This is a genomic window from Pseudomonas sp. S49, from assembly GCF_009866785.1.
Taxonomy (GTDB): Bacteria; Pseudomonadota; Gammaproteobacteria; order Pseudomonadales; family Pseudomonadaceae; genus Aquipseudomonas.
Genome location: NZ_CP019432.1, coordinates 2,318,364 through 2,426,756 on the forward strand (window position 1 = coordinate 2,318,364; position 108,393 = coordinate 2,426,756).

Here is a 108,393-nt window from a genome sequence, read left to right on the forward strand (position 1 = left end):
GTTTTTCTCGAAATGTCAGCCGTTCGCAGCAAGATCTGCGGGATTACCCGCATAGAAGATGCGCTGGCCGCCGTTGAGGCCGGGGCGGATGCGGTCGGGTTTGTGTTCTACGCAAAGAGTCCACGTGCTGTCACCGTGCAGCAGGCGCGGGCGATTATTCAGGCATTGCCGCCGTTCGTAACCACCGTGGGCCTGTTCGTCAACGCCAGTCGCTGCGAGTTGGGGGAAATCCTCGATGCCGTGCCGCTGGATCTGTTGCAGTTCCATGGCGATGAAGTCGCTGAAGATTGTGAAGGCTGGCATCGTCCGTACATCAAGGCGTTGCGGGTCAAGGCCGGCGATGACATTGCGGCAGCGGTTGATGCCTACCCGAGTGCCAGCGGCGTGCTGCTCGACACTTATGTCGAAGGTGTGCCCGGCGGAACCGGTGAGGCGTTCGACTGGTCATTGATTCCGCAGGTTTTGAGCAAACCGTTGATTCTCGCGGGTGGTTTGACGCCGGAGAACGTCGCAGATGCCGTGGCTCGGGTAAAACCCTATGCGGTAGACGTCAGTGGTGGAGTAGAGGCAAGCAAGGGTATCAAGGATCACGCAAAGGTTCGGGCGTTCATCGACGCTGTACGCAAAGCGCCATATTGATGTGACGGCTGGCAGTCTGCCGCCGTCCATCAATGCACTTGCACAAAGCAGGCGCGGCTGAGGGTTTCTGGATCGCACGCAGGTCATGTTTCGCGCTGACCGTGGCTGTCCATCAACCATCGCCACACACATGAATTTAGCTGAAGGGCATACGCGGGGCTGCGAACCAGAGCGTTCGGGCCGCCGGTACTGGAGAAAGAAAGCATGAGCAACTGGTTAGTAGACAAACTGATCCCTTCGATCATGCGTTCCGAGGTCAAGAAGAGCTCGGTCCCTGAAGGTCTGTGGCACAAATGCCCGTCTTGCGAGGCGGTGCTGTATCGTCCGGAGCTGGAAAAGACCCTGGACGTTTGCCCTAAATGCAACCACCACATGCGCATCGGCGCACGTGCACGCATCGACATCTTCCTCGATGCTGAAGGTCGCAACGAACTGGGCGCCGATCTGGAGCCGGTTGACCGTCTGAAATTCCGCGACGGCAAGAAGTACAAGGATCGCCTGACCGCTGCACAGAAGCAGACCGGCGAAAAAGACGCGTTGATCTCCGTCAGCGGCACCTTGCTGGGCATGCCGGTGGTGGTTTCGGCGTTCGAATTCAGCTTCATGGGCGGTTCCATGGGCGCCATCGTCGGTGAGCGCTTCGTACGCGCGGCCAACTACGCCCTGGAAAACCGCTGCCCGATGATCTGCTTCGCCGCTTCCGGCGGTGCGCGCATGCAGGAAGCGCTGATCTCGTTGATGCAGATGGCCAAGACCTCGGCAGTGCTGGCACGCCTGCGTGAAGAAGGCATTCCATTCATCTCCGTACTGACCGATCCGGTCTACGGCGGTGTTTCCGCGAGTCTGGCGATGCTCGGCGACGTCATCGTCGGTGAGCCGAAAGCCCTGATCGGCTTCGCCGGTCCGCGTGTTATCGAGCAAACCGTGCGTGAAAAGCTGCCGGAAGGCTTCCAGCGCAGCGAATTCCTGCTGGAGCACGGTGCAATCGACATGATCATCCACCGTCAGGAACTGCGCCCGCGTCTGGGTAACCTGCTGGCACAAATGACTGGCAAGCCGACGCCGAAATTCGTCGCCGCGCCAATCGAGCCGATTGTGGTTCCACCGGTACCTGCTGGCCTATGACCGAGCGCACCCTTGGCGAATGGCTCGCCTACCTTGAGCAGTTGCATCCGTCGGCCATCGACATGGGCCTGGAACGTTCGCAACAGGTAGCGTCCCGCATGGGGCTGGGCCAGCCGGCGCCTCGGGTGATCACGGTCACCGGCACCAACGGCAAGGGTTCGACCTGCGCTTTCGTGGCTTCATTGCTGCGGGCGCAGGGCCTGAGCGTTGGTGTCTACAATTCTCCGCACCTGCTGCGTTACAACGAGCGGGTGCAGCTCAATGGCCTCGAAGCCACTGACGCGCAGCTGTGCGAAGCCTTTGCAGCAGTCGAGGCCGGGCGCGGCGACACTTCCCTGACTTACTTCGAAATGGGCACCCTTGCGGCGTTCTGGCTGTTTCAGCAGGCCGGGCTCGATGCGGTGGTGCTGGAAGTCGGGCTGGGCGGGCGTTTGGACACGGTCAATGTGGTCGATGCCGATATTGCGCTGGTCACCAGCATCGGCGTCGATCACGCCGATTATCTGGGCGACACCCGCGAATCCGTGGCTTTCGAGAAAGCCGGAATTTTCCGTCAGGGCAAACCTGCCTTGTGCGGCGATCTGAATCCTCCGCAACCGTTGCTCGACAAGGCGCGTGAACTGGCCTGTCCGTTCTTCCTGCGTGGGCGTTACTTCGATCTCGGCATCAATGATCAGCACTGGCAGTGGCGCGGTACCGATGCGCAAGGGCAGGCTGTCGAATTGCGTGATTTGCCGCTGCTCGATCTGCCGATGGAAAACGCCGCGTTGGCGTTGCAGGCGTACTTGCTGCTCGGTTTGCCGTGGAATGCGCAGCAGATTGTGGCGGCGTTGCAGGCGACTCGTGTGGTCGGTCGACTGGATCGCCGCTCGTTCGAGTGGAACGGCAAGCGTCTGAACCTGTTGCTGGATGTCGGGCATAACCCGCATGCCGCCGAGTATCTGGCCCGTCGTCTGGCCTCGCGCCCACCGGTCGGCAAGCGTCTGGCGGTATTTGGTTTGCTGTCGGACAAGGATCTGGATGGTGTTGTCAGCGAATTGAATGCTAGTGTCCAGCACTGGGCTGTGGCGCCGCTGGATTCACCGCGCGCGCGCCCTGTGGCTGAGTTGCACGCGGCATTGCAGAACCTTGGTGCCGCTGTCACGTCTTACGACAGTGTCGCGGCCGCACTGGAAGGGCAGTGCGCAGTCGCTACCAGCGACGACGAGATTCTGTTGTTCGGATCATTTTATTGTGTCGCCGAGGCCCTCGAATGGCTGTCCCGGCGCTCCACGGAGGAAGCGGCAAATGGCTTTGCTGGATAAAGCGTACAAGCAGCGCATGGTTGGCGCTTTGGTGCTGGTTGCGCTGGCGGTGATTTTCCTGCCGATGCTGTTTTCCCGTCAGGATGAGCAGCGTCAGGTGACGGTCGAGGCGCCTGCCGCTCCGCAAGCGCCTGTCGTGCCGCAAGTGCAAATGGAAACCGTGGCTGTTCCCGAGCCGCAAGCCTTGCCGCAAGAGCCAGTGCCAACGGATGAAGAGGTCGCCGAAGACACGGCGCCTGCTGCGCCCGTCGCACCGGCACCAACGGCTCCCATCATGATCACCAAGCCTGTTGCGCCGCCCGCGGTGGCCAAGCCGATTCCTGCGCCAGCCCAGCCGATTACCTCTGCATCGAGTAAGCCCGACACCACGCAAAGCCGCGTCGATGCCAACGGTCTGTCGGTGAGCTGGTCGGTGCAACTGGCCAGTCTGTCGAGTCGCGCCAGTGCCGAGAGTCTGCAGAAAACCCTGCGCAGCCAAGGCTATAACGCCTATATCCGTTCGGCCGATGGCAAAAATCGGGTTTTTGTCGGTCCGCTGATCGAGCGTGCCGAAGCCGATCGTCTGCGTGATCTGTTGGGTCGTCAGCAGAACCTCAAGGGTTTTGTTGTGCGCTTCCAGCCTGAGCGCGGTTAAAAACTATCGCCTCGATTGAAATGCACTGACAATCGCAGCTTACCGAGAGGCATGCGCTCTGCTAAAATGCGCCGCCTTATCCGTCTGTAGGCTGCACTGTGCCATTTACCTGGGTTGACTGGGCGATCGTTGCAATCATCGCCATCTCCGCTTTGATCAGTTTGAGCCGCGGCTTCGTCAAGGAAGCATTATCGCTGGTGACCTGGATCATCGCAGGAGTCGTCGCCTGGATGTTCGGTGGCTCATTGTCCGAGTACCTCGCCGGATACATCGAAACCCCATCGGCTCGCGTGATCGCGGGCTGTGCCATCATGTTTGTCGCCACACTGATCGTGGGCGCAATGATCAATTATCTTATCGGCGAGTTGGTTCGCGTCACCGGGTTGTCCGGGACCGATCGATTCCTCGGCATGGCCTTCGGCGCAGCGCGTGGCGTGTTGCTGGTGGTCGTGGCGGTCGGGCTGTTGAGCCTGGGGCCGGTACAGCAGGACGGGTGGTGGAAAGAATCACAGCTCGTACCAAAATTTCTATTGGTCGCTGATTGGTCCAAAAACCTGATTCTCGGGTGGAGCAGTCAGTGGCTTGCCAGCGGAATCAGCGTACCCGCTGATATTCCGTTCAAGGAGCAACTCTTGCCGTCGGCGAAAACGCCTCAGTGAGTGTTGTTCAGTTCAGATCCATTAAGTAGGGGTTGCGTCGCATGTGTGGCATCGTCGGTATCGTCGGTAAGTCGAACGTCAATCAGGCGCTGTATGACGCGCTAACCGTGCTCCAGCACCGCGGCCAGGACGCTGCCGGTATCGTGACCAGCCATGATGGCCGGTTGTTCCTGCGCAAGGACAATGGCCTGGTGCGTGACGTGTTTCAACAGCGTCACATGCAGCGTCTGGTCGGCCACATGGGTATCGGCCACGTCCGTTACCCGACCGCGGGCAGCTCGACTTCGGCCGAAGCCCAGCCGTTTTACGTCAACTCGCCTTACGGCATTACTCTGGCGCACAACGGTAACCTGACCAACGTTGAGCAGTTGGCCAAAGAGATCTACGAATCCGACCTGCGTCACGTTAACACCAGTTCCGACTCGGAAGTGCTGCTGAACGTGTTCGCTCACGAGCTGGCCCAGCGCGGCAAGCTGCAGCCGACCGAAGAAGATGTGTTTGCCGCCGTGACCGACGTGCACAACCGTTGCGTTGGCGGTTACGCCGTTGTGGCCATGGTCACCGGTTATGGCATCGTCGGCTTCCGTGATCCGCACGGCATCCGTCCGATCGTGTTCGGCCAGCGTCACACCGACGAAGGCGTCGAGTACATGATCGCGTCCGAAAGCGTTTCGCTGGACGTGCTCGGTTTCACCCTGATTCGCGATCTGGCGCCGGGCGAAGCGGTCTACATCACTGAAGACGGCAAGCTGCACACCCGTCAGTGCGCGACCAATCCGTCCCTGACCCCGTGCATCTTCGAACACGTCTACCTGGCGCGTCCGGATTCGATCATCGACGGCGTGTCGGTCTACAAGGCCCGTCTGCGCATGGGTGAGAAGCTCGCCGAGAAGATCCTGCGCGAGCGTCCAGAGCACGACATCGACGTGGTGATCCCGATTCCGGACACCAGCCGTACCGCGGCACTGGAGCTGGCCAACCACCTGGGCGTGAAATTCCGCGAAGGTTTCGTCAAGAACCGTTACATCGGCCGTACCTTCATCATGCCGGGCCAGGCGGCGCGCAAGAAGTCGGTGCGTCAGAAGCTCAACGCCATCGAGCTGGAATTCCGCGGCAAGAACGTGATGCTGGTCGATGACTCGATCGTGCGCGGCACCACGTGCAAGCAGATCATCCAGATGGCCCGCGAAGCCGGCGCGAAAAACGTCTACTTCTGCTCGGCAGCCCCAGCGGTGCGCTTCCCGAACGTGTATGGCATCGACATGCCAAGCGCCCACGAACTGATCGCGCACAACCGTTCGACTCAGGACGTGGCGGATCTGATCGGCGCTGACTGGCTGATCTATCAGGACCTGCCTGACTTGATCGAAGCGGTCGGTGGCGGCAAGATCAAGATCGAGAACTTCGATTGCGCTGTGTTCGACGGCAAGTACGTCACCGGCGACGTCGACGAGGCGTACCTGAACAAGATCGAACAGGCGCGTAACGACTCCTCGAAGATCAAGACCCAAGCGGTCAGTGCGATCATCGATCTGTACAACAACTGAGTTGTCACCGGCCCTGAGGGGCCGGTTTTGTATCTGACTTTCAATTTTCGCGAACAGGGCAAGGAGTGACAGCATGAGTCAGGAATGGGATGCCGGTCGGCTGGACAGCGACCTTGAAGGCGTAGCGTTCGATACCCTGGCCGTACGTGCCGGTCAGCACCGTACGCCGGAAGGCGAGCACGGTGATCCGATGTTCTTCACCTCCAGCTACGTGTTCCGCACCGCTGCCGACGCAGCCGCGCGGTTTGCCGGTGAAGTGCCGGGCAACGTTTACTCGCGTTACACCAACCCGACCGTGCGCGCGTTCGAAGAGCGTATTGCCGCGCTGGAAAGCGCCGAGCAAGCCGTTGCGACTGCAACCGGCATGGCTGCGATCATGGCGGTGGTGATGAGTCTGTGCAGCGCCGGCGATCACGTGCTGGTTTCGCGCAGTGTGTTCGGTTCGACCATCAGCCTGTTCGAGAAGTACTTCAAGCGTTTCGGTGTGGAAGTCGATTATGTGCCTTTGGCTGACCTGTCAGCCTGGGATGCGGCGATCAAACCGAACACCAAACTGCTCTTCGTCGAATCGCCATCCAACCCTCTGGCTGAGCTGGTCGACATCGCCGCACTGGCGGAAATCGCTCACGCCAAAGGCGCGATGCTGGTAGTCGACAACTGCTTCTGCACCCCGGCGTTGCAACAGCCGCTGAAAATGGGTGCGGACATCGTCGTGCACTCGGCGACCAAGTTCATCGACGGCCAGGGCCGTTGCATGGGCGGTGTGGTAGCCGGTCGCAGCGAACAGATGAAAGAGATCGTCGGCTTCCTGCGCACCGCCGGGCCGACCTTGAGCCCCTTCAATGCGTGGATCTTCCTCAAAGGCCTGGAAACCCTGAACCTGCGGATGAAGGCCCACTGCGCCAACGCGCAGGAGCTGGCCGAATGGCTTGAGCAGCAGGACGGCATCGAGAAGGTGCATTACGCCGGTCTGAAGAGCCATCCGCAGCACGAACTGGCCCAGCGTCAGCAGAAGGGCTTCGGCGCGGTCGTAAGCTTTGAAGTCAAGGGCGGCAAAGAGGGCGCCTGGCGCTTTATCGATGCCACCCGGTTGATTTCGATCACTGCCAACCTCGGTGACAGCAAAACCACCATCACGCACCCGAGCACTACGTCTCACGGCCGTCTGGCGCCGCAGGAGCGGGAAGCGGCGGGCATTCGTGACAGTCTGATTCGCATCGCGGTCGGTCTGGAAGATGTCGCGGATCTGCAAGCCGATCTGGCGCGCGGTCTGGCAGCGTTGTGATCGAATTGTCGACCCCGAAAGCCGGTACCCATGGCCGCGTTGCGCTGGTCACGGGGGCCGCGCGCGGTATCGGTCTGGGGATTGCGGCGTGGCTGATCAGCGAAGGCTGGCAAGTGGTGCTGACGGATCTGGATCGTGCGCGCGGTTCGAAAGTGGCGAAGGTGCTGGGCGAAAACGCCTGGTTCATCGCGATGGATGTTGCCGATGAGGGCCAGGTAGCACTCGGCGTTGCCGAAGTGCTGGGGCAGTTTGGTCGTCTCGATGCGCTGGTGTGCAACGCGGCGGTGGCTGACCCGCACAACATCACCCTGGAAAGTCTCGATCTGGCTTATTGGAATCGCGTGCTGGCGGTGAATCTCAGCGGACCGATGCTGTTGGCCAAGCACTGTGCGCCTTATCTGCGCGCGCACAACGGTTCGATCGTCAATCTGGCCTCGACCCGAGCGCGGCAGTCGGAGGCGGACTCTGAGGCCTATGCGGCGAGCAAGGGTGGCTTGCTGGCGCTGACGCATGCGCTGGCGATCAGCCTGGGGCCGGAGATTCGCGTCAACGCGGTCAGTCCGGGCTGGATCGATGCGCGCGATCCATCTGCGCGTCGAGCCGAGCCTTTGGCCGATGCCGATCATGCTCAGCATCCAGCGGGCAGGGTAGGGACAGTTGAAGACGTCGCGGCCATGGTTGCCTGGTTGCTGTCGAGGAATGCCGGGTTTGTCACCGGGCAGGAATTCGTCGTCGATGGCGGTATGACGAAAAAGATGATCTATAGCGAGTAGATCGCCTTTTTCTTCTGAATTTGCGTTGAATGAACTGACGCCTTCGCGAGCAGGCTCGCTCCCACATTTGGAATGCATACCCCCTGTGGGAGCGGGCTCGCTCGCGAAAGCGGTTTTGCAGGATGGAAACAATTTCGTCTTTTTTAGAAAAACTTCAATCCTGCTATTGACTTAGGTTCGCTACCTGCGTAAATTTCGCGGCCTCGGAGATGCAAACGGGTGATTAGCTCAGCTGGGAGAGCGTCTGCCTTACAAGCAGAATGTCGGCGGTTCGATCCCGTCATCACCCACCACTCCCGAGATACTTGCGTAAGCAAGAGCGTAGGCTGAAAGTGCCTGCACCGACGCGCAGCGGTAGTTCAGTCGGTTAGAATACCGGCCTGTCACGCCGGGGGTCGCGGGTTCGAGTCCCGTCCGCTGCGCCATATTTTACGAGTCAGACGTTGTCTGGTTCGCGATTGCAAAGCACCGAAGCTTGCAGTCAAAACGAGTTACTTGAGCGCAAGCTCAAAGCGATACGCAGCGGTAGTTCAGTCGGTTAGAATACCGGCCTGTCACGCCGGGGGTCGCGGGTTCGAGTCCCGTCCGCTGCGCCATATCTGCTTCAAGGACCACTGAACGCCTTGACGCACCGAAAGCAACCTTTGGTTGATTCGGAATCGATAGCAAAGACCCTGGTCGAAAGACCGGGGTTTTTTGTGTCTGAAATTTGGCTACTCTCTTTCCTCTCTCCTGAATCCAGCGCAAATCCCTGTGGGAGCGAGCTTGCTCGCGAAGGCGTCGCCACATTCAAAATTTGCATCGGCTGGAACAACGCTTTCGCGAGCAAGCTCGCTCCCACATGGGTATGCCCAGTTATCTCTGCGGTCTAGATGCGGTCTCACGTCGCATTGATTTTTTGATTCTTTAGTCAAATTTTTGTAACTGGTTGTTTGCTGCGAGCGCAGAAACCTTTAAAGTTAACCTTTCGGTCAGCTTTGCACTGTCAACACGCCCTTTGTTTCGCCAAAGAGGGCTTCTGCAAGACTCGAGATTCCCCAGTAGATAACCAGAAGGGCGGACACATAACCGCCCAGAGGATGATCCATGTCCAACCGTGATATATCCCGGCGCTCGTTCCTCCAGGGCGGGCTGGTGGCGGGTGTGAGCGTCACGCTCACGCCGCTCAGCAGTCAGGCGCTGGCTGCCTTGATGGAAAACAGCGTCACCGTGCCGTCCGAGAAATGGCTCGGCAATAACGGTAAGGCGCGTCAGCGTAACGACGCACTGTCCAAGGTCTGCGGCAGCAAAGTCTTTGCCCGCGACATCCGTTCCAAGGACATGCCGGGCTGGCCCGAGCAGCAAGGCCACGCCATGCTGCTGAAAACCATCAAGGCTGACCGCATCTACGCCGGTTACGACCTGTCGTGGCTCGGCGCCGATTTGCAGCCGGACCGCATCGTCACCGCCGCGGATCTGGACAAGGACGGCATCGTCTTTCCGGAAGAGCACGCGCCGGACCCACTGCTGCCGGAAGGCAAGGTGCCGATGTTCATCGGTCATCCTGTGGCGATCCTGATCTGGAACGACTTCGAGCGTTTCCGTCAGGCCAAGAACAAACTCAAATTCAATGACAAGGCGATTCGTTACGGTGCCCAAGTGCCGTTCTACGAAGGCGACCCCTATGGCAGCTTCCGCTACGTACGTGTGGGCGGCGCGACCTCGGCAGACGAAGATGAGTTCGCCAGCCTCAAGGACTCGATCCTGTTCCCGATGCTGAAAAACCGTCGTCCGGTGTGGAATTCCCAGCCGAACCTGCACGGCAACCTGACCGAGCGCGGCCTGTTCTACGCCGATCGCATGAAGAAAGAGATCGATACACCGCCGAACAACTGGCTGGTGTTCGACGAGCGCTACAAAACCCCGTCGATCGAGCCGGCCGCGATGGAGCCGGACAACGGCAACGGCTGGTACGACCCGAAAACCAAAACCCTGCACTTCGTGGTGGCCACCCAGTGCCCGTTGGAAGCGGCGACCGAGACCGCGAAAATGATCGCGCCGTCGCGCTTCGGCCTCGACAACCTGAACATGCACCCGGGTTATACCGTGGGCTACGGCTCCAAAGACCACAACATCTTCGTTTACTACGCAGCCCTTGCTGCGTTGTATGGCGCCGGCGTGCCAGTGCGTCTGGCCAACGACCGCTACGAACAATTTCAGAGCGGCATCAAGCGTCACCCGTTCGACATTCGCTACCAACTGGCGGTGGACAAGAACGACTACACCTTCAAAATTTTCCGCGCGGAAATGAGCGTCGACGGTGGTGGTCGCATCAACTACAGCCCATCTGTAGCGGCGGTTGGCGCCACGGCCGCGCAGTCGATCTACTACATGCCGCAGAACGATCTGCAAGTCACCGCCTACCACTCGCGTGGCGTTGAGGCCGGTTCGATGCGCGGTTACGGCACCCTGCAAAGCATGGCGGCGACCGAGATGATGGTCGACGAAATCGCCAATCGCCTCGGTGTCGATGCCATCGACTTGCGTCGCAAAAATGCCCTGCGTTCGGGCATGAAAAACACCCAGGGCGCGATTCCGGCCGGTGCTCTGCGCTTGCATGAAATTCTCGACAAGGCCTCGGTGCACGAAGTCTGGAAAAACCGCGACGCGATCAAGAAGCAACGCGAAGCCGCAGACCCGGATAACTGGTACGGCGTCGGTTTCGCCATCTGCCAGAAAGACTTCGGCACCGGCTCCGAAGCGCCGATGGCCAGCATCGAATTCACCGCCGACGGTCGCATCACCCTGCGCCACATCGGCATCGAAATCGGTACCGGCATGTCCACCTCGCAAGCTCTGGTCGTGGCCGATTTCCTCGGCAGCCCGGCGCACGAAGTGAAGACCGGTGAAACCGAATGGAAGGAAATGCAGCTGATCACCAGCGGCAACCCTTACATCATGAGCCAGACCGAGCAGGACAACCTGCTGCGCAACCCGCGTTGGGTCGGCAAGTTGGCTTCGGCCTCGTCGGCGACCAACTCGGCTTACTACTTCAGCCACGCCACCCGTGAAGCGGCGCGCGTGCTGTTCAACAACGGTTTGTGGCCGGCGGCCATGGAAATCTGGCGTCAGGGTCCTTACGGCGGTCAAGCCAACCCTTACGTTGTACGTCGCGAAGATGCGCACTGGGTTGACGGCAAACTCACCGCCAACGGCATGCAGCCGTTGAGCTTCGAAGAGCTGGCCAAACACGCTCACGAGCGTGGCCTGGTGACCGGCGCCACCGTTCATGCGTTCAACCGCTGGAGCTGGGCTGAAGCCGAATACAGCATCGACGGTGTGCGCGAGCGTCTGCCGCTCGATGGTCTCGCCGTGAAATACGGTGACGGCGCGCCGAAAGCGAAGAAAGCGTTGATGACCACGTCCGGTTTCCACCTGTTGGATCGCCAGAACATCAATTACCCGGTTGTCCAGTTGAACAACGCTGCGGTGACTTACTACAGCCCGGTCGCCACGTTGGTCGAACTGAAGGTCAACAAAGGTTCGGCAGAAGTCGAAGTGCTCAATCACCACTCGTGGGTCGAGTGCGGTCGTGTGCTCGTCGAGGAACTGGTCAAGGGCCAGCTCGAAGGCGGTATCGCCATGGGCATCGGCCACGCCTTGATGGAAGAGATGCCGCTGTATGAAGGCGGGCCGGGGGAGGGTGACTGGAACTTCAACCGTTACCGTCTGCCGATGGCGCGTCACGTTGCCGTGTGGAAGCAGACTGCGGAGATTCTGCCGCCGCTGTCGCCAAGCGATCCGTCGAAAGGCATCGCCGAAGTGGTGATGATCCCGATTGTCGGTGCCATCGGTAACGCCGTGGCGCACGCCATCGGTAAACGTGTTCGCGATCTGCCAATCACTGCTGCGCGCATCAAGGAGGCCCTCAATGGCTAACCGTCCGCTTCAACTGACCCTCAATGGTCAATCCGTCGGCCCGGTGGACATCCCTGATGACCTGCCGATGATCGACTACCTGCACGAATACAAAAACCTCACCGGTTCGCGTCTGGGCTGTGGCCAAGGCATCTGCCACGCCTGCGTGGTGATCGTCGATAACCCGGACGGCACCAGTGAAGAAGTACGCACCTGCATCACTGGCGCGCATTATTTCGAGGGCAAGAAAGTCCGCACCATCGAATCGCACGCCAAGCGCGACGAGGCGGGCCAGGTCACCGAGCTGAACCCGATCCAGCAGCGCTTTGTCGACGAGTTCGCTTTCCAGTGCAGCTACTGCGCGCCGGGCTTCGTCAACGCCGCGACCGTGCTGGTTGAAAAGCTGCAACGCCAGCCGACCGTACAAAGCAAGCTCGAACAAGTCATCGAGGACAGCCTCGGCCACCACGTCTGCCGTTGCACCGGGTACGTGCGTTATTACAACGCCACCCGCAACGTGCTGACGGATCTCGGCCTGGTCAAGGAGGGTTAAGCATGAAGCTTTTTCTGACCCGCCTGACCCTGGCGGTCGGCCTCGCTGCGCCGGTGTTGTTTGCCCATGCCGATGATCAGGTCAAGCGCGGCGAGTATCTCGCTCGAGCCGCTGACTGCATGGCCTGCCACACGGCAGCGGGCGGCGCACCATTTGCTGGTGGCCTGCCGATTGTGTCGCCGTTCGGCACGATCTACGGCACCAACATTACGCCGAGCAAGGAGCACGGCATCGGTCTGTACAACGATGACGAGTTCTTCGCTGCACTGACTGAAGGCAAGCGTCGCGATGGCGCGAACCTGTATCCGGCGATGCCGTACACCTCGTATCACTTGATGCCGCGTGCAGATTCGGATGCGATTCATGCGTACCTGAAAACCATCGAGCCGATCGAGCGCGCAGCTCCGGTCACCAGCCTGAGCTTTCCGTTCAACGTACGTCCGGGCCTGATTGGCTGGAACATGATGTACGGCAAAGCGCTGAAGCTGGAGCCGGCCGAAGGCAAAAGCGAAGCCTGGAAGCGTGGCCAGTACATGGTCGAAGTGCTCGGTCACTGCGGCGAATGCCACACTCCGCGCGGTCTGCCGGGTGCGATGCAACTGGACAAGCGCCTCACGGGCGGCATCCTCAATGGTTATCTGGCGCCGAGCCTGCTGGCCACGGATCTGGCCGCTCGCGGCTGGAACGAGCAGGATCTGGGCACGTTCCTCAAGCACGGCATGAGTGCGCAGGGGACGATGTTCAACGAGATGTTCCCAGTGTTCCATAACAGCACCCAAGGCCTGAGCGATACGGATCTGGCGGCGATGGCGACGTTCCTGCTCGGCGACAAACCGCCGGCAGCCAAAGCGCTGGTTGAAGTGCCGGTAGAGAAACTCAGCGCCAGTGCCCAGCGCGGCCAGCAGGAATACCTGAACGTCTGCGCCGGTTGTCATGCGGTCGGTGGCGAAGGCAAGCCGCACATTGCGGTGGCGATGCGCGGCAACACCACGTTGCGTCTGGAAGACCCGCGCAACCTGTTGCGGGTGATCGAGGATGGTATCGGCGAGCAGAAGTTCTCCGGTTTCGAGCACATGCAACCGATGCCGGGTTTCGCCGACAAGCTCAAGCCTGAGCAACTGACCGACCTGCTCAACTACTTGCGTCAAGGTTGGGGAGGTCAGTCGGCTGAACTGGCGGTGAGCGACGTGCAGAAACTGCAAGCCGACGCACCGTCCATCGAGCACAAGGCGCACTGACATGCAGCATCTCGATCTACAAGTGGTGCGGCGAGCGCTGGAGTGGTCGGTGGCGGGGCAGCGTATCTGGCTCTGCACCGTGCTGACCACCTACGGTTCGGCACCGCGTGCGCCGGGTTCGCTGCTGGCGGTGAATGACGGCGGACAGTGGGTCGGCTCGCTGTCGGGTGGCTGCGTTGAAGAGGATTTTCTCGAACGCGTTGCCGAGGGGGCGTTTCTCGATGCAGTCAATGTCGTGCGTTACGGCGAAGGCGACGATCCGCGCTCGCGGGTCAGTCTGCCCTGTGGCGGCATTCTCGATGTGCTGGTAGAGAAATTTGACGCTGGCTGCGAGGTGCAGGCGCATCTGCGCGAATTGGAGTCGGCGCTGCTTGGTCAGCGTCGCTTGATTCGCGAGGTTGATCTGGCCAGTGGTGCGCGCACTCTGTTCGCTGATCGCGAGCAGGGTGCGCGGATCGAGCGCGAGATTGATCGGGTGCGGATTCGCGTTGGCGCGGCGCAGCGTTTGTTGCTCGCCGGCTATTCCAGCGTGGCGCAGGCGTGTGCCGAATTTGCCGTCGGCCTCGGGTTTGAAGTGATTCTCTGTGATCCTCGCGATGAAGTGCTGGAAGGCGTGGTGCTGGGTGGCGTTGAGATTCGTCGGCAATTGCCGTCGGTGTTTATTGCTGACGGTGGTTGTCATCGTGATACGGCGGTCGTCGCGCTGACGCATGATCCTCGTATCGACGATCTGGCAATGATGGAGGCGGTGCGCACAGAAGCGTTCTACATTGGCGTAATGGGGTCGCTGCAAACATCGCAGAAGCGCTTTGAGCGTTTGCGGCGGATTGGTGGTTTGGGAGAGAGGGAGTTGGCGCGGATTCATGCGCCGATTGGTCTTAACCTCGGCAGCAAGACGCCGGCGGAAATCGCCCTGGCTGTGCTGGCGGATATCCTGCGCATCCGTAGCGGGATTGCTCGGGATCAGCTCTGAAACCGTTCAGTGTTGAATAAAAAGGGCCGCTGTTCAGCGGCCCTTTTTTACATCCCGAATTTGTCGCGTAAGCCGTAATACCAAGCGCCCAAGGCAGCAAACGGCGTGCGTAACAGTTGCCCGCCGGGGAACGGATAGTGCGGTAAATCGGCAAACGCATCAAAGCGTTCGGCCTGACCGCGCAACGCTTCGGCGAGGACTTTTCCTGCCAAATGCGTGTAGGTCACGCCATGGCCGCTGCAGCCTTGCGAGTAATAAATGTTGTCGCCCAGGCGCCCAACCTGTGGCAAGCGCGACAGGGTCAGCAGGAAATTTCCGGTCCAGGCGTAGTCAATCTTCACATCCTTGAGCTGGGGGAACGCCTTGAGCATTTTCGGGCGGATGATCGCCTCGATGTTCGCCGGATCACGTGCGCCATACACCACGCCGCCGCCGAAGATCAGGCGCTTGTCGCCGGTCAGTCGGTAGTAGTCGAGCAGGTAGTTGCAGTCTTCAACGCAGTAGTCCTGCGGCAGCAGCGCTTTCGCCAGCTCGTCTCCCAGCGGTTCGGTGGTGATCACTTGCGTGCCGCATGGCATCGATTTGGCCGCCAGTTCCGGTACCAGGTTGCCGAGATAGGCATTGCCGGCGACGATGATGAACTTGGCCCTGACCTTGCCTTGCGGCGTATGCACCACCGGATTGGCACCGCGCTCGATGCGCACGGCGGGTGACTGTTCATAGATAGTACCGCCGAGGGATTCAATCGCAGCCGCTTCGCCGAGCGCGAGGTTCAGCGGATGAATATGCCCGCCGCTCATGTCGAGCATGCCACCGACGTATTGATCGCATGCCACCACTTCGCGAATACGGCGTTGGTCGAGCAATTCGAGTTGTGTATGGCCGAAGCGCTCCCAGAGGCGTTTCTGCGATTCCAGATGGCCCATCTGCTTGGCGGTAAGGGCTGCGAATACGCCGCCGTCCTTCAGATCGCACTGGATGTTGTACTTGGCCACGCGCTCGCGAATGATCCTGCCGCCTTCGAACGCCATCTGCCCGAGCAGTTGCGCCTGCTTCGGGCCAACGCTGCGCTCGATCACGTCGATGTCGCGGCTATAGCTGTTAACGATCTGCCCGCCATTGCGCCCCGAAGCGCCGAAACCGACCTTGGCCGCTTCCAGCACGGTGACGCGAAAACCGTTTTCCAGCAGAAACAGGGCAGAGGACAATCCGGTATACCCGGCGCCGATCACACAGACGTCCGTCTCCACATCATCCTGCAAGGCAGGGCGGGGCGGTACTGCATTGGCCGACGCAGCGTAATAAGACTCTGGGTAAGGGGTGTTCGCCATCCTGCAGCCTCTGTTTAATATATTTTACGAGTGCGTCGATCCTACCCGAGTTGAAAAACCTCCGCCAGCCACCGGAAAATCTTCGTCGGAGCCCCGAAATTAAATATTTTGCATATTCATAGGGTTAGGTGAAAAAAAGGTGTTGACACCCCTCCGGAATTCCGTAGAATGCCGCCTCACAGCAGGCACGTAGCTCAGTTGGTTAGAGCACCACCTTGACATGGTGGGGGTCGTTGGTTCGAGTCCAATCGCGCCTACCAAACAAAATCCGCTCTGCTGGGCGGTCTGGAAGGGCTCACCGAAAGGTGGGCCCTTTTTTGTTGTCTGCGATTTGTAAAACGTTTGCAAAACCCCCATCTCAGAACAGCTAATTCGGGTCTGGTCAGGGGCCTCCGATAACATCGCAAGATTATCAATCCAGGCATTATCAATGAAGACATGGATGGCAGTAGGGATAGTACTAGCGGCTATGCAGGCAAGCGGTACGGTATATGCCGACGATAGTGGGGATGGGGTGAAATTTTTAAAGTCTTGCAAAGGACTCCTAAACTACTGGGATGGTAAGCCGACGGAGGCTAGCTATGATGCAGGAGCCATGGGCTACTGCGTTGGAGTCGTACGAGGTGTCCGCGGCACCCTGCAAATTCTTGGCAGCGAATTAAAGGACGGCCGTCTTAGGGTGTGCCTGCCTGAGGATTACACAGAGCAGGCTGGAGTTCGCTCAGTCGTTAACTACCTTGATGATCATCCTGAAAAATTGACGTCCTTAGTTGAGAGCGTCACGATGCTGGCGCTCCGCTCTTCATATCCCTGTAGGTAACGGCGGCACCGCAGTTTCAAATCCGCAGTCACTTTCATGTAGACCGGGGCGGCTATGATTTTTCGACTTCTCGGGTAATCCCTTGATGGTGTGCTGCTCGAGGTCAACGCCCGACTTCAGCTACAGCACAATATCCTCCCGCCGCTGGAGGCTGAGGTATCTGAGTTACCTTTCGAGAAACTCACTTAGGTTGTTTAGGTAGTTCGTGTTGCGATTCGAGATTTTCAGTAATGGGCAACGTATCGGATGGTCCGATCTCGAGCTTGGCGATCCGCCTATGGGGGTTGCCTTTGGTGTGTTTGTACCAAGTCCTGACTACTCCAGCTTCCAGCAGCAAATCAGAGCCTCTACTCAGCGTGACCAGAGACACTTCAACTTTGCTGTACACATTGTGGAAGGGCAGCAGATTCGTGCCTCCGGCGTGTCCATTGCAGACTACTCGGCTGATTGTGGGCCGGATGCAATAGAAATCACCGTTCTAGGTATCGAGTACCCGGACTATGGGGAAATTTTTCCAGAGCACGTTGACGCTTATCGGCACCAATTTGATGTCTAGCTGTATCAGCAATTGAGAGTCTTGGATGGTTTACGGATCTATCGCTGCGCAGGTTATGGCGAGGGATGCTGATCCACTGTGAGTGGTGCTTCATCGTTTTGCGGTCCTTGCTGAATTGCGCGCGCATGTCTTCGTTGTGCGCCCATCGTGATTGAGTTGCTGCATCGTCGAGCCGGGCAGTTAGCTGACGATTCGCCCGTTCGTCGCCAGCGACCTTTAAAAAAGTGTGGATATTGAACAGGTTACGACTGTTACTAACCAACCGGTTATCAAAAAAACGTTGTTACTGTTGGTGGAATTAAGTAACATCCGCCCCGCGTTCACCACCACGGTTTATGCATTTTTAAATCCCAAGCTTCCATCAGCTGCTTGGGATTTTTTTTGCCTGCGATTTGGCATCTGCTGTTTCAATTCTCCTCGCAATGCGTCATCGCGCCCGGCGATTGCGCCGCAAGCAAATCCCTGCTTTTTCGACTACTACTGACTGGCCGATTTTCAACTCATCTTGATGGGGGTGTATCGATGCTGGTTCATTGGTTTCTTGCAGCTATTCATCTACTGGCTTTTGCCCTGGGCTTTTGGGCGGTTCTGACTCGAGGGACGGCATTCAGCCGCCTTGCTGCTGGCGCAGGTGAGGCAAGGCGCGTTTTGCTCGCCGATAATCTATGGGGTGTTTCTGCGTTGATTCTGCTGGTGACAGGCGGTATGCGGGCTTTTGGAGGCTTTGAAAAGGGCACTGAAGCAACTGTTTCATCTGAAGATGACGCTGTTTGTGCTGATCCTGATTGTCGAGCTCGCCCCGATGATCACGTTGATCAAGTGGCGGATCGCGTCCGCACGCGGCGCAGCAATCGATACCGGGCGCGCGAAGCTGTACGCGCGAATCAGTCATGTCGAGGCGTTGCTTTTGGTGCTGATGGTGATTGCGGCCACGGGCATGGCGCGAGGCGTGACATTCGGTTAGAGGGCGAATTCTCTGCGCGCTATCGGAAACGTCCGACAGCCAGTCTCGGGGATGGCAGGTAGTATCGGGCGGCAAGGAGATAGTGGGGGGATGTAGTGGAATCGGAATTGGATTTGGTGCGTCAGGCGCCGTGCCCAGCAGAGTGGGGAGCGGATGGCAATACGGCGCGTGAATCTCTAGCCAGTCATTCCACAAGGTAAACGGACTGGCTACTGACTGCGATTGGTTCAGGGAGTTTGTGGCTTGTCCGGGGCGGTCAGGCCAGCCTGAATACGCTGGTAAATCTCTTCACGGTGAACGGCAACGTTTTTCGGAGCGTTGATACCAATGCGAACCTGTTGGCCGCTTACGCCCAGAATGGTGATAGTGATGTCATCACCGATGTTTATGCTTTCACCGACTTTGCGGGTGAGTATCAGCATGGTCTTCTCCTTGATTGCTTTGTAGGGCACCTGATTCAGACAGTGCAGAGGTCGGTGGTACGTATAGATTAGTGCGAAGTCTCACGGTTTGGGTGCCTCTTTCTGACGCGCAGAAGCGGCATTAATTCCCAGGGCGTAACTATACAGAGGCTGCAACCATCAATCTCGTTGTTTTGTGCCCATTTTGCGGGGCTCGCGAAGTATTTATGAATGATAAGATCGCGGCTTTGAGAATTTCGAGGAAAGCGTTGTGCGCAAATTGGTTTGGGTAGTCGCGGCACTGGTATTGGCAGGGTGTGGCGAAGGCAAGAACGTAGACGCACCGAAACCACAGTCGGCCGCAGTGACGGCACCGGCGGCGGTTGCACCACAATGGGATCTCGAGGTGCGCGGCGAAACTCCGCAGGCTGTCAGCGATCTGAGCGGCTGGTTGATTGAGCACGCCTTCGTGCCTACGGTGATCAAGGACAGCAGTGGCAAAGCGCGAATTCTGATTGGTCCTTTCAACTCGCAAGCCGAAGCTGAAGCCCGAAAAGTACAAGTGGATGCCGCTCTGGTGAAAGCCAAGAAGCAGAATATTGAATCGGTGGTGATCGAGCACCCGCTCACGCCGTAACTGCTGCAGTTCAGCGGAGCGACCTAAAGGACCTCGGATGTGGCTCGTCTTATACGAGTCAGTCACGATTTTCCGAAGGAGCTCCGCATGGCCTCCGCCAATCCTTACAAGCTGTTCGACGTCATCCTGCATCGCAAAACCTTACTCAGCCCGCACATGATGCGGATCACGCTGGCCAGTCCTGCCGTTAAGGAAATGGCCACTTGGGCGCCGGATCAAAGGGTCAAACTGTTTTTTCCTGCGGCTGATGGTTCGCCTGCCAGGCTTGCTCAGGGCGAAGGTTGGTACGCCCGCTTCAAGGCAATGATTGCCGATCGACGTCCGGCCATGCGCACTTACACCATTCGCCATTTGCGTGCAGAACAAGGCGAAGTGGATATTGATTTCGTCCTGCACGGTGAAACCGGGCCGGCTTCGCGTTGGGCGCTTCGGGCGCAGCCCGGTGATTCGATGCAGATTCTCGCCCCGGATCGCCGCTTTTCAGCACGGGACGCCGGAGGATTCGAATGGAAGCCGCCGCAGATCCTCAAGCAGGTTCTGCTGGTCGCCGACGGCACGGCGCTACCTGCGGCCATGGGCATTCTTGATGAGTTGGCTGCTATGGCCGAGCCGCCCCTGACGCAGGCGTTCTTCGAGGTCGACAGTCCTGAAGATATGCTGCCGGTTCCCGATTGGGCGGGGCTCACGGTGCAGTGGCTGATCCGGGGCCAAGCCAGTGCTGGTACGTTGATGGTGGCGGCGGTACAGAAAGCGGTTTCGCCCATTCATGCCTCATCCATCGGCCAGGCTGTCGAGTTGGCCGAGGTCGATATCGATAAAGAGATTCTTTGGGAAATAGCCGAGACAGCCAGTGAGGGTTTCTATGGCTGGATCGCTGGAGAAAGCGCTGCGGTGATGAGCCTGCGCAGGTACTTGATTAAAGAATGCGGGATTGCGCGGCAGTCGCTCAACCTGATGGGGTACTGGCGCTACAACAAGGCAGGCAGCTAGCCACAAAAAAGGCCTCGGACATGACGTTCGAGGCCTTTTCTTTTAAGTGTCGATCAGCCGCAGGCTTTCATGTTCACCGGACCGACAAACTCATTGCCGCGTCCCATCACGCACGCCACGCTCTGATTGCGCTGACGCTCCCAGTCCTGCACCGGGTAAGTCTTGTCCCACGCTTCATACAATTGTCGATCCTGCTTCGACAGGCGCAAGCCGTATTGCTTGCTCATGTAGAAGTAAGTCCGGGCGATCATGCCGCGAATCGACGGGCGAGGCATGACCTTCTTCGCCTTGAAGTCGACCTGGGTCAGACATGAGCCGTACTGCCCGGACTGCACTGGCAACCAACCGTAGCTGAAGTTGCTGCGATCGCCATTGACCTCGCCAATGCTCGGCACCAGGTTATGCAGATCGGCTTCAGCCTTCTGATAGCTGGGGTCGTAACGGGTGCAGTTCTTGCGTCCACCTTCCTGCCAGCATTGGCGCTGATGGCCGAATTGCCAGGCGGGCACGATATGCTCCCATTCGATGCGTGATGCACGTTTGGCGTTCTTGCGTGGTACATAACCGCAGGCTTTCAGATCAACCTTGTTGCCGGTGTATTTGCACCCGCAGTAAAACTCTGTGGACTGTGGTGCGTACAGCTTCCAGGCGACCTTCTTGGCTTCGGTAAATGTGCGGGGTGCGCCAGCCTGCGCCCCCATGGTGATGAACAGCAACAGCAATGCAAAACAGCGGACACTCATTGAATCAATCTTCCTTCGGTACAACCCAAAAAATCTGCACGCCACCGTCGTCGCGATAGGCGAGGGTGACGTTGTCGTTCTCGTCGATTTCCTCGAGCAGGCGCTCCCACTCATCCATCGGTTCGTCCGGCAGACGGAAGATCAGTGCGGCTTTGGCTTTTTGGGCGGTGGGAGAATTGATGATTTTCTGAACGCGCATACCCATGCGTTCGTAAGCGTCAGGAGCATCAGGGGAGGTGGCCACGAGGTTATCCTTATTAAGCTGTACGTGCATACAGTATTTAACTGTAAGCATTTTCGCAACTGCTTAAAATTCAAGAAAATCCTCTGACAGCGCTTTTCCTGTTTTGGTGTAGGCCGTGTCGATTTTTTTGTGGGAAAAATGCGAGAGCGTTGTAGGTGACACACCACCCGCCCTAGAGCGAGTGGTGTGCAGGGTGCCCGATCAGGAATGGATCGGGCGAAGATCAATCAGTATTCCCAGAACATCCGTTGCAGCTCTTTGCTGTCATTGGTTTTGGTCAGGGCGACCATCGCCAGGATGCGGGCTTTTTGCGGGTTCAGGTCGTGTGCAACAACCCAGTCGTACTTGTCGTCTGGCTGTTCGGCGTTACGCAGAACGAAGCCGCCAGCATTGACGTGGGACGAGCGAATGATTTGTACGCCATCCTTGCGCAGTGCTTGCAGGGCCGGAACTACGCGGGAGGACACCGAGCCGTTACCGGTACCGGCGTGGATGATCGCCTTGGCACCGGACTGTGCGAGAGCCTTGTAGGCAGTGTCGCTGACGTTGCCGTAGGAATAGGCGATTTCTACGTCAGGAAGGCTCTTGATGTTTTTGATGTCGAATTCCGAATCCATGGTGTGACGCTTGGCTGGCAAGCGGAACCAGTAGGATTTGCCTTCAACCACCATGCCCAATGGACCCCAGGCGCTTTTGAACGCTTCGGTCTTGATGTTGATCATTTTGCTGACATCGCGACCGGACTGGATTTCATCATTCATGGTCACCAGTACGCCTTTGCCGTGCGCTTCTTTGCTGCTGGCCACGGCCACGGCGTTGTACAGGTTGAGCATGCCGTCTGCAGACATGGCGGTGCCCGGACGCATCGAGCCGACGACGATGATCGGCTTGTCGGTTTTTTCCACGAGGTTGAGGAAGTAAGCGGTTTCTTCCAGGGTGTCGGTGCCGTGGGTGATGACGATGCCGTCGACGTCTTTGCTGTCAGCCAGTTCGGCCACACGACGACCCAGTTGCAGCAGGTTTTCGTTGGTGATGCTTTCCGAGGCAATCTGCATGACTTGTTCGCCACGCACATTCGCCAGTTTGCTCAGCTCGGGAATACCGGCGATCAATTGTTCGACACCCACCTTGGCCGCTTGGTAGGTGGCGCTGTTGGCGGCGCTCGCGCCAGCACCGGCAATGGTGCCGCCCGTAGCAAGTACCACAACGTTAGCGAGCTTGGTCTGGGTTTCGACTTCTTTTGCCTGGAGGGCGGTGGGCAGGAGCAGGAGGAGGGCCAAAGCGCCCGGAACCAAAGTATTGAAAGCAGATTTCATTATTTTTCTCTCTAGTAGTGAGACGGTGCTGATGCAGGTTCATCTAGATGCACCCCAAGCCGATCTGGATTCTTGGGATGCGATGAAGGGAGCAGGATCTGTACCAGCGCTACTTTGCGCTAGAAAAATGTTTAACCTGATGATTTGCATCAAGATTTTCTCAGTTTGAAAATCCTGCGCACCATCCTCTATCCGGGTTTCCGAACAATGGACGTCTTCGCGTTCGGCTCTCCGAAAAGGACTACTGCTTCTGTCGAGTGATTCGGGTTGCCGGTTTGGGTTTTTCTGCTAAAGAAAGCTTCGCGCAGGCCGATGGGTGTTCAAGGAAACTAAAAGGTAGGGAGTTCACATGTCACTGACGGTCGGTTTTTCAAATCCCGGTGCAGTCACCATCGGCGGCAAAACCGCAGCGACGATCAACGCATTGAGCGAGGCAGAGGCGGACGCCTCTGCCGAGGCGCTGGGTACGGAGAAAGATCAAGGCAACCAGGTCAGAACCGGTGGAGCTGCCGCGCCAGAAGACAGCAAGGCTGAAAGCGGCGACAACCTGAGCGTCACGGTCAAGATGTTGCTCAAGCGCATGCAGGAACTGCAGAAGCAACTTCAGGAGCAGCAACAACAACTGGCGGCCGCACAAGCCAAGACCTATCCGACGCCTGAGGCCAAATCGCAAGCGGTGATGTCCATTCAGGGGCAAATCGCGCAAACCAGCGCTGCGATGGCAGAAGTGGCTGGTGCACTGGTCAAGGAAATGACGAAGAGTTCTACCAGCGGTAACCTGGTCAGCACCACGGCATAAGCAGCGAAGCGGCGAGTCCGACGATTCGCCCTACAACAAATGACGATTTCTGATTGTTGACAAATGTCGGCGGGATTCGCATAGTTCGGTCTACGCAAACGTTTGCGCGGCTTTTTCGGCGCAGTATCGGCCAGAAAAGCCGGTGTAGCTTACGCTAGCGCAAACGTTGCTCACAATAATCATAAGATCGGAGTGAACCCATGAAGCTGCCATTCGCTGGACGTCTTCTTGCTGTCGCTATGCTGGCTGCCACAGCCGCCGCACTACCTGTCTCCTCGGCATTCGCCGAATCCGCCGAAAAACCTAAAGTCGCACTGGTCATGAAGTCTCTGGCCAACGAATTCTTCCTGACCATGGAAGATGGCGCCAAGGCCTACCAGAAAGAACACTCCGCCGATTTCGACCTGATCTCCAACGGTATCAAGGACGAAACCGACACTGCCGGCCAGACTCGCATCGTCGAACAGATGATCCTGGCCAAGGTCAATGCACTGGTTATCGCACCCTCCGATTCCAAGGCCATGGTGCCGGTGATCAAGAAAGCCGTCGATGCCGGCATCACCGTGATCAACATCGATAATCAGCTCGATCCGGCCATCGTCAAAAGCAAAAATATCAGTGTGCCTTTCGTAGGCCCGGACAACCGCAAAGGTGCGCGTCTGGTCGGTGAATACCTGGCCAAGCAGCTCAAGGCCGGTGACGAAGTCGGCATCATTGAAGGCGTCTCCACGACGACCAACGCCCAGCAGCGCACCGCTGGCTTCAAGGATGCGATGGACGCTGCACAGATCAAGATCGTTTCCCTGCAATCCGGTGACTGGGAAATCGACAAGGGCAACAAGGTTGCCGCGTCGATCCTCAGCGAATACCCGGACGTCAAAGCGCTGCTGGCCGGCAACGACAGCATGGCTGTAGGTGCGGTCTCCGCCGTGCGCGCTGCCGGCAAGGCCGGTCAGGTCCAAGTCGTCGGTTACGACAACATCAATGCCATCAAGCCAATGCTCAAAGACGGCCGCGTGCTGGCTACTGCTGACCAGTTCGCTGCGAAGCAAGCTGTGTTCGGCATCGAAACCGCGCTGAAAATCATCAAAGGCGAGAAAGTCGACAGCGGCGCCAACGGCGTGATCGAAACACCGGTCGAGCTGGTCACCCAGTAAGTCTTCTGGCGACACAACGGCGCTCGTCCGTCCGGGCGAGCGCATGGAGAGTTTTTTATGTCAGTTTCCGCCCCGAACGCTGTCCTCTCGGTCAGCGGTATCGGTAAGACCTATGCGCAACCGGTGCTCAGCGGCATCGATCTGACGCTGATGCGCGGTGAAGTGCTGGCGCTGACCGGCGAGAATGGTGCCGGCAAAAGTACGCTGTCGAAGATCATTGGCGGACTGGTCACGCCGACCACCGGCCAGATGCAATTCCACGGCAAGGACTACCGTCCGGGCAGCCGTACCCAGGCTGAAGAGCTCGGCGTGCGTATGGTCATGCAAGAACTCAATCTGTTGCCGACGCTGTCGGTCGCGGAAAACCTGTTTCTCGACAACCTGCCAAGCAACGGCGGCTGGATCAGCCGCAAGCAACTGCGCAAAGCGGCGATCGAAGCCATGGCGCAAGTCGGTCTCGACGCCATTGACCCGGATACGCTGGTCGGCGAGTTGGGTATCGGGCATCAGCAGATGGTCGAAATCGCCCGCAACCTGATCGGCGATTGCCATGTGCTGATTCTCGACGAACCGACCGCGATGCTCACCGCGCGCGAAGTCGAAATGCTCTTTGAGCAGATCACCCGCTTGCAGGCGCGCGGCGTTTCGATCATCTACATTTCCCACCGTCTCGAAGAGCTTGCCCGAGTGGCGCAGCGCATTGCCGTGCTGCGTGACGGCAATCTGGTCTGCGTCGAGCCGATGGCCAATTACAACAGCGAGCAACTGGTCACGTTGATGGTCGGTCGCGAACTGGGCGAGCATATCGACATGGGCCCGCGCAAGATTGGAGCCCCGGCGCTGACGATCACCGGTTTGACTCGCTCTGACAAAGTGCGCGATGTCTCGTTCGAAGTGCGTGCCGGCGAGATCTTCGGGATTTCCGGACTGATCGGGGCAGGGCGCACGGAATTACTGCGTTTGATATTCGGTGCAGACACCGCTGACAGCGGCAGCATTGCACTTGGCTCGCCAGCCAAAGTAGTCAGTGTGCGCTCGCCAGTCGATGCGGTGCGCAATGGCATCGCGTTGATCACCGAGGACCGCAAGGGTGAAGGCCTGCTGCTCAGTCAGTCGATCAGCGCCAATATCGCTTTGGGCAATATGCCGGAAATCTCCAGTGGCGGTGTCGTCAACAACGGCGACGAGATCGCATTGGCGCAACGTCAGATCGACGCTATGCGCATCCGCAGTTCAAGCCCGACGCAGCTGGTTTCAGAGTTGTCCGGTGGTAACCAGCAGAAGGTCGTGATCGGCCGCTGGCTGGAGCGTGATTGTTCGGTGTTGCTGTTCGATGAGCCGACCCGTGGCATCGACGTTGGCGCCAAGTTTGACATTTATGCCTTGCTCGGCGAACTGACGCGCCAGGGCAAAGCGCTGGTGGTGGTGTCCAGTGACCTGCGCGAACTGATGTTGATTTGCGACCGGATCGGCGTGTTGTCGGCAGGACGGCTGATCGACACCTTCGAGCGCGACAGCTGGACCCAGGATGACTTGCTTGCCGCCGCGTTCGCCGGCTACCAAAAACGTGATGCGCTGCTCAATGAAGCGGCGCCTAGGGATCTCCCATGAAAACTGCATCTCCTGCCGGCAAACGTGGTGGCAACTTCTATGGCCTTGGCACTTATCTTGGCCTGGCCGGTGCCTTGCTGGCGATGATTGCGCTGTTCTCGGTCTTGAGCAGCCACTTTCTGTCGTATAACACCTTCAGTACCTTGGCCAACCAGATTCCTGATCTGATGGTCTTGGCGGTCGGCATGACCTTTGTACTGATCATCGGTGGCATCGACCTGTCCGTTGGTTCGGTACTGGCATTGGCGGCCTCTACGGTCAGCGTCGCCATTCTCGGTTGGGGCTGGGGCGTGTTGCCGTCAGCGTTGCTCGGCATGGCGGTGGCGGCATTGGCCGGTACAGTCACTGGTTCGATCACAGTGGCGTGGCGGATTCCATCGTTCATCGTTTCCCTGGGTGTGCTGGAAATGGCTCGGGGTCTGGCGTATCAGATGACCGGATCGCGCACCGCGTACATTGGTGATTCGTTCGCCTGGCTGTCGAATCCGATCGCGTTCGGCATCTCGCCATCGTTCATCATTGCCTTGCTGGTGATCATCATTGCTCAAGCAGTTTTGACCCGCACCGTGTTCGGTCGCTACCTGATCGGCATCGGCACCAACGAAGAGGCGGTGCGTCTGGCGGGGATCAATCCGAAACCCTACAAGATTCTGGTATTCAGCCTGATGGGCCTGCTGGCCGGTGTCGCCGCGCTGTTTCAGATCTCTCGTCTGGAAGCCGCTGACCCGAATGCCGGTTCCGGTCTGGAGCTGCAAGTGATCGCCGCGGTGGTGATCGGCGGTACCAGCCTGATGGGCGGACGCGGTTCGGTGATCAGCACGTTCTTTGGCGTATTGATCATCTCGGTACTGGCGGCGGGTCTGGCGCAGATCGGCGCGACCGAGCCGACCAAACGAATCATCACTGGCGCCGTCATCGTGATCGCGGTGGTGCTCGATACTTATCGCAGTCAGCGCGCCAGTCGCCGGGGCTAAGACATGGCAACGATCAAGGACGTGGCAGCCCTCGCGGGAATTTCCTACACGACGGTGTCGCATGTGGTGAACAACACCCGCCCGGTCAGTCAGGAAGTGCGGCTGAAAGTCGAGGCGGCGATCAAGAGCCTCGACTATGTGCCGAGTGCGGTGGCGCGCTCGCTGAAGGCCAAGACCACTGCAACCATCGGCCTGCTGGTGCCAAACAGTCTCAACCCGTACTTCGCGGAATTGGCACGGGGCATCGAGGATTACTGCGAGCGTAACGGCTACTGCGTGATCCTCTGCAACTCCGACGATAACCCCGACAAGCAGCGCAGCTATTTACGCGTCCTGCTGGAGAAGCGCATCGACGGTTTGATCGTCGCCTCCGCTGGCGGTGACAGCGGTCTGGCGCAAGGGCTGGCCGGGGTGAAAACGCCGATGGTCATCGTCGACCGTGGTCTGGACGGTGTCGATGCCGACCTGGTGCGCATCGACCACGAATACGGCGCATACCTGGCGACCCGGCACTTGTTGGAATTGGGTCATCGCGACATCGCCACCATTGGCGGTCCGGCCAGTACCAGCGTGGCGCAGATGCGTCTGGCCGGATATTGCCGGGCGCTGAAAGAGGCGGGCATTGAAGTTCGCCAGGAGCGCATGCTGGAAAGTGATTTCACCAGTACCGGCGGCTACAACGCGGCAGCGATTCTCCTCGAGAGCAATCCACCGAGCGCGATCTTTGCCGGTAACGACATGATCGGCATCGGCGTGCTGCGCGCCGCAGCGGAGCGCAATGTTCGCGTGCCGAGCGAGCTGTCGGTGATCGGTTTCGACGATATCCAGATGAGCCGTTACGTGTATCCGGCACTCACCACGGTGGGGCAATCGATCCTGCAGTTGGGCGAGATGGCGGCCGAAGTGCTGTTGCGAAGGATTGCTACGCCGACTCTGGGTACCGATCAGCGGATCGTGACCCCGAGTATTGTCTTGCGCGAATCGACCGCCCCGTTGTCCGGCGTGTTCACCGAATACCGCTGAAACCGAATTGACGAGTAATGATGTATGCCAGCAAATGTAGTGGTAATAGGCAGCCTGAACATGGATCTGGTGACCCGGGCGCCGCGGCTTCCCGTCGGTGGTGAAACGCTGATCGGTCATTCGTTTGCCACGGTTTCCGGCGGCAAGGGTGCCAATCAGGCGGTGGCCGCCGCGCGTTTGGGCGCACAGGTGGCGATGGTCGGCTGCGTTGGTAATGACGACTATGGCGTGCAGTTGCGTGACGCTCTGCTGGCCGAGCACATCGATTGCCGGGCCGTGAGCGCGGTCGAGGGGTCCAGCGGTGTGGCGTTGATTGTGGTCGATGACAACAGTCAAAACGCGATTGTCATTGTTGCCGGTGCCAACGGTGCCATGACGCCCGCAGTGATCGATCGGTTTGATGCGGTGCTGCAAGCCGCCGACGTGATCATCTGCCAGCTCGAAATTCCCGATGCCACGGTGGGGCATGCGCTCAAGCGTGCCCGTGCCCTCGGTAAAATCGTCATCCTCAATCCGGCGCCGGCCAGTCGTCCGTTGCCGGCAGACTGGTTTGCCGCAATCGACTACCTGATTCCCAACGAGAGCGAAGCGGGCGCATTGAGCGGATTGCCGGTGGATTCTCTGGAAACCGCAGAAGGTGCTGCCAGCAAGCTGATCGCCATGGGGGCAGGCAAAGTCATCATTACCCTCGGTGCTCAAGGTTCGCTGTTCGCCAATGGCAAAGGCTTCGAGCATTTCCCTGCGCCGAAAGTGAAGGCTGTCGACACCACAGCGGCGGGGGACACCTTCGTCGGTGGTTTTGCCGCTGCGCTGGCCAATGGCAAGTCCGAGGCTGAAGCGATTCGCTACGGGCAGATCGCCGCCGCGCTGTCAGTAACTCGTGCCGGCGCGCAACCGTCCATTCCAACCCAATCCGACGTACAGGCTTTTAAACCCGCATGAAAAAGACTCCTCTGCTCAACGTCGCCTTGTCGCGGCTGATCGCGTCCCTGGGCCATGGCGACATGGTGGTTATTGGTGATGCCGGGCTGCCAGTGCCGCCGGGCGTCGAGCTGATTGATCTGGCGCTGACCCATGGCGTCCCGGATTTCATCAGCACCCTGAAAGTCGTGCTCAGCGAGATGCAGGTGGAAAGCCATGCACTGGCCAAAGAAATCTTCGACAAGCAACCGACCGCGCTGAATACGCTGGACGCGTTGAATGAAGAGGGCGCTCTGGGCCGTCGCGATCTGCTCAGTCATGAGCAATTCAAGGTTCTCAGCCGACAGGCTCGGGCGATTGTTCGTACAGGCGAATGCCAGCCGTACTGCAATATCGTCCTCGTCGCCGGGGTTACATTCTGATTTTCGATTCCACATGCACAAGGAATGCGCCATGCAACGCTATGCTCAGAAACTGCATCAACTCATCCGGGGTTTACTGCTTTTGTCCGTAATCACTGCGACCGGCGCTCAGGCGGCGGAAAAAATCGACCTGATCATCGATACCGATCCAGGGGCTGACGATGTGGTCGCCCTGTTGTTCGCGCTGGCCTCGCCAGACGAACTGAACATTCGCGCGCTGACCACCGTGGCCGGCAACGTGCGCCTCGACAAGACTTCGCGTAACGCGCGCCTGGCTCGCGAGTGGGCAGGGCGCGAAGACGTACCGGTTTATGCGGGTGCGCCAAAGCCGCTGATGCGCACGCCGATCTACGCCGAGAACATCCATGGCAAGGAAGGCCTGTCGGGTGTCACCGTGCACGAACCGAAAAAGGGGCTGGCTGAAGGCAATGCCGTCAACTACCTGATCGATACCCTGAAAAAAGCCAAGCCGCACAGCATCACGATCGCCATGCTCGGTCCGCAGACCAACCTGGCATTGGCGCTAATCCAAGAGCCTGAAATCGTTCAGGGCATCAAGGAAGTGGTGATCATGGGCGGTGCGCACTTCAACGGCGGCAACATTACCCCGGTGGCGGAGTTCAACCTGTTTGCTGACCCGCAAGCGGCCGAAGTGGTCCTGAAAAGCGGCGTGAAACTCACCTACCTGCCACTGGACGTGACCCACAAGATTCTCACCAGTGATGCGCGCCTGAAACAGATCGCTGCGCTGAACAACAACGCGAGCAAGATTGTCGGCGACATCCTCAATGAGTACATCAAAGGCGACATGGAGCACTACGGTATTCCGGGTGGCCCGGTGCATGACGCTACCGTTGTGGCCTATCTGCTCAAGCCGGAACTGTTCACCGGTCGCTCGGTGAATGTCGTGGTGGATAGCCGTGAAGGGCCTACTTTCGGTCAGACCATCGTCGATTGGTACGATGGCCTGAAAGCGCCGAAGAACGCCTTCTGGGTGGAAAACGGCGACGCGCAAGGCTTCTTTGACTTGCTGACCGAGCGCCTGAAACGCCTGAAGTAAACCATTCGCCCGCAGGTGCCAGCCTGCGGGTTTTTTACACCCTCTCAATGTGTTCGTTCTGTTCGCTCGGATAGCGTTCGAAAATCTGCTTGATGAATTGCTTGGCCGCTTCCGTACCCAGCTCTTTGACCAATAGATCGATACCAATCAGCGCCAGTTCTTCTGTGGTTCCCGGGCTGTAGGAACTGTGGCCGTCTGCCCATTTGGCTTTGATGTCGGCGTCGATGCTGATGGTGGTCATGGGAGCGCTCAAAGGTCGGAAGGTCTGTGCATCGAGTTAACCATTTTGTCGGGCATTTGGCACTGCGACTTAGGCATGAACGGAGCGCTATGCGACACTTGGTATTTCAAGGCTTTCCAAGGACCGTTCTGTGCAGATCGATTTGAATACCCCTGACGGCCTCACGCTCGACGCAGTGCGCCAGTTGCTCGCCTCGGCCAGTGATGACGAGCACACGCAGCTGCGCGTGACCAAGGGCGGTATCGCTTACATTTCTTCCGGCGTTACCGGCGGGCAGGATATCGACGGTTTGCTGTTTCGCCTGGAAACCTGGGCCAAGGGCTCGGGCTACGTGGGCAATGTCGCGGCCAGTGACGAGGTGTGGGTGATGCAGATTTTCAATGCGCTGAAGGACAACTGGCCGAATCCGCCGTATGACTACATCGACATCTACTGAGCGCCATTAATATTCAGTCACGATTGATTGATGAAGTGACGCATGCCGCTCAGGCACACTCGGCGTTTTTCCGATCGTGGGGCAGGGTGATGGCCTTGGCTGTGAAACCAAAAGCCAGAATGGCGGTCGCACGATCTCAGCTTAACCATTTTGAAAACAAGGAGGCTTCATGCCTTTGAAGTTCGCGACACTGGGTGCACTTATGGCCGCTGCCATGTTGGCCGGTTGCAGCACGACCTCCAGCGAGTCGGCAAAGGAAACTGCGGCGACCGAAGCCGGTCACAGCCGCTGTGAAGCAACGGCGGCGGAGTTCGCCATCGGCAAGAAAGCTTCGCCGGAATTGCTGGAGCAGGCGCGTGCCAAAGCCGGGGCGCAGAATGCCCGCTTCCTCAAGCCGAATGACATGATCACGCTCGAGTACCGCTCGGATCGCTTGAATCTGAACACCGACAACAATCTGGTGATCACTCGTGTCAACTGCGGTTGATTAGCGAAGGCTTTTATTGCAGGCATAAAAAACCCCGTCACATGGACGGGGTTTTTTTAGTGCGCGCAGAAATTACTCTGGGCGAACCTGTGCAGCTTGCATACCCTTTTGGCCTTTCTCAGCCACGAAGGAGACGGTCTGGCCTTCTTTCAGGCTTTTGAAACCGTCGGATTCGATAGCTTTGAAGTGTACGAACAGGTCGTCACCGCCACCTTGAGGAGTGATGAAGCCGAAGCCTTTTTCATCGTTGAACCACTTAACGGTGCCGGTTTGGCGATTAGACATGGTGTATCTCCAAGAAACATATATTTTTCAGTACTGTGCTGCTCAGGCCAACTGGGCACACCCGGGTATCATAGTCGAAATGTTCGCTTTGGTAGCCCCCCGGACGTGCTGTTTGCCAATCAGTCGTGTTTTCTTTACTGCCTGTTTCCGCTGAAAGCCCCGGTTTAAAAGGCTTTGCGCGTAACGTAAAGACAATAAAAAAACCTGTAAAACCTGCATAAATCGTCTGAAAAGGCTCAAATTCAGCCCGTTTCCGGGGCGCTGAGCCGAGTCAGAATGGTTTTTTTATCACTTTTTGGCCGGTGTATTTGCCTTGCATTTGGCAATTTGGCCTAGCGCTTTCTGCTGCAGTTCAGGAGAGGCCTTGTTGTCCATCAGGGCCTGAATGTCAGCTGCAGGATAAGACTTGATGGCATCAGCGCCACAAGCGCAGTGCGATTTGGCCGCAGCAGCACCGATTTGCGGAGTCGCCGCCTGGGTGCACTGCGCCATGTACTTCTCGCGCTCGCCCTTAGGCCAGTCGGCGTGGGCACTCAGCGGCAGCAACATAACGATAGGGGCGACGACGGCGAACAGGGTATTCAGACGCATGCGAGGATGCTCCTTGTGGGTCAATGTCTTGTTATCTGAGGGCTGAAGAGGCCATCAAGTTCAGCACTCTGGCATAAAAACGGACGATTTGCCTTCTGATCAAACAGAGGCATAAGTGACCGCTCATCTGTGCTAGCATGCCGGGCTCAAGCGTTCTCAGGCTCCGGATGACCTACAGTCCCGGCAGCGGTCGACGTGCGAATATTTCGATTTGAATCCCAGTCACTCTGGTTCGGTTTTCCGGTTGGCCGCAAGGCTCCTGCCGCTGTAAGGCAGGCGTTCGTCATTGAATGGCCTGGATCGGATCTTGTACTGGCTCATCCCAACCCACGTGACCTTTGGTAGGGGTCACCACTAGGAGAGGAGGCGCCATGCCAACTATTACTCTTCCCGACGGCAGTCAACGTTCATTCGATCACCCGGTTTCCGTAGCCGAGGTCGCCGCATCCATTGGTGCCGGTCTGGCCAAAGCCACCCTGGCCGGCAAGGTCAATGGGCAACTGGTCGACGCCAGCGACATCATCAGCAATGACGCGACCCTGCAAATCATCACGCCAAAGGATGAAGAGGGGCTGGAGATCATTCGCCACTCTTGCGCTCACCTGGTTGGCCACGCGGTCAAACAGTTGTACCCGACTGCGAAAATGGTCATCGGGCCGGTCATCGACGAAGGCTTCTATTACGACATCGCCTTCGAGCGTCCTTTCACTCCGGACGACATGGCTGCCATCGAACAGCGCATGCAGCAGCTGATCGAGAAAGATTACGACGTGATCAAGAAAGTCACTCCGCGCGCCGAAGTGATCGAAGTGTTCAAGGCCCGTGGCGAAGATTACAAACTGCGCCTGGTCGAGGACATGCCGAACGAACAGGCCATGGGTCTGTACTATCACGAAGAATACGTCGACATGTGCCGCGGCCCACACGTGCCGAACACTCGCTTCCTGAAATCCTTCAAGCTGACCAAACTGTCGGGCGCCTACTGGCGTGGCGATGCCAAGAACGAGCAATTGCAGCGCGTTTACGGCACCGCTTGGGCAGACAAAAAGCAGCTGGCCGCTTATATCCAGCGCATCGAAGAAGCTGAAAAGCGCGATCACCGCAAGATCGGCAAGCGTCTGGACCTGTTCCACACCCAGGAAGAATCCCCGGGCATGGTGTTCTGGCACCCGAACGGCTGGACGCTGTACCAGGTGCTCGAGCAGTACATGCGCAAGATCCAGCGCGACAACGGCTACCTTGAGATCAAAACCCCTCAAGTCGTTGACCGCAGCCTGTGGGAGAAATCCGGGCACTGGGCAAACTACGCCGACAACATGTTTACCACTCAGTCGGAAAACCGCGACTACGCCATCAAGCCAATGAACTGCCCATGCCACGTGCAGGTGTTCAACCAGGGCCTGAAGAGCTACCGCGAGCTGCCGATGCGTCTGGCCGAGTTCGGTGCCTGCCACCGTAACGAGCCGTCGGGTGCGCTGCACGGCATCATGCGCGTACGTGCGTTCACTCAGGACGACGCCCACATCTTCTGCACAGAAGAGCAGATGCAGGCTGAATCCGCTGCATTCATCAAGCTGACCATGGACGTTTACCGCGACTTCGGCTTTACCGATGTCGAGATGAAACTGTCCACTCGTCCGGAAAAACGCGTCGGTTCCGACGAGCTGTGGGATCGCGCTGAAGCTGCACTGGCTGCAGCCCTTGATTCTGCGGGCCTGCCGTACGATCTGCAGCCGGGTGAGGGTGCGTTCTACGGTCCGAAGATCGAGTTCTCGCTGAAAGACTGCCTTGGTCGGGTCTGGCAATGTGGTACTCTGCAGCTCGATTTTAACCTGCCTGTCCGTTTGGGCGCTGAATACGTCTCCGAAGACAACAGCCGCAAACACCCAGTGATGTTGCACCGTGCGATCCTCGGTTCCTTCGAGCGTTTCGTCGGGATTCTGATCGAGCACTACGAAGGTGCGTTCCCTGCGTGGCTCGCGCCAACGCAGGCGGTGATCATGAATATCACTGATAAACAGGCAGATTTTGTTGCAGAAGTTGAAAAAACTCTCAACGAAAGCGGATTTCGTGCCAAGTCCGACTTGAGAAATGAAAAGATCGGCTTTAAAATCCGCGAGCATACTTTGCTCAAGGTTCCCTATCTTTTGGTTATCGGAGATAAGGAAGTCGAGATGCAGACTGTCGCTGTGCGTACTCGTGAAGGTGCTGACCTGGGCTCGATGCCCGTCGCCCAGTTCGCTGAGTTTCTCGCGCAAGCGGTTTCCCGGCGTGGTCGCCCAGATTCGGAGTAATTATTATTAAGCGTGAAATGAGACAAGATAAACGAGCTGCACCGAAAGCCCCGATCAACGAGAATATCTCGGCACGCGAGGTTCGGTTAATTGGCGCTGATGGCGAGCAGATTGGCATCGTCTCGATTGATGAAGCGCTTCGTATTGCTGAAGAAGCAAAGCTTGATCTGGTGGAAATCTCCGCAGACGCAATCCCACCGGTTTGCCGGGTGATGGATTACGGCAAATCGATCTTCGAAAAGAAGAAGCAGGTTGCCGCGGCGAAGAAGAACCAGAAGCAGATTCAGGTAAAAGAAATCAAGTTTCGTCCAGGGACGGAGGAAGGGGATTACCAGGTAAAACTGCGCAACCTGGTACGTTTCCTGAGTGATGGGGACAGGGCCAAGGTATCCTTGCGATTCCGCGGCCGTGAGATGGCCCACCAGGAGCTGGGGATGGAACTCCTCAAGCGGGTTGAAGCTGACCTGCTCGAGTACGGTTCGGTCGAACAGCATCCTAAGATGGAAGGACGCCAGCTGATCATGGTCATCGCCCCGAAAAAGAAGAAGTAATCAACAGGGCACGGCAGGCCTTCTGATTATGTTTATCAACTGAATGCGGAGTATCCGAACATGCCAAAAATGAAAACCAAAAGTGGTGCTGCTAAGCGGTTTCTGAAAACTGCTAACGGTATCAAGCACAAGCACGCTTTCAAGAGCCACATCCTGACTAAAATGTCGACCAAGCGTAAGCGTCAACTGCGCGGTAGCAGCTTGCTGCATCCGTCTGACGTGGCAAAAGTCGAGCGCATGCTGCGCCTTCGTTAATTTTAGTCAAGAATAGAGGAAGTAACTCATGGCTCGTGTAAAGCGTGGCGTCATTGCCCGTAAGCGTCACAAAAAAATTCTGAAACTTGCTAAAGGCTACTACGGCGCACGCTCCCGCGTATTCCGTGTTGCCAAGCAAGCGGTAATCAAGGCAGGCCAATACGCCTACCGTGACCGTCGTCAGAAAAAACGTCAGTTCCGCGCTCTGTGGATCGCTCGTATCAATGCTGGTGCTCGTGTTAACGGTCTGTCCTACAGCCGTTTCATCGCTGGCCTGAAAAAAGCGTCCATCGAGATCGACCGTAAGGTTCTGGCTGATCTGGCAGTGAACGAAAAAGCGGTGTTTGCTGCGATTGTCGAGAAAGCTAAAGCCACCTTGGCTTAAGTACCCCCGACAATCACCCGGCCTCACTTCCGTGGGGCCAGGTGGTAAACGTCTTAAATAGGGGAAGAGCCTTCAAGCTCTTCCCCTATTTTGTATCTGGAGTCTGTACATGGAAAACCTGGATGCGCTGGTCTCTCAAGCACTAGAGGCTGTGCAAAGCGCTGAAGATATCAATGCCCTGGAGCAAATCCGGGTTCAATACCTTGGCAAAAAGGGTGAATTGACTCAGGTGATGAAGACCCTGGGGAATTTGCCGGCAGAAGAGCGTCCGCAAGTCGGCGCCCTGATCAACGTTGCCAAGGAACGTGTCACAGGCGTTCTCAATGCGCGCATGGCCCTGTTTGAAGAAGCCGAACTGGCTGCCAAACTGTCCGCCGAATCCATTGACGTGACGTTGCCGGGCCGTGGCCAGACCTCCGGTGGTCTGCATCCGGTGACCCGGACTCTGGAACGTGTAGAGCAGTTCTTCACCCGCATCGGTTACGGCATTGCCGAAGGCCCTGAGGTCGAAGACGACTATCACAACTTTGAAGCGCTCAACATCCCAGGCCATCACCCGGCCCGGTCGATGCATGACACCTTCTATTTCAACGCCAACATGTTGCTGCGCACCCATACCTCGCCGGTCCAGGTCCGCACCATGGAATCGAAGCAGCCGCCGATCCGCATCGTCTGCCCAGGCCGCGTGTATCGCAGTGACTCCGATATCACCCACTCGCCGATGTTCCACCAGGTCGAAGGCCTGCTGGTTGATCGCGACATCAATTTTGCCGATCTCAAAGGCACCATCGAAGAATTCCTGCGGGTGTTCTTCGAAAAAGAGCTGGCCGTACGTTTCCGTCCTTCGTACTTCCCGTTCACCGAACCATCCGCTGAAGTTGATATGGAATGCGTGATGTGCAGCGGTAAAGGCTGCCGCGTCTGCAAGCAAACCGGCTGGCTGGAAGTGATGGGCTGCGGCATGGTTCACCCGAACGTGCTGCGCATGTCCGGCATCGATCCGGAAGAGTTCTCCGGTTTTGCCTTCGGCATGGGCGTCGAGCGTCTGGCCATGCTCCGTTACGGCGTGAACGACTTGCGTCTGTTCTTCGACAACGACTTGCGGTTCCTCGCGCAATTTCGCTAGTCGTAACGAATTCTTAGGAGAGCAGGATGAAATTCAGTGAACAATGGCTGCGTGGCTGGGTTAGCCCGCAGGTAAATCGCGACGAGCTGGTTGCTCGTCTGTCGATGGCTGGCCTTGAGGTCGATAGCGTGACCCCGGCCGCCGGTGTTTTCAGCGGCGTGGTCGTGGGCGAGGTGCTGAGCACCGAGCAACACCCTGATGCCGACAAGTTGCGCGTATGCCAGGTCAGCAATGGCGCGGAAACCTTTCAGGTCGTGTGCGGAGCGCCAAACGTGCGTCCGGGCCTGAAGATTCCGTTCGCCATGATCGGTGCTGAACTGCCGGGCGATTTCAAAATCAAGAAAGCCAAACTGCGCGGCGTTGAGTCCAACGGCATGCTCTGCTCGCAATCCGAGCTGCAGGTCGGTGAAGGCAATGACGGTCTGATGGAACTGCCGGCCGATGCGCCGGTGGGCGAAGATTTCCGTGTGTACCTTGATCTGGAAGACGCCAGCATCGAGGTCGACCTGACCCCGAACCGCGGCGACTGCCTGTCCCTGGCCGGTCTGGCCCGTGAAGTCGGCGCGCTGTACGACGCGCCGGTTACCCGTCCGGTGGTCATGACCATTCCTGCCGTGCACGATGAAGTGCGTTCGGTGGAAGTGTTGGCTCCAGCGGCATGCCCGCGTTACCTGGGCCGTGTCATCCGCAACGTTGACCTGTCCAAGCCGACGCCGCTGTGGATGGTTGAGCGTCTGCGTCGCGCTGACGTACGCAGCATCGACGCTGCCGTCGACATCACCAACTACGTGATGCTCGAACTGGGCCAGCCGCTGCACGCCTTCGATCTCGCCGAAATCAACGGCGGCATTCGTGTGCGCATGGCGGAAGAGGGCGAGAAGCTGGTGCTGCTCGACGGTCAGGAAGTCAGCCTGCGTAGCGATACGCTGGTCATCGCTGACCACACCCGCGCGCTGGCGATTGCCGGTGTCATGGGTGGCGAGCACAGCGGTGTGTCCGCGACCACTCGCGACGTATTCCTGGAGAGTGCGTTCTTCGACCAGATCGCTGTCGCTGGCAAGGCTCGTTCTTATGGCCTGCACACCGATGCGTCGCACCGTTACGAGCGTGGCGTTGACTGGCAACTGGCCCGTGAAGCCATGGAGCGCGCCACTGGCCTGCTGCTGGAAATCACTGGTGGTGAAGCCGGCCCGATCATCGAGACCGTCAGCGAGCAGCATCTGCCGTCGATCGCACCGATCACCCTGCGTTCCCAGCGCATTACCCAGATGCTCGGTATGGAAATGGACTCCGCCCAAGTCGAGCGTCTGCTCAGCGGCCTGGGTCTTGGCATTGCTGCTGACGGTGAAGGCCAGTGGCGCGTAGAAGTGCCAAGCCATCGCTTCGACATCAGCCTGGAAGTCGATCTGATCGAAGAACTGGCCCGTCTGTACGGCTACAACCGTCTGCCGGTTCGTTACCCGCAAGCGCGTCTGGCGCCGCAAGCCAAGGCTGAAGCGCGTAGCGATCTGCCGGAGCTACGTCGTCTGTTGGTGGCGCGTGGTTATCAGGAAGCGATCACTTACAGCTTCATCGATCCGCGTCAGTTCGAACTGTTCAACCCGGGCGTCGAGCCGTTGCTGCTGGCCAATCCGATTTCCAATGACATGGCTGCCATGCGTTCGTCGCTGTGGCCGGGTCTGGTCAAAGCGCTGCAGCACAACCTCAACCGTCAGCAAGATCGCGTGCGTCTGTTCGAAAGCGGTCTGCGTTTCGTCGGTCAACTCGAAGGCCTGAAGCAAGAGCCGATGCTGTCCGGTGTGGTTTGCGGTAGCCGTCTGCCGGAAGGCTGGGCGCAAGGTCGCGACACGGTCGACTTCTTCGACGTCAAAGCTGACGTTGAGGCTGTGCTGGGCTTCGCCGGTGCGCTGGATTCCTTCACTTTCGCACCGGGCAAACACCCTGCGTTGCACCCGGGTCAAACCGCGCGCATCGAGCGCGAAGGGCGTGAAGTCGGTTTCATCGGCGCCATCCACCCGGAATTGTCGAAAGCCCTGGGTCTGGATCGTCCAGTCTTCGTTTTCGAGCTGGTTCTGGCTGAAGTGGCACTCGGTAAAATGCCGAAATTCCACGAGTTGTCGCGCTTTCCTGAAGTGCGTCGTGACCTTGCACTGATTGCGCACAAAGACGTCGCGTCCGCAGCCGTACTGGACGTAATCCGTGAAAATGCAGGCGAATGGCTCACAGATCTCAGGCTGTTTGACGTGTATCAGGGTAAAGGTATTGATCCTGATAGAAAAAGCCTTGCAGTTGGCTTGACCTGGCAGCATCCATCGCGCACTCTTAATGACGATGAGGTGAATTCGACGACGCAAAATATCCTCACCTCGCTCGAACAAAGGTTGAACGCCACGTTAAGGAAGTGACGTATGGGGGCTTTGACGAAAGCTGAGATGGCGGAACGTCTGTATGAAGAGCTGGGCCTGAACAAGCGGGAAGCCAAGGAATTGGTCGAACTGTTTTTCGAGGAAATCAGGCACGCTCTTGAAGACAACGAGCAGGTCAAATTGTCCGGTTTCGGCAATTTCGACCTTCGGGACAAACGCCAGCGGCCTGGCCGCAACCCGAAAACGGGGGAAGAAATCCCGATCACGGCTCGCCGTGTGGTCACCTTTCGTCCAGGGCAGAAGTTGAAGGCCCGAGTTGAGGCTTATGCTGGAACCAAGTCATAACGACGAACTACCCGTCATCCCGGGCAAACGCTACTTCACCATCGGTGAAGTCAGCGAGCTGTGTGCCGTAAAGCCACACGTGCTGCGCTACTGGGAGCAGGAGTTTCCTCAGCTCAACCCCGTCAAACGCCGCGGAAACCGCCGGTATTATCAGCGCCAGGACGTGCTGATGATCCGGCAGATCCGCGCGCTCCTTTACGATCAAGGTTTCACCATCGGCGGCGCACGCTTGCGTCTGTCCGGCGATGAAGCCAAAGACGACACGACCCAATACAAGCAGATGATTCGGCAGATGATTGCCGAGTTGGAAGATGTACTGGTGGTGCTCAAGAAATAAAAAGCAGCGTTTGAATACTTCCAGTTTTCAAAAGCTTGCGCTATATTCTTGAGCGTTCTTCGAGGTGAAGAACGAGTTGCAGAACCAGTCGGGGCGTAGCGCAGTCCGGTAGCGCACTAGCATGGGGTGCTAGGGGTCGAGTGTTCGAATCACTCCGTCCCGACCATAATTCCTGATTAAAATCAGACACTTAAGCCGATCAGATGGATCGGCTTTTTTGTGTCTGCGCAAAACCCGCGCAAAACTTGCGCAAAACTACCCGGTGAATTCGCTGATATTGAGGTCTGGAATTGCTTCAGACCAGACGATTTCGGCGTGATCCTTCTGGTAGTTTTTGGTCATGCTCTCACTGGCATGTCCGGCGATTTTCTGCCCGTCCTTTCCGGCTTTCTGATACAGGTGCAACGACAGCGCCCGCACTTCATGGAAGCCCGGCATTTCCTCTTCTTTCCATCCCTTATAGCAACCCGCCGCCTCCCGAGCCTTTTTAAAGGCTCCGGTCAAATATCGTTCTTCGACCTTTGTCCAGTGTTCCTTCGTCAGTGCCTGTTTCTGCTTTTTGCGGTCAGGTCTGCGGTGGATCAGGTAAGGCGAGACGATGTCATCGCGGCACCGGCTGATGACCGCCTGGAGCTCGTCGGTCACTTTGAACCGGATCCACGCCGCATCACTGGCCTTGGCCGTCTTTTGCTGTACCACATACAAACAGCCTTCCCGAACACCATCGAATCGCATGTTGAGGATATCGGTTCGACGCTGCGCAGTGATCAGCGCCAGGTCGATTGCGTTCTGCAGCCACGGCGGAGACTTCTCTCGGATGGATTTCAGGCCTTCAACGGTATGCCGCTTGCGCTGCTTCTTCTCGATCCGGTTGATGGTGCTGCCCGCCGGGTTGTCCGGGCACAGGCCCTTAGCCGCTGCGTGGTTGAAGATGTCGATCAGCAGGGCGCGGCACTGGTTGGCAGTGCGCGGCGTGAGGGCGTCCAGCATCTCCGCAATCATACGAATCGTGATCTGGTCGACCGCTTTACCTTCGAACTGCTTCCGGAAACGTCGGAAGTGAACGGCATATAGGCCCAAGGTTCCTTTCGCCAGTTCGCGCGGCGGCAGCACGTCGCGTTCGTATGCGTCCAGGAAGCCGGCGAATGACTCGGAAGTGCTGCCCATCACTGCGCCAATCAGGTCGGCGCCGCGCATGAACTCCAGATTCAGCTGCTTCGCCGCATCGATCGCTTTGATTCGGTCCGAGCCGAACTGGAACCACTTACCGTCGGTAGGCCGGCGGTAGCGATAGGTCGAGCGCCGCGAATCGAAGTACAGGTTCTGCGGAAGGCTCTTGTTCGCCTTGTTGCGCGGCCGTGGGACCATCATGCAGCTCCTTTCAATACCATCGCGACCAGGTCATTGCCGTCTGACCTGCTGAACGCCGTCCAATCAACGTACCAGAGTTTCCCGATCTGCTCGCCGGGTACCTGGCCATTGCGGATGTAGTTGCGGATTGCCTGGGGGCACGGAGGCGTGCCGTTCTCGCCCCAGCGCCGGCGCTGGAACTCACTGATCTTGATCAGCTCTTTTCTCATTGTGATGCTCCATGCCGCGCGTGGCGGCAGAAGGTGGTGAGGGGTTACGCGCCGGCCTTGGCCAGCACTGCGTCGGCAATCTCCATTGCTGCCTGGGCATCGTTCACATAGGCAGGGTCGAAGCCGCCGCACAGGTGGATGGTCGCTTGGCAGGCGCGCAGGTTCTCGCGGTTGAGCTTCAGTGCCGCTTTCAGCTCTTCCACCAGCGCCACTGACTGCCGGTGAAGTTCGACGTCGACCGGTGTTGCACCTCTGTGCCCTTCGGGATCGAGTTTTTCAATTCGGTTTTGCAGGCGGGCCAGCAGTGGTCGGTTATCAAGTGCATTGCTCACGGGGATTCCTCGTAATGGCGGCAGAAGGTGGTGAGGGGGTTATGCCGGCAGCAAGCCTTTCGCTTTTGCTTCTGCCCGGCACTGCTCGCGAAACTCTCGAGCTTTTTCGATTGCTTGCTGTTTGCTGGCGGCCTTCCAGGTCGGGCCGACTTGGATGAACTTGCCGCGCAGCTTGCCGCACCAGTGCTTCACGAAGTCGCCGTTCTCGATCTGGCAGATGGTGCCGGCGGATGCTTTCGGCGCCGTCGCGTAATCCACCAGCTTCTGGTCGTACGTTAATTCAGGCATGCGAATTCCTCGCCCGCCGTACACCGGCAGGCTGTTGAGTTGGGGGAGGGGTTAGTAGCGGTCGAAGAAGTTGCCGCCGCGCCTGACGAATGGGGTAGTCGCCATTTTCTGCGCGGCGTATCCCGCCTGTCGCAGACAGACCTGTTGGTGGTCGGCATAGCCGGTGTGCAGAACCTCGTCACCGGTAGCGCTGCTCAGGACAATCATTGCTGCCAGCGGCTCGCGCTCAACTTCGTTGCCTTCGATGTGCGCGGCTATGGTGCGGAACCAGTCGGCGAGCTTTTTGCGTTGCGCCTGGTTCAGCTCGACCTTCCTGTTGTGCAGTCTGGCGCGCGCCGGAAATTCGAAGATCTCAGCCATAGCGAATCCTCAGTTGTTGGTTATGAGTTCGGCGGGGACCTTCACGGTGGCGCCGCGCTTGGCGAAGACCATGGCGCGGAACACTGCGATGGTTCGGGTTTCGCCGGGCTGGCGATTGAACGGGTCGTTCGTGATGTCGGCCAGCCATGGGTGCCGGTGGCCAACATCGACCCAGACGCCGTACTTCGTGATCAGTTGCTCGGCGTCGGGCAGGGCGAAGAGTTGCAACTGACCGGTGTCGGGCTGCTGATCACCCTCGATCGCGTTGATTGCCCAGTCCAGCGCCGGGCCGGTCAGTTCCTCGGTGCGGACGCTGACCATGTGGTTCATCTCTCGCGCCTCTGGAAGTCAGTGCAGCGCACGATCACCTTCTGTCCGTCGTTCGAAAGCGGCGGCATGGTGGTGAAGGGAAGGTGGCTGCAATTTCGGTGGGCGTGGGTGCAGGTGGCGCACATGCCGCCCTTGGGTTGATGGTTCATCGCCACGGCCCTCGGTAGATGTGCTGGAGCATGAACAGGGTGGCGAGGATCATAGAAGGTGCGCTCCTGCTTCAAGCAGGCCGTCGCGGTCTTCGCGCAGGTTGTCGCGTTCAGCCTTGAGCTGGTCGCGCTCTGTGATCAAAGCCTTGATGGCTGTCGAGATATTCCGGTGGCCGAGGGTAATGGTGATGGCCTGGGCTTCGTCGAACAGCTTGACCTTCTGGTCTCGGTCGTCCGCTGCTCGCGCGGCCAGCTCTTTTTCGTGGATCTTGAGGCAGCGCTTGCAGGTGACGTACCGCCAGTCATTGGTGAGCTGCTCGTCGGACATGTCGCCGTCGGTGCCGCAGTACACGTCCTCTGGTGGATCCTGATCAGCCTCGGTGCCGCCGTCCCACGGGTAAAGGTGAATCGCTCGTTTGCTCATCCGATCACCGCCTTTATGGTCAGTACCAATGGAAGCAAGAAGAAGAGGGTGCCGCCGAGTAAGCACTTGGTGATCATGGCTGCGCTGCCTTGATGTGGGAGTCGACCCATTTGCGCATCCGCTGCCAGCGCAACTCCGGTGTTTCCGCGACCAGCTTGTAACGGCCATCTGCTTGCAGCTCATACTCACCGTCGCGCTCGTCATTCTCGAAAACAATCTCCGCAGCCATGGCCTCGGCGATTCCGAAGGCCTGCGAAACGCTTTCTCGGCAATGCGAGTCGATGCCCGTCATGTCGAGACCGCGCTTGGCACCAAGCACGCCGAGTGTGCAGAACTGGCCGTCAGCCTCGAGCGTGTCTGTGACCAGTCGCTTTTCCGGCATTGCGTCCATTGCATCGCGCAACTCGATGAGGAACGCTTGGCCGCGCTTCCCGTTCAGCGCCGACTTCACGGCGCCCCGCCAGCAGATCAAATCCCATCCGCCGCAATCGTCGCTGTATCCGCTGCGGCTCATGGCGTCACCTCACGGCGTGCCCACCAGCAGACCGGGCCATCGTCGGTGTCGTGGATTGACAGACAGAACCAGTCTTCGCCATCTGGACGATCCGGTTCCCAATAGCTGCAATTCGGATCATGGGAGTCGAAGTAGCGCTCCGAGATCTCGTCCGGCGCGTCCTCAATGCTGGTCATCTTCACGACCAGGCGCTGCTCGGCGAGCCACTTCTTGCACTTCTCGCCATCACCTTCATCAAATGGCGGCAGTTCCGGGTGCCAGAACATGCCGTTTTCATCGCGCACAAACGGCACCGGCTGAATCAGTTTTATAGTTTCCATGGGCGAGCTCGTCCTTGCCGCTATAGCGGCTGACTTTGAAGGGGGAGGGAGTAGTGTGGCTGGTGGAGTACGGATGTACACCTATCATGCAGTGGCGGACTTTTCCGCTTTCTTCTGCTGGCGAGCCCGGTGACGTTCGATTGGTCCATCAGGCAGAGCAGCGATTGCGTTGGCCGCCTTGATGAGCAAATTGCCTTGCTGCTCCAGCGCCTTTGGCACGAAGTGTTTGAAGCGAGAGCCGGCCGGGTAATAAGTGTCGTACGCCATGCGGCTGCACACAGTGGATGCCTCATGGAGGCCATTATTGCGACCGTAGGCAATCAGGCTTTCGCGCTCCTGGTTCAGCTCATCAATCCGCTGATCCGCTGCGTTCAGGCGCTGCTGCAGGGCGTCACGCTCGGCGGTAACCCGGTCGAGCTCTGTGCTGGCGACGAATTTTACTGACGTGTGACCGCATTCGCAGGGCTGCCATACGTCATCCTGGCACCACTCGCGCCCGTCGCCCTGCTCTTGGCAGGCCGGGCCGAGGTAGATCACTTTGAGTTCGCTCACTTCGAATGCCCCATTCAATTGTCGGTACCGGTGTAGGTGCGCCAAGGCACCTTCACGCCGTTTACGAGGAATCCCCAGTCACCGCGCCACTTGCTGGTGATGAATAGGGTGATGACGCCGCCTTCGGATACTTGATCGATGCGGTGGTATTCGCCGTGGTTGAGGCTGGCGGTGTCGCCCTGGTCCCGTTTGATCCACTCGCAGGCGTCTTTCATCACCCAATCAACCCATTTCTGCGCAGGGTTCGAGACCATTCCGGCCAGTACAGCTTTCTTCCATTCAGCGCCGGCGGGCCGCTGCTCTGTGTACCAGCCGCGCAGGATGATGGTCCGGGCGTTCCATGGGTGGTCATGCAGATCCCGATCCTCGTCCGGCCGCATGATGTGGTGAATGCGGAACGACCACGGGCACCACCACAGCGCCGCCTTGTGCGTCTCCCTGCTGTACGGGTTGAACAGCCACCAGCGGCCCATGTACATCTCGGTGCCGTCGGCGGACATGATGTGCTGGTACGGGGTGAGCTTGGCGCGGGCGATGAGCCAGTCGGCGATTGCCGGGCGGGCCAGAAGCTTGGCGACCAGGCGCCAGAAGAGGTTGATCATGCTGCCTCCTGCTGCTGTTCCTGGCGCAGCGCGTGCTGCACCGCTTCAACAACGCGGCGCAGGTAGGTGAATTTGTGGTTCTCTTCGACCGCCTTGCCGTCGAGCGGGTAATGCCATTCATCACCAAACAGTTCTGTCAGTAACCTGCTTTGATGCCAGCACTCGTTAGCGCTCTCTATGCCGCGCAGCTCGTCGATGTCGCGCCAAAGCTCTCGGGCTTCGTCTTTACTCAGCTCACCCAGCTCCCACTCATGGCGCCCTATCTGTTGCCGGCGGCGCTGAACGATGCACTTCTTGGCCAGCGCGTGGAGGGCGTTACCACTGAACACGGTGGAGCTGATCCCGCGATCTAGGCAGTTGAGGATGTAATGCCAATCGCAGTCGGCGACAAACTCCGCGACGGTGCGCGGGCCCATGCCACCCCAGTAGGCGTTCCAGCTGTTGTCCCAGCAGTTGATCGTGATCTTGCCCTGGGCGGTCTGATAGCTCGGGTCGGATTCAGTAGGGCAGTCGCGGCGGCCGAAGTCCTCGAGGAACACGGTAATCGGGTCAAGACGCGGCGCGCCGGTGATCACCAGCTTGGTCACAGTCGAGCGCTCAACCTTCAGCGGTTCGGCCGTTTTGTTTTCTGTGGGCATGAGGCGTCCTATGCCGGGGCATGCCCGGGCGGTGGAGGGTGGTGGCTTAGTTGCCAGCGTTGCGGAAAGAAAAGCGTCGTGACTAATATGGCGAACACCGATAAGAGGCTGCCGTCATGAAAACCGAAGTGAAAAAAATTCACTGCGCCGAGGGCGTTGAAGTTGAGTACGTGAGGATTGTTAAAAGGACTGCCCGTGGCTTTGACGTGGCGTCTATTCTTCTGAGCCGATTCAGCCTTGAGCAACAAGCGGCTTTTCGAGCTGAAGCTTCGAGTTAATCTCCGCAGAAACAATCAATGTCCTCAGCGAGATACTCGAAATCGAAATCTGTCTGCCGGGAGCGCTGCTCGGCAGACCAACCCATCGTTTTGTAGTCCGCGCGATCCTGCCGGAACACCTGGCCGAACCGCTCCTCAGTGCCTGACCACCAGATCACCCGCGACGGGTCATCAATGATGGTCTTGATCAGCTTGCCTTCGTTTTTCTTCCAGCACAGGTCGCAGTTGCCGAAGTCGGAATCCATGCCGAGGTCGAACGGCTGGGACGCCCAGAACGCGCCGACGTCCTCCTTGGTGACACCAGCGGTGTAGGACGGGCAGACGTTGTCCCAGCGGGTGCCGCCGCGATCATTGGCAGCCATCATTCGGTGATAGCGCTTCGGTTCGTCGTACCGGATGCCGACGATGCAATCCCACTCGGTGTAGCCCAGTGCGCGCATGTGCTTCTCGCCGATCTTCACCTTCAGGTACGCGGTGCACATGTTGTTCGAGAAGTTTGGCAGCACCGGAGTCAGGTTCTTTTCGGCCTTCCGGTATGCGGCGTAATACTCGAGCATCATCGTGAAAGGCTCGCCGTTGCGGCTGGCAGTTTCGAAGTCCACCAGCCTGTACCAGGGCGCGTCATCCGGCTGGCCGTACTCGCGGCACCATTCCATCCAGACGATGTTCACGTTCCAGCGCTTCGCAATCTGGTCGATGAAGATCAGCGTTTCCTCGCGCTCTTTGCCAGTGTTCTGGAAGAACAGGTGCACATCAGGCGGGAGGGTGCCGCCGTGTGCTTCGATGATCTTGTAAACCATGTGACCGCTGGTGCGACCACCGCTGATGCCGATCTGGGCCGGGCCGGTGATCAGGTAGGGATTCATAACTGCTCCAGACAGCCGATTGCCTCGCCGGCTGGCGTGATTCGTAGAAGTGGGGTATTTGTGTTCGGCCCGGCATGGAGCCGGTGGGAGAAGCTCAGTGGAAAAAAGTGAAGCCGTCCTCATCATCCGCAATCTTGCGGATTGCCTCAGATCGAAGCCGAACCAGTTCACTTTCAATGTTTCTGCAAAAGCTGTTGGGCAGAGCATCGTCAGCAATGGCGGAATTGGGATGGTTGTAACTGCGACCGGAGGAGCAAGTGGTTCTTCAGTGATTGGCAACAAAATCTCAGTGAGTAGCGCTGATGTTTCGATAGCTGTTGACGGAGCAAATGCCGCAATTGCCCAGCAGATGCAGGGTTTGACTGATTCCCTCGAAGAGATCGCGAAGCAGTTGGAGTCCGTGAATCCAGACACAGGCTACATTCAGAAAGTGCTTAACTCCTTCGGCGAAGCGTGGGTCCCTCCAATTATCACATCCGTTATAAGCACGGTTACCGGTCTGCTTGTGCCCTAGTTACGCAAAAAGCGTATGTCGCTCTTGGTCATTTCGGGGTGTGGATCTCGTCTTCAGTCTCCGGCGGATCGTCGGCGAGCGACTTCATGCCAGCCTCCCTGATCAGTCGCGACACCTTTTCGGTAACTACATAAGGTGTCGTGACACAACGAAGCATCTTGGCCTGAGTTTCGAAGTCGGCGGCGATCAGGTTTCGCAAAAGGTTCTGGTAAACCTCCTGCTGGTTGTTGATGCCGTGCGCTGCCATGACCCGCTTGAGGTCAGGCTTGAACACGCCGGCGATCTCAACCGTAAACTTCTCGACGCCCAATGCAGCGTCCTTTGCTGCAGCCTTCTCGCGCTTCCTGCGCTGCTTCTTGGCTTCCTCCGTCAGTTCCTTTTCCTCGGCCATGGCCTACCTCTTCAATTCCGCTGGCCGGCAAGTCCAGCCAGGTCTGTTTGCGGCGCTGCTGCACCTGTTTGCTGATGCGCTTCATTTTTCGGCGAACGTAATGCCGTTCTCCTGGGCGATCAGCTTCACGCGGCTGATGCGCATGTCGAGCGCGGTGGCGGCCATGGAAGCGGTCTTGCCGGCTTCGGCCTGGGCTTTCACCTTCGGTGCGTCTTTGTCTCGCAGTGCACGAAGCTTCTTGGCGTGAGGCGTGGTGCCCAGCACTGGCGCGTTGGCGCTGACGCCTGCCGGGATCTCCTTGATGTGTTTGCCGGCGCCGAAGAAGTCTTCCAGTGCGCGGTTCAGGTTGGCGGTGATCTCGTCGCGCGGATCAGGCAGTGGGACGCCGATCATGACCGGTCACCCGAAAGCGTTACCTTGATGCCGGCGGCGCGCGATTCGAGCTGCTGGGCAAAGTTGACCGCCTCCTTGTAGCTGAAGCGGAAGCCGCGGACCTTGTCGGTAGCCAGTTCCACGATGTGGAAAGCGTGCGCACCCTTCGGCACAACCTGGTAGCGAATCTTCTGCACGGGTGGCTCCTTGCCGATCAGGGCGTAGAACGCGGCGGTGGCGATGGTGGAGCGAATGTGCAGGGCCGCGACCCCGTCGACTCGCTGTTGAATTGATGGATGCATGGCGATTACCTCGATGGGGTTGCGTGTATTCGTCAGCACTCTGTGCCGCCTGCTGATTGCCGTTGGGCGCAGGGGGGAGTGCTGACGGATAAAGGCTGTGGGAGCGAACTGCGTGTTTTGTTGGTGGCTCTGTCTGCCAGCGCCCGGAATAGAGCGGCGCCGCCTGTGGGAGCGAAGCGAAGAAAAGGCCCAACTGGACGGGAGGGCCTTTTGGTGTTTCCGATGCAGTGATCTCAGATGGCTTGGTTTTTGGCGGGATCGTTCAGCGCCAGAACGCGGCGACCCCGGCGATACATCGCCATCGCTCACGGTGTGCACGTTGCGGATCGGTTGGCAGCGCGATAGAACAGGGCGGTTCTGGCCGCACATGACCCAGCGCTGCGCCGATCAGGATGATGAAGAGAATATTTATTCAGCCTGGAGAGATTCGATTGCCGCCCGGTAATCCGCAGCGTTGGTACGGCTGTTCGCCGCTTCGTCGTACTGGCCTTCACGCTCCTGAATTACTGCGTTCTGCTCGCAGTTCGTGGCATGGTGTTCAAGCAGATCGATTGCCTTGTCGTTCTTCATGGTTAATTACCTGCCGGTTGGAAGGGTGGCCAGCGGCCGGCTCACCACTGCCCAGGTGACGGGCTTTGCGCTAGGCTGAGCGCTCTCACACAACACAGCCTGCAAAGGAGAGCGAACTTGCTATGCGCAAATTCAAATTGAAGTATCGGAATGACATTGATGATTCATGCCCGAAGTACTACGAGAGCGCCGAGCCAATCAAAGTTGGTGATGCGATTCTTGTCGATAACGGCTTCTGGCACGGCGTTACGGACATTCGAATTCTGAAGAAAGATATTCAGCTAACTCTGTCGAAATCGTCTCAGTCACCAGAGGAAGCGAAGCTTGTAATGAAGCAGCTATCGTCCGACTGAGGACGATCGTCGCGAACTTCAAACAGCTATGCCTATCGAGTTCTGTGCTCGGATGCATCAGAGTCATTTTTGTTCGAAGACCTGGCTCACCTTGTTGCGCCAAGGTCATGAGCGCCGCCTCTATTCTTGCTGAGAGAGTAGGGCGCTCAACCTCCGGCAAATCCTTAGTACTGAATTCCGCCTGCCTCATGTCAAAACTCCTCTTGGTCATCCCAAAGCACCCTCGTTAGAAGGTGCTTCAGTGATGTTCGCCGCTGATGACCCGCAACTGGCGGCCGTCATCAGTTCAAATCGATTGTTCTTCCGACCGCGACATCGTCCGCCGGATAACTGATTCGGGGCTTTACGCTGCGCACCCTGGGACAGTTGCCATCCCTCTGAATCGTTTAGGCCGATTCATCGCTGCCTTGCTGAGGCCGGTGGTTATCCGGCGGTGACTTCAATTTAGAAAACTAAACAGAGATCGTCAACTTTTATTTTAGAAAACTTAACTGATGGGACGAGCGAGTTATTCGTCGAGATCGTTTTGCCAGTACTTACGCAGTGGAATTTGCTGAGGTATGCTCCTTAAAAACTGTACATCCATACAGCAATAGGAAAGCGCTCATGGCAAAGTCGAAGCCTGCAGTCAAACACGTAGTGAGTGGTTTAGAGCGTCTTGGTTTGCGCGTCTCAGCGATGATTAATCACCCAATCGCCCAAGAACAGCGGTGGGTAACGATCCACAGATTGGACAGCGATGGCGACATGGAATGGGATGAGGTGATGTCGCTGATATCCGAAACCGACGGCATCGAAATGACTTTCAACGACGATGGTTCGGTAACGCTGCGTTGGGAGGCATCGTCCGAAGACGATCCACAGGTTCAGGAGCGTGAAGAATTCACGCTGATGGATGAGCCCGCGCCGTTTTGAAGCAGCAAAAAGCCCGCATATGCGGGCTTTTTTCGAGCTGGCTACGGACGATCAGACCTTGCGGGCATTCCAAACGAGCAAGACCTTCGCGTGAATTACTACGTCGTCAATGCGAGCCGTCTGGTTCTCATAGTGCTGGTTATCAGAAATCAGCCGGTAATGGTCTTCATCCAGGCGCATTACCCGCTTGATATACAGCTCTTGGTGCCAAGTCAGCAGATATATCCCCTCGCCGACGAACTCCTTTATCCCTCGGTCTACTACCACCAGATCCTTGTCGTTGATGGTTCCCTCCATCGATTGACCCCAGCCAGTGACCATGGCTAAAGCCGTTGTCGACGTGTACGTCACGCCCTTTTCTCGCAGAATTTCTTCTCGCACGACAAGGTTGCGAACTGCCTCGTTGTACTCGGTCGGCACCTGACCGTGACCCATAGCACCACGCACATCATATTGTGGAATCAGGATCTCTTCCTGTTTCGGCTTGAGGCTCGCGAAATTCGCAGGTAGGTACGATAAGTTCGTCTCTATGGAGTGATCAGCTTCTTCGGCGGCTGCGAGCATTGTCTCCCGCGCCTTCGCCGAAAGCTTTTTCCCGGCGTTCGAGGCGAGCATCTGCGCGACCAGATCGGTAGTCGAGGCGCTCACAGTCTGCTGCCCATCAACGGTGGCGCCAGGCGAACCGGTGCCATCTGAAAGCCAGTCAGGGGAGCAATCAAGCACCCTGGCAAGGGCGAGTAAATTTTTGCCCTTCGCGCCATTTGTTCCACTCACCCAAAAGCTGACGGTCGCCTTAGAGACGCCAGTCTGTTTGCTGAGGTCGGTAGCGTTGAGGTTGAGCTCCCTCATTCGCGCCGCGAGTCGGTCTTTAAATTCCATATTTAGGATTCTAAACATTTCACTGTTTAGATAACTTGCCTTGTAGTGTTAAGAACTCTAAACTCGCCGGAGACACAGGAGTCAATCCATGACCTACGACGAAGCCCTGAAGCATTACCGCACCGGCCGCGCGATTAGCGAAGCGCTACGCGTAACAGGTAGTCGGGTATCGCAGTGCCGTACAGCGGGTGGTTTCTCCTACCCGATGCAGTGCGTTCTCGAGAAGGAATCTGGTGGAGCGTTGATCGCGAAGCTTGAAGACGAACCAGCCGGTGCCGAGAAGAACACCGCAGCCTGATCCGCCGAACAAATGATCGCCCAGGTATCGCTGGGCTTCCACGGAAACAAATTCGAGGTTTTACGAATGGAAGATTTCTTGAGAGCCACCCACGCGACTGTCAAGGAAGCGGGTGCTGAGGAACTGGCGGGGAAGATGTGCATGGCTCACGTGAGCTTGCTGCAGCGCTCGAACCCGGACAACGCCGCGCATCACCTGACCATTGAACACCTGTTCGGCGTGCTTCTTCACACCCAAGACATGCGCCCGTTGATGGCGCTCGCTGATCAATTCGGGTTCGACCTGGTGGCTCGCGAGAAGCCAGTCGCTAAGCCGCTGATGGTCGCGCTGGGTCATCTCTCCGCAGAGTGCGGCGACGTTGGGCGACTGATCTTCGATGCCGCCGCTGACAACCACATCAGCCAGCACGAAAAAGCCCAAGGAGAGAAAGCAATCATAGAGGCGATTGATGCTCTGCAAATTTTGCGGGAATCGCTGAAGGCGGCCTGAATCTCAGGCATAAAAAAACCGCCTGGCAGGGCGGTTCTTTCAACAACTTGTAAAACACGGTGGGGCCATTATGAACACGATCGTCGCTCCAAGCAATACGGTCACCATGTCAAGTCGGGAGATCGCCAATCTTACTGGCAAGCAGCACAAGGACGTCATTCGGGACATCCGCGTCATGCGTAAAGCACTGCTCGATGATGGCGCAGATCTGCGCCATCTTCATGAGATCAAGGATGGACGTGGATACACAGCCGAGTTCAACCTCGACCGCGTACTGACTGAAACATTGCTGACCGGCTACAGCATCCCGCTCCGGCATCGTGTCGTGACACGTTTGGCCGAACTCGAAAACGTGTCGCGACATGTGGCAATACCGCAAACCCTTCCTGATGCACTTCGTCTCGCTGCGGATCTCGCGGACAAAAATGGCGAACTCCAGCGTGTCATTGAAAAACAAGCACCCAAGGTTGCGGCGATCACTCGATTGGCAGCTTCTGGTGGGGCGATTTGCATCACCGACGCAGCCAAACAGCTTGGGATTGCCCCGGCGCGCTTGTTCTCCTGGCTTGAGCAGCATCGTTGGATATTTCGGCGTCACGGCTGCAAGCGTTGGGTTGCCTATCAGCCCCGCATTACTTCCGGGCACATGACTCACAAAGTGACTGCGCTCAAGCCCGATCCCGAGACCGGTATTGAACGCGCCGCCTTCGACCCGATGGTCACCCCCAAAGGCCTAACACGCCTTGCTGAACTTCTGCAGGAGGCCGCGTAATGGCCGGCGACTGGATCAAATTCGAACTCACCACTTTGGACAAGCCCGAGGTTTGCCAGATCGCCGACCTGGCTGACATCGATCCTGACGCTGTCGTCGGCAAGCTGATGCGCGTTTGGGGCTGGTTCGACCAGCAAACCGAAAAAGGTAACGCTCCGAGCGTTAGCAAAAAGTTACTCGATCGTTTGGTCGGCGTTACTGGTTTCTGTGAACACATGAAATCGGTGGGATGGATGATTGAGGAGGACTGCGTTATTGGCCTCCCGCATTTCGAGCGTCACAACGGGAAGACCGCCAAAAACAGGCTTCTCACGGCAAAACGCGTTGCAAACCACAAAGCAGGTAACGCAAAAGGTAACGATGCAATCGTTAGCGGTGCGTTACCTAAAGAAGATGTAGAGAAGAATAAAGAACCTCTCTCTGCGCGAGACTCCGTTGACCCTCGTATGCCAAGCGAGATGACCCTCGACTGGACGCCCGACGCCAAGCTGCTGAAGACCTATGCAACTCACTCCGGAGTGGTATTGACCTTGTTCACCGATGAGGTGCGCCGCGCATTCACCGCTCACTACGAACCTCGCGGGCAGGTGAACACGCAGGCCGAATGGGTGCAGATGCTGGTCAAGTGGGTTGTGAACGACAAGGCCCGCGCAGCGGCTTCGAACGTTACCCAGTTCAAACCGAAAGCCGCACCTACCTCAGATTTCGATGATAGCGATACCGACTGGCCGAACGGGGTGACGTCATGAAGACTGTTTCTGTGATTGCTCAGGATCTCTGGACCAAAGCCCAGTCCGGTGAATTCATCGCGGCGGGGGATGCGGGTCCGCTAGTGAGTGAAGCCAACAGCACCCTGGTAACAGCCATCAACGAGTTGTTCAAAGAGCTGCGTTCCATCCGCTCGGCGTGGCGCCAGGCATGGCCGGACAAGGAAACCTATCAGGCTTCGAAGCGTCAGTGGCTTCAGGCTTTTCTTGAGGAGGGTATCTGTACTCAAGGGCAGATCGATTTCGGCATGACCCAAGTTCGCAAGCAGCCCGGTGACTTCATCCCAAGCCCCGGCCAGTTCATCGAATGGTGCAAGCCGACCCCTGAAATGCTTGGTCTGCCACCGCTTGCCGCAGCACACCGGGAAGCGTGCCGTAACGCTCACCCAGGCATGGCCGGGCAGGGCAAGTGGTCGCATGACGCGGTCTGGCACACGGCAAAGGAATGTGGTTTTGAAAGCCTTAACAAATTGGACTCAGCCCTCAGTCTGAAGCTGTTCGAACGTAACTACACCATCACAATTCGCCGCCTGCTTGCCGGTCTTCCGCTTCAACCAATGCCAAAAGCACTGCCACCGCGCACCGCAACGAAGGCGACGCCGGAAGTCGGCCTGGGCGCCATTGCTCAGCTTCGCGCCACGCTGGGAGGTGCCCGTGGCTAATCCTCATCTCGTGACCACAAACCCGGCTGATTACCGTTTCGCAGTGCACTGCTGCAGCTACAAGTGGGAACTCACCGACAAGCCCGATCGCGCCGTCGCTTTGTTCGAACACTCGTCGGCCGCCTTGAAGTTCGGCCAGGTGATGTGGCCATCGACCTACGAGGTGATCGACCGCATCACCGGGGAGCGGGTATGCGCTTGACGTCGAAGAAACTCCGCGCTTCGGCGAACGGCCAGGACTGCACTCTACGCATGCCGGGCGTCTGCAACCACAACCCGGAAACCACCGTGCTCGCGCATTTGCCTTGCGGGCAGAAGGGCATGGGCATGAAGGGCTTCGACACAGTGGCGGTGTACGCGTGCAGCGCCTGCCATGACGTAATCGACGGCCGCGCCACCGGCGAGATCGATTGGCAGGACGTGCCGCGCGCGATCGCCGAAACCCACGAAGCCCTCATCAGGGCAGGAATTCTCACCGTAAAGGGGGCCGCATGATCGCCTTTCTGGAAACTAATCTTGTCCACTTTTATCTCGGCTCGATGCTGATCATGTTCGGCGGCTGTTTCTGGGGTGTTCGTCGGCTATCGCGCCGCGCCCGTATTGCGCGGGGTAATGGCGGATGAGGGCTTTCACTCCGAAGCTGTTCAAGCCAAGGCCTTGCCGTGCCAAACCAGTGGACCGGGAAGGGCTGGAACAGGCCGCGCTGATGCGTGAGCTTGAATTGTGTTACCCGGCAGTGTTCGATCTGATCTACCACGTCCCGAATGGTGGGCACCGGGTGAAGGCAGTCGCGGCCAAGCTGAAAGCCCAAGGCGTTAAGGCCGGTATTCCCGACCTGGTGCTGAGCATGGCCCGCGGCGGTTACTTCGGGCTGTACATCGAATTCAAGGCTACGCCGCCGAACGATGCGGCAGTTTCGGCGAACCAGCAGGAGCGCCTGCGCAAGCTGAACGATCAGGGATATCTCGCCATCGTCTGCCGTGGGCACTTCGACGCGATGGAGCAGATCCGCGCCTACCTTCGCCTCGCTCCTACAGTGGTGGCTGCATGAAGCTCGTAGACAATCAACACATTCAGTCAGAAGCCCTGAAGCGGATAGGGTTTCCACGAAACATGGATGCAGCAAGTCTCACAACTCCGAACTTTGATCGTTTACTACGACAAATGGACGAGCTGAAGGCTTCGGCCGGCCCGTTCCAAAATGTAGTGATCTGCGTGGACTGCCTGAAGGTCCATGACTGCCCATTTGACGCCAAGTTTGAAAACTCTTTTTCCCACCGCCGAGTGTGCGGGCATTGTGGCAGTCGACACGGTTTTCGCGACGTCCTCGGCCGCTGGATATCGTTTGCAAGGCCTTGGGCATTTTGGACTTGGGGTAGTGGTTGCTGGGCGTTTGATTTCTGCACAGAGGCGAAATCATGAGCACCGCCGCGGTGAAGATCACCGAAGCCGAGATCAAGCGCCAGGCCGCTGGAACCGTGCAGGACGTGCGCGACCTCGAAAACAAAGGTCTGTATCTGCGCTTCAACAAGGCCCGCACCGGTGGTTCGTGGTACCTGGTGCTGAAGGGCAAGTGGAATCCGATCGGCACCTTCCCCGAGCTGACCCATAAGCAGGTCGTCGCGGCGTTGCCGTCGCTTCGGCTGCGTCTGGCCGCCGGCGAAGGCGCGAGCCTGTCGAAGTGGGTCACCGTGGGTGAACTGCTCGACTGGTTCGCTGACCGGATGTCGCGTGATCGCAATCTGTCGACCAAGCGCAAAAATACCGGCGCCTCAATCATTAAGTGCCACCTGAAACCGCGCTTGGGCGATGAGTCGCTGATCAGCCTCGACAAGGCGAAACTCGACACGAAGCTCATGTGGCCGTTGCAGGAAATTCTTTCCATCGACTACGTGCGTTCGGCATTCCAGTTGCTGGCCCTGGCATTTCGGCAGGCCGCCAAGCTGGCGATGATCACGTCCAACCCGATGGCGGCGATCCGATTCAATGACTTCTCCAAGGCGAAGGTCGGGATCAAGCCGTCTCGCCTGCGCGGCGTTCAACTGGAAGGTCTGCTGCAAAAGTTGGCCGAGGTCATGCCCGTCGCGCCGCTGGATTCGATGCTGGCTCTGATGATGTTGTGCCACGGCACTCGGATCGGCGAAACCCGCATGGCGCGCTGGTCGCACATCAGCCTGGCCGAGCGCGAATGGTTCATCCCGGCCGAGAACACGAAAACCGGTGTCGAGCATCACCTGCCCTTGACCGAGCAGGTGTGCGCGCTGCTGACTCGGTACCGCGAAGGTCAGTACGCCCGAGGCTATGAGGGCCAGTGCCTATTCCCGGCGCGCAACGGCAAGGCGCTGGGTGAGGCTCAGGGCTGCGCCGTGTTCCGTCGATTGGGGCAGGGCGAGTGGACCAGTCACGACCTGCGCAAGGTGGCGCGAACTGGCTGGGCAGATATCGGCATTGACCACCTGATTGGCGAGCTGCTGATCAACCACGCCATGGGTCACAACGTGAAGGTGTACATCCAGTCGGACGTGATGAGCCGCAAGCGTGATGCCCTCGAACAGTGGCACGCGCATCTAGATCAGAAAGGCTTTGCAGCGATTCACGGATTGACCGGCTTTAGATTTGAAGATTCCGGTAATTCGCTGCGAGCCACAGAACACAAGGCCTGCAAGGCCATTGAAGAAACAACCATAGGCGAGGTTTAAAAATGGATAAAAAGCAGCATGGCCCCGCCTTTGTGCGCCGCCAGATCCCGCTCACCGATTGCCCGTCCTGTGCCGGGAAAGGGCTGGTGAAGGGCGTGTTTCATCAACTCGACTGCATCGGTTGCCATGCTTCCGGCCTGGTGCACGCCGAAACGCTTGAGCCGCTGCCAGTGGATGACTTGGTCGTTCAGCTCGGCATGCTGATCCGGCAAGAGCGCCACATCGCAACGCTGCCACGCGAGCCATTGACCATGGCCGATCTGTACCAGCAAACCAACACTCGCGGGCCTGGTGGCTCGGCCATTAAAGGGGACTGATAATGGGTAGGTATAAGGACGTGATGGGGACCCTGGTGCGAGTGCTCGCCGCCGATAACATCGACAACAGCACCAAGCAGTCTTGGCAAAAGCTGATTGATGCCGATCTGCGTAAGGGCGGCAATGGCAGCTCCCTTTCTCCACGCGACAAGTTCGATTACGACTGCTGCCTCTATGCATTGCTGCACCGTCAGCTTGAACCTGCGCAGTGGGATGTTCTGGTCGCGAAGTATTCGACGCACAAGGCCAACAAGGTCGCCGCGATTGGCCGTTTGGTTGCGCGCATGACCTCGCCAGCGCCCCAGCTGTTCATTTACAAGGCGCTCACAGCATGGGCAATTCCGAAGCTCAAGGGCGTTCAGTTGGGCAAGCGCTCAACCGACATGATCGTCCTGCCGGCTGAGTTCTACGACATGAACACTTGGGATCTGGCTGGCTCGCCGGAGCGCACGCGGCGTAACTGGCGTGGTGGCATCCATAAACGACTTGAGCAGTTGGAAGAGGCTGCGGTGATCCATGCCACCGAGATTTTCGATCGCGAAGAAATCTTCGTTGATGCCGCTTGACCATGATGGCCACTTGGCCGTAAATTAACCCCATCATGTCGATCTTGCGTGTGGTGATACTCAACCGCACACAATAGCGTTTAACGACACACGAAGCCCCGCCACCGAGCGGGGCTTTTTCGTTTTCGGGCATTGCCCAGGCCACGCAGGCCTCTTTTATTGATGGAGCGGCACATGGCTGAGCCGAGCACTGGCGCACTCGCTGTAACTGGTGTGGTCGCCAGCCTTGGCTTGGGTGCAGCTTTCCCCCAGATCGACCTGTCGGCACTTGTTGGAGCGTTCGGCGGAGCGTTTCTCTTCGTCGTAGCAGCGGACGCCATGCCAACTTGGCGCCGCATTGGTTATCTCTTCGCCGGCTGGATCGGCGGTTATTTCGGCGCTGCCGAACTCTTGGGGCTCACCTGGACCAAAACAGCGGGATTCAGCGGATTCGTCTGTGGCGCGATCTGTGTTGCAGTCGCAACCGGCATCCTCGAATGGATGCACACAGGCATCATGCCGCGCTGGCTGCAATGGTTCTTCCGCCTCCGGGCACGGAAGGAGAGTTAAATGGCTGCTGTCATTCAGGCCGCACTTTGTGCGGTCATCTTTACCATGATCGGGTTGCGCTACAGCCCCTATCCCAACTCACGCTACAAGCTCTCGATCTCGCTGATCGCTTGGGCTGCGTGTGCTGTAACCGGCATGCAGTGCGTGAGTCTGGTGGGCCGCATGGTGATCGAGGGTGAGTTTGCTGACGCGTCGTGGTTCAACACTGCTTTCTATGGGTTGGCTGCTGTTCTGGTCTGGCGTGCCCGCGGCAACGTCGCTCGCATAGTGCAGGTGGACTGAATGGCTACTTGTAGTGGATGCGCCGCCCGGCGCGAGTGGATCAAGAAGTGGAGCAAGGTGGCTTATGAGCGATCCGTTGATCTCATTGCTGGAAAGACTGGTAGTCGCTCAAGAGAGCACGGCGCAGTCGATGAGCCAGGTAGCCCAACGACTCGACCTGCTGATCCAAGCGATGGCAGAGGATGAGCCAGAAGATCCCGACGCTCAGCCTCTGACCTATATGGATGGCTCGCCATGCCGTTGAGGTCCAAGAAGCCATGCAATGCCCAGGGATGCAACGCGCTCACGCGCAACCCTCGGTACTGTGATGATCATGCGCACCTCCTCAAGAGTACGGCGCGTGCCAAGCCCCGCGAGAGCAGCACCAAGCGTCACTACAACTACAAGTGGCAGCAAGCACGCGCTGGCTGGTTGGCAAAGCATCCGTTGTGCCGCCACTGCACTGAGCGCGGACTGGTTGTGGTAGCAACGGATGTCGATCACATCATTCCCCACAAGAACGACATGACACTGTTCTGGGACAAGACCAACTGGCAAAGCCTATGCGGTCCGTGCCATTCGGCCAAGACGGCCTCGGAAGACGGCGGTTTTGGCAACGCGCGGCGCTGAAAACAGAAAATCGCCGCGAAAACAGTGAAAAACGGCTCGAATGAGACGAATTCGCACGCAGGGGAGGGGGAGGGTCGAAAGTTCAGGGCTTTTCGCTTCTAGACCGCGCCCTCAACTCTTTCTTCACGACCGCGAAATTAAAAATCCAGGAGTTGCGCGATGGGAGGCACCGCCACGGTCGCCGGCCGTGGTCGCAAACCCAAGCCGACGGCCAAGAAAGAGCTGGCCGGTAATCCGGGGAAACGCGCCCTCAACAAGGCCGAGCCCCAGTTTTCAAAGATCACAAATATTGATCCGCCTGAATGGTTCAGCGAACGAGCGGCCACCATGTGGAACATGATTGTCCCGGAGCTGCTGCGCGAGAACGTGGTGGCAATTACCGATCTGCATAACGTTGAAGCGTTCTGTAGCGCCTATGACAACTGGCGTATGGCGCAGGAGTCGATCGCGGCGCACGGCATCGTAGTGAAGGGCGCAACCGGTGGGCCGATGAAAAACCCTGCGCTTACCGCTGCGAACGAAACGATGCGCCAGATGGTGACATTCGGATCGATGCTTGGCCTCGATCCAGCCAGTCGCACGCGCTTGATCGGGGGAAACAAGGAGAAAGAAACCAACGAATTCGCCAACCTGCTGAGATCCTGATGACCAAATCCACCCATCCAAATGTCGACAAGGCGACGGCGTGGGGTCGGTCATTGCTTCGAGGAAAGGTTCCGGCTTGCCGTTACATCCACCAGGCGGTACAGCGTCACTTTGACGACTTGGCTGCCAGCCGCAAGCGCGGCTTCCGCTTCAAGTTCGATCCTGACAAGGCAGAGAAGAAGCTGAAGCTGATGCAACTCCTGCCGCACACAAAAGGCGAGTGGGCGTTCAAGCGGCAATTGATCACCCTGGAACCATGGCAATTGTTCGGCCTGGCGGTGACGTTCGGCTGGGTCAAAAAGAAAGGCGGCCACCGCCGGTTCCGTGAAAGCTACTGGGAAGTGCCTCGCAAGAACGGGAAATCGGTAGTAGCGGGCGGTGTGGGCATCAGCATGTTCGTTGCCGACGGCGAGTTCGGTGCCGAGGTGTATGCCGGTGCGACCACAGAAAAACAAGCGTGGGAGGTTTTCCGCCCGGCCAAGCTGATGGTGAGCAAATCGCCGATGCTGATCCAGGCGGCCGGTATTGAGGTTAACGCCTCGAACATGAACATCCCGTCCGACTTCAGCCGCTTCGAACCATTGATTGGCAACCCGGGCGATGGCGCATCACCGAGCTGCGCTATCGTCGACGAATACCACGAACACCCTACATCAGCTCAGTACGACACCATGCTCACCGGTATGGGTGCAAGACGGCAGCCGTTGATGTTCATCATCACCACCGCCGGCGCCGATATCGAAGGTCCCTGCTACGACAAGCGCCGGCAAGTCGTGGAGATGCTGGCCGGCACCGTGCCCGACGAAGAGTTGTTCGGCTGGATCTGGACGCTCGACGAGGGTGACGACTGGACAGATCCGAAGATGCTGGCCAAGGCCAACCCAAACCACGGTGTCTCGGTGTTCCAAGAGTACTTGGAGAGCCAGCAAGCCAGGGCGATTCGATCGGCACGCTTCGCGAACACCTTCAAAACGAAGCACCTCAACCTCTGGGTGAGCGCGAAATCTGGCTTCTTCAACATGGAAGACTGGAGATCCTGCGAGGACACCACGCTTACGCTTGAGCAGTTCGAGGGACAGGAGTGGATTGCAGGCTTCGACTTGGCGCGCAAGCTGGACATGAACTCGCGGGCACGGTTGTTCTGGCGGGTCATAGATGGCAAGACCCACTACTACAGCGTTGCGCCGAAGTTCTGGGTGCCCTATGACACCGCTTACAACAGCGACAACAAGCGCATGTCCGAGCGGTTCCAGGCGTGGATCAATTCAAAGCACCTGGACATAACCGACGGTGCCGAAATCGATTACCGCGAAATCTTCGAAGACACAAAAGAAGCCAATCACCAGGCGCCGGTTCGCGAATGCCCAATCGACCCACACGGTGCAACTGGCCTAAGCCACGACCTCGACGACGAAGGCTTCAACCCGATCACGATCACGCAGAACTACACCAACATGTCGGACCCGATGAAGGAACTCGAGGCGGCGATCACCGCGGGCCGGTTCCACCACGATGGGCATCCGATCATGACCTGGTGTATCGCCAACGTGATCGGCAAAAACATGCCCGGGAACGACGATGTTGTGCGGCCCATAAAGCAGGGCGACGACAACAAGATCGACGGCGCCGTCGCGCTGATCATGGCTATCGGCAGGGCGCTAATTCTGGTCAACGACAACAGCGGCAACATCAGCGACTTCTTTTCGAAACCAATCATTGTTGGATAACTCACCCATGGATACAGGCCTGATCCTCTTTATCGTGACGGCCATGGCCGCACTGTGCCTGTTCGTTGCAGGCATCTTCGTTTTGGCTGGTCTCGGATGGTCTCTTGTTGCTGCCGCAGCGTCGCTCCTTGGCGTTGCTGGCTTCATTCGCAAGGGGCTGACCGGTGACTAAACCACTCAAATCTGTGCTGCGTCAGGCTATGGTCAAGTCAGCAGAGCCAAGCTTGGTCAAGTCGTCGCTCGCTGGCTGGGTCGGTCGGCGAATCGGCCTGGGTGATAAAGCTTTCTGGAATGGCTTCTACGGTACTGATTCAGCCTCCGGCAAGACGGTCAGCCAGCAAACAGCGCTGCAACTGTCCACGGTTTGGGCCTGCGTTCGACTGATTGCTGAAACGTTGGCCACGCTGCCGATCGCGCTTTACGAAGATAAAAATGGCGTGCCAGTGGTCGCTACGACCCATCCAGTTCATCGCGTTATCAGCCAGCAACCGAATGCTGATCAGACACCGGTTGAGTTCTGGGAGTGCGTAGTCGCGAGTCTCCTGCTCAACGGAAACAGTTTCAACGAGCCGCACTGGGCTGGGGCCGAGCTCTCCTCTCTGGAGTTCATCTTGCCGCAAGCTGTATCGCCCCCGCGGCGGTTGAGTAGCGGTGAAATCGAGTATCGCTTCATGGATAGCCTGGGTAAGTCACACACATTGCTTGACGAGCAAATGATGCACACCCGTGGTTTTGGTACGGATCCACTGTGTGGGCTCAGTCCATTGGCTATGGGGCGCAATGTGTTCGGTGCCGCGATGGCCGCTGACGAATCGGCCAGCAAGATGTTCGCCAATGGAATGAAGTTGGGCGGGGTGCTTTCCACCGACCAGATATTGAACAAGGCGCAGCGCGAAGACATTCGTGAGGACATGGCGGCCAAATTCGCAGGCGCGGTTAACACCGGAAAGACGATGGTACTGGAAGCAGGGATGAAATATCAGCAGGTATCCCTGACTCCAGAAGACGCCCAGATGCTGCAAACCCGCGGCTTCAATGTCGAAGAGATCTGCCGTTGGTTCCGCACACCGCCTTGGATGGTGGGCCACACCTCCAACAGTACGAGTTGGGGAACGGGCATGGAGCAACAGATGCTGGGATTTCTCAGCTTCACGCTGCTGCCTTGGATGAAACGCATTGAGCAGAGCATCAATCGCCGTTTGCTGCGTCCTGATGAGCGCCGACGTTTCTACGCCAAGTTCAACCCCGAAGGTTTGCTTCGCGCTGATAGTGCTGCCCGTGCAGCGTTCTACAGCTCGATGACTCAGAACGGTATTTACACCCGCGACGACTGCCGGATCAAAGAGAACCTGGCACCCATGGGTGGGAACGCCGCGAAACTCACTGTCCAGTCGAACATGCTGCCCATCGACAAGCTCGGTGGTGACGCAGGCGATGCCCAGCAAGCGCGTTCTGCTCTGCTGGACTGGCTCAATGACAAGCCGAAAGGTAATTCAGAATGAAACGAAAAGACCAATCGGTGGCGGTGAAATACCGCTCATTCGACTACGACGTGAAGGCTGTCAGCGATGACGGCCTTTTTTCTGGCTACGGTTCCGTGTTCGGTGTGATCGACAGTTACAACGAGATCGTTGCACCCGGGGCCTTTCTTGACTCGATCGCCGAACTCAAGGCCAAGGGTCGGACGTTGCCTGTTCTATGGCAGCACCGCACCGCCGAACCAATTGGTTCCTGGGCGTTGGAAACCCTTAAAGAAGATGACCGGGGTTTGTTCGGCGACGGCGAACTCTGGCTGGCTGATGCGCCCTATGCGCGCATAGCCATGCGAGGCATGAAATCTCGGTCAATCACCGGTCTATCCATCGGCTACTACGTGCGCGAGTCGAGCTTCGACGAAAAGACCCGGATCCGCACGCTGACCAAACTGGATCTGGTCGAGATTTCCATTGTGACCGTGCCGGCCAACGACGAGGCGAGGACGGACGTTATCAAATCGAAGCTGGCCCATGGTGGCCTACCTTCGCTTCCCGAATTCGAATTGCTCCTGCGCGAGGCAGGCTTCTCGAAAACTCAGTCCGCGGTGATTGCCAATCGCGGCCTGCAGCATCTGCTCCGGAGTGAGTCCGCGGGCGACCAGGCTGAAACCCAAATTGCCAAGGCACTGCACGCGCAGTTGAGCCAAGGCCTGTCTCTCCCATCGTTTTGAGGATTCACCATGAATTACCTGAGTAACGGAGCTCGTAGCGAGCAACGCCAATTTCAGCGCAAAGAGCGTGCTGATGATCAGCTGGAACTGAAAGATGTTCTGGATGCGCTGCAAAAGCGTGACCTGGACATCAAAACCTTTGCCGAGAAAGCCGGCGAAGAAATCAAAAACCACGGCAAAATCCTCGACGACACCAAAACCATCCTCGATGGCTTGGTCAAATCTGGCCTGGGCCTGCAAGACCGTCTGAACGAAGTCGAGCAGAAGCTGAGCCGCCGCGGTGCAGCAAACGACGAAGGCGTCAAGTCTATCGGTGAGCAGTTCACCGACGGCGACGACTTCAAAGGCCTGGCGGAAAAAGGTCGCGGTGTTGCTCGGATGCGTTTGAAGGCTGTGACCAGCATCACCAGCGCCACTACCGGCACCGGCGGTGTAGGGGTTGCCATCGAACCGACGCGCGTGCCGGGCATCATTCAAGGCCCGGATCGTCCGTTCACCATTCGTGATCTGATCATGCCTGGCAGAACCAGCTCCAACGCAATCGAGTACGTGCGTGAGTCGGGCTTCCAGAACATGGCTGCACCGGTTGGCGAGACTCTGGCAAAACCTCAGTCTGACCTGTCGTTTGAACTGATCACCACCACCGTCAAAACCATCGCTCACTGGTTCCGGGCTTCCAAGCAGGTGCTGGCGGACGTTCCGTTGCTGCAAAGCTACATCGACGGCCGTGCGATTTACGGCCTGAAATATGTCGAGGAAAACCAGATTCTGGCTGGCAACGGCACTGGTCAAAATCTCCTCGGCCTGATTCCTCAGGCTACACCGTTCAACGAGGCTCTGCGCAAAGCGGGCGACACCAAGATCGACCTGCTGCGCCGGGCAATCTTGCAGGTGCGCATTGCCGAGTATCGTGCCAGCGCAATCGTCCTCAACCCGGTGGACTGGGCAGACATGGAGCTGGCGAAGGACAGCACCGGCAGCTACATCTGGGTCAACGTGCAGGAAGGTGGCCAACCTCGCATGTGGCGCCTGCCGGTTGTTGATACCAACGCTATGCCTCAGGGAGAGTTCATGGTTGGCGCGTTCGATATGGCTGCCCAGGTCTTCGACCGTGAAGATGCAAACGTCGAGGTTTCGACCGAAGACGCTGACAACTTCACCAAGAACATGGTGACTATCCGTGCGGAAGAGCGCCTGGCGTTGGCGGTGTACCGTCCGCAGTCGTTTGTCCACGGTCCTTTCACTGACCCTACGCCGTAAGGCTTCGGGCTCTCGCTAGAGGAGAGGCCCGGGAAACCGGGCTTCTGATCTGATGACCGACATCAAACTGAAAACCATTAAGGGCTTCGAATGGCGCGGCGCTTACGCGCCGCCGAGGTCAGATATCGAGGCCGCCGAACTGGATGCCCGCGAGTTGCTACGTAACGGGCTGGTCGAGGACTACACCGTGAAAGCAGCAGGCCCACCCGAAAACAAAAAGGCTCCTGAACTGGAAAACAAGTCGGGGCCGAAACCAGGCGCCAAGAAAAAGGCTGAGTAATCATGAGCGTGATCAACATTGAACTGGCGATGAAGCACCTTCTGGCCGAGCCGGAGGATCAGGACCTTGTTCAGTCTCAGCTGGATGGGGCCGAGGGTGCCGCGATGGCGTATCTCCAGCGCTCGTTCTTTGTTGATCAGGCTGCACTCGATGCTGCCCGCCTGCAGGTGCCATCTATGCGAAGCGAGGCTAGACAGCAATATGATGCCGCCATGGCCGATGCCTCTCTAATTGATGACTGCCTATTGCGCTGTGAAGCGATGAATGACGCAAAGTTCTCGCTCTCAGAGGCGCTTGATGCAGCCACCCGAGTAGCACGAGGAATGGTCATCACACCCAACATCCAATCGGGTTGCCTGTTAAAACTCGGACACCTGTTCGCCAACCGTGAAGAGGTGGTCACCGGCACAATCGCCACTGAACTGCCCCAAGCTTCCAAAGCTCTGTTGACGCCGTATCGCGTCGGGATGGGTGTGTGATGCGTGCCGGAAAGTTGAGGCACAGGGTGGACTTCCAGCGACCAAGCTTCGTGCAGGATCCGGTTACCGGCGAGATGGTGAAGACTTGGGTTGATGTCTGGACCAAGGTTCCGGCCAGCGTTGAGCCGCTGTCTGCTCGGGAGTTCATTGCTGCAGCAAGCACTCAGGCAGAAGTGACCGCACGTGTCGGTATTCGGCGGCGTGCTGGCGTCGACTCGACAATGCGCATCGTTCATCGAGGAAAGTTCTACAACATTGAAGGTGTTTTGCCAGACCCCAAAAGCGGACTTGAGTATCTGACGCTGCCCTGTAGCGAAGGAGTCAACGATGGCTGAGACGATAGAGTTCAAGCTTGAGGGGCTGGACTCTCTTCTGGGGAAGTTGGAAGCGGTCAGCTATGACGTGAAACGCAAAGGAGGGCGCGCCGCGCTCAGGAAGGCGGCTCAGTTGGTTGCAGGCGCGGCCCGTGACAACGCTGCGCGCCTCAATGATCCGGAAACCCGCACGGAAATAGCGAAGAACATTACGTTGCGCTGGAATGGCCGGCTGTTCAAACAGCGCGGTGACCTCGGCTTTCGAGTCGGGATACTGGGTGGCGCCAAACAGAAGAACAATTATCACACCAGGCGCGGCCGAGCGGGTGGCACCTACGAGGTAGGTGGTGATTCGGGAAATCCTGGTGGCGACACTTTCTACTGGCGGTTCCTTGAGTTTGGTACCGCCAAGATGGCGGCTCAGCCATTCATGCGTAACGCCCTTGCGGAAAACATCACTGCGGCTACAGATGCGTTTGTTTCCGAATACGAAAAGGCGATTGACCGCGCCATAAGGCGTGCAGCGAAGAAGGGCGGACGATGAAGTACCCACCAATATTTCAGGTTGCGACGGCTGACCCCGGCGTGACCGCGCTGCTCGGCGCAAATCCGACACGGCTCTATCTTTTCGGAATGGCGCCTGAAAAACCTGCTGGCACATATTGCGTCTGGCAGATCATCAACGGCGCGCCGGACAATTATCTGGCCGGTCGCCCGGATGTGGAGAGCCATGCGCTCCAGGTCGACGTGTACGCGGCATCAGCTTCAGAGGCTCGCGCTGCGGGCCAGGCATTGGAGTACGCCATCGAACTTTCCGCATCTATCTCCAGCTACAACGGGGAGGATCGAGACACCGAAACAGGCCTTTACCGGTACAGCTTCAGCGTGGACTGGATCGTCCGCCGATAACCCAAAACCCTGAACCAGCCCGCCGAGTGCGGGTTTTTTTGTGCCCGACATTTGGAGAATGCCATGTCGATCCTTTCCCAAGGAACCCAGATCTACGCGCTCGTGCCGTCTGCTGCAAACCCTGCAGTTTTTGAAATCCTCGAGATCGAATGCGCCACCGCGTTCAGCCCGGGCGGTAACCCTGCTGACCAAATCGAAACCACCTGCCTCAGTGGCAAGGTGCGCACCTACATGCGCGGCTTGCGCACTCCGGGTCAGGCGTCATTGACGCTGAACGCGGATCCCCGTAACGCCTCTCACGTGCGCCTGCATCAACTGTCGGAAGACGACAGCATCGAAAACATTCATTGGGCTGTTGGCTGGTCGGACGGTACGGATATCGAGCCGTCCGTTGCGGCCGCTGGCACCATTGCCGAAATCAGCCTCACTGCTGGCGGCACCGGTTACACGACCGCTCCGACCGTTGCGATCACTGGCGGCGGCGGTACCGGCGCGACTGCAACGGCGACCATCAGCGGTGGCTCGGTGACTGGTTTCAACATCACCAATCCTGGCTCGGGCTACACCTCGACGCCAACTGTTGCACTCACTGGCGGTGCGGGTACCGGTGCTACGGCGACAGCGGAACTGGCTGAAAGTAACGACTTCGTGCTTCCAAGCGGCCGCACCTGGTACGTGTTCGACGGCTACGTCTCCGACTTCCCGTTCGATTTCTCCGCGAACACCGTGGTTACCACGGCCGCAACCATCCAGCGTTCGGGCGGCTCCGCCTGGATTCGCAAAACCACGAACGTTTAAGGCGCCGCTATGCAGCTGAGTATCAAGGCATTGATGGAGAACGGGGCGTTCACTGGCCGCCCCGTCGAGAAAGAGATCGTCTGGGTCCAGAACGGCACCGAACTGAAGGCCACGGTCTTCGTTCGGCCTCTGGGATATCGGTCTGCTGTCAGCGACGTGCTTTCGTCGTTCGGCAAGCAGGACGGGGCGGCTGGCCGCATTGCCGCCTGCATCTGCGACGAAGCTGGCGTGCCGGTTTTCACCGTGGGTGACATCACTGGTGAGGCTGATCCGCAGCGCGGCGAGCTGAACAGCGAACTTTCCAAAGCGTTGCTCTCGGCCATCGGCGAGGTAACGCAGATGGGAAAGACGAAGAGCTCACCGACACCGACGAGCTCTGGCACGAAATCGCCATCTCGATCGGCGCAACGGTCGCGGAAGCCCAAGAGCGCGTAAGTCTTACCGAGTTCCGGAGTTGGGTAAAGTACCGCGCCAAACGCGGTTCGCTCAACTTCGGTATGAGGATCGAATACGGCACCGCAATGCTGGCCAGCATCTACGCCAACACCCATTCGCAGCATGGTGGTTACACCGTCGTGGACTTCATGCCGCACGATTCAGAGCGCCCGGTAACACTCGAGGAAGCAATGAAATCCTGGTGAGTGGCGTTCTTTCGTAAGCCCTAACGGGTGGTGTCACTTGGAGTAATAAATGGCCAATTCACTGGGCACGCTGACGCTCGATCTGATCGCGCGTATCGGCGGTTTCACTGCTCCGCTCGATAAGGCCGAAGCCGCCGCGCGCAAGAACGGCAAAGGAATTGCCGAAGCAGCCAATGGAGCTTCGCTGGCATGGAGCGCACTCAGCGAGGTAATTGCCGGGGCGGTGGCCGGTTTCTCGGCTGGTGCCGTTATCACCAGTTTCATCACTGAGACTCGCGACGCCGAAAAAGAGCAGGCTCAGCTGGCTGCCGTCCTCAAGTCGACTGGAGAGGCCGCCGGGTTCAGCCGTGATCAGCTGAACGATATGGCCGACGCCATGGAAAAGGCGACCACCTTTTCCGGTGGCGACATCAACCAGGCGCAGACCGCGCTTCTGGCGTTCACCGGCATCGTCGGCGACCAGTTCACGCGGGCGCTGAAGTCTGCGTCTGATATGGCGGCACGAACCGGAACATCAGTTGTTCAGGCTGCTGAGACAATCGGTCGGGCACTGGACGTTCCAACCGATGGTCTCGGGGCTCTGAGCAAGCAAGGCTTCAGGTTCACGGAAGATCAGAAGAAACTCGCTGAAGCCATGGAGTCGACCGGCGATATTGCCGGCGCCCAAGGCATCATCCTGAAAGCGCTGGAAGAATCCTACGGCGGCGCGGCGGCGGCTGCACGCGATACGTTCGGCGGTTCGCTGGATGCGTTGCGCAACACCGTTGCCGGGCTGTTGACTGGCGAGGGTGGTCTCGATGGGGCGCGCTCAGCCATTGAAGCGGTTAACACTGCGCTTGCCTCGCCGGCGGCCCGCACCGCGCTGGGCCTTACCGCTCAGGCTGCGACAGCGTTGGCGGTGGTTTTGGCAACTCGTCTTGCTGCTGGTGCAGTGGCCAGCGGCGCAGCGTTCGCTATGGCTCAGGTCGAGGCGGTGCGCTACCAGTTGGCCTTGGCTCGAATGGCTGGCGTTGCTCCGGCAACCGCTGCCGGCCTTGTGAGTGTCGGCGTCGCGGCGCGTGGTGCATCTGCAGCCATGGCGCTGCTGGGTGGTCCAGTCGGCGTTGCGCTGCTTGCCGCCAGTGCTCTGGCGTACTTCGCTATGAGCGGGGACGATGCCGAGGAATCAGCAACGTCGCTGGGCCAGAAGGTCGACCTGTTGAATCAGTCGTTCGACGGGTTCACGAAGAACCAGGCCGCCGGCGCGCTGCAGGACATCAATAAGGATTTGATGGATGCCCAGCTGCTCGCGATCGATGCGGAAAGTGCGGTGTCTCAATACCAGAGACTGTTGCGCGACCACCCTGACGACTCCCGTCAGCAGGAGTGGAACGAGGCTTTGGTTTCTGCTCAGGCTGAACTGGATGGCGCACGCCAGAAGGTAGAGGCCTACGGCAATCAGATCAAGGTTCTCAACGGGATCATCGAGTCACCAGTTTCGGTCGAGCAATCGAAGGCGTTCAAGGAACTCGCGAAAAGCCTGGACGAACAGATCCTGCTTTCGGGAAAGAAAACCAACGCTGACAAGCTGGCCGCACGTATTGGCGCGGGTCTGGTAACAGGCCTTAAACAGGGCGAAGGTGACCTGCTGGTCGCCAAAGCGAAAACCCTTGATGCCAGTGAGGCGGCGCTCGATGCCCAGAAAAAATACGCCGCCGAGGCCTTGCAGGCATCGAAGGCTGCTGAGTCTGAGGCGAAGGCGCTGGCGAAGCGCGGCGACGATGCGGCTACGGATTACCAGCGGCAGATCGCGCTGATCAACACCAGCGCAGAGGCGCAGAAGAAGGCCACTGAGACGGACAAACTCCGTTTTGAACTGGCGTCCGGCAAGCTGACCGGTCTGAACGCTGAACAGCAAAAGCGGTTGCAGGGCTTGGCTGCCGAGATCGACGCCTTGCAAAGTCTGAAGGTTGCGAACGAGGAAGAGGCGAAAGCCGCTGCATTCGCGGCGACTTTGAAATCTGCCAACGACACCACTCGTTCCGGCTTCGATATGGAGCTGGCTGGCGCCGGCATGGGCGATAAAGCCCGCGATCGGTTGCGGGAAGATCTCGCCATTCAGCAGGACTACAACCAGCAAATGGCGGATCTGCAAAAGCAGATGAACTCCGGCGATATCACCAAAGAGCTGTACGACAAGGAAACCGGTTTGCTCAAGGAGGCCTTGGCAGTGCGGATGGTGTTGCAGCAGGACTTTTACAACCGTCAGGACGATGCGCAAAAAAGCTGGGTCGATGGCGCGTCGGATGCATTCAACGACTACGTCGACAATGCCCGCGACCTGACCACCCAAACACGGCAGGCTTTCAGCTCCCTTTATGACGGGCTCACAGACGCGGCTGTTGAGTGGGCATTCGGCGCTGACATGACCTTCAAGGATGTCGCTACCAGCTTCGCGAAGATGATAGCCAAGATGGCCTTGCAGTCGGCGGCGTCGAACGTATTCGCCAGTGTTGCGGGCAGTGCGATCGGATCAGCGTTCGGTGGTGGCGGAGGTGCTGCAGTATCCGCAGGGAGTACCGCGGCGGGTTACTCGGCTGATGTGCTTGCGCAATGGCCGGGACTTTCTGATGGTGGATATACGGGGGACGGCGGGAAGTATGAGCCGAAAGGCATCGTGCATGGCGGTGAAGTAGTCATCCGCAAGGAAGTGGTTCAGCAGCCAGGCATGCGGCGCTATCTCGAACAGCTCAACAAAAACGGCAAGGGCTATGCCGATGGTGGATACGTCGGTTCTTCTGGTGGGTCTGGCGGTGTAGCGTCCGCGCCTGGTGTGGTTATCCAGCAATCGTTCGCGATCCAAGGTGCAGATTCCGGCACCACACCGCAGGATTCTCAGGCGCTCGGGCAAGCTTATGCTGACGTGGCGCGCCGTGGAGCCCAGCAGGAAATCGCAAAAGAAAGCCAGCCCGGCGGATCAATCTGGAGGCTAGTCAATGGCCGTTGAGACTTTCACCTGGTGCCCACTGATTTCTCCCACCAGCGCACCGGAGTATCGGAATCGAAGCTCTAAATTCGGCAACGGTTATGAGCAAGTGGTGGGGGATGGCCCGAACAATCGGGTTGATTCTTGGCCGCTGACGTTCGTCGTGAAAGAAGCCGTTGCGGTACAGATCAAAGCGTTCCTCGATCGCCACGCTGGCCACAAATCGTTCTTCTGGACACCGCCGCTGGGTGAGCTCTCGTTCTTTCGGGCGACCGCTCCAACCATCACCCCCAACGGCGCCGGCGTATTCACGCTTGCTACGACCTTCACCCAATCGTTTCTTCCATAAGGGGCAACTATGCCGCTGATCAGTGACATCCAGGTGCTTGAGCCTGGCAGCGAAGTGCTGCTCTTTGAATTGGACGGGACGGACTACGGTGCGGATATTCTGCGCTTTCATGGGCATTCAATCCCGCACACGCCCGCAGAACTGATCGCCGCCGGCGCCGATGCCGACCAACTGCCGGCGAAGGCGATCTACTGGCAGGGCAACGAGTACAGCGCCTGGCCGATGCAGATCGATGGCATTGAGACCAACGGCGACGGCACGGCGGTACGACCGACGCTGTCGGTGGGCAACGTCAACGGACGCATCACCGCGCTCTGTCTGGCATTCGAGGATCTGCTCGAGTTCAAGCTGACGATGCGCCACACGCTCGGCAGCTACCTCGATGCCGCCAACTTCCCAGCCGGCAATCCGACGGCAGATCCAACCCAAGAGACGATCGAAGTCTGGTACATCGACCAGAAAACGAACGAGGACGGGGAGAATGTCAGTTGGGAATTGGCCAGCCCGGGTGACGTGGGCAATGAGTCAATTGGCCGGCAGGCCACAACGCTGTGCCATTGGTGTCTCACCGGTGGGTATCGCGGGCCGAACTGCGGCTACACCGGCCCGTACGTGACCAAGGACGGCGTCGTTACCGACAACCCGGAACTTGACCAATGCGATGCCACGCTGGGCAAGGGCTGCATCCCGCGCTTCGGTGAAGGCAACCCGTTGCCGTTCGGTGGCTTCCCGGCTGTTTCCCTGATCGCACGGAGCTGACATGCGAAAGCACATCTTGAATTCGATCCAGGAGCACGCGGCGGCCGAGTACCCGAAAGAGTGCTGTGGGCTTCTGCTGGTGATCGGTCGCAAGCAGCAATACTTCCCTTGCATCAACGTCGCGACCGAGCCGAACGAAGAGTTCCGAATCGATCCCGAGCAGTACGCAGCGGCTGAAGATGAAGGCGAAGTAATTGGCGTAATTCATTCACATCCGGACGCCACCAGTAGGCCGTCACCGCGCGACCTCGCCATGTGCGAGGCAACGGCGATGCCTTGGCACATCCTGAGTTGGCCGGAAGGGGATCTGCGGACCATCGTCCCGACTGGTGATGTGCCGCTGCTGAAGCGCCCATTCGTGCACGGCGCTTGGGACTGCTGGCAGGTCTGCGCTGATTGGTACAAGCGCGAGTGGGGGCTGGAGTTTGAAGCCTTCAACCGCGCGGATGGTTGGTGGGAGAGCAAGGACAACATCAGTCTGTACGAAGCGAACTACGAGGCCGCCGGCTTCTACCGAGTCGACCAGCCGCAGCGCGGCGACATGATCGTGATGGAAGTGGGGCGCACCGTTTACCCAAACCACGCCGGGATATTCCTCGGCACTGATCCTGCGCTGCCAGGTGAGGACGCTGCAACGTTCGGCCCCGGGCCGTTCCTGCTGCACCACCTGTACGGCAGGCCATCTGAGGTCATTGTCTTCGGCGGTCCTTGGCTCGACCGCATGCGGTTGGTGCTGCGCCACAAGGGTGCACAGTGATATCGTGGGCCATTTCCCACAGGAGTGACCTGCATGAAAATGATCGTAGTGGCGTTGGCTGCAGCGTTGTTGGCTGGGTGTGCGACTTCGCCGGTGCCTTCCGAAAAGGCTGACCCTGTGCCGAGCTCGCGCTTGTTCGCATATCAGAAGCCGGCATCCGGTGACGCTGTCTTGATCGTTACCCGGGATTCCGGCTTTGTTGGTGGCGGCTGCAACACATCTGTGAACATCGACGGGCGAAAAGCTGCCGAGATTGGTGCTGGTGAAACTGCAAAGTTCTACGTGGCCGCCGGTGAGCACATCGTGGGTGCATCATCATGCGGCAGTGGGCTGAAAGAGCGTGAAGCAAACATAAAGGCTGGTGCCACCAAGAAATTCAGGATATCCATCGACTCATCAATGAGCATGGACTTATCACCCACGATGCAATGACAAAGCCGCCTACGGGCGGTTTTTTTATGAACGGAGAAAAGCTTTGAACAACCCAGCCATGACGACCATTCTTCTTTCAGGCCCGCTTATCAAGCTGTTTGGTCGCGTCCATCACCGCGAGCTTGGCAGCAAGTCCGTGGGTGAGGCATTCAAGGCGTTGAAGTGCACTATCGAAGGATTCGAAGGCGCCATTAAAGATCTTGAGCGCCAAGGGATGCGCTTTGCGATTTTCAGAAACCGGAAAAACGTAGCTGAAAAAGATTTCGGCCTCGGCGGAACCCAAGAGATTCGAATTGTCCCGGTTATTTCCGGGAGCAAGCGTGCGGGCCTATTGCAGACCGTAATTGGAGCTGTGCTTGTCGTCGCAGGCACATATTTCGGTCAAACTTGGGCGGTTCAAATGGGCGTTGCCCTCGTTGCTGGCGGTGTCGTGCAGATGCTCAGCCCGCAAGCAAAGGGGCTTTCTCAAAGCGCATCCCCAGAGAACTCGCCGTCCTACGCCTTCGGCAGTGCCAAAAACACCACCGCCAGCGGCAACCCTGTACCGATCTGCATCGGTGAGCGTCGGTGGGGTGGCATGATCATCTCGGCGTCAGTCTTGGCAGAAGACAAAGTGTAAGCAGGTCAGCAACACACCAACCGCCCGCGAGGCGGTTTTTTTATGCCTGGAGGAAAGCATGGGCGCTGCAGCACAGATCGATATCCACGGCGAGAAGGGCGGCAGCAGCAAGCCGAAGTCGCCGACCGAAGCCAGCGACAGCCTGCGCTCGACCAACCTAGCCAAGCTGCTGATCGCGGTGGGCGAGGGTGAGTTCGACAGCGTCCCGACCGATTACGATATCTACCTGGACAACACACCGATCCGCGATGCCAGCGGCAACTACAACTTCCCGAATGTGAAATGGGACTGGCGGCCGGGTTCGGTGGATCAGACGTATATCCCGGGCATTCCGTCCGTTGAGAACGAGACGTCGCTGAACATTGAGCTGCGCAGCGATTCGCCATGGGTGCGCTCGATCACCAACACTCAGCTTTCCGCCGTGCGCATGCGGTTGGCATGGCCAGCGCTGCAACGGTCTGATGACCAGGGTAATGTCGGCGGCTACCGCATCGAATACGCGATCGACGTGGCCACTGATGGCGGCTCCTATCAGCAGGTGCTGGTGGATGCGGTCGACGGCAAAACCACCACGCGCTACGAGCGATCGCGCCGCATCGATCTCCCGGACGCGACCACCGGCTGGCAGATCCGCGTACGCCGCCTGACCCCAAACCAGAACAGCAACAAGGTGGCCGACACCATGCTGGTGGCCGGTTACACCGAAGTGATCGACGCCAAGCTGCGCTACCCAAACACCGCGCTGCTCTACATCGAATTCGACGCCGAGCAGTTCACCAACATCCCGGCCGTGACCGTGAAGTGCAAAGCCCGGCGCTGGATGGTGCCGAGCAACTACGATCCGATCCTGCGCACCTACACAGGGACGTGGGATGGCTCGATGAAGTCGGCCTGGACCAATAACCCGGCGTGGATCACCTACGGCATCTGCACTGAGGACCGCTTCGGACTGGGTAAGCGTATCAAGCCGTTCATGGTCGACAAGTGGGAGCTGTACCGCATCGCTCAGTATTGCGATCAACTCGTGCCGAATGGCCTCGGTGGCCAAGAGCCGCGCTTCCTCTGCGACATGAACCTGCAGGGCAAGGCCGACGCCTGGTCGCTGTTGCGCGATATCTCGGCGATTTACCGGGGCATGACCTACTGGGCGCAGGGGCAACTGGTGATGCAAGCGGACATGCCGCGTGCGCAGGACTTCGACTACGTCTTCACCCGTGCCAACGTCATCGACGGAAAGTTTTCCTATGGCAGCGCATCGGCGAAGACCCGTTACACCCGGGCGCTGGTGAGCTACGACAACCCGGCGAACAACTACGACACCGATGTCATACCGTTTGCCGACCTGGATCTGCAGCGCCGCTACGGCGACCGGCCTACCGAGCTGAGCGCCATTGGCTGCACCCGCGCCTCCGAGGCCCAGCGCCGCGGCAAGTGGGCGATCCTCAGCAACAACCAAGACCGGACTGTATCGTTCAAGACTGGCATGGAGGGGGTGATTCCACTGCCGGGGCACATCATCCCCGTGGCGGATTCGCTGCTGGCTGGTCGTGAAGTGGGCGGCCGGATATCGGCGGTGGCGGGGCGGGTGGTCACGCTCGATCGCGATACCCAGGCCAAGGCCGGAGATCGACTGATCATCAACCTGCCGGGCGGCCGCGCTGAAGGCCGCACCGTGCAGAGCGTCAACGGCCGTGCCGTGACCGTCACGGTTGCCTACAGCGAACCGCCGGTGGCGCAGTTGCAATGGGCGCTCGATGCCGATGACCTGGCAATCCCGTTGTACCGAGTGCTGCGCACCAAGCGCACCACCGAGGGCGACTACGAAATCAGCGCGCTCCAGTTCGAACCGAGCAAGTTCGCTTTCATCGACACCGGCGCACGCCTGGAAGAACGCCCGATCAGCGTGATCCCGATCACCGTTGTTCCGGCACCGGCGAGCGTTTCGCTGTCGTCGACTTCATCGGTTGTTCAGGGGCTGGCCGTGGCCACCATGACGATCAGCTGGGACGCCGTGGATGGCGCGGTTGGCTATGACGTTGAATGGCGCAAGGACAGTGGCAACTGGATCAAGGTGCAGCGTACCGGCATGACCAACGTCGATGTGGTCGGTATCTATGCCGGCGCCTACGTGGCGCGGGTGCGCGCGGTGAGTGCCTTCGACATCACGTCGCCGTGGCGCAACTCGATCCTGACCAACCTCAGCGGTAAGCAGGGGCTGCCGCCGGCGCTGGCGTTCCTCACCGCTACTCCGCTGCTGTTCGGCATTTATCTCAAGTGGGGCTTCCCTGCTGGCGCCGAGGACAGCCAGCGCACGGAGATCTGGTACGGGCCGACGACTGATCTGGAAGCCGCGACCAAGCTGACAGACCTGGCCTATCCGCAGAGTGATTTCTCCATGCTCGGCCTGCGCGCCGGCGTGACCTTCTACTTCTGGGGGCGAATCGTCGACAAGATCGGCAACATCGGGCCGTGGTATCCGATCGGCCTCGGTGTGCAGGGTCAATCCAGCTCCGATGCTGCTGCCATTCTGGAGATGATCGCCGGGCAGATCACTGAAACAGAACTCGGGCCGGACCTGTTAGACGAGATCAATAAAATCCCGGGCTTGCAGGAGCAGATCGATGCGTTGGATGGTTTGAAGGGGTACGACCCCGAAGCCACCTACGAAGAGTACGAACTGGTGGTGCAGGGCAAGCGGATCTACCAAGCCACCGGCCCGGTTCCCCTCAATATGCCGCCACCAAATCCGCTGTATTGGCTCGACGTTGGGCAGACGGTCGAAACCGCCAACGGGCTTGCGCAGCAGGTTGCGACCAACACCGCCGAGATAATCGAACTCGACGGAGAGGTCACGGCTCAAGCAACTGCCTTTGAAGCCCTTCGCGCCTCTTATCGAGACGATGACGGCGCTGGAGATCTGGCGGACGCAATCAAGAGCCACACCAGTACCGCGGCGATTGCCTCCGAATCCAAGGTACGTGCCTCCGAGAACGAGGCAATGGCAAGGCGTGTGACGACCTTCGACGCCAAAATCGGAGAGAACGCGGCGAACATCACCGAGCTGGAAGAGGTGGTGGTCACGAACCAGCAGGCAACCGCTCAGCAACTAACTCAGCTCAGCACCACTGTCGGCAGCCAGCAAACGGCGATTCAGCAAAACACTTCGATCATCAATGACGTGAACGGCAAAATCACCGCGAGCTGGTCGGTGAAGATGCAATACAACTCCGGTACGGGCCAGTACATCGCCGCCGGTATCGGGCTTGGTATTGAAAACGGGCCAGCAGGATTGCAGAGCCAGTTCCTGGTGAGTGCCGACCGTTTTGCCATCGTCAACACCATCGCCGGCGGCGCCATTGCAGTGCCGTTCGCAGTGCAGGGCGGGCAGGTGTTCATGAACTCTGCGTTCATCCAGGACGGAACGATCACCAACGCGAAGATCGGCAGCTACATCAGCTCCACTAACTACATCGCCGGCCAGCAAGGCTGGATCCTGAACAAAGACGGCACGCTTGAAATAAACGGCATCGTCCCAGGGCAAGGGCGTCTGGTGATCAATTCACTGAACGTTTCGGTCTACGACGCCAACAACGTGCTACGTGTTCGTCTCGGCTATCTGGGGTAATCAATGGCGCTATTTGGACTGCGTGTCTTTAACGAGAGCGGTCAGCTTGCTATGGACACCAATAGCTTCACCTATCAAGTGATCTGGCAGGGCGTCATCGATTTCAGTGGGGCTGTGCCCAGTTACACGCTGAACATTCCTGGCTTCAATCCAGCCAATTGCGTGTTCATGATCATCCCGACGAGGGCACAGGACGTGCAGCCCTCGGAAAACGATTCGTCGGGCAACATCCGGTCTTACCCATTTGTGACTACAGCGGTCGGGCAGGTGGTCGTAAGGCCGAAAAACCCTTCATCCAGCGCCTCGACACTACAGTCGCGGGTCGTCTCCAAGGCCTATGCCATAAGGTTTGCGACATGAGCTTCGGATTCCAGAGCATCAATGACAACGCTTTCGTTCAGATCGATTCGGAGGCGCCGCGACTGTGCATGCTAACGCGGGGGTCTTATTCAGGAGTGGCTACTGCCGCGGCGACATTTCCGCGCGCAGTGACCAGCCAAGACCCTCCGCTGGTGTTCATTCGTCCGGATCAGACGGGATTGATCCAGGTGCCTTACTCAGTCTGGTTCACTGGTGGCCCGGGCAACTGGACGGGCTTTTCAATGAATGCTTCGAAGGTCAACGAGTCGCTAAGCGGCCAGTACTTCGTCGCGGCGTGGGCATCGATGGGCACGGCCACCTATGGCCTGCGCTTATGGGATCCGAACGGTGTGCTTTGTTACGACAGCGGGGCGCCGGCGGTGGTTGTGACATTTGCTGCGGGCAATTGGACATATCTCGGCGCCGAGCAGCTTAGCGTCGGGCAGCGCTACATCTGGGGTATCACCAAGGCGCTCGGGGTAGGTGAGTTTGTTTCCATCAACCCATTCACGATGACCTGCCACAACAACTCTTCAGGGGGCGCCTGTGCGCTCGGCGTCGACTACGCCAACGGCCGTATCCTGATGTACAGCCTCGCCTCGAACGCTTGGACCGATCAGGGCCACCGCCCATTCCTCTGTGCCAAATTGTTGGCCTGAGACTTTCATTTCTGGAGATACACAATGCCCTGGTACAAGACGGGAACGGTCTCTGTCACCCAAAATTCCAATGCGGTGATCGGCACAGGCACTGCGTTCATTGCTAACAGCCGGGTCGGCGACGGTTTTCGTGGGCCCGACGGCCGCTGGTACGAGGTGACCAATATCGCCAGCAACACCGCATTGTCGATCTCGCCGAACTACGAAGGCCCGACAGCGGCTGGTGGCTTCTACTCCATCATGCCGGTGCAGGGCTATCAGAAGGATCTGTCCGACAAAGTCCGCGAGATACTCAATGACTACGGCGAAACGCTGGCAGCGCTAGGCACCACTGGTAACTACGACATTTTGCCAGTGGCGAAAGGTGGTACAGGCGCCGTGACCGCCTCGGACGCTCTGACTGAATTGGGATTTTCGGATTTTGCGAAGACGTTGGTCGACGATGCTGACGCAGGCACCGCGCGCACTACGTTGTTGGCGGCAAAGTCTGGCGCTAACGATGACATTACATCGCTCACCGCGCTTACCACCGCGATTCCGATTTCAATGGGCGGTACAGGAGGGAAAACCCAAGCGACTGCTCGTACGGGTCTTGGTCTTGGGTCTGCCGCGATAGTTGACGTTGTAGGTTTGATGTCTAACAACGCAATTATTGAAAAGGGAACCAGTGCAGCGGGCGATTGGGTTAAGTGGTCTGACGGAACAATGATTTGTACTTTCAGGTACACCGGGAGTCTTGGGATTAACATTGCTTACGGTTCTGTTTTTTACGGGGACTTCCCCACTTTGGCGTTTCCCCAGGCTTTCGTGAGTTTGCCTTCCATTGCCATGAACGTAACCTTACCCGGCGGAGGGGCGTGGGTCGGGAGACAGAATAACGGAAGTCTGACAACGACGGGCTCGTCCATCGTGGTGTCACCAGTAACTCGGGGCGCAACCACAGTCACGATGGAGTACATCGCCGTTGGCCGCTGGAAATTATAGAATGGAGAAAGTTAATGATAATTAATTTAATGCCACAGGGGCGTGAAGACCTGCTTGAAGTAACTAAGCATGGAGAAGTACTTACAGTTAATGGGGTAGATTTTGACCTGTCACCAATAGGTGAGGGAGATACCCTCCCGGTAACGGCTATAGATTCACACTGGTTCCTAGATAAAGTAGAACGTAATCGGGGAGTGCTGGAACTGACTTTACTGTTACCAATACCTTGGAACTACAGCCAAGAGCAGGCTTTCCCGGTTCCTCTTGTGGACTTACCCGACGGCCGCGTGATTTTTCCAGCGCCCTTGCCAATTTCCGAAACCGAATCACCGGCGGAGATGGGCCAATGAGTATCGACTGGAGCCAGCTCATCACAAAGGCGATGAAGGACGCAGCGATTCAAGCTGCGCAACTGTCTGCGGCAAAGGCAGATCTCGCGGGACGCAATGCCAGGGCGCTCACGCAGATCGCGCGCATTCAGGACCGTGTCGATACGATCGGTTTTGGCATCGATATCGGCGAGGCAACCACAGAGGACGAAGCTGAACAGACCGCATTGCTGCTCAACTTGAAGGCGTGGAAAACGTACAAGTTCGCACTGGGCAAGGTCACCGTGCAGCCGACTTGGTATCAGGCGCCGGTATGGCCCGTTGAGCCACCGATCCCGGAAATCATAGCCGCACCTCTGCTGACCGATCCCGACGCGGCCTGAGTCGAACCGAACACCGCAACCCGCCATCGAGCGGGTATTTTTTTGCCTGGAGAAAAGTGATGCCAGTAACCGAGAAAGACCGCGACATCCTCGCCCGCACGATTTGGGGCGAGGCGCGAGGTGAGGGACCGGCCGGCCAAGTGGCCGTAGCCTGGACGATCCGCAACCGTGTGTTTGATGGAAGGGAAAAGTCTTGGTGGGGTGAGGGCTACGCCGGCGTTTGCCAGAAGCCGTATCAGTTCAGTTGCTGGAACAAGACAGACCCGAACTATCAGTTCCTGATCGGCGTGAAGCAGATTCCGTTCCGCGAGCTGGCGCAATGTCGCATCGCTGCTGATCAAGTGATCGACGGCAAGGTGCCTGATCCTACCGGCGGCGCCACGCATTACTACGCAGCCAGCATCAAAGCGCCAGTCTGGACGGTGAAGGCAAAGCAGACGCTCAAACTGGGCGGGCACGTCTTCTTCAAGGATGTACCGTGATGATCGTTCCGTGGAAAGCGGTCGGCCTGCTGACGCTTTTTCTCGCCGGCTTCGGCAGCGCCTGGCAGTTTCAGGACTGGCGCTACGGGAATCAATTGGCCCAGCAAGACAAACAGCACGCCGAAACCCTCAACCAGCTTACACAGGCGGCCGCCACCGCGCAGCAGGCCGAGCAGGACAAGCGTCTGGCGCTCGAGCAGCGGCTGGCGGCCAGCGAGCAAACCCACTTCAGGAAAATGACCGATGCCCAACGTGACCAAGATCGCCTGCGCGATCGCCTTGCCACTTCTGATTTGCGGCTGTCAGTCCTCCTCGATGCAACCGACGCTGCCAAAGGCTGCGACGTGCCAGCCACCACCGGCGCCGGCGGCGTGGATCATGCAACCGTACGCGCCCGACTTGACCCGGCGCATGCTCAACGAATTATCGCCATCACCGACTCCGGCGACCGTGGACTGATCGCCTTGCAGGCGTGTCAGGCCTACGTTCAGGAATTGTCCCGCTGATGAGGGAAGCGGTCTTTGAACGGACTGTCTCCGCTGAGGATCCGAATCTGGGTTCGCAGCTCGGCTATGTGCTTGTCCTTCGCCATCAGCTCCCAGTTGCTTTTGGTCTCGATATCGGTAGCACGCCGGCTGGCATCCGACGTTTCTGACTTCGCAACGCCCAATTGAGAGCGGAGGGTTTCGCACTCGGCCGACGCGGCAGCGTGCATCTCAACCAGCTTGAATATCCGCTCCCTGGACTGTTGCAACTGAAGGTTCAGTTCCTCGAACTCATTTTCATAGAGAGCCAACTGGTGCCGGCAAGTTTCGAGCGGGGTCGGGCAGCCGAGCCAGTCGTCGGTGTTTTCGATATCGGAGGGATCCACGGAGGCGCCTTGCTTTGTACTGTTTGGATATACAGTAATCGAGACAAGACAAACCGGCGAGGTTGAGGCGACGAGCTGTAGTATTTTTGATTTGGTGTACGTCGGCAGGAAGCCGGGGAGGGTGTGCGCAAAACCTCCTCTGGAGGCCGCGTGTTTCCGTTTGCATAAGCACAAAAAATCGGATGTTTTGCTATGTAATAAAGTGGCTATTATCCTTTTAAAACAATAGCTTGAGTTGCTACAGTCCCCAGCATGGGGTGCTAGGGGTCGAGTGTTCGAATCACTCCGTCCCGACCATAATTTCTGAGTAGAATCATACAGTTAAGCCGATCAGATGGATCGGCTTTTTTGTGCCTGCGCGAAACTACACAGTGATTTCTTTAATAAGATCTGGATTCGCTCCGGCTTGGCGATCTTTGCTGAATCCTTCAGTTCAATCCCGTCTATGCGTAGTAGAGGTTCAGCGCAATCAGCTCAAACACAGCCACAAATACGCAGAACGCAACGAATCTTCGGGTAAACACCCGGCGAGGCTTTTCATAGCCTTGATAGTTACTGAATGCGCTGCAAAGGTTTCCCACGAAATCAATAAAGTCCATCAGATCTGCATCCTCGCCTGCGTGCTTCATGCATCTCGCCAATTCCAATCTGGTTGAGATCTCTCATTGTCCTTACGATCGGCCTCGGTATTCGGCGTAGGGCTATACGTTGGTCGGTACATCCAAAGGCAAGTTGATTCCCTTTTTACTGATCGACGCGCCATTTTCATTGGTGGTCGATACAGTCTTCTTCCCCTTCGAATATCAATACACCTGCAATTTATGACTTGCGGGTAGTGCAACCTAAAGCGCTGTAAAACCCCCTTGGAAAAGCCTTGGCACACGCCAAGGCTTTTACGTTTCTGGCGCCACCGCCAATAAAACTCAGGACGATCCAACCCTGCCGTCCCGAACCTGCATCAGTGCAAACCCCAGAAGATTCAGGCCTTTCCACAGATTCGGATCGTTCACATCCGCGTGATCTTGCGCGAGCCCAATTCCCCAAATGTCATCAACCGGGCTCGCTTCGACAATGACCCGAGATCCAGTGTGCATCAGGTATTCGTTCAGCTCCGGGTTTTGGGAAAACTTGGCTTGGTTTGCCCGGACGACGATGTCGTATCGGTGTTGCAGCCAGCGTTGGTCGTTGAACCCGCGCACCTTGCGGCCGAGGGCTTTGGCGGCGTTCGGGGTCGGGGCCAGCAGCACTTGTGCACGAATTTCCTGGTCGTCGAACAAGGCTGCCTTCTCGGCCATCATGAAGTGTTCGGCTGTCGGGTAGCGTTGCCCCTCGACAACGAATTCGGCTTCGTACCACTGGCTGAAGCACGAAGCCGTGACGGCGCCTTTGCTTCGCTGGTGTCCCCAGAAAAAGGTGAAGTCCAGAGGCTCTCCAGCGTTGAAGCGAGCGCGTAGATCTTCGAGAAGTTTAGAGTCGTGCAATGAGATTTCCTCGGTAACTGACTTTCGACGTTACAGTTGCTGTGCGTGTCAGGGCAATACGTAATATCGCCCAGAGACTAATCCAGTGGGCCCAATACCTGGCGGTAGTGTTCTTCGCCTTGAAGCGTCTGCCGGGTCAGGCGGATTTCCAGGCCTTGGGGGTTTTCTTTGCGGTTGCCGCTGAGCTGGCGCCAACCCATCTCGGGTTCCCAGACGCGCACTTGCAGATCGCTGATTCCGTCGAGCACCGCCACTGCCTGTTTCGGCGCAGGCAACGGGTAGCGATCACGTGGCGTGGCGGCGGCACGGTACAGGGTTTGATCTTTCAACCACCAGCGCACGCGCTGCAAGCCGTTCTGCGAGGTGGCTGCACTGCGGATCACGTCAAGACGAAAGCGCTGGTCGTCGGCGCTGCGCACGCTGATTGCCGCTGGCTGCTCGGATCGTTCGTCATCGTTGTCGTTCAACTGTGGTTCGCGCAGTTCGATGCTGGCGCGCAAGGCGATATCTCGTTCCAGTTGATGCAGCGTGCGCAGCAGTGCTTCGGTGTGTTCGGTGCTCGCCTGCAGGTGCGTGTCGGCGCGGGTCACGCTGTCCAGACCGCGCCAGGCAATCAGGCTGACGATCGCCATGAGCATGATCGCGACCATCACTTCGATCAGGGTAAAACCCTCTTGCCGGTTATTCATGGCTGGTTGGCCAAGGTCAATTTGCCCGTGGCTGTGCGCTGCACGGTGAGCGTGTTCTGGCCGTCCGAGAGTTGCAGTTGCACGGGTGAATCGAACCACTCGGCGTTCAGTATCAGCGGCTGCCTGGGTGTCACTCGCACCTTCAGTGATGGCGTTTCCCAGTGACGGGGGCGCAGTTGCGGATCGGCGAGGAAGTGATCGAAGCCGGGGCCTTGTTCATTGCGACGGCTGAAACGAAAGCCGTTTTTCTCCGCCTGCCAAGTGATCGGGCGTCCATCGGCCAGGGCTTCGGCATGGGCGATTTGCAGCAACTGGATCAAGCGATTGGCGTCCTTGCGCAGCAGTTGCGCCGGGTCAGGCTTGATACTCAGGCTGACGGCGGCGCTGGCAATGCCGATGATGATCAACACCACCATCAATTCGATGAGGGTGAAGCCCGTTTGTCTGTCCTTGGTCATACCGCAACGTTCCTTCGTTGTGAATCCATCCTGGCGGATTCGAACCTTCAATCCCGATAGAAAAGCGAATGTTGTCCTGTAGACTGCGACGCAGGACAACAGGGAGGTTGGGTCTTGGCATTTACTTTTCGCTTATCCGCAACGCAGCTTGTGCAATCGGCGGCGCTGATCGCTGCACTGGCAGGGGGACTGTTCTGGTCTGCGCTGTTGCTGACGCCGGCAGAATCCCACGTTCCGGCGGTGGCACCCCACGTGTTGCCGACGCGCGCCGAGACAGCGGCTTTGCAGTGGTTTTCCAACCAGCCGGCACCGTTGGATATCAAGGTTTCCGGAGTGCTCGCAGGGGCGCACGCTGCGGTGGCAATTCTAAGTCTCAACGACGGTCCGCCGCGCAGTTTTCTGGTGGGTGATCGCTTGACCCAAGGGGTGCGCGTGATAGCCATTGAACAGGATGCGGTGGTCATCGAGCGTGGCGGAGAACAGAGCCGATTAAAAGTCAGCACGCTGCCAGACTCCCTATCGCTGCCTCGACTGACTCGACCCTGAGCAGCGTCATTGGCGCTTTTCCTGTGGTTGGCCGAGTAAGGTTTCGAGTCGCGCCAGGGGCGGTGCCTGACGTTCGCGATCGGAAATCAGCAGCGTCACGCGCAGCAGTCGTCCATCGGCGCTCGGCGTCACGCGTTGGTCACAGCGCAATTGCAGGCGACCTTGATCACAGTCGAAGGTTTTCAGGCCCGGGGCAAAATCTCCCTCCAGGCGCAGTTCGGCGAGCCGGGTCTGTGCCGCCAGCAAAGCGATCGAGCGATCGCGCAACAGGCCATTGCTCTGGGTCATCAGGCCCGCAACGCGAACGGCCGCAGACATGGCCACGGCGATGATCGCCAAGGCCACCAGAACCTCGATGAGGGTGAAACCTCGCTCCTTGCGCAACGCTTCCATGCTTGACTCTGCGGGTTGAAACCGGCCCGCAGAATAACACCCGTCCTTTGGCGAATGTGCAGAAAAACAGTGCGTTAATGATTGTTGTACGATGACTGGCTTTTGTTACACTGCGCGCCGAATGTAATCATGCCAAGGAAGGTTGAAATGGATTTCGCGCGCGTCAAATCTCAGTCCGCAGGCCGTCGAGGTCAGCAGGGTTTCACCCTGATCGAGATCATGGTGGTGGTGGTGATCCTCGGCATTCTGGCGGCGATGGTCGTGCCCAAGGTGCTCGACCGACCTGATCAGGCCCGAGCTACTGCGGCGAAACAAGACATCGCCGGCCTGATGCAGGCGCTCAAACTCTATCGCCTCGACCACGGCACTTATCCGACCCTGAATCAGGGTTTGAAAGTGCTGGTGGAGCGCCCAGCGGATGCGAAGAACAGCAACTGGCGCTCTTATCTGGAGCGCTTGCCCAACGACCCGTGGGGTCGTCCTTACAACTATCTGAATCCTGGCGCGAACGGTGAGATCGACATCTTCTCCCTCGGCGCAGACGGCCAACCCGACGGCGACGGCGTCAATGCCGATATTGGTTCCTGGCAGCTCTGAGAGCGGCCATGAACTCATCCTCGCCACAGGCGCAGAAACAGCGCGGCATGGCCATTATCAGTGCCTTGCTGATTGCCGCCGTGGTTGCGGTGATCGCCGCGGGCATGCTCACGCGGCAGAGCGTTTTTACCCGTTCTCTTGAAGCGGAACAGTCCCGAGTGCAGGGCGCTGCCGCGCTGTTGGCGGGGCTGGAGCTCAGTCGGCAACTGCTCAGGGACACGCGTCAACAGGACGTGCTGACCCGGCTCGATCAACCTTGGGCGCAGCCTGTCCAAAGCCATTTGTTGAATTCGCCGGGGGGCGGTTTCGAGGGGCGCATCGAGGATCAGCAGGGCAAGTTCAATTTGCGCAATTTACTCAGCAATGAGCGCGTCGATGGCGGACAGTTGCGCAGCTTCGAACGCCTCTGCGAAATGATCGGAATCGATGCTGCCCTCAGCCAGCGCATCAGCCAGCGAGTCATCGCCTCCTACCCGAGAATGCCCGACCTGCAAGCCGCCGGGCAGAGTATGGCGCAGACGGGTTTCGACGGCGTCCGCGCGACGTCACCGAGTGCGCGTCGCCAGCCATTGCCGGCCACTCAGCCGATGTTGCGCAGCCTTGATGATTTACGTGGCCTCGAAGGCATGAACGAGCAACTGCTTGGGCGTTTGAATCAGTATGTCAGCCTGATTCCGGCCAAGACCTGGGTCAACGGAAATACTGCCAGCGCCGAGGTCTTGGTGGCGGTGGTACCGGGTTTATCGCTCGCGCAGGCCAGGGCCGTGGTGGGAGAGCGCGATCGTGGCCAGTGGTTCATCAATCGCGGGGACTTCGTCAACCGTCTGCACTTGCCGCATCTGACCGTCGATGGATTGAACGTCGGCATCAGCAGCGATTGGTTTCTGCTGCGCGGACACGCGCGTCGTGATCAGCGCCGCGTCAGCCTGGATGCGTTGCTGCATCGACCTGCCGACGACATGCCGAAAGTGGTCTGGTCGAGGCTCGGCGTATGACTCGCCTGCGAGTCGCCTTGCCGCCGCTGGCGGGTTTGACCTCTGACTCTGAGGTTGAATTTGCGCGTCTGGATCGGCACGACCAGGTCAGTCAGACCGGTGTCAGTACGCTGTTGCTGATTGAACAGGAGTGGCCGTTACAGCCGGTTGAATTTTTTCTGCATCCGGCGGACAGCGTACTGACCAGTTTGCCGTTGCCACCGCTGGCGCCGGTGAAGATCGATGCGGCGGTGAAGTGTGCCGCGCAGGCGCTGATTCTGGGTGGCACTGAACAAATGTACGTTGCACACAGTGCTCGTGAGGTCTCGGGACAAGTGGCGCTGGCCTGGCTCGCGCAGGCATCTCTGGATCGTTTCGGGCAGTTATTGACTCAGCACCGATTGAAGCTGCGAGGCCTTTACCCGGCGCCTTATGCGTTGCCGGTCCCCGCGCAGGGGCAGGTCAGCGCGTGCGTGTTGGACGGGCAATTGCTGTTGCGCTTCAGCCGCGCGCAGGCTTCGGTAGAACCCTTGGCGCAGGAGCGTCTGGATGAACTCGTCACCAGTGGTCGCGGCTTGCAGTGGATCGGCGCGGATGCTCCTGCAACAGTCGTCGAACCACGACCTGCGGAGCAGCGCTGGTGTGGCGTTGCGCCGGGATGGGGGTTGCATACAGGCATCGGCAAGGCTGCCGGCCCCGCTCGCGGTTGGGGCAAGGCCGTCTTCTGTTGCGCCTTGGCGATCGCGATCTGGGTGTCGGGGCTGAACCTTTACGCGGCCCGTGAAGTGACCGAGGGCGAACAGCTCAAGGCGCAAATGAGCCAGCGGGTGAAGCAGGCTTTTCCAGAGTTACCGGTGATTCTCAATCCGTTGCAGCAGGCTCGCCAGCAATTGGCAGCCCGGCACAGCGATGTGGCGGCCGACGCGAATCACGGGTTTGCCTATCTGGTGCAACACGCCGCGAGCGCGCTGCCGTTTATGGCGGGCAGCGTCCAGCGCATGACCTTTGAGCAGGGGCGTTTGCAGTTAGAGTTGGCCGCCGATACTGCGCAGGCACCCGCCGACGGCGCATTGCCGGGAGCGCTGACACAGGCCGGGTTGGTCGCCAGGCGCGAAGACAACGTGTGGATTTTCAGCCCGCAGATTGAGCCGGCAGCGGTTGAGGACGATGCCGTCATGGACAGCGACGATGAATAACCTACTGGCGATCTATCGGGCTCGCTGGCTGCTGCTGCGAGCACAGATTCATCGGCATTGGGCGCCGCTGAGCTTGCGCGAAAAGCGCCTGGTCGCGGGCACCGCATTGATGTTGGGGGGCGTGCTGATCTGGCTGCTGCTCGTCCAGCCACCGCTGAAAAAAATTCAACATTGGCAGACCGAAACGCCGAAGTTGCGTGGCCAGGCCGAGGCGCTGGATCTGTTGTTGCGCGAGGTGGCGATAGCGCCCACTGGGCAAAACTTCGAGCGGTCATTGCAGCAATCTCTCGATGGCAGCGGGCTGCTTGGTCACTACCAGTTGCAGGCAATTGGCACCGCTTGGCAGTTGACGTTCGAGGATGCGCCCGCTGATGCCGTCATCAGTTGGCTGTTAATCCACCCCGTGCAGTTTTCACTTGAAGTGGTCGAGGCTCGTTTGCAGCGTGCAAGTAAGGTCAAGGTCGATGATACGGCAGGCACTCTGTCGGGAACCGTTCGCATGGATCAGGCGCTGGGCGCTAAGGAAGCTTCATGAAGTGGTCAGGTTCCAATTATGTACGTACGGCCGCGCCGTTACTGTTGTTGGCACTGAGCGCGTGCAGCAACACCAGCACCACGCCGCAGAATCAGCCGCCATTGCTGGTCGACAGTGAACTGGGCCGGCCGTTGGCCAACACCCAGCGCAGCGGCGACGCGGTGCTCGACCGCGAGCGCGCACAGGCGCAGGCGCGACCTGTGCCGAAGCCATTGCACAACATCAGCAAGAGTGCGCGCAGTGGTGCGGCGGCGTCGGGCATTGCGTTGCCGAGTAATCCTTTGGGTGATCAACCGGTGACGCTGAATTTTGTCGACGCGGATATTCAAGCGGTGGTGCGCGCGTTGTCGCGTTCGACTGGTCAGCAGTTTCTGGTCGATCCTCGGGTGAAGGGCACGTTGACGCTGGTCTCGGAAGGTCAGGTGCCCGCGCGGCAGGCTTACGACATGTTGTTGGCGGCGCTGCGCATGCAGGGTTTCAGTGTGGTGGATGTTGGTGGCGTGGCGCAGGTGGTGCCGGAGGCGGATGCGAAGTTGCTCGGCGGGCCGATTTACAGCGCTGACAAACCGGCGGGTAACGGCATGCTCACCCGTACGTTCCGTTTGCAATACGAGAACGCGGTGAACCTGATTCCGGTGCTGCGGCCAATAGTTTCGCCGAACAATCCGATCAACGCCTATCCGGGCAACAACACCATCGTCATCACCGATTACGCCGAGAACCTGACCCGCGTTGCGCAGTTGATCGCGAGTATTGATTCGCCGAGTGCGATCGACACGGATGTGGTGCAGATTCAGAACGGCATCGCCGCTGACATTGCGCCGATGGTCGCGGATTTGCTCGATGCACCGGGGAATGATCCGACGCAGAAAATTGCGGTGATCGGTGACCCGCGTTCCAACACCATCATCATCCGCGCCGGCAGTCCGGAGCGCACGGAGCTGGCACGTAATCTGATCTACAAACTCGATAACGCGCAGAGCAATCCGAGCAATTTGCATGTGGTTTATCTGCGTAACGCCCAAGCGGCGAAACTGGCGCAGGCCTTGCGCGGTTTGCTCACGGGTGAGAGTGACAGCGGCACCAGCGACAGTGCGCGTTCGGTGCTCAGTGCGATGGGCGGCAGCACCGGTGGCAGCGCTGGGCAGAATGGCCAGAGCGGCACGCAAAGTAGCGGCAGCACCTCGACCACCAACAGCAGCGGCAGCACGGGTGGCAGTTACGCGCAGGGCAGCAGTGGCGGCGCAACCGGTAGCGGCGGCGCGCAAAGCAGCGAACAGAACGTCGCCTTCAGTGCCGGCGGCGTGACCATTCAGGCTGACGCCACCACCAACACTTTGCTGATTTCCGCGCCGGAGCCGTTGTATCGCAACCTGCGCGAGGTGATCGATCTGCTCGACCAGCGTCGTGCGCAAGTGGTGATCGAAAGCCTGATCGTCGAAGTCGGCGAGGACGATGCCAGCGAGTTCGGTGTGCAATGGCAGACCGGTAATCTCGGTGGCAATGGCGTGATCGGCGGGGCGAATCTGGGTGGTTCGGGGATCAACACCAACGGCAAGACCAGCATCGATGTGCTGCCGCAAGGCTTGAACCTGGGCTACGTCAACGGCACCGTCGACATCCCCGGTATCGGCAAGATTCTTGACCTGAAAGTGCTGGCCCGGGCCTTGAAGAGCAAGGGCGGCACCAATGTGCTGTCGACGCCGAACCTGCTGACCCTGGACAACGAAGCGGCGAGTATTTTTGTTGGCCAGACCATTCCGTTTGTCAGCGGTAGTTACGTGACTGGCGGCGGGGGCACCAGCAATAACCCGTTCCAGACCGTGACCCGTGAAGAGGTGGGTTTGAAGCTCAATGTGCGCCCGCAGATTTCCGAGGGCGGCACGGTCAAGCTCGATATCTATCAGGAAGTCAGCAGCATTGACGAGCGGGCTTCGGCCAGTGCCAATTCTGCGGGGATTGTCACCAACAAACGCGCGATCGATACCAGCATCCTGCTCGATGACGGGCAGATCATGGTGCTTGGTGGGTTGCTACAGGACGGTTACAGCCAGAGCAATGACGCGGTGCCGTGGCTCGGCAGCCTGCCGGGGATTGGCGCGCTGTTTCGCAACGAACGCCGGGCGATTACCAAGACCAACCTGATGGTCTTTCTGCGGCCTTACATTATTCGCGACAGCGAAGCGGGGCGCAGCATCACGCTGAACCGCTACGACTTCATGCGCCGCGCGCAGGGTGGGTTGCAGCCGGAACGTAGCTGGGCGATGCCGGACATGCAGGCGCCGCAGTTGCCGACGGCGCAGCAGGGGGTGCCGGCGGTTATGCCCGCCTCAGGGCCTCGCGCGACGATCAAAGCGGTGCCGATCCAATGAGTGCATTGCCTTACGCCTGGGCCAAGGCGCAGCGCATTCTGTTGTGCGATGGCGTGTTGACCGTTTGCCCGTCGACGCCGGGCTGGTCGATCAGCGAGGCGCGGCGTCAGTTTGGCGCGACCACGATTCAGCGGGTGCGCGATGATGAGCTGGATGGCTTGCTAGCCGCCGCTTATGCCGACACTGGTAGTGCAGCGGCGGTGGTTGGGGCTGCGGAAAACGAAGTTGATCTCGATCGGCTGATGCAGGACATGCCGGAAATCACCGACCTGCTCGACACTCAGGACGGCGCGCCGGTGATTCGCATGATCAACGCCTTACTCACCCAAGCGGCGCGCGACGAGGCCAGCGACATTCATATCGAACCGTTCGAAACCCATTCGGTGGTGCGCTACCGCGTCGACGGCACGCTGCGTGACGTGGTCTCTCCGCGCAAGGCGTTGCACGGTGCGCTGGTGTCGCGGATCAAGATCATGGCCCAGCTCGACATCGCCGAAAAACGCCTGCCGCAGGATGGTCGCATCGCCTTGCGGGTGGCCGGTCGACCAATCGATATTCGTGTTTCCACCGTACCGACCGGGCATGGTGAAAGGGTGGTGATGCGTCTGCTCGACAAGCAGGCCGGGCGCCTGCATCTGGAAACCCTCGGCATGGACGCGCAGGTGCTGGCCAAACTCGATCACCTGATCCGCCAGCCCCACGGCATCGTGCTGGTCACCGGCCCCACTGGCAGCGGCAAAACTACCAGCCTCTATGCGGCACTGGCGCGGCTCGATGCGAGCACCAGCAACATCCTCACCGTGGAAGATCCGGTGGAATACGACCTGCCGGGCATCAGCCAGATTCAGGTCAACGCCAAGATCGACATGACCTTCGCCCTCGCACTGCGGGCAATTCTGCGGCAAGACCCGGACATCATCATGATCGGCGAAATCCGCGATCTCGAAACTGCGCAAATTGCCGTGCAGGCGTCGCTGACCGGGCATTTGGTGCTGGCAACCTTGCACACCAACGACGCGGTGTCGGCGGTCAACCGCTTGATCGACATGGGCGTCGAACCGTTTCTGCTGGCCTCGTCGATGCTCGGCGTGCTCGCACAACGGCTGGTGCGACGCCTGTGCAATCAGTGCAAAGAGGATGATCCGGCGGCGCCGGGGACGTGGCGCCCGGTCGGTTGCGCGGCGTGCAATCAAACCGGCTACAGCGGCCGCACCGGCATTCACGAATTGTTCTGCATCGACGACGATATCCGCACCCTGATCCATCAAGGGGCAGGGGAGCAGGCTCTGCGCGCTTCAGCCGCCAAGGCCGGGATGTTCAGCCTGCGTGAGGACGGTGAACGCTGGATCCGCAGCGGCGCCACCGCGCCCGAAGAAATCCTCCGTGTGACACGGGACGCCTGATGAATCGCTACCGTTTTGAAGCCGCCGATGCCACCGGCAAGATCGAATCCGGGCACCTTGAGGCGGACAGCCAGGCTGCCGCGTTCACAACATTACGCGGGCGCGGTTTGACCGCATTATCGGTGCACAAGGAAAGCAACGTCGCCAGTCACGGTGGTGGCGGACTGTTCAGCGCCAAGCTCTCAGACAACGATCTGGCCTGGGCCACGCGGCAACTGGCGAGTCTGTTGGGTGCGAGCCTGCCGTTGGAAGCGGCGCTGAGTGCCACGGTCGAACAGGCCGAGAAAAAACACATCGCCCATACGCTCAGCGCTGTGCGTGCCGATGTGCGCAGCGGCATGCGTCTGGCGGAATCGTTGGCGGCGCGGCCGCGAGATTTCCCGGAGATCTATCGTGCGCTGATTGCGGCGGGGGAAGAGTCCGGCGATCTGGCGCAGGTCATGGAGCGGCTGGCCGATTACATCGAAGAACGCAACAACCTGCGCGGCAAGATTCTCACCGCATTCATCTATCCGGGTGTGGTTGGATTGGTCTCGATCGGTATCGTGATTTTCCTGCTCAGTTACGTGGTGCCGCAGGTGGTCAGCGCGTTTTCCCAAGCGCGGCAGGATTTGCCGGGGCTGACCCTGGCGATGCTCAATGCCAGCGATTTCATTCGTGCGTGGGGCTGGTTGTGTGCGGCGCTGATTGCCGGGGCGTTCTGGAGCTGGCGTCTGTACCTGCGCAATCCGGCGGCGCGTTTGAGTTGGCATCATCGGGTGCTGAAGTTGCCGTTATTTGGGCGTTTCATCTTGGGCCTGAACACCGCGCGTTTTGCCTCGACCCTGGCGATTCTCGGCGGCGCCGGGGTGCCGTTGTTGCGTGCGCTGGAGGCAGCGCGGCAGACGCTGTCCAACGATTGCTTGAGTTTGAGCGTCACTGAAGCAACGGCCAAGGTGCGCGAGGGTGTGAACCTGGCGGCAGCGTTGCGCGTGGAGAATGTGTTTCCGCCGGTGCTGATTCATCTGATCGCCAGTGGCGAGAAAACCGGCTCGCTGCCACCGATGCTTGAGCGTGCGGCGCAGACCCTGTCGCGAGATATCGAACGCCGGGCGATGGGCATGACGGCATTGCTGGAGCCGCTGATGATTGTGGTGATGGGCGGGGTGGTGCTGGTGATTGTGATGGCGGTGTTGTTGCCGATCATTGAGATCAACCAACTGGTCCAGTAGCCGGTTTTGATGGTGTCTGATCGGGCCCCTTCGCGAGCAGGCTCGCTCCCACAGGGCTCTGTGTTGTGAGGTAAATTGCATTCGATCATTGAGAGCACTGAGTTGATCCAGTAGTGGTGTGTCTGAAGTATTGCTGCTTTTTGGGCCGGCCCCTTCGCGAGCAGGCTCGCTCCCACAGGGTTCTGTGTTGTGAGGTAAATTGCATTCGATCATTGAGAGCACTGAGTTGATCCAGTAGTGGTGTGTCTGAAGTATTGCTGCTGTTTGGGCCGGCCTCTTCGCGAGCAGGCTCGCTCCCACAGTGTTCGGTGGTGTGAAGTCAATTGCATTAACAACATCAATCCCTGTGGGAGCGAGCCTGCTCGCGAAGAGGCCAGCCGGGGCAATAAATAAATCCGGATTTTTTCAGAACTTCACCCCCGCACGATCTTCAAGCAGACATGAAAAAGCCCTCGTCACCGAGGGCTTTTCATTGACACGGTTACATCGATCAATCAGATCTTGCCAGCGCCAGCCTTGGCCTTAACATCGGCCGCGACTTTGTCTGCGTTCAGCGGGGTGTAGCTGTAAGGCGGGGTCCAGCCGATGTTGGTGCCCCACTTGCAGGTCAGCAAGGTGCCATTGAGCGTAGAACCCTGATCAAGGTAAGCGCTGCCACCGTAGTCGCCGGCGATTTTGTCGCAGCCGCTGATGCCGGAGATTTCGAAGGCGTTTTTCTCGGAGAAACTCTTCGAGTTTTTGCCCACACCGTGCGCGTAGCTGAACGGGTAGACCTTATGGCTGGTGCTGCCCACGTGATAGTTGTTGTACAGATGCACTTGGCCGAAGCGAACGCGTGGCGCGCGTGCAGAGATGTTTTCGAACAGGGTGTTGTGGATCGTGACCTTGAGCTTGCCATCATCGGTGGTACGGCTGTCGCTGGAACCGATCAGGTTGTTCTTCTCGTGCGATTTGAACGCCGAGTAGGAAATGGTCACGTAGTTGGCACCGTTTTTCACGTCCAGTGCGCCGTCGTGGTGTTGCTTTGGACGACCGTTGGCAGTGCCGTTCTGGTCATCGGTGCGGCGGCCATCGGTGAAGGTGACATGGTCGACCCACACATTGTTGGCGCCTTCGATGGTCAGCCCGTCGTACTCGGAGTTCCAGTTGCCGGCGCTGCCGTCATTGGCGTCCCAGATCGGCTCCGGATCCCACGGGTTTTCGATGGTGATGTTGCGGATGATCACATCGTTTTCCTTGGCATAGAAGAAACCCTCGCGGATCTCCGCCGTGCTGCTCGTACCGACGATGGTCGTCTTGCCCGGGATATCCAGACGACCGCGCTTTTTCATATCAGCGGTCGTCGTATAAGCTTTGCCTTCGCTGATGTCGATCGGCCCGGTAATCTTGATGATGCGACCGTTGGTGCCGACCGAAGCGCTGAGTGCGGCTTTCAGTTCGGCAGCGTTCTTCACGGTATAGATGTTGTTGGCTGCCGCTCTGGAGCCACCCTTGGTGCCACCGTTTTGCGTGGCCCAGCCAGTCGTTGCAACATCCAGCCAGATATCGGCCGCTTGTGCAGGCAGGCTGGAAAACAGCAGGCTGCCGACGATGGCGCTGGCCAGTTTGCAGGCCGTGAAGGTTGTTGGTTTTGTCATGAGTAATCAGATCCTTGATTAACTTGAGTGTTTTACACGCGAAATTTCGACGTGTTTCTCGAGCGGACGTCCTTATCGCCATTGCAGCGAATCGAACGTCCGCTGCATGAGAAATCCTATCATTGAACTGGTGCGTTGTCGTACAACTGAATGGGCTATGATGCGTAATTATTCGAAAACTCGAGATTTTTGTTGCTGATGGACAGATCCAACGCCACACCCAATGTTCGTCGTCGGCATCGCAGCCTGGCGGAGGACCTGGTCACCGAGCTGTCCCGACGCATTTGCAGTGGCGAACTCGCGCGCGCGACGAAGCTGCCGACTGAATCTCAGGTCATGGCCGAGCACGGCGTCAGTCGCACGGTCGTGCGTGAGGCGATATCGCGTCTGCAGGCAGCAGGCCTGGTGGAAACCCGTCACGGTATCGGCACCTTCGTTCAGGACATTCCCAGCCCAAGCGGTTTTCGCATTGATCCGGACAGCATCGTCACGCTTCAGGATGTCTTGGCGGTGCTTGAATTGCGCATCACTTTGGAGGTCGAGGCCGCCGGCCTGGCGTGTGCGCGGCGTACCGATGAGCAGCTGCAACTGATGCGTGATTCGCTGGATGCGATCAATTCCCGCGCCGTCAGTGTCGACTACGCCGTGTCGGCGGATTTTCAGTTCCACCAGCAAATTGCGCTGGCCACCGGCAACCGCTATTTCACCGACATCATGCTGCACCTGGGCGCGAACATTCTGCCGCGCACACGCTTGCATTCCAAACGCCTGGAGAATGACCGCAAGGAGCCCTATCTGGAGCGCCTCAGTCGCGAGCATGAAGACATTTACATTGCGATTGTCCGACGTGATTCCGACGCCGCCCGCGCAGCCATGCGTTTGCATCTGTCCAACAGCCGCGAGCGTCTGCGCCGTGCCTACGAGGCCGCAGACGCGGCGGCGTTGAACGTCTGAAGCCTCAGGCGCGGGCCTTGGGTTCGGGCAGGCCTTGAACGCCCGGGTTGAGGGCGAAGACTCCGCCCGCCAATGGCTGGTCAGCGAGATCGATGCCTTGCGGGCGAATCGAGGTGACAAACAGGGTGTCGAGCCGAGGGCCGCCAAAGGCGCACATCGTCGGTTTCTTTACCGGTACCGGCAGCGCGCGATCCAGTTTCCCCTGCGGGGTAAAGCGCAACACCAGGCCGGCATCAATCGCGCAGATCCAGTAACAACCGTGTGAATCGACGGCAGCACCGTCCGGTCGCCCGGGGTGATTGTTCATGTCGACAAACAAGCGGCGGTTGTGCGGCGTGCCGCTGTCGATGTCGTAATCGAAGGCCCAGATCAGTTGCCGGCTCGGGTGCGAATCGGACAGATACAGGATGCTCCCGTCGGGACTGAACGCCAGGCCGTTGGGCACCACAAGGTCCTCCAGTTGCGGCGCCAGCACCGATGCATCATTCCGGTTATGCGCGTCGTAGCGATACAGCGCGCCGACCGCCTCGGCACCCATAGCGGTTGGCATCGAGCTGGCCCAGAAGCGTCCCTGACGATCGCAGCGACCATCATTGAAGCGCATGCTCGGGCGGGCGTGCTCGACGCCGATGAGCTTTTCCGCAGCCAGACGCCCGTCAGCCTGCGGGCGCAGTTTGAACAGGCCACTTTCCTGCGCGCCCAGCCAATGTCCCGCTTCACTGCGGGCGATACAGGCGAGCATTTCGTCCGCCTGCCAGCAGTCGGTATGGCCGTCGAGCTGCCAGCGATGCAAGCGGCCGGCCGGAATATCCACCCAATACAAGGCATTTTCGTCGGCTTGCCAGACCGGGCTTTCACCGGTGGCGTTGCGCGCATCGACAATCAGTTCAGCACTCATGAGCGCGTCTGCGCCGGCGTTTCAAACGGACCTGCTGCGGTAAAAGCGCCGCCCTGATACAAGCGGTCCGGGTGGTCGGCAGCGAGTGCCGGTTGTTGTTCGACCTTTGCGCGAAAGGCTTCGGAGCTGTCCTGCGGCGCAAAGCCCAGGTGCGCGGCGTGCCGGTTGTTCCACCACTGATCCCGGTTGGCGGACACCCCGTACACCACGCTGTGCCCGACATCGCTGGCCAGCAGTGCGCGGGCGATCAGGTGCTGCAGATCGGTATAGCTCAGCCAGGTCGCCAGCATGCGCAGGTTGCGCGGTTCGGGGAACGAGGAGCCGATGCGCAGGCTCACTGTTTCGATGCCATAGCGGTGGAAATAGAAGGTTGCCAGGTCCTCGCCGTAAGCCTTCGACAAGCCGTAATAACCGTCCGGGCGACGCGGCGAATGGGCGTCGATCTGTTCGTCCTGCGAGTAAAAACCGGTGACGTGGTTGGAGCTGGCGAACACGATGCGCTTGACCCCGTGCAGGCGCGCGGCCTCATAGATATGAAAGGTGCCGCGAATATTCGCCTCGAGAATTTCTTCGAAGGATCGCTCCACCGAGATCCCGCCTAAATGCACGATGGCATCGACGCCCTCGACCAGCGCGGCGACAGCGGCCTTGTCGCTCAGATTGCAGTTGATCACTTCGTCATGCGCGCCGCGGCTCGGCGCCATTGCACTGATGTCCGAGGAGCGGACGGTGTCGGCGTGAACCTGCAGGGTTTCGCGCAGAATCTGGCCGAGCCCACCGGCGGCGCCGGTCAGCAGAATACGGTTGAAGGGTTTGGCTTGCGTAGCGTGTGTGGTCATGGTCGGGTCTTCCATTACGCGGTGGTGAAAGGGTGGGGCGGCAGGGTGTCTGCCCGACAAGCGATGCGCGCTCGCCAGGCAAAAGCGGCGCGCGGCTTACATGAAGTTGTATTGCACGCCCAGACGCCAGCGTGCCTGGCGATCGGGTGAGGTGGAGTCGACTTTGATGTCGCCGATTTCCATGAAGGGCGCCCATTGTTTGGTGAGCTTGTATTTGACGATCAGGTTCTGTTCGTAGTCGCTCTTCTTGTTGTCGTAGCGGATGTAGTCGGTCTTGAAATAGATGAACTGATATTCGTAAGCCCACTTGTTGGCTGGCGTGTAGCCCAGCCAGCCTTCGAAGCGGTGGGTGGTCTGGTCATCCTTGTAGTGATCGGGCATGTCTTTGTTGACCTGATCGCGATCGAGTTTGCGCAGGTCCAGGCGATAGCGCGTCGCTACGTAGAAGGCGTCGTCGATTTTGTAGTTGTACTTGAGGCCGAACTTGTAGGCGGTCGCATCCTTGGAGCTGTCCATCTGAAACGCCGGGGTCAGCGTCGACTGCGCGCTGAGCTTGTAGTTGTAGCTCACCGTGAACTCATGGCCGTTGTTGACCATGTTGTCGTAGGCGACATCTTTGCGGTCACCGGCCGTGCGGTATTTCATCTCCGCCTCAAATCCCAGGCCACTGTCCAGGCGGTAGTTGAGCTTGATTCGGTCGGCGTGGGCGCTGTCCTCCTCGGTGTACTGGTGGCGGTAGTTGAGGCTGGCGGAGTCAGCGTGGGCAGAGAAGGGCAGGCCGAGGGCCGCGACAGTGACGAGCGTGCGTAGGGTGGTGTTCATACGGTCTTCTTTTTTGTTTTTGTTAGGGTCGTTTGACGAGTACTACAGGCACCGCGATGTTGCGTATGGCTCTCATTTGAGGCGCAGATATAAGTTATCGTACGACAAGATGACTCGTCTACGTGATTTTGCTGGTTTAGAAACATGTTGATACATATATGCCATATGAATAGGGGTCTAAAGCAAGTCGTGTTATTCCGTAGTCATCTTTAAATATGGCGCTTTGCTGGGCATTTAGCCGAAAAGGCTCCGATTGGAAGAGGTGTTATTGGGTCTTTTCAAGTGTTGTACGATGACCTATGATCGGTCGCAACCGACGACACTCCTGTCACAAATCCAATAAGAAGGCTCAAGACGTCCATGAGAATCACAGCAGTCAACGTCCAGGTTTTTTCCTATCCCACCCGCCGCGCAGTCGACAGCGCCGGTCATGCTCATCCCGGTGATGTCAGTCAGGCGCAAATGGCGTTGCTGCGCATCCAGACCGAAGACGGCAAGGAGGGTTACGCCCTCGGTGCGCCGGAGCTGATTCGTCCTTATGTGCTGGACGGTTTTGTGCGCAAGGTGCTGGTCGGGCAGAACGCCTTTGATCGCGAAAAGATCTGGCATGACCTGGCGCACTGGCAGCGTGGTAGCGCCAGCCAGTTGACTGATCGCGCGCTGGCATTGGTCGAGCAGGCGTTGTGGGACTGGGCGGGGCGCAAGCTCGGCGTGCCGGTGCACAAGTTGATCGGCGGTTTTCGCGACAAGGTGCCGGCGTACGGCTCAACCATGTGCGGCGATGAATTGCCTGAGGGCCTGGCGACGCCGGAAGACTACGGACGCTTTGCCGAAACGCTGGTCAAGCGCGGCTACAAGGCGATCAAGTTGCACACCTGGATGCCGCCGGTGTCGTTCGCGCCGAGCCCGCGCATTGACGTCAAAGCCTGCGCGGCAGTGCGCGAAGCGGTGGGCCCGGACATCGCCTTGATGCTCGACGGTTATCACTGGTACAGCCGCACCGAGGCGCTGTACATCGGACGTGAACTGGAAAAACTCGACTTCGCCTGGTTCGAAGAACCGATGATGGAAGAGTCTGCCGAATCCTATGCCTGGCTGGCGGGGCAACTGGACATTCCGGTACTCGGGCCGGAAACCCTGTCCGGCAAACACCTGAGCCGGGCCAGTTGGGTCAAGCACGACGTTTGCGACATCCTGCGTGCCGGCGTTGCCGGGGTCGGCGGGATCGGGCCTTGCCTGAAAGTCGCACACATGGCCGAGTCGTTTGGCATGGACTGCGAAATCCATGGCAACGGCGCAGCCAACCTGACGGTGGTCGGCGCGATCAAGAACTGCACCTGGTACGAGCGCGGCTTGCTGCACCCGTATCTGGATTACGACGAGGTGCCGGCGTACCTCAAGCGCCTGGTCGACCCGATGGACAGCGATGGTTTTGTGCACCTGTCCGACCTGCCGGGTCTGGGCGAAGACATCGACTTCAACTTCATCGAGATGAACACGCTTAAAAGCTTCTGACGTGTACGCGGGCTGCCCGGTACATGCCGGGCTGTCCGAGAGCCCTATAAATATAAGAAAGGCACTCTCGCTATGAACATTCTTCCTTCGCTGTGGGCGCGGGTTCTGGCGGCTACCCTGGCGGTGACCGCGCTACCTGTCGTCCATGCCAAAACCCCGGCCGATCAATTGATCGTCGGCATGAGCATGATCAATTTGCTGTCCCTCGATCCGGCGGCGGCCACCGGCCTGGACGTGTCGGAGATCAATGCCAATCTCTATGACATGTTGCTGGTGCAAGACGTCGCTGCGCCGGATCGGCTGTTGCCGGCACTCGCCGAGCGCTGGCAAGTCAGCGACGACCGCAAGACCCTGACCTTCAATCTGCGCCACGGCGTGCAATTTCAATCGGGCAACCCGTTGAGCGCCGAAGACGTCGCCTGGTCGTTGCAGCGCGTGCTCAAACTCAACCTTGCGCTGGCGTCGACCTGGAAGGCTTACGGTTTTACCGCCGACAATGTCGAGCGTTCGATGCGCGCGACCGATGCCAATACCTTTGTCATTGAACTACCGCGACCTACCGATCCGCAGTTGGTGCTCAACACGCTGGCGACGTCGCCCAGCGCCTTCATTCTTGACCGCAAAAAAGTCCTCGAACATCAGAAGAACAATGACCTGGGCGCCGCCTGGCTGGTGACGCACGCCGCCGGCAGTGGTGCCTTCGTGCTCAATGACTGGCGCGCCAACGACGTGATTCTGATGAGCCGTTTCGACGGTTACTGGGGTGGCCCGGCCAAGCTCAAGCGCATCGTCATGCGCAACATGACCGAGTCGCAGTCGTTGCGTCTGATGATCGAACGGGGCGACCTCGACATCGCCAAAGGCATGTCGGCGCCGGACATCCAGGCCTTGCAGAAAAGCGACAAAGTCCGCACGCAAACCCTGCAACGCGGCACGCTGTATTACGTCGCACTGAGTGTGAAGCAGCCGATGTTCGCCGACGCGCGCGTGCGCAAGGCTGTGCGCTCGTTGATCGACTACCAGGGCATCAACCAGACCGTCATGCCGCACTACGGCGTGATCAATCAGCGCCCGATGCCGTTGGGACTGGCCGCGCGCTTGCCGGATCCCGGTTATCGACTGAATGTCGATGAGGCCAAAAAACTCCTGGCCGAAGCTGGTTACCCGAACGGGTTCAAGACCAGTATTCGCGTGCTGGCCGAACCGCCCTTCATCAACATTGCCTCCAATCTGCAATCGACGCTGGCGCAGGCCGGGATCGAAGCCAGCATCATCACCGGCACCGGTAACCAGATCTACGGCGCCATGCGTGAGCGCAGTTTCGACATCATCGTCGGCCGTGGCGGTGGCGGCGCCGAACGTCATCCTCATTCGAGCCTGCGCACGCTGGTGTACAACCCGGATAACCGTGACGAAGCCAAGCTGAGCAACTTCCAGGGCTGGCGCACTTCGTTCTACAGTCCCGAGTTGAATCAGTTGATCGAGAGTGCCGAAGTCGAGCCCGATGCGCAGAAACAGCAGGCGCAGTATCAGGACATCCAGCAGCAACTCGATCAGCAAGTGGGCGCGATTCTGCCGGTCTCGCAGATGACCGACACGGTGCTGGTCTACGCCGATGTTGCCGATTTCCAAGGGCACACGGCCGCGACCACGCGCTACAAAGACGTCTACAAAAAACGCTGAAATGCACGGATGAACTTCGCGTGCCGGGTGCACCGGTGACCGTTTTATCAGGAGCTGACTATGTTTGTTATGACTGCCTCTGCCATGGGAGCCCGCGCCTCCAATACTGCGCGGCGTGCCAGCACGGTGCTGGTGACGTTACTGGGCCTGTTGGCGCTGACGTTTATCATCGGTCGGGTCATGCCGCTCGATCCGGTGCTGGCGGTGGTCGGGCCGGACGCCGACAGTTCGACCTACGATCAGGTGTACCGGGCGATGGGGCTCGACAAGCCGATCTGGACCCAGTTCGGCCTGTACCTCAATGACTTGCTGCACGGCAATTTCGGCAACGCGCTGTTGACCGGGCACCCGGTGCTCGATGACATCCGCCGAGTGTTTCCGGCCACCATCGAACTGGCGACCCTGGCCATCCTTTTCGGTGTGCTGATCGGTTTGCCGCTGGGCGTCTGCGCGGCAAGTAATCAAGGGCGACTTGGCGATCATGTCGCGCGAGTGATTACCCTGTTCGGCTATTCCACACCGATTTTCTGGCTGGGCATGATGGGCCTGCTGGTGTTTTACGCCTGGCTCGGCTGGGCTGGGGGCGCCGGTCGCATCGACCTGGCGTACGACGGCATGGTGCCCGAGGTCACCGGGCTGTTGCTGATCGATTCGAGCCTGGCGGGTGACTGGGAAGCCTTCGCCAGCGCATTGCGCCACATCGTCTTGCCGGCGCTGATCCTCGGGCTGAACTCGGTGGCTTACATCAGCCGGATGACGCGCAGCTTCATGCTCGAGCAACTGTCTCAGGAATACATCATCACCGCTCGGGTCAAGGGGTTGTCGCGCCGCCAGGTGGTCTGGGGTCACGCCTTTCGCAACATCCTCGTGCAACTGCTCACAGTGGTGGCGCTGGCTTACGGCTCGCTGCTCGAAGGCGCGGTGCTGATCGAAACGGTCTTTGCCTGGCCGGGTTTCGGCCAGTACCTGACCAGCAGCCTGATGCTCGGCGACATGAATGCGGTGATGGGCTGTGTGCTGGTGATCGGTTTGATTTTTGTCGCGCTCAACCTGATCAGCGATGCCTTGTACAAGGTCTTCGACCCGCGCACCCGTTAACACGCCTGGCAGCAGCACTAAAAATTATAAAAAGAAGGATTTTTCAATGACGACTGCATTTACCAAACTGCACGCTGGCCTGTTGGCGGCGGTCCTGGCGCTGGTGCCGATGACCCAGGCCAGCGCCAAGACGCCGGCCGATCAACTGATCGTCGGCATGAGCATGGTCAACCTGTTTTCCATCGATCCGGCCAACGCACCGGGCCTCGACGCTTCCGGCGTCAATGCCAATCTTTACGACACCCTGGTCAAGCGTGATCAGGGCAATCCGGAACAGCATCTGCCGCAACTGGCCGAGCGCTGGACGATCAGCGACGACGGCAAGCAGATAACCTTTCATTTGCGTCAGGACGTCAAGTTTCACTCCGGCAATCCGCTGACCGCTGAAGACGTGGCCTGGTCGTTGTACCGGGTGATGAAACTGAATTTCGGCCTGGCCACGACTTGGAAAGCCTACGGTTATAACGTCGACAACATCCAGTCACTGATCCGTGCCAGCGATGCCCACACGCTGGTCATCGACTTGCCGCAAACCATGGATCCGCTGTTGCTGATCGACTCGCTGGCGATCTCGCCGAGCGCGGTGGTGATCGATCGCAAAACAGCGTTGGCGCATGAGAAAAACGCTGACCTCGGTGCTAACTGGCTGGTGACCAACGAGGCCGGTAGCGGCCCCTTTGTGCTGAGCAAATGGACGGCGAACGACTCGTTGTTGCTGACCCGCTTCGACGGTTACTGGGGTGGTGCTGCCAAGCTCAAGCGGGTGGTGGTGCGGCACATGACGGAATCGCAGTCGCTGCGCCTGATGCTGGAGCGCGGAGACCTCGATCTGGCGTACGGCATGGCCGCACCGGACATCCGCGCCATCGACGGTTCGGAAAAAATCCACGTGCAGTCACTGCCGCGCGGCACCATGTACTACGTCGCACTGAGCATGAAGCAGCCCGAATTTGCCAACCCCAAAGTGCGCGAAGCGGTGCGCAACCTGATCGACTACAAGGGCCTCGACGAACAGGTGATGCCGTATTACGGCCAGCTGAATCAGCAGCCTATGCAACTCAGTCTGGCGGCGCGCCTGCCGGATCCGGGTTATCACATGGACGTCGCCAAGGCGAAAAAACTCCTCGCGGAAGCGGGGTATCCGGACGGCTTCACCACGACCATTCGCACATTGTCAGAGCCGCCCTTCATCGACATCGCCGCGCGTCTGCAAGCGACGCTGGCCGAGGGCGGGATCAAGGCCAGCATCGTCAACGGCACGGGCAACCAGGTGTACGGCGCCATGCGTGCGCGCAACTTCGACATCATCGTTGCGCGCGGGGCCGAGCGCTATCCGCATCCGTATTTCAGCCTGCGCACGTTTGCCTACAACCCCAACAACAGCGATGACGCCGGCCTGCCGAATTTCCAGGGCTGGCGCGCGTCGTTTTTCAGCCCGCAGCTCAATAGCCTGATTGATCAGGCCGGGGTCGAACGTGATGCCGGCCAGCGCCTGAATCTGTATCACCAGGCACAGAAAATCTACGACGAGCAGGTCGGTCCGATCATGATGATTTCGCAGATGACCGACACCGTGGTCAGCGCCGCCGACGTCAAGGGCTTCGCCGGTGATGATGCCGAGGCGACGCGTTATCTGGGGGTCTACAAACAACGCTGAACGCTGCCCGGTGCGTCGGCGTACGCGCCGGGTGATCCTCAATTCAATCCGAGAACATGCCCATGATTGCCAACATGTCTTCTACTGATTCGAGCGCCAAGCGGCGGTTGGATCGTACCCCCGGATCCAGCTTCGACGCCTTCTGCAAAAGTGCCCTGAAAGTCTTGCGGCACCTGCTGCGCAACCCGATGACCCTGGCCGGATTGCTGGTCGCGCTGGTGCTGGTGGTGGTGGCGCTGTTTGCGCCGTGGATCGCTACCCATGATCCGGTGGCGCAAAACCTCGCCAATGCCCTGCAGGCGCCGGGCGCTGCCCACTGGTTCGGCACCGATGAATACGGCCGGGATATTTTCAGTCGGCTGGTCTACGGCTCGCGCATCACGCTGTACATCATCACCCTGGTGACCGTGATCGTCGGCCCGATCGGGCTGTTTATCGGCACCGTCTCCGGCTACTACGGCGGTGTTGTCGACACGGTGTTCATGCGCCTGACCGACATCTTCATTTCCTTCCCCAGCCTGGTGCTGGCGCTGGCATTTATCGCTGCGCTCGGTCCGGGCCTGGAACACGCGGTGGTAGCGATTGCGCTGACGTCGTGGCCGCCGATTGCGCGACTGGCGCGGGCGGAAACCCTGTCGTTGCGCAAGGCTGACTTCGTTGTGGCGGTTGAGCTGCAAGGAGCTTCGTCCACGCGAATCATCTTGCGGCACATTGTGCCGATGTGCATGTCGTCGGTGATCATCCGCCTGACCATGAACATGGCCGGGATCATCCTCACCGCAGCGGCTTTGGGCTTCCTCGGCCTCGGTGCGCAAGCGCCGTCGCCGGAGTGGGGCGCGATGATCTCCACTGGGCGTCGCTACATGCTCGAGTGCTGGTGGCTGGTGGCTGTTCCGGGGGCCGCAATCATGTTGGTCAGCCTGGCTTTCAACCTGTTGGGCGACGGCCTGCGGGACATTCTTGATCCGCGCAGCGAGTAATCGGAGGCTGTATGTCTGCAATCAAATTGAAAGTCGAAGGGCTCAATGTGCGCTTCGTCAATGCTCAGAAAGAAACCCATGCCGTGCGCGACGTGTCCTTCACCCTCGGGCGGGAAAAACTCGCCATCGTCGGTGAATCGGGCTCGGGCAAATCGACGGTCGGTCGCAGCTTGCTGAAGCTGCACCCGGCCAGTGCGCGGATCACCGCCAAGGCCATGCAGTTCGGTGAAGTCGATCTGCTGTCGGCCGGCGAAAAGGTCATGCAGAAGATTCGTGGCCAGCGCATTTCGATGATCATGCAGGACCCGAAATACTCGCTGAACCCGGTGGTCAAGGTCGGCGATCAGATAGCTGAGGCGTATCTGGCGCACCACAAGGCCAGCCGCAGCGAGGCCCGCGAGCGGGTGCTGGAAATGCTCGAAAAAGTGCATATCCGTGATCCGCAACGGGTCTACAACCTGTACCCGCATGAGGTCTCCGGTGGTATGGGCCAGCGCATCATGATCGCGATGATGGTCATCACCCGTCCACAGGTGATCATCGCCGATGAGCCGACTTCGGCCCTTGATGTGTCGGTGCGTCAGCAAGTACTCAACGTGCTGGAAGAACTGGTCGAACAGCAGGAAATGGGTCTGATTTTCGTCAGCCACGACCTCAACCTTGTGCGCAATTACTGCGACCGCGTGTTGGTGATGTACGCCGGCAGGGTGGTCGAATCGCTCGCCGCCGGTGACCTGCAACATGCACAACATCCCTATACCCGAGGCCTGATGGCGGCGTTGCCGAGCATGGACAACCGTCGCGAACGGTTGCCAGTGCTGCAACGCGATCCACTCTGGCTGACTTGCTGAGGAATCGACCATGTCCATGATCCAAGCACACGCGCTGAACCTGAGTTTCGGTGCCGGCCCGGCCCTTAATCAGGTGCTGCACGACGTCAATCTCAGTGTCGCCGACGGTGAATCCTTCGGCCTGGTGGGGGAGTCCGGCTCCGGCAAAACCACCGTACTGCGCTGCCTGGCCGGGCAGTACCGGCACTGGACGGGCGAGTTGAGCATTGCCGGCGCGCCGCTGCAGCACAAGATTCCCAAGGAACATTTTCGTCAGGTGCAGATGGTGTTCCAGGACCCCTATGGCTCGCTGCATCCGCGCCACACCGTCGACACGGCCCTGCGTGAGCCGCTGATTATTCACGGCGTGCGCGACAAGGGCGACCGGATCAACGAGATCCTGCTCAAGGTCGGTCTGAACGACAGTTACCGTTTTCGCTATCCGCACCAGTTGTCCGGTGGCCAGCGCCAGCGCGTGGCGATTGCCCGTGCGCTGATTCTCGAGCCGCGGGTGTTGCTGCTCGATGAGCCGACCTCGGCGCTGGATGTCTCGGTGCAGGCGGAGATTCTCAATCTGCTCGCGGATTTGCGCCGCCGCGAGAAACTCACCTACCTGATGGTCACTCACGATCTGGGCGTGGTCACGCACCTGTGTGATCGGGTGGCGGTGATGCAGCAGGGCAAGATCGTCGAGCTGCTCGACAGTCAGGCGCTCAGCCAGGATCTGGCAAGCCACGCCTACACGCGGATGCTGGTGCAGGCCAGTCGTGATTTCAGCGAGGAATCGGTGCGCCAGCTCGCTGGTTAAACCGATCCATGAAGGAGCGCGACATGCCGCATTGCCTTATCGATTGCCCGCAAACCCTGGCCCGACGTGTCGGCGAGCAAACCCTGCTCGCTACCGTGCATGACGCCCTCGATGCCTTCGGCCTGTTCAAGGCCGGCGACATCAAGGTGC

At 58.7% G+C, this 108,393-nt stretch carries 132 protein-coding genes, 5 tRNA genes and 3 pseudogenes (1 of these 140 cut by a window edge); 105 read left to right on the forward strand and 35 right to left on the reverse strand.

All coding sequences use genetic code 11. From position 1 onward, the window contains the following. Positions 1–12 precede the first annotated feature (12 nt). From PspS49_RS10080 to PspS49_RS10150, 15 genes are all read left to right on the forward strand, one after another. Positions 13–639 (forward strand): phosphoribosylanthranilate isomerase, encoded by a 627-nt coding sequence (locus PspS49_RS10080; RefSeq protein WP_160039050.1) that lies wholly within the window; start codon positions 13–15, stop codon positions 637–639. Between the two features lie 204 nt (positions 640–843). Then, positions 844–1,764 carry an acetyl-CoA carboxylase, carboxyltransferase subunit beta gene (gene accD / locus PspS49_RS10085; protein WP_016984535.1) on the forward strand — a complete coding sequence of 307 codons (921 nt, stop codon included), beginning with the start codon at positions 844–846 and terminating at the stop codon, positions 1,762–1,764. Further along, a complete protein-coding gene (gene folC / locus PspS49_RS10090) occupies positions 1,761–3,068 on the forward strand; it encodes a bifunctional tetrahydrofolate synthase/dihydrofolate synthase (protein ID WP_160039052.1) in 1,308 nt (435 codons plus the stop codon). Before accD ends, folC begins: the two co-directional genes overlap by 4 nt. Beyond that, entirely contained in the window at positions 3,052–3,702 is a 651-nt protein-coding gene (locus tag PspS49_RS10095) for an SPOR domain-containing protein (protein WP_127926583.1), read from the forward strand. The genes folC and PspS49_RS10095 overlap by 17 nt, the downstream gene beginning before the upstream one ends. Positions 3,703–3,800: 98 nt before the next feature. Beyond that, the gene (locus PspS49_RS10100) at positions 3,801–4,361 is read left to right on the forward strand and encodes a CvpA family protein (protein WP_007913461.1); all 561 of its coding nucleotides are present in this window, start codon (positions 3,801–3,803) and stop codon (positions 4,359–4,361) included. A 41-nt stretch (positions 4,362–4,402) separates the two neighbouring features. Next, positions 4,403–5,908: an amidophosphoribosyltransferase gene (gene purF / locus PspS49_RS10105; protein ID WP_007913462.1), complete on the forward strand. Its 1,506-nt coding sequence runs from the start codon at positions 4,403–4,405 to the stop codon at positions 5,906–5,908. A gap of 73 nt (positions 5,909–5,981) precedes the next feature. Next, on the forward strand, positions 5,982–7,193 hold the full coding sequence (locus PspS49_RS10110; RefSeq protein WP_122609029.1) for an O-succinylhomoserine sulfhydrylase: 1,212 nt from the start codon (positions 5,982–5,984) through the stop codon (positions 7,191–7,193). Continuing rightward, complete coding sequence (locus tag PspS49_RS10115) at positions 7,190–7,966, forward strand: SDR family oxidoreductase (protein ID WP_077571931.1); 777 nt, start codon at positions 7,190–7,192, stop codon at positions 7,964–7,966. The genes PspS49_RS10110 and PspS49_RS10115 overlap by 4 nt, the downstream gene beginning before the upstream one ends. A gap of 217 nt (positions 7,967–8,183) precedes the next feature. Beyond that, positions 8,184–8,259: transfer RNA gene (locus PspS49_RS10120), tRNA-Val, on the forward strand. Positions 8,260–8,314: 55 nt separating this feature from the next. Next, positions 8,315–8,391 (forward strand) — tRNA-Asp (locus tag PspS49_RS10125). Between the two features lie 94 nt (positions 8,392–8,485). Then, positions 8,486–8,562, forward strand: a tRNA-Asp gene (locus PspS49_RS10130). A gap of 490 nt (positions 8,563–9,052) precedes the next feature. Further along, a complete protein-coding gene (locus PspS49_RS10135) occupies positions 9,053–11,884 on the forward strand; it encodes a xanthine dehydrogenase family protein molybdopterin-binding subunit (RefSeq protein WP_127926586.1) in 2,832 nt (943 codons plus the stop codon). Beyond that, positions 11,877–12,416 (forward strand): (2Fe-2S)-binding protein, encoded by a 540-nt coding sequence (locus tag PspS49_RS10140; RefSeq protein ID WP_122609025.1) that lies wholly within the window; start codon positions 11,877–11,879, stop codon positions 12,414–12,416. The genes PspS49_RS10135 and PspS49_RS10140 overlap by 8 nt, the downstream gene beginning before the upstream one ends. A 2-nt stretch (positions 12,417–12,418) precedes the next feature. Beyond that, positions 12,419–13,654, forward strand: a complete 1,236-nt coding sequence (locus tag PspS49_RS10145; protein ID WP_127926587.1) for a cytochrome c — start codon at positions 12,419–12,421, stop codon at positions 13,652–13,654. Position 13,655: 1 nt separating this feature from the next. After that, entirely contained in the window at positions 13,656–14,627 is a 972-nt protein-coding gene (locus PspS49_RS10150) for an XdhC family protein (protein WP_160039054.1), read from the forward strand. A 47-nt stretch (positions 14,628–14,674) separates the two neighbouring features. Here the strand turns inward: PspS49_RS10150 and PspS49_RS10155 are convergent, their stop codons facing one another. Further along, entirely contained in the window at positions 14,675–15,958 is a 1,284-nt protein-coding gene (locus PspS49_RS10155) for an FAD-binding oxidoreductase (RefSeq protein ID WP_160039056.1), read from the reverse strand. Positions 15,959–16,141: 183 nt separating this feature from the next. Between PspS49_RS10155 and PspS49_RS10160 the strand changes: the two genes are divergently transcribed. The 3 genes and pseudogenes from PspS49_RS10160 (at position 16,142) to PspS49_RS10170 (ending at position 18,298) form a co-directional block, all read left to right on the forward strand. Beyond that, a tRNA-Val gene (locus PspS49_RS10160) sits at positions 16,142–16,218 on the forward strand. Between the two features lie 765 nt (positions 16,219–16,983). Beyond that, positions 16,984–17,334, forward strand: a complete 351-nt coding sequence (locus PspS49_RS10165; protein ID WP_174245052.1) for a hypothetical protein — start codon at positions 16,984–16,986, stop codon at positions 17,332–17,334. 522 nt (positions 17,335–17,856) lie between these two features. Then, a pseudogene (locus PspS49_RS10170) lies at positions 17,857–18,298 on the forward strand (DUF2214 family protein). 227 nt (positions 18,299–18,525) lie between these two features. Here the strand turns inward: PspS49_RS10170 and csrA are convergent. After that, positions 18,526–18,720, reverse strand: a complete 195-nt coding sequence (gene csrA, locus PspS49_RS10175) for a carbon storage regulator CsrA (RefSeq protein WP_003179932.1) — start codon at positions 18,718–18,720, stop codon at positions 18,526–18,528. A gap of 250 nt (positions 18,721–18,970) precedes the next feature. Between csrA and PspS49_RS10180 the strand changes: the two genes are divergently transcribed. Together PspS49_RS10180 and PspS49_RS10185 are read left to right on the forward strand one after the other, a co-directional pair. Then, positions 18,971–19,336, forward strand: a complete 366-nt coding sequence (locus PspS49_RS10180; protein WP_127926591.1) for an SPOR domain-containing protein — start codon at positions 18,971–18,973, stop codon at positions 19,334–19,336. A gap of 87 nt (positions 19,337–19,423) precedes the next feature. Then, complete coding sequence (locus PspS49_RS10185; protein ID WP_160039058.1) at positions 19,424–20,326, forward strand: siderophore-interacting protein; 903 nt, start codon at positions 19,424–19,426, stop codon at positions 20,324–20,326. A gap of 53 nt (positions 20,327–20,379) precedes the next feature. On the opposite strand, the gene PspS49_RS10190 is transcribed toward PspS49_RS10185, so the two are convergent. The 3 genes from PspS49_RS10190 to PspS49_RS10200 all read right to left on the reverse strand — a co-directional run bounded on the left by PspS49_RS10190 (position 20,380) and on the right by PspS49_RS10200 (position 22,629). Continuing rightward, positions 20,380–21,069: an endonuclease I family protein gene (locus tag PspS49_RS10190; protein WP_095111733.1), complete on the reverse strand. Its 690-nt coding sequence runs from the start codon at positions 21,067–21,069 to the stop codon at positions 20,380–20,382. Between the two features lie 4 nt (positions 21,070–21,073). Next, positions 21,074–21,364: a DUF1654 domain-containing protein gene (locus PspS49_RS10195; protein WP_034152753.1), complete on the reverse strand. Its 291-nt coding sequence runs from the start codon at positions 21,362–21,364 to the stop codon at positions 21,074–21,076. Positions 21,365–21,540: 176 nt separating this feature from the next. Then, a complete protein-coding gene (locus tag PspS49_RS10200) occupies positions 21,541–22,629 on the reverse strand; it encodes an asparaginase (RefSeq protein ID WP_034152752.1) in 1,089 nt (362 codons plus the stop codon). A 349-nt stretch (positions 22,630–22,978) separates the two neighbouring features. Between PspS49_RS10200 and PspS49_RS10205 the strand changes: the two genes are divergently transcribed. From PspS49_RS10205 to PspS49_RS10240, 8 genes are all read left to right on the forward strand, one after another. Then, positions 22,979–23,428, forward strand: a complete 450-nt coding sequence (locus PspS49_RS10205; RefSeq protein WP_127926593.1) for a hypothetical protein — start codon at positions 22,979–22,981, stop codon at positions 23,426–23,428. Between the two features lie 200 nt (positions 23,429–23,628). Next, positions 23,629–24,585 carry a sugar ABC transporter substrate-binding protein gene (locus tag PspS49_RS10210; protein ID WP_077571943.1) on the forward strand — a complete coding sequence of 319 codons (957 nt, stop codon included), beginning with the start codon at positions 23,629–23,631 and terminating at the stop codon, positions 24,583–24,585. A 57-nt stretch (positions 24,586–24,642) separates the two neighbouring features. Then, a complete protein-coding gene (locus PspS49_RS10215) occupies positions 24,643–26,196 on the forward strand; it encodes a sugar ABC transporter ATP-binding protein (RefSeq protein ID WP_160039060.1) in 1,554 nt (517 codons plus the stop codon). Continuing rightward, positions 26,193–27,170 carry an ABC transporter permease gene (locus tag PspS49_RS10220; RefSeq protein ID WP_127926595.1) on the forward strand — a complete coding sequence of 326 codons (978 nt, stop codon included), beginning with the start codon at positions 26,193–26,195 and terminating at the stop codon, positions 27,168–27,170. Before PspS49_RS10215 ends, PspS49_RS10220 begins: the two co-directional genes overlap by 4 nt. Before the next feature lie 3 nt (positions 27,171–27,173). Beyond that, positions 27,174–28,193: a LacI family DNA-binding transcriptional regulator gene (locus PspS49_RS10225; protein ID WP_160039062.1), complete on the forward strand. Its 1,020-nt coding sequence runs from the start codon at positions 27,174–27,176 to the stop codon at positions 28,191–28,193. A gap of 24 nt (positions 28,194–28,217) precedes the next feature. After that, positions 28,218–29,135 carry a ribokinase gene (gene rbsK / locus PspS49_RS10230; protein ID WP_150774006.1) on the forward strand — a complete coding sequence of 306 codons (918 nt, stop codon included), beginning with the start codon at positions 28,218–28,220 and terminating at the stop codon, positions 29,133–29,135. Beyond that, positions 29,132–29,536, forward strand: coding sequence for a D-ribose pyranase (gene rbsD, locus PspS49_RS10235; protein ID WP_123592850.1), 405 nt, complete (start codon positions 29,132–29,134; stop codon positions 29,534–29,536). The genes rbsK and rbsD overlap by 4 nt, the downstream gene beginning before the upstream one ends. A gap of 31 nt (positions 29,537–29,567) precedes the next feature. Next, entirely contained in the window at positions 29,568–30,596 is a 1,029-nt protein-coding gene (locus tag PspS49_RS10240; RefSeq protein WP_016984942.1) for a nucleoside hydrolase, read from the forward strand. A 34-nt stretch (positions 30,597–30,630) separates the two neighbouring features. Here the strand turns inward: PspS49_RS10240 and PspS49_RS10245 are convergent, their stop codons facing one another. After that, positions 30,631–30,837 carry a hypothetical protein gene (locus tag PspS49_RS10245; protein WP_127926598.1) on the reverse strand — a complete coding sequence of 69 codons (207 nt, stop codon included), beginning with the start codon at positions 30,835–30,837 and terminating at the stop codon, positions 30,631–30,633. 130 nt (positions 30,838–30,967) lie between these two features. Between PspS49_RS10245 and PspS49_RS10250 the strand changes: the two genes are divergently transcribed. Together PspS49_RS10250 and PspS49_RS10255 are read left to right on the forward strand one after the other, a co-directional pair. Further along, a complete protein-coding gene (locus tag PspS49_RS10250; protein WP_034152743.1) occupies positions 30,968–31,273 on the forward strand; it encodes a hypothetical protein in 306 nt (101 codons plus the stop codon). Positions 31,274–31,442: 169 nt separating this feature from the next. After that, positions 31,443–31,760, forward strand: a complete 318-nt coding sequence (locus PspS49_RS10255; RefSeq protein WP_127926599.1) for an I78 family peptidase inhibitor — start codon at positions 31,443–31,445, stop codon at positions 31,758–31,760. A gap of 72 nt (positions 31,761–31,832) precedes the next feature. Here the strand turns inward: PspS49_RS10255 and PspS49_RS10260 are convergent, their stop codons facing one another. Both PspS49_RS10260 and PspS49_RS10265 read right to left on the reverse strand, forming a co-directional pair. Next, positions 31,833–32,045 carry a cold-shock protein gene (locus PspS49_RS10260; RefSeq protein WP_003179963.1) on the reverse strand — a complete coding sequence of 71 codons (213 nt, stop codon included), beginning with the start codon at positions 32,043–32,045 and terminating at the stop codon, positions 31,833–31,835. 288 nt (positions 32,046–32,333) lie between these two features. Continuing rightward, complete coding sequence (locus tag PspS49_RS10265; RefSeq protein ID WP_095111728.1) at positions 32,334–32,636, reverse strand: hypothetical protein; 303 nt, start codon at positions 32,634–32,636, stop codon at positions 32,334–32,336. Positions 32,637–33,007: 371 nt separating this feature from the next. Between PspS49_RS10265 and thrS the strand changes: the two genes are divergently transcribed. The 9 genes from thrS to PspS49_RS10310 all read left to right on the forward strand — a co-directional run bounded on the left by thrS (position 33,008) and on the right by PspS49_RS10310 (position 40,461). Further along, complete coding sequence (gene thrS, locus PspS49_RS10270) at positions 33,008–34,930, forward strand: threonine--tRNA ligase (RefSeq protein WP_160039064.1); 1,923 nt, start codon at positions 33,008–33,010, stop codon at positions 34,928–34,930. Next, positions 34,930–35,481 carry a translation initiation factor IF-3 gene (gene infC / locus PspS49_RS10275; protein WP_171057393.1) on the forward strand — a complete coding sequence of 184 codons (552 nt, stop codon included), beginning with the start codon at positions 34,930–34,932 and terminating at the stop codon, positions 35,479–35,481. The genes thrS and infC overlap by 1 nt, the downstream gene beginning before the upstream one ends. A gap of 60 nt (positions 35,482–35,541) precedes the next feature. Then, a complete protein-coding gene (gene rpmI, locus PspS49_RS10280; RefSeq protein WP_002553160.1) occupies positions 35,542–35,736 on the forward strand; it encodes a 50S ribosomal protein L35 in 195 nt (64 codons plus the stop codon). A gap of 28 nt (positions 35,737–35,764) precedes the next feature. After that, positions 35,765–36,121, forward strand: coding sequence for a 50S ribosomal protein L20 (rplT, locus tag PspS49_RS10285; protein ID WP_007913489.1), 357 nt, complete (start codon positions 35,765–35,767; stop codon positions 36,119–36,121). A 109-nt stretch (positions 36,122–36,230) separates the two neighbouring features. Then, the gene (gene pheS, locus PspS49_RS10290) at positions 36,231–37,247 is read left to right on the forward strand and encodes a phenylalanine--tRNA ligase subunit alpha (protein WP_003226365.1); all 1,017 of its coding nucleotides are present in this window, start codon (positions 36,231–36,233) and stop codon (positions 37,245–37,247) included. Between the two features lie 26 nt (positions 37,248–37,273). Continuing rightward, the gene (gene pheT / locus PspS49_RS10295) at positions 37,274–39,652 is read left to right on the forward strand and encodes a phenylalanine--tRNA ligase subunit beta (RefSeq protein WP_150751552.1); all 2,379 of its coding nucleotides are present in this window, start codon (positions 37,274–37,276) and stop codon (positions 39,650–39,652) included. Positions 39,653–39,655: 3 nt separating this feature from the next. Continuing rightward, a complete protein-coding gene (ihfA, locus tag PspS49_RS10300) occupies positions 39,656–39,958 on the forward strand; it encodes an integration host factor subunit alpha (protein WP_002553164.1) in 303 nt (100 codons plus the stop codon). Then, a complete protein-coding gene (locus PspS49_RS10305) occupies positions 39,939–40,295 on the forward strand; it encodes a MerR family transcriptional regulator (protein ID WP_003179985.1) in 357 nt (118 codons plus the stop codon). The genes ihfA and PspS49_RS10305 overlap by 20 nt, the downstream gene beginning before the upstream one ends. An 89-nt stretch (positions 40,296–40,384) precedes the next feature. Beyond that, a tRNA-Pro gene (locus PspS49_RS10310) sits at positions 40,385–40,461 on the forward strand. A gap of 89 nt (positions 40,462–40,550) precedes the next feature. On the opposite strand, the gene PspS49_RS10315 is transcribed toward PspS49_RS10310, so the two are convergent. From PspS49_RS10315 to PspS49_RS10370, 12 genes are all read right to left on the reverse strand, one after another. Next, the gene (locus PspS49_RS10315; protein WP_095047631.1) at positions 40,551–41,663 is read right to left on the reverse strand and encodes a tyrosine-type recombinase/integrase; all 1,113 of its coding nucleotides are present in this window, start codon (positions 41,661–41,663) and stop codon (positions 40,551–40,553) included. Then, positions 41,663–41,875, reverse strand: a complete 213-nt coding sequence (locus PspS49_RS10320) for a hypothetical protein (RefSeq protein WP_072392567.1) — start codon at positions 41,873–41,875, stop codon at positions 41,663–41,665. Before PspS49_RS10320 ends, PspS49_RS10315 begins: the two co-directional genes overlap by 1 nt. Before the next feature lie 44 nt (positions 41,876–41,919). Further along, positions 41,920–42,207 (reverse strand): hypothetical protein, encoded by a 288-nt coding sequence (locus tag PspS49_RS10325; protein ID WP_160039066.1) that lies wholly within the window; start codon positions 42,205–42,207, stop codon positions 41,920–41,922. Positions 42,208–42,246: 39 nt separating this feature from the next. After that, the gene (locus PspS49_RS10330; RefSeq protein ID WP_160039068.1) at positions 42,247–42,495 is read right to left on the reverse strand and encodes a hypothetical protein; all 249 of its coding nucleotides are present in this window, start codon (positions 42,493–42,495) and stop codon (positions 42,247–42,249) included. 51 nt (positions 42,496–42,546) lie between these two features. Beyond that, entirely contained in the window at positions 42,547–42,855 is a 309-nt protein-coding gene (locus PspS49_RS10335; protein ID WP_160039070.1) for a hypothetical protein, read from the reverse strand. A gap of 9 nt (positions 42,856–42,864) precedes the next feature. Continuing rightward, positions 42,865–43,185, reverse strand: a complete 321-nt coding sequence (locus PspS49_RS10340) for a hypothetical protein (protein ID WP_160039072.1) — start codon at positions 43,183–43,185, stop codon at positions 42,865–42,867. A gap of 198 nt (positions 43,186–43,383) precedes the next feature. Then, on the reverse strand, positions 43,384–43,758 hold the full coding sequence (locus PspS49_RS10345; protein WP_160039074.1) for a hypothetical protein: 375 nt from the start codon (positions 43,756–43,758) through the stop codon (positions 43,384–43,386). Between the two features lie 73 nt (positions 43,759–43,831). Then, positions 43,832–44,272, reverse strand: a complete 441-nt coding sequence (locus tag PspS49_RS10350; RefSeq protein ID WP_160039076.1) for a hypothetical protein — start codon at positions 44,270–44,272, stop codon at positions 43,832–43,834. After that, positions 44,269–44,592 carry a hypothetical protein gene (locus tag PspS49_RS10355; RefSeq protein ID WP_160039078.1) on the reverse strand — a complete coding sequence of 108 codons (324 nt, stop codon included), beginning with the start codon at positions 44,590–44,592 and terminating at the stop codon, positions 44,269–44,271. Before PspS49_RS10355 ends, PspS49_RS10350 begins: the two co-directional genes overlap by 4 nt. 84 nt (positions 44,593–44,676) lie before the next feature. Next, entirely contained in the window at positions 44,677–45,144 is a 468-nt protein-coding gene (locus tag PspS49_RS10360; protein ID WP_160039080.1) for a hypothetical protein, read from the reverse strand. A 14-nt stretch (positions 45,145–45,158) separates the two neighbouring features. After that, positions 45,159–45,746 carry a hypothetical protein gene (locus PspS49_RS10365; protein WP_160039082.1) on the reverse strand — a complete coding sequence of 196 codons (588 nt, stop codon included), beginning with the start codon at positions 45,744–45,746 and terminating at the stop codon, positions 45,159–45,161. Beyond that, positions 45,743–46,384, reverse strand: coding sequence for a hypothetical protein (locus PspS49_RS10370; protein WP_160039084.1), 642 nt, complete (start codon positions 46,382–46,384; stop codon positions 45,743–45,745). The genes PspS49_RS10365 and PspS49_RS10370 overlap by 4 nt, the downstream gene beginning before the upstream one ends. 116 nt (positions 46,385–46,500) lie before the next feature. Here PspS49_RS10370 and PspS49_RS10375 point away from each other — a divergent pair, with 116 nt between their 5' ends. Next, a complete protein-coding gene (locus tag PspS49_RS10375; RefSeq protein WP_160039086.1) occupies positions 46,501–46,662 on the forward strand; it encodes a hypothetical protein in 162 nt (53 codons plus the stop codon). Here the strand turns inward: PspS49_RS10375 and PspS49_RS10380 are convergent. Beyond that, the gene (locus PspS49_RS10380) at positions 46,659–47,528 is read right to left on the reverse strand and encodes a hypothetical protein (protein WP_160039088.1); all 870 of its coding nucleotides are present in this window, start codon (positions 47,526–47,528) and stop codon (positions 46,659–46,661) included. The two genes, PspS49_RS10375 and PspS49_RS10380, sit on opposite strands and share 4 nt — an antisense overlap. 97 nt (positions 47,529–47,625) lie before the next feature. Here PspS49_RS10380 and PspS49_RS10385 point away from each other — a divergent pair, with 97 nt between their 5' ends. Next, positions 47,626–48,042 (forward strand): hypothetical protein, encoded by a 417-nt coding sequence (locus PspS49_RS10385; protein WP_160039090.1) that lies wholly within the window; start codon positions 47,626–47,628, stop codon positions 48,040–48,042. Between the two features lie 28 nt (positions 48,043–48,070). Here the strand turns inward: PspS49_RS10385 and PspS49_RS10390 are convergent, their stop codons facing one another. The 4 genes from PspS49_RS10390 to PspS49_RS10405 all read right to left on the reverse strand — a co-directional run bounded on the left by PspS49_RS10390 (position 48,071) and on the right by PspS49_RS10405 (position 49,677). Beyond that, positions 48,071–48,433 (reverse strand): hypothetical protein, encoded by a 363-nt coding sequence (locus tag PspS49_RS10390; protein ID WP_160039092.1) that lies wholly within the window; start codon positions 48,431–48,433, stop codon positions 48,071–48,073. Positions 48,434–48,514: 81 nt separating this feature from the next. Beyond that, the gene (locus PspS49_RS10395; protein ID WP_160039094.1) at positions 48,515–48,826 is read right to left on the reverse strand and encodes a hypothetical protein; all 312 of its coding nucleotides are present in this window, start codon (positions 48,824–48,826) and stop codon (positions 48,515–48,517) included. Further along, positions 48,823–49,146 (reverse strand): hypothetical protein, encoded by a 324-nt coding sequence (locus PspS49_RS10400; RefSeq protein ID WP_238786335.1) that lies wholly within the window; start codon positions 49,144–49,146, stop codon positions 48,823–48,825. The genes PspS49_RS10395 and PspS49_RS10400 overlap by 4 nt, the downstream gene beginning before the upstream one ends. Before the next feature lie 369 nt (positions 49,147–49,515). After that, a complete protein-coding gene (locus PspS49_RS10405) occupies positions 49,516–49,677 on the reverse strand; it encodes a hypothetical protein (RefSeq protein ID WP_160039096.1) in 162 nt (53 codons plus the stop codon). Positions 49,678–49,799: 122 nt separating this feature from the next. Between PspS49_RS10405 and PspS49_RS10410 the strand changes: the two genes are divergently transcribed. Next, positions 49,800–50,030 (forward strand): hypothetical protein, encoded by a 231-nt coding sequence (locus tag PspS49_RS10410; RefSeq protein ID WP_160039098.1) that lies wholly within the window; start codon positions 49,800–49,802, stop codon positions 50,028–50,030. Positions 50,031–50,636: 606 nt separating this feature from the next. Continuing rightward, positions 50,637–50,945 carry a DUF1654 domain-containing protein gene (locus PspS49_RS10415; RefSeq protein ID WP_160039100.1) on the forward strand — a complete coding sequence of 103 codons (309 nt, stop codon included), beginning with the start codon at positions 50,637–50,639 and terminating at the stop codon, positions 50,943–50,945. Between the two features lie 51 nt (positions 50,946–50,996). Here PspS49_RS10415 and PspS49_RS10420 read toward each other — a convergent pair whose 3' ends face one another. Further along, positions 50,997–51,824 (reverse strand): S24 family peptidase, encoded by an 828-nt coding sequence (locus PspS49_RS10420; protein ID WP_160039102.1) that lies wholly within the window; start codon positions 51,822–51,824, stop codon positions 50,997–50,999. Positions 51,825–51,912: 88 nt separating this feature from the next. Here PspS49_RS10420 and PspS49_RS10425 point away from each other — a divergent pair, with 88 nt between their 5' ends. The 44 genes and pseudogenes from PspS49_RS10425 (at position 51,913) to PspS49_RS10625 (ending at position 82,302) form a co-directional block, all read left to right on the forward strand. Further along, positions 51,913–52,122 carry a hypothetical protein gene (locus tag PspS49_RS10425; protein ID WP_160039104.1) on the forward strand — a complete coding sequence of 70 codons (210 nt, stop codon included), beginning with the start codon at positions 51,913–51,915 and terminating at the stop codon, positions 52,120–52,122. A gap of 66 nt (positions 52,123–52,188) precedes the next feature. Beyond that, entirely contained in the window at positions 52,189–52,611 is a 423-nt protein-coding gene (locus PspS49_RS10430; RefSeq protein ID WP_160042488.1) for a phage regulatory CII family protein, read from the forward strand. 70 nt (positions 52,612–52,681) lie between these two features. Continuing rightward, positions 52,682–53,383, forward strand: coding sequence for a phage antirepressor KilAC domain-containing protein (locus tag PspS49_RS10435; protein ID WP_160039106.1), 702 nt, complete (start codon positions 52,682–52,684; stop codon positions 53,381–53,383). Further along, complete coding sequence (locus PspS49_RS10440) at positions 53,383–54,132, forward strand: DnaT-like ssDNA-binding domain-containing protein (protein ID WP_160039108.1); 750 nt, start codon at positions 53,383–53,385, stop codon at positions 54,130–54,132. Before PspS49_RS10435 ends, PspS49_RS10440 begins: the two co-directional genes overlap by 1 nt. Further along, positions 54,129–54,812 carry a replication protein P gene (locus tag PspS49_RS10445; RefSeq protein WP_160039110.1) on the forward strand — a complete coding sequence of 228 codons (684 nt, stop codon included), beginning with the start codon at positions 54,129–54,131 and terminating at the stop codon, positions 54,810–54,812. The genes PspS49_RS10440 and PspS49_RS10445 overlap by 4 nt, the downstream gene beginning before the upstream one ends. Continuing rightward, positions 54,805–55,014: a hypothetical protein gene (locus PspS49_RS10450; protein ID WP_160039112.1), complete on the forward strand. Its 210-nt coding sequence runs from the start codon at positions 54,805–54,807 to the stop codon at positions 55,012–55,014. Before PspS49_RS10445 ends, PspS49_RS10450 begins: the two co-directional genes overlap by 8 nt. Then, positions 55,005–55,307, forward strand: coding sequence for a nuclease domain-containing protein (locus PspS49_RS10455; RefSeq protein WP_160039114.1), 303 nt, complete (start codon positions 55,005–55,007; stop codon positions 55,305–55,307). Before PspS49_RS10450 ends, PspS49_RS10455 begins: the two co-directional genes overlap by 10 nt. Beyond that, positions 55,304–55,435, forward strand: a complete 132-nt coding sequence (locus PspS49_RS29980; protein ID WP_275113741.1) for a hypothetical protein — start codon at positions 55,304–55,306, stop codon at positions 55,433–55,435. Before PspS49_RS10455 ends, PspS49_RS29980 begins: the two co-directional genes overlap by 4 nt. Beyond that, positions 55,432–55,863 (forward strand): VRR-NUC domain-containing protein, encoded by a 432-nt coding sequence (locus PspS49_RS10460; RefSeq protein WP_160039116.1) that lies wholly within the window; start codon positions 55,432–55,434, stop codon positions 55,861–55,863. Before PspS49_RS29980 ends, PspS49_RS10460 begins: the two co-directional genes overlap by 4 nt. 367 nt (positions 55,864–56,230) lie before the next feature. Beyond that, a complete protein-coding gene (locus PspS49_RS10465; protein ID WP_160039118.1) occupies positions 56,231–57,511 on the forward strand; it encodes a site-specific integrase in 1,281 nt (426 codons plus the stop codon). 2 nt (positions 57,512–57,513) lie between these two features. After that, positions 57,514–57,828 carry a hypothetical protein gene (locus tag PspS49_RS10470; protein ID WP_160039120.1) on the forward strand — a complete coding sequence of 105 codons (315 nt, stop codon included), beginning with the start codon at positions 57,514–57,516 and terminating at the stop codon, positions 57,826–57,828. 2 nt (positions 57,829–57,830) lie between these two features. Beyond that, positions 57,831–58,394, forward strand: coding sequence for a hypothetical protein (locus PspS49_RS10475; protein ID WP_160039122.1), 564 nt, complete (start codon positions 57,831–57,833; stop codon positions 58,392–58,394). A gap of 174 nt (positions 58,395–58,568) precedes the next feature. Then, positions 58,569–58,943 (forward strand): putative holin, encoded by a 375-nt coding sequence (locus PspS49_RS10480; protein ID WP_071171686.1) that lies wholly within the window; start codon positions 58,569–58,571, stop codon positions 58,941–58,943. Continuing rightward, the gene (locus tag PspS49_RS10485; RefSeq protein ID WP_071171687.1) at positions 58,944–59,225 is read left to right on the forward strand and encodes a phage holin family protein; all 282 of its coding nucleotides are present in this window, start codon (positions 58,944–58,946) and stop codon (positions 59,223–59,225) included. 64 nt (positions 59,226–59,289) lie between these two features. Continuing rightward, the gene (locus PspS49_RS10490) at positions 59,290–59,469 is read left to right on the forward strand and encodes a hypothetical protein (protein WP_160039124.1); all 180 of its coding nucleotides are present in this window, start codon (positions 59,290–59,292) and stop codon (positions 59,467–59,469) included. Beyond that, positions 59,460–59,834, forward strand: a complete 375-nt coding sequence (locus PspS49_RS10495; protein WP_160039126.1) for an HNH endonuclease signature motif containing protein — start codon at positions 59,460–59,462, stop codon at positions 59,832–59,834. Before PspS49_RS10490 ends, PspS49_RS10495 begins: the two co-directional genes overlap by 10 nt. A 159-nt stretch (positions 59,835–59,993) precedes the next feature. Next, positions 59,994–60,479, forward strand: coding sequence for a phage terminase small subunit P27 family (locus PspS49_RS10500; protein WP_160039128.1), 486 nt, complete (start codon positions 59,994–59,996; stop codon positions 60,477–60,479). After that, positions 60,479–62,206: a terminase TerL endonuclease subunit gene (locus PspS49_RS10505; RefSeq protein ID WP_160039130.1), complete on the forward strand. Its 1,728-nt coding sequence runs from the start codon at positions 60,479–60,481 to the stop codon at positions 62,204–62,206. Before PspS49_RS10500 ends, PspS49_RS10505 begins: the two co-directional genes overlap by 1 nt. 7 nt (positions 62,207–62,213) lie before the next feature. Beyond that, positions 62,214–62,378, forward strand: a complete 165-nt coding sequence (locus PspS49_RS29665; protein ID WP_174245053.1) for a hypothetical protein — start codon at positions 62,214–62,216, stop codon at positions 62,376–62,378. Then, a complete protein-coding gene (locus PspS49_RS10510; RefSeq protein WP_238786336.1) occupies positions 62,371–63,708 on the forward strand; it encodes a phage portal protein in 1,338 nt (445 codons plus the stop codon). The genes PspS49_RS29665 and PspS49_RS10510 overlap by 8 nt, the downstream gene beginning before the upstream one ends. Then, positions 63,705–64,412: an HK97 family phage prohead protease gene (locus PspS49_RS10515; RefSeq protein WP_160039132.1), complete on the forward strand. Its 708-nt coding sequence runs from the start codon at positions 63,705–63,707 to the stop codon at positions 64,410–64,412. Before PspS49_RS10510 ends, PspS49_RS10515 begins: the two co-directional genes overlap by 4 nt. Before the next feature lie 9 nt (positions 64,413–64,421). Then, entirely contained in the window at positions 64,422–65,672 is a 1,251-nt protein-coding gene (locus tag PspS49_RS10520) for a phage major capsid protein (RefSeq protein ID WP_160039134.1), read from the forward strand. 52 nt (positions 65,673–65,724) lie between these two features. Continuing rightward, positions 65,725–65,952: a hypothetical protein gene (locus PspS49_RS10525; protein ID WP_160039136.1), complete on the forward strand. Its 228-nt coding sequence runs from the start codon at positions 65,725–65,727 to the stop codon at positions 65,950–65,952. Between the two features lie 2 nt (positions 65,953–65,954). Then, positions 65,955–66,431 (forward strand): head-tail connector protein, encoded by a 477-nt coding sequence (locus tag PspS49_RS10530; protein WP_160039138.1) that lies wholly within the window; start codon positions 65,955–65,957, stop codon positions 66,429–66,431. Further along, positions 66,431–66,766, forward strand: a complete 336-nt coding sequence (locus PspS49_RS10535; RefSeq protein WP_160039140.1) for a phage head closure protein — start codon at positions 66,431–66,433, stop codon at positions 66,764–66,766. Before PspS49_RS10530 ends, PspS49_RS10535 begins: the two co-directional genes overlap by 1 nt. Then, entirely contained in the window at positions 66,759–67,289 is a 531-nt protein-coding gene (locus PspS49_RS10540; RefSeq protein ID WP_160039142.1) for an HK97-gp10 family putative phage morphogenesis protein, read from the forward strand. The genes PspS49_RS10535 and PspS49_RS10540 overlap by 8 nt, the downstream gene beginning before the upstream one ends. Beyond that, a complete protein-coding gene (locus PspS49_RS10545; RefSeq protein ID WP_160039144.1) occupies positions 67,286–67,654 on the forward strand; it encodes a DUF3168 domain-containing protein in 369 nt (122 codons plus the stop codon). The genes PspS49_RS10540 and PspS49_RS10545 overlap by 4 nt, the downstream gene beginning before the upstream one ends. A gap of 63 nt (positions 67,655–67,717) precedes the next feature. Beyond that, positions 67,718–68,059 (forward strand): annotated as a pseudogene (locus PspS49_RS29985) (phage tail tube protein); the annotation flags it as partial. 120 nt (positions 68,060–68,179) lie between these two features. Beyond that, entirely contained in the window at positions 68,180–68,452 is a 273-nt protein-coding gene (locus PspS49_RS29990; RefSeq protein ID WP_275113744.1) for a phage tail tube protein, read from the forward strand. A gap of 9 nt (positions 68,453–68,461) precedes the next feature. Further along, complete coding sequence (locus PspS49_RS10555) at positions 68,462–68,887, forward strand: phage tail assembly chaperone family protein, TAC (protein WP_160039148.1); 426 nt, start codon at positions 68,462–68,464, stop codon at positions 68,885–68,887. Between the two features lie 255 nt (positions 68,888–69,142). Next, the gene (locus PspS49_RS10560) at positions 69,143–72,079 is read left to right on the forward strand and encodes a phage tail tape measure protein (RefSeq protein WP_160039150.1); all 2,937 of its coding nucleotides are present in this window, start codon (positions 69,143–69,145) and stop codon (positions 72,077–72,079) included. Next, on the forward strand, positions 72,069–72,407 hold the full coding sequence (locus tag PspS49_RS10565) for a phage tail protein (protein WP_160039152.1): 339 nt from the start codon (positions 72,069–72,071) through the stop codon (positions 72,405–72,407). The genes PspS49_RS10560 and PspS49_RS10565 overlap by 11 nt, the downstream gene beginning before the upstream one ends. A gap of 9 nt (positions 72,408–72,416) precedes the next feature. Next, positions 72,417–73,166, forward strand: coding sequence for a phage minor tail protein L (locus tag PspS49_RS10570; protein ID WP_160039154.1), 750 nt, complete (start codon positions 72,417–72,419; stop codon positions 73,164–73,166). A gap of 1 nt (position 73,167) precedes the next feature. Further along, positions 73,168–73,923, forward strand: a complete 756-nt coding sequence (locus PspS49_RS10575) for a C40 family peptidase (protein ID WP_160039156.1) — start codon at positions 73,168–73,170, stop codon at positions 73,921–73,923. Between the two features lie 33 nt (positions 73,924–73,956). After that, positions 73,957–74,355, forward strand: a complete 399-nt coding sequence (locus PspS49_RS10580; protein WP_160039158.1) for a hypothetical protein — start codon at positions 73,957–73,959, stop codon at positions 74,353–74,355. Positions 74,356–74,413: 58 nt separating this feature from the next. Beyond that, positions 74,414–74,974, forward strand: coding sequence for a tail assembly protein (locus tag PspS49_RS10585; RefSeq protein ID WP_160042492.1), 561 nt, complete (start codon positions 74,414–74,416; stop codon positions 74,972–74,974). 58 nt (positions 74,975–75,032) lie between these two features. Continuing rightward, positions 75,033–78,599 carry a phage tail protein gene (locus PspS49_RS10590; RefSeq protein ID WP_160039160.1) on the forward strand — a complete coding sequence of 1,189 codons (3,567 nt, stop codon included), beginning with the start codon at positions 75,033–75,035 and terminating at the stop codon, positions 78,597–78,599. 51 nt (positions 78,600–78,650) lie between these two features. Then, a complete protein-coding gene (locus PspS49_RS10595) occupies positions 78,651–78,959 on the forward strand; it encodes a hypothetical protein (protein WP_238786337.1) in 309 nt (102 codons plus the stop codon). Next, positions 78,956–79,618: a hypothetical protein gene (locus tag PspS49_RS10600; protein ID WP_160039164.1), complete on the forward strand. Its 663-nt coding sequence runs from the start codon at positions 78,956–78,958 to the stop codon at positions 79,616–79,618. Before PspS49_RS10595 ends, PspS49_RS10600 begins: the two co-directional genes overlap by 4 nt. A 24-nt stretch (positions 79,619–79,642) precedes the next feature. Continuing rightward, complete coding sequence (locus PspS49_RS29810) at positions 79,643–80,602, forward strand: phage tail protein (protein ID WP_238786338.1); 960 nt, start codon at positions 79,643–79,645, stop codon at positions 80,600–80,602. A gap of 14 nt (positions 80,603–80,616) precedes the next feature. Continuing rightward, complete coding sequence (locus tag PspS49_RS10610) at positions 80,617–80,952, forward strand: hypothetical protein (protein WP_160039166.1); 336 nt, start codon at positions 80,617–80,619, stop codon at positions 80,950–80,952. After that, positions 80,949–81,314, forward strand: a complete 366-nt coding sequence (locus PspS49_RS10615) for a phage tail protein (RefSeq protein ID WP_160039168.1) — start codon at positions 80,949–80,951, stop codon at positions 81,312–81,314. The genes PspS49_RS10610 and PspS49_RS10615 overlap by 4 nt, the downstream gene beginning before the upstream one ends. A 59-nt stretch (positions 81,315–81,373) precedes the next feature. After that, entirely contained in the window at positions 81,374–81,796 is a 423-nt protein-coding gene (locus tag PspS49_RS10620; RefSeq protein ID WP_160039170.1) for a cell wall hydrolase, read from the forward strand. Then, entirely contained in the window at positions 81,796–82,302 is a 507-nt protein-coding gene (locus PspS49_RS10625; protein ID WP_160039172.1) for a lysis system i-spanin subunit Rz, read from the forward strand. The genes PspS49_RS10620 and PspS49_RS10625 overlap by 1 nt, the downstream gene beginning before the upstream one ends. On the opposite strand, the gene PspS49_RS10630 is transcribed toward PspS49_RS10625, so the two are convergent. Further along, positions 82,284–82,667 carry a hypothetical protein gene (locus PspS49_RS10630; protein WP_238786339.1) on the reverse strand — a complete coding sequence of 128 codons (384 nt, stop codon included), beginning with the start codon at positions 82,665–82,667 and terminating at the stop codon, positions 82,284–82,286. The genes PspS49_RS10625 and PspS49_RS10630 overlap by 19 nt on opposite strands. A 702-nt stretch (positions 82,668–83,369) precedes the next feature. Between PspS49_RS10630 and PspS49_RS10635 the strand changes: the two are divergent. Beyond that, positions 83,370–83,492 (forward strand): annotated as a pseudogene (locus PspS49_RS10635) (YceK/YidQ family lipoprotein); the annotation flags it as partial. 98 nt (positions 83,493–83,590) lie between these two features. Here the strand turns inward: PspS49_RS10635 and PspS49_RS10640 are convergent. The 3 genes from PspS49_RS10640 to gspH form a co-directional block, all read right to left on the reverse strand. Continuing rightward, positions 83,591–84,148, reverse strand: coding sequence for an NADAR family protein (locus PspS49_RS10640; RefSeq protein WP_160039174.1), 558 nt, complete (start codon positions 84,146–84,148; stop codon positions 83,591–83,593). 77 nt (positions 84,149–84,225) lie between these two features. Next, positions 84,226–84,837, reverse strand: a complete 612-nt coding sequence (locus tag PspS49_RS10645) for a type II secretion system protein GspJ (RefSeq protein ID WP_160039176.1) — start codon at positions 84,835–84,837, stop codon at positions 84,226–84,228. Then, positions 84,834–85,295 carry a type II secretion system minor pseudopilin GspH gene (gspH, locus tag PspS49_RS10650; RefSeq protein ID WP_127926604.1) on the reverse strand — a complete coding sequence of 154 codons (462 nt, stop codon included), beginning with the start codon at positions 85,293–85,295 and terminating at the stop codon, positions 84,834–84,836. Before gspH ends, PspS49_RS10645 begins: the two co-directional genes overlap by 4 nt. A 114-nt stretch (positions 85,296–85,409) precedes the next feature. Between gspH and PspS49_RS10655 the strand changes: the two genes are divergently transcribed. Next, positions 85,410–85,841 (forward strand): type II secretion system protein N, encoded by a 432-nt coding sequence (locus PspS49_RS10655; RefSeq protein WP_127926605.1) that lies wholly within the window; start codon positions 85,410–85,412, stop codon positions 85,839–85,841. Positions 85,842–85,847: 6 nt separating this feature from the next. Here the strand turns inward: PspS49_RS10655 and gspI are convergent, their stop codons facing one another. Then, positions 85,848–86,234 carry a type II secretion system minor pseudopilin GspI gene (gspI, locus tag PspS49_RS10660; protein WP_127926606.1) on the reverse strand — a complete coding sequence of 129 codons (387 nt, stop codon included), beginning with the start codon at positions 86,232–86,234 and terminating at the stop codon, positions 85,848–85,850. 147 nt (positions 86,235–86,381) lie between these two features. Between gspI and gspG the strand changes: the two genes are divergently transcribed. Genes gspG through gspF form a run of 7 tightly spaced genes read left to right on the forward strand, consistent with a single transcriptional unit; the run spans position 86,382 to position 94,522 of the window. Further along, positions 86,382–86,831: a type II secretion system major pseudopilin GspG gene (gene gspG / locus PspS49_RS10665; protein ID WP_016984958.1), complete on the forward strand. Its 450-nt coding sequence runs from the start codon at positions 86,382–86,384 to the stop codon at positions 86,829–86,831. 8 nt (positions 86,832–86,839) lie between these two features. Then, positions 86,840–87,826 carry a type II secretion system minor pseudopilin GspK gene (gene gspK / locus PspS49_RS10670; RefSeq protein WP_160039178.1) on the forward strand — a complete coding sequence of 329 codons (987 nt, stop codon included), beginning with the start codon at positions 86,840–86,842 and terminating at the stop codon, positions 87,824–87,826. Beyond that, on the forward strand, positions 87,823–89,001 hold the full coding sequence (gspL, locus tag PspS49_RS10675) for a type II secretion system protein GspL (protein WP_160039180.1): 1,179 nt from the start codon (positions 87,823–87,825) through the stop codon (positions 88,999–89,001). The genes gspK and gspL overlap by 4 nt, the downstream gene beginning before the upstream one ends. Beyond that, on the forward strand, positions 88,994–89,536 hold the full coding sequence (gene gspM, locus PspS49_RS10680; protein ID WP_160039182.1) for a type II secretion system protein GspM: 543 nt from the start codon (positions 88,994–88,996) through the stop codon (positions 89,534–89,536). Before gspL ends, gspM begins: the two co-directional genes overlap by 8 nt. Next, positions 89,533–91,908, forward strand: a complete 2,376-nt coding sequence (gene gspD / locus PspS49_RS10685; RefSeq protein WP_160039184.1) for a type II secretion system secretin GspD — start codon at positions 89,533–89,535, stop codon at positions 91,906–91,908. The genes gspM and gspD overlap by 4 nt, the downstream gene beginning before the upstream one ends. Continuing rightward, a complete protein-coding gene (gspE, locus tag PspS49_RS10690; protein WP_160039186.1) occupies positions 91,905–93,311 on the forward strand; it encodes a type II secretion system ATPase GspE in 1,407 nt (468 codons plus the stop codon). The genes gspD and gspE overlap by 4 nt, the downstream gene beginning before the upstream one ends. Next, the gene (gene gspF, locus PspS49_RS10695) at positions 93,311–94,522 is read left to right on the forward strand and encodes a type II secretion system inner membrane protein GspF (RefSeq protein WP_160039188.1); all 1,212 of its coding nucleotides are present in this window, start codon (positions 93,311–93,313) and stop codon (positions 94,520–94,522) included. Before gspE ends, gspF begins: the two co-directional genes overlap by 1 nt. A 494-nt stretch (positions 94,523–95,016) precedes the next feature. On the opposite strand, the gene PspS49_RS10700 is transcribed toward gspF, so the two are convergent. Then, complete coding sequence (locus PspS49_RS10700) at positions 95,017–96,159, reverse strand: pectate lyase (RefSeq protein WP_160039190.1); 1,143 nt, start codon at positions 96,157–96,159, stop codon at positions 95,017–95,019. A 198-nt stretch (positions 96,160–96,357) separates the two neighbouring features. Here PspS49_RS10700 and PspS49_RS10705 point away from each other — a divergent pair, with 198 nt between their 5' ends. Then, a complete protein-coding gene (locus PspS49_RS10705) occupies positions 96,358–97,113 on the forward strand; it encodes a FadR/GntR family transcriptional regulator (protein ID WP_038364752.1) in 756 nt (251 codons plus the stop codon). Between the two features lie 4 nt (positions 97,114–97,117). On the opposite strand, the gene PspS49_RS10710 is transcribed toward PspS49_RS10705, so the two are convergent. From PspS49_RS10710 to PspS49_RS10720, 3 genes are all read right to left on the reverse strand, one after another. After that, positions 97,118–98,011: an SMP-30/gluconolactonase/LRE family protein gene (locus PspS49_RS10710; protein ID WP_160039191.1), complete on the reverse strand. Its 894-nt coding sequence runs from the start codon at positions 98,009–98,011 to the stop codon at positions 97,118–97,120. Next, on the reverse strand, positions 98,008–98,850 hold the full coding sequence (locus PspS49_RS10715) for an NAD(P)-dependent oxidoreductase (protein WP_160039192.1): 843 nt from the start codon (positions 98,848–98,850) through the stop codon (positions 98,008–98,010). The genes PspS49_RS10710 and PspS49_RS10715 overlap by 4 nt, the downstream gene beginning before the upstream one ends. A gap of 96 nt (positions 98,851–98,946) precedes the next feature. Then, entirely contained in the window at positions 98,947–99,672 is a 726-nt protein-coding gene (locus PspS49_RS10720) for an oligogalacturonate-specific porin KdgM family protein (RefSeq protein ID WP_064120156.1), read from the reverse strand. Between the two features lie 360 nt (positions 99,673–100,032). On the opposite strand from PspS49_RS10720, the gene PspS49_RS10725 reads away from it, so the two are divergent. The 8 genes from PspS49_RS10725 to PspS49_RS10760 form a co-directional block, all read left to right on the forward strand. Then, entirely contained in the window at positions 100,033–101,187 is a 1,155-nt protein-coding gene (locus PspS49_RS10725; RefSeq protein ID WP_008079679.1) for a mandelate racemase family protein, read from the forward strand. Between the two features lie 72 nt (positions 101,188–101,259). Continuing rightward, positions 101,260–102,870: an ABC transporter substrate-binding protein gene (locus PspS49_RS10730; protein ID WP_160039193.1), complete on the forward strand. Its 1,611-nt coding sequence runs from the start codon at positions 101,260–101,262 to the stop codon at positions 102,868–102,870. Between the two features lie 60 nt (positions 102,871–102,930). Then, the gene (locus tag PspS49_RS10735; protein WP_026000815.1) at positions 102,931–103,968 is read left to right on the forward strand and encodes an ABC transporter permease; all 1,038 of its coding nucleotides are present in this window, start codon (positions 102,931–102,933) and stop codon (positions 103,966–103,968) included. Positions 103,969–104,014: 46 nt separating this feature from the next. Next, on the forward strand, positions 104,015–105,625 hold the full coding sequence (locus PspS49_RS10740) for an ABC transporter substrate-binding protein (RefSeq protein WP_150774023.1): 1,611 nt from the start codon (positions 104,015–104,017) through the stop codon (positions 105,623–105,625). 62 nt (positions 105,626–105,687) lie between these two features. Then, positions 105,688–106,605 carry an ABC transporter permease gene (locus PspS49_RS10745; RefSeq protein ID WP_038364768.1) on the forward strand — a complete coding sequence of 306 codons (918 nt, stop codon included), beginning with the start codon at positions 105,688–105,690 and terminating at the stop codon, positions 106,603–106,605. A gap of 11 nt (positions 106,606–106,616) precedes the next feature. Further along, the gene (locus PspS49_RS10750) at positions 106,617–107,456 is read left to right on the forward strand and encodes an ABC transporter ATP-binding protein (protein ID WP_160039194.1); all 840 of its coding nucleotides are present in this window, start codon (positions 106,617–106,619) and stop codon (positions 107,454–107,456) included. A gap of 10 nt (positions 107,457–107,466) precedes the next feature. Then, the gene (locus PspS49_RS10755) at positions 107,467–108,243 is read left to right on the forward strand and encodes an ABC transporter ATP-binding protein (RefSeq protein ID WP_160039195.1); all 777 of its coding nucleotides are present in this window, start codon (positions 107,467–107,469) and stop codon (positions 108,241–108,243) included. Positions 108,244–108,266: 23 nt separating this feature from the next. Then, positions 108,267–108,393, forward strand: partial view of a 5-carboxymethyl-2-hydroxymuconate Delta-isomerase gene (locus tag PspS49_RS10760; RefSeq protein WP_160039196.1) — the 5' end (the start) only. It continues 242 nt past the right edge of the window; only the first 127 of its 369 coding nucleotides appear in the window; its start codon is at positions 108,267–108,269; its stop codon lies off the right edge, out of view.

Coding starts and splice junctions, on each gene's coding strand:
- PspS49_RS10705 (WP_038364752.1), top strand. CDS start 96,358: ATGGACAGATCCAACGCCACACCCAATGTTCGTCGTCGGCATCGCAGC.
- PspS49_RS10350 (WP_160039076.1), bottom strand. CDS start 44,272: ATGAGCCGCAGCGGATACAGCGACGATTGCGGCGGATGGGATTTGATC.
- accD (WP_016984535.1), top strand. CDS start 844: ATGAGCAACTGGTTAGTAGACAAACTGATCCCTTCGATCATGCGTTCC.
- PspS49_RS10755 (WP_160039195.1), top strand. CDS start 107,467: ATGTCCATGATCCAAGCACACGCGCTGAACCTGAGTTTCGGTGCCGGC.
- PspS49_RS29980 (WP_275113741.1), top strand. CDS start 55,304: ATGATCGCCTTTCTGGAAACTAATCTTGTCCACTTTTATCTCGGCTCG.
- PspS49_RS10370 (WP_160039084.1), bottom strand. CDS start 46,384: ATGCCCACAGAAAACAAAACGGCCGAACCGCTGAAGGTTGAGCGCTCG.
- PspS49_RS10410 (WP_160039098.1), top strand. CDS start 49,800: ATGCGCAAATTCAAATTGAAGTATCGGAATGACATTGATGATTCATGC.
- PspS49_RS10540 (WP_160039142.1), top strand. CDS start 66,759: ATGGCTGAGACGATAGAGTTCAAGCTTGAGGGGCTGGACTCTCTTCTG.
- PspS49_RS10210 (WP_077571943.1), top strand. CDS start 23,629: ATGAAGCTGCCATTCGCTGGACGTCTTCTTGCTGTCGCTATGCTGGCT.
- rbsK (WP_150774006.1), top strand. CDS start 28,218: ATGCCAGCAAATGTAGTGGTAATAGGCAGCCTGAACATGGATCTGGTG.
- PspS49_RS10575 (WP_160039156.1), top strand. CDS start 73,168: ATGCGAAAGCACATCTTGAATTCGATCCAGGAGCACGCGGCGGCCGAG.
- PspS49_RS10600 (WP_160039164.1), top strand. CDS start 78,956: ATGAGCTTCGGATTCCAGAGCATCAATGACAACGCTTTCGTTCAGATC.
- PspS49_RS10155 (WP_160039056.1), bottom strand. CDS start 15,958: ATGGCGAACACCCCTTACCCAGAGTCTTATTACGCTGCGTCGGCCAAT.
- PspS49_RS10190 (WP_095111733.1), bottom strand. CDS start 21,069: ATGAGTGTCCGCTGTTTTGCATTGCTGTTGCTGTTCATCACCATGGGG.
- PspS49_RS10215 (WP_160039060.1), top strand. CDS start 24,643: ATGTCAGTTTCCGCCCCGAACGCTGTCCTCTCGGTCAGCGGTATCGGT.
- PspS49_RS10240 (WP_016984942.1), top strand. CDS start 29,568: ATGCAACGCTATGCTCAGAAACTGCATCAACTCATCCGGGGTTTACTG.
- PspS49_RS10320 (WP_072392567.1), bottom strand. CDS start 41,875: ATGAGAAAAGAGCTGATCAAGATCAGTGAGTTCCAGCGCCGGCGCTGG.
- rpmI (WP_002553160.1), top strand. CDS start 35,542: ATGCCAAAAATGAAAACCAAAAGTGGTGCTGCTAAGCGGTTTCTGAAA.
- purF (WP_007913462.1), top strand. CDS start 4,403: ATGTGTGGCATCGTCGGTATCGTCGGTAAGTCGAACGTCAATCAGGCG.
- gspK (WP_160039178.1), top strand. CDS start 86,840: ATGAACTCATCCTCGCCACAGGCGCAGAAACAGCGCGGCATGGCCATT.
- PspS49_RS10390 (WP_160039092.1), bottom strand. CDS start 48,433: ATGGCCGAGGAAAAGGAACTGACGGAGGAAGCCAAGAAGCAGCGCAGG.
- PspS49_RS10615 (WP_160039168.1), top strand. CDS start 80,949: ATGAGTATCGACTGGAGCCAGCTCATCACAAAGGCGATGAAGGACGCA.
- PspS49_RS10595 (WP_238786337.1), top strand. CDS start 78,651: ATGGACACCAATAGCTTCACCTATCAAGTGATCTGGCAGGGCGTCATC.
- PspS49_RS10415 (WP_160039100.1), top strand. CDS start 50,637: ATGGCAAAGTCGAAGCCTGCAGTCAAACACGTAGTGAGTGGTTTAGAG.
- gspD (WP_160039184.1), top strand. CDS start 89,533: ATGAAGTGGTCAGGTTCCAATTATGTACGTACGGCCGCGCCGTTACTG.
- PspS49_RS10445 (WP_160039110.1), top strand. CDS start 54,129: ATGAAGACTGTTTCTGTGATTGCTCAGGATCTCTGGACCAAAGCCCAG.
- PspS49_RS10140 (WP_122609025.1), top strand. CDS start 11,877: ATGGCTAACCGTCCGCTTCAACTGACCCTCAATGGTCAATCCGTCGGC.
- gspM (WP_160039182.1), top strand. CDS start 88,994: ATGAATAACCTACTGGCGATCTATCGGGCTCGCTGGCTGCTGCTGCGA.
- PspS49_RS10365 (WP_160039082.1), bottom strand. CDS start 45,746: ATGATCAACCTCTTCTGGCGCCTGGTCGCCAAGCTTCTGGCCCGCCCG.
- PspS49_RS10330 (WP_160039068.1), bottom strand. CDS start 42,495: ATGCCTGAATTAACGTACGACCAGAAGCTGGTGGATTACGCGACGGCG.
- folC (WP_160039052.1), top strand. CDS start 1,761: ATGACCGAGCGCACCCTTGGCGAATGGCTCGCCTACCTTGAGCAGTTG.
- gspF (WP_160039188.1), top strand. CDS start 93,311: ATGAATCGCTACCGTTTTGAAGCCGCCGATGCCACCGGCAAGATCGAA.
- gspG (WP_016984958.1), top strand. CDS start 86,382: ATGGATTTCGCGCGCGTCAAATCTCAGTCCGCAGGCCGTCGAGGTCAG.
- PspS49_RS10435 (WP_160039106.1), top strand. CDS start 52,682: ATGAACACGATCGTCGCTCCAAGCAATACGGTCACCATGTCAAGTCGG.
- PspS49_RS10700 (WP_160039190.1), bottom strand. CDS start 96,159: ATGACAAAACCAACAACCTTCACGGCCTGCAAACTGGCCAGCGCCATC.
- PspS49_RS10405 (WP_160039096.1), bottom strand. CDS start 49,677: ATGAAGAACGACAAGGCAATCGATCTGCTTGAACACCATGCCACGAAC.
- gspH (WP_127926604.1), bottom strand. CDS start 85,295: ATGACCAAGGACAGACAAACGGGCTTCACCCTCATCGAATTGATGGTG.
- PspS49_RS10515 (WP_160039132.1), top strand. CDS start 63,705: ATGAAACGAAAAGACCAATCGGTGGCGGTGAAATACCGCTCATTCGAC.
- PspS49_RS10580 (WP_160039158.1), top strand. CDS start 73,957: ATGAAAATGATCGTAGTGGCGTTGGCTGCAGCGTTGTTGGCTGGGTGT.
- PspS49_RS10260 (WP_003179963.1), bottom strand. CDS start 32,045: ATGTCTAATCGCCAAACCGGCACCGTTAAGTGGTTCAACGATGAAAAA.
- PspS49_RS10555 (WP_160039148.1), top strand. CDS start 68,462: ATGCAGCTGAGTATCAAGGCATTGATGGAGAACGGGGCGTTCACTGGC.
- PspS49_RS29665 (WP_174245053.1), top strand. CDS start 62,214: ATGGATACAGGCCTGATCCTCTTTATCGTGACGGCCATGGCCGCACTG.
- PspS49_RS10265 (WP_095111728.1), bottom strand. CDS start 32,636: ATGCGTCTGAATACCCTGTTCGCCGTCGTCGCCCCTATCGTTATGTTG.
- PspS49_RS10520 (WP_160039134.1), top strand. CDS start 64,422: ATGAATTACCTGAGTAACGGAGCTCGTAGCGAGCAACGCCAATTTCAG.
- PspS49_RS10145 (WP_127926587.1), top strand. CDS start 12,419: ATGAAGCTTTTTCTGACCCGCCTGACCCTGGCGGTCGGCCTCGCTGCG.
- PspS49_RS10225 (WP_160039062.1), top strand. CDS start 27,174: ATGGCAACGATCAAGGACGTGGCAGCCCTCGCGGGAATTTCCTACACG.
- PspS49_RS29810 (WP_238786338.1), top strand. CDS start 79,643: ATGCCCTGGTACAAGACGGGAACGGTCTCTGTCACCCAAAATTCCAAT.
- gspI (WP_127926606.1), bottom strand. CDS start 86,234: ATGGAAGCGTTGCGCAAGGAGCGAGGTTTCACCCTCATCGAGGTTCTG.
- PspS49_RS10340 (WP_160039072.1), bottom strand. CDS start 43,185: ATGAACCACATGGTCAGCGTCCGCACCGAGGAACTGACCGGCCCGGCG.
- PspS49_RS10750 (WP_160039194.1), top strand. CDS start 106,617: ATGTCTGCAATCAAATTGAAAGTCGAAGGGCTCAATGTGCGCTTCGTC.
- gspL (WP_160039180.1), top strand. CDS start 87,823: ATGACTCGCCTGCGAGTCGCCTTGCCGCCGCTGGCGGGTTTGACCTCT.
- PspS49_RS10110 (WP_122609029.1), top strand. CDS start 5,982: ATGAGTCAGGAATGGGATGCCGGTCGGCTGGACAGCGACCTTGAAGGC.
- PspS49_RS10625 (WP_160039172.1), top strand. CDS start 81,796: ATGATCGTTCCGTGGAAAGCGGTCGGCCTGCTGACGCTTTTTCTCGCC.
- PspS49_RS10480 (WP_071171686.1), top strand. CDS start 58,569: ATGGCTGAGCCGAGCACTGGCGCACTCGCTGTAACTGGTGTGGTCGCC.
- PspS49_RS10095 (WP_127926583.1), top strand. CDS start 3,052: ATGGCTTTGCTGGATAAAGCGTACAAGCAGCGCATGGTTGGCGCTTTG.
- PspS49_RS10645 (WP_160039176.1), bottom strand. CDS start 84,837: ATGAATAACCGGCAAGAGGGTTTTACCCTGATCGAAGTGATGGTCGCG.
- PspS49_RS10185 (WP_160039058.1), top strand. CDS start 19,424: ATGGCCTCCGCCAATCCTTACAAGCTGTTCGACGTCATCCTGCATCGC.
- PspS49_RS10585 (WP_160042492.1), top strand. CDS start 74,414: ATGACGACCATTCTTCTTTCAGGCCCGCTTATCAAGCTGTTTGGTCGC.
- PspS49_RS10220 (WP_127926595.1), top strand. CDS start 26,193: ATGAAAACTGCATCTCCTGCCGGCAAACGTGGTGGCAACTTCTATGGC.
- PspS49_RS10710 (WP_160039191.1), bottom strand. CDS start 98,011: ATGAGTGCTGAACTGATTGTCGATGCGCGCAACGCCACCGGTGAAAGC.
- PspS49_RS10725 (WP_008079679.1), top strand. CDS start 100,033: ATGAGAATCACAGCAGTCAACGTCCAGGTTTTTTCCTATCCCACCCGC.
- PspS49_RS10730 (WP_160039193.1), top strand. CDS start 101,260: ATGAACATTCTTCCTTCGCTGTGGGCGCGGGTTCTGGCGGCTACCCTG.
- PspS49_RS10150 (WP_160039054.1), top strand. CDS start 13,656: ATGCAGCATCTCGATCTACAAGTGGTGCGGCGAGCGCTGGAGTGGTCG.
- pheT (WP_150751552.1), top strand. CDS start 37,274: ATGAAATTCAGTGAACAATGGCTGCGTGGCTGGGTTAGCCCGCAGGTA.
- rbsD (WP_123592850.1), top strand. CDS start 29,132: ATGAAAAAGACTCCTCTGCTCAACGTCGCCTTGTCGCGGCTGATCGCG.
- PspS49_RS10500 (WP_160039128.1), top strand. CDS start 59,994: ATGGGAGGCACCGCCACGGTCGCCGGCCGTGGTCGCAAACCCAAGCCG.
- PspS49_RS10620 (WP_160039170.1), top strand. CDS start 81,374: ATGCCAGTAACCGAGAAAGACCGCGACATCCTCGCCCGCACGATTTGG.
- PspS49_RS10355 (WP_160039078.1), bottom strand. CDS start 44,592: ATGGAAACTATAAAACTGATTCAGCCGGTGCCGTTTGTGCGCGATGAA.
- PspS49_RS10345 (WP_160039074.1), bottom strand. CDS start 43,758: ATGAGCAAACGAGCGATTCACCTTTACCCGTGGGACGGCGGCACCGAG.
- PspS49_RS10735 (WP_026000815.1), top strand. CDS start 102,931: ATGTTTGTTATGACTGCCTCTGCCATGGGAGCCCGCGCCTCCAATACT.
- PspS49_RS10455 (WP_160039114.1), top strand. CDS start 55,005: ATGCGCTTGACGTCGAAGAAACTCCGCGCTTCGGCGAACGGCCAGGAC.
- PspS49_RS10740 (WP_150774023.1), top strand. CDS start 104,015: ATGACGACTGCATTTACCAAACTGCACGCTGGCCTGTTGGCGGCGGTC.
- PspS49_RS10380 (WP_160039088.1), bottom strand. CDS start 47,528: ATGAATCCCTACCTGATCACCGGCCCGGCCCAGATCGGCATCAGCGGT.
- PspS49_RS10420 (WP_160039102.1), bottom strand. CDS start 51,824: ATGGAATTTAAAGACCGACTCGCGGCGCGAATGAGGGAGCTCAACCTC.
- PspS49_RS10465 (WP_160039118.1), top strand. CDS start 56,231: ATGAGCACCGCCGCGGTGAAGATCACCGAAGCCGAGATCAAGCGCCAG.
- PspS49_RS10485 (WP_071171687.1), top strand. CDS start 58,944: ATGGCTGCTGTCATTCAGGCCGCACTTTGTGCGGTCATCTTTACCATG.
- PspS49_RS10135 (WP_127926586.1), top strand. CDS start 9,053: ATGTCCAACCGTGATATATCCCGGCGCTCGTTCCTCCAGGGCGGGCTG.
- PspS49_RS10205 (WP_127926593.1), top strand. CDS start 22,979: ATGTCACTGACGGTCGGTTTTTCAAATCCCGGTGCAGTCACCATCGGC.
- PspS49_RS10715 (WP_160039192.1), bottom strand. CDS start 98,850: ATGACCACACACGCTACGCAAGCCAAACCCTTCAACCGTATTCTGCTG.
- PspS49_RS10560 (WP_160039150.1), top strand. CDS start 69,143: ATGGCCAATTCACTGGGCACGCTGACGCTCGATCTGATCGCGCGTATC.
- PspS49_RS10395 (WP_160039094.1), bottom strand. CDS start 48,826: ATGATCGGCGTCCCACTGCCTGATCCGCGCGACGAGATCACCGCCAAC.
- thrS (WP_160039064.1), top strand. CDS start 33,008: ATGCCAACTATTACTCTTCCCGACGGCAGTCAACGTTCATTCGATCAC.
- PspS49_RS10495 (WP_160039126.1), top strand. CDS start 59,460: ATGCCGTTGAGGTCCAAGAAGCCATGCAATGCCCAGGGATGCAACGCG.
- PspS49_RS10565 (WP_160039152.1), top strand. CDS start 72,069: ATGGCCGTTGAGACTTTCACCTGGTGCCCACTGATTTCTCCCACCAGC.
- PspS49_RS10525 (WP_160039136.1), top strand. CDS start 65,725: ATGACCGACATCAAACTGAAAACCATTAAGGGCTTCGAATGGCGCGGC.
- PspS49_RS10430 (WP_160042488.1), top strand. CDS start 52,189: ATGGAAGATTTCTTGAGAGCCACCCACGCGACTGTCAAGGAAGCGGGT.
- PspS49_RS10080 (WP_160039050.1), top strand. CDS start 13: ATGTCAGCCGTTCGCAGCAAGATCTGCGGGATTACCCGCATAGAAGAT.
- PspS49_RS10505 (WP_160039130.1), top strand. CDS start 60,479: ATGACCAAATCCACCCATCCAAATGTCGACAAGGCGACGGCGTGGGGT.
- csrA (WP_003179932.1), bottom strand. CDS start 18,720: ATGCTGATACTCACCCGCAAAGTCGGTGAAAGCATAAACATCGGTGAT.
- PspS49_RS10470 (WP_160039120.1), top strand. CDS start 57,514: ATGGATAAAAAGCAGCATGGCCCCGCCTTTGTGCGCCGCCAGATCCCG.
- PspS49_RS10535 (WP_160039140.1), top strand. CDS start 66,431: ATGCGTGCCGGAAAGTTGAGGCACAGGGTGGACTTCCAGCGACCAAGC.
- PspS49_RS10610 (WP_160039166.1), top strand. CDS start 80,617: ATGATAATTAATTTAATGCCACAGGGGCGTGAAGACCTGCTTGAAGTA.
- PspS49_RS10570 (WP_160039154.1), top strand. CDS start 72,417: ATGCCGCTGATCAGTGACATCCAGGTGCTTGAGCCTGGCAGCGAAGTG.
- PspS49_RS10745 (WP_038364768.1), top strand. CDS start 105,688: ATGATTGCCAACATGTCTTCTACTGATTCGAGCGCCAAGCGGCGGTTG.
- PspS49_RS10200 (WP_034152752.1), bottom strand. CDS start 22,629: ATGAAATCTGCTTTCAATACTTTGGTTCCGGGCGCTTTGGCCCTCCTC.
- PspS49_RS10315 (WP_095047631.1), bottom strand. CDS start 41,663: ATGGTCCCACGGCCGCGCAACAAGGCGAACAAGAGCCTTCCGCAGAAC.
- PspS49_RS10545 (WP_160039144.1), top strand. CDS start 67,286: ATGAAGTACCCACCAATATTTCAGGTTGCGACGGCTGACCCCGGCGTG.
- PspS49_RS10375 (WP_160039086.1), top strand. CDS start 46,501: ATGAAAACCGAAGTGAAAAAAATTCACTGCGCCGAGGGCGTTGAAGTT.
- PspS49_RS10255 (WP_127926599.1), top strand. CDS start 31,443: ATGCCTTTGAAGTTCGCGACACTGGGTGCACTTATGGCCGCTGCCATG.
- PspS49_RS10425 (WP_160039104.1), top strand. CDS start 51,913: ATGACCTACGACGAAGCCCTGAAGCATTACCGCACCGGCCGCGCGATT.
- PspS49_RS10440 (WP_160039108.1), top strand. CDS start 53,383: ATGGCCGGCGACTGGATCAAATTCGAACTCACCACTTTGGACAAGCCC.
- PspS49_RS10195 (WP_034152753.1), bottom strand. CDS start 21,364: ATGCTTACAGTTAAATACTGTATGCACGTACAGCTTAATAAGGATAAC.
- PspS49_RS10590 (WP_160039160.1), top strand. CDS start 75,033: ATGGGCGCTGCAGCACAGATCGATATCCACGGCGAGAAGGGCGGCAGC.
- pheS (WP_003226365.1), top strand. CDS start 36,231: ATGGAAAACCTGGATGCGCTGGTCTCTCAAGCACTAGAGGCTGTGCAA.
- PspS49_RS10720 (WP_064120156.1), bottom strand. CDS start 99,672: ATGAACACCACCCTACGCACGCTCGTCACTGTCGCGGCCCTCGGCCTG.
- PspS49_RS10245 (WP_127926598.1), bottom strand. CDS start 30,837: ATGACCACCATCAGCATCGACGCCGACATCAAAGCCAAATGGGCAGAC.
- PspS49_RS10490 (WP_160039124.1), top strand. CDS start 59,290: ATGAGCGATCCGTTGATCTCATTGCTGGAAAGACTGGTAGTCGCTCAA.
- PspS49_RS10460 (WP_160039116.1), top strand. CDS start 55,432: ATGAGGGCTTTCACTCCGAAGCTGTTCAAGCCAAGGCCTTGCCGTGCC.
- gspE (WP_160039186.1), top strand. CDS start 91,905: ATGAGTGCATTGCCTTACGCCTGGGCCAAGGCGCAGCGCATTCTGTTG.
- ihfA (WP_002553164.1), top strand. CDS start 39,656: ATGGGGGCTTTGACGAAAGCTGAGATGGCGGAACGTCTGTATGAAGAG.
- PspS49_RS10335 (WP_160039070.1), bottom strand. CDS start 42,855: ATGGCTGAGATCTTCGAATTTCCGGCGCGCGCCAGACTGCACAACAGG.
- PspS49_RS10530 (WP_160039138.1), top strand. CDS start 65,955: ATGAGCGTGATCAACATTGAACTGGCGATGAAGCACCTTCTGGCCGAG.
- PspS49_RS10305 (WP_003179985.1), top strand. CDS start 39,939: ATGCTGGAACCAAGTCATAACGACGAACTACCCGTCATCCCGGGCAAA.
- rplT (WP_007913489.1), top strand. CDS start 35,765: ATGGCTCGTGTAAAGCGTGGCGTCATTGCCCGTAAGCGTCACAAAAAA.
- PspS49_RS10475 (WP_160039122.1), top strand. CDS start 57,831: ATGGGTAGGTATAAGGACGTGATGGGGACCCTGGTGCGAGTGCTCGCC.